We start from the raw sequence: 87,920 nt of genomic DNA, 5'->3' as shown, positions 1-87,920 counted from the left end.
TCAATGCCAAGCTCCCATTCAAAGCCTTCCACTAAACGTGGAAGGCTTTTTTATTGGTAGCTCTTATAAATCTTCCGCATAATCCCCAAGAGTCTGAATTAATATTTTTCCATATTCGGGAATACAGCTTTCATGATCGGCTGGTACCGCAGTACACTCAACTAAAGTCACATTTGCAGAACTCTTAGCTGTCATTGCTGCTATCGCATCAGTAGCATTGAAGTAAGGAACCGTTTCATCCTTACGCCCATGAAATAGAACTACTGGTTTTTTTGCCTGCCAATCATAGACATTATGCTGAGATACCCCGTCTGATCCTTTTCTTAGAAAGTCTCGAATAATCGTATCTTGAAATACGACATCACTGTTGTTGGGAATCAGGCTATCCATAATTTTGTCTGTCAACCAATCTACTAATATAGGTGATAGTCGTTGCTCTTCAGCCGCGTGCAATCGATCACTACTCCTACTTAGTGAAGTTAAGCTTTTTAGTGTACGACTAATATGGTAAGGGCCAGCGGCTGGAATACTAGCAGTCAAGCTCAAGCCGCTAATTGGTTGTGCTTGCAGTGCTTGATGAGCTGCCATTGTCACATAACCACCTTCTGAATAACCAGTCAGAAATAATTGCCTGTTTAAACTGACATTATTTCTTTTTAGCCATTTGCTAGAACTTTTCAAAAAATCAGTCACAGCATTTGCGGAAGGGGTCTTTAACAGATAGGGGTGAGGTGTGCCTTTAGAGGCGCCATAACCGACATAGTCTGACGCTACGGTTACATAGCCTAAGGAAGCTAAAATAGCAGGCGGTGCACCCGCAACCAGATCGTTACTAGGAGCTTCCTTGTCTTGGAAAATAGTACCGTGTTGGAAGCTTAGTAGTGGACTAGGCATACCTAGACCCTTGTCGGGGATAGCCACTACTCCTGAAGCAATAACTTTTTTGCCATAACCATCGATAGTTTCATAATTGAGTCGATATAGGCTAACGGCGTATTTAAACTGCTCATCAGGTATCTCGACTCCAAGATCACTAACCGCGGTACTGATTTGCTCGGCTGTAAAACTAGCTAACTTCTTGGCTTTAAAGCTTGGAGTTGCCATTGCTACTGTACTAATAGAACTTAACCCTAAGCTTGAGCTGAGCAACATTAGCGTTAAATAAGTAGGCTGCATTCTTTTCATTGCTGGCAACTCCTTGTCGGATGAGAAGCTAATTTACTTTGCGTACTTGTAAAGTCATGCCACCACGATTGTCAGTACTGCGGCTCATATCCAATAACATAAATGAGACTTGACTATCTTTATCGATAGTAAAAATAGAGGCTTTAGCGGCTGCCAAAGCCGAGGCCTCATCGGGATAGGTAAAGTTCTCCGTCACCTCATAAGCTCGATTGTTCCCATTTTGTAGGAAATAGCTGGAATCTCGATATTGTGGAATTTCCTTAACGTCAGGTAATTCTTTACCTGCAACCGTGACCTTAGTTAAATCAGGTGAACTCACGTAATAGTTATTATGCATACCTGTAAAGCGGGTAGGTACAATGCGTGGGCAACCTTTGCTACGTGGACAGTTAGTGCGATCCCAAACACTCCAAGCTTCATAAGTACCGCCAGCTGCTTTGCCAACTGGTTTGACTTCATAACTGCCTTGGGGTAAGGATAATTTAATTGGATTATCTAAGTTATGCGTGCGTGCATCGAGCTTAATGATTTGAGTTTCAAAAGCATTCCGTGACTTATTCGCATTCGGCTTAGGCGTTTGATTAGGGGCTGCATAAGCTAAAGGAGCAACTAATAAGCTAGCACCGATTAGCGTTGATAATACAAATGAATGTGGTTTAGCGAACATGTTCTTAACCCTTATAAATGACTTGGTTAAAACTTGAGTTGAAAAGCAAGATCTTGCTGGAAGCGTGACATAGTTTTTAATTTTATTGCAGTGACGTAATTCCAGTACTCTCACATTCTCACGCAAAATCTCTTTAGAACCAAGCCCTACGTGAAACTGGTGCTATTCAATATATTACCCGCCGTTTACTAGGGCAGCCGAAAACGGTAGTGGTGCCCAGTTTCGGCTGCTTCTCCCTACAGCAACACGGAGCGCTTTAAGGGCTTACTAGCTAAGAATGGTTTCCCTGAGTTAAGCATGTTCGATATTACGGGCGTGGGTTTGCTTTCTTAGTGGCTGGTAGTGCCTTCTTCTTACTTTTCAGTAATCGCTTGTTACCTATAGGTCGGGTGTGTATAACGCTATAGACTTCTTAAAAATTGGCTTGCCAATGAATATCTTATACTGTATCTGTAATCCTAAACTTCTGGCTTTTATAAGTCATTCTTGTACCTAGCACAGTAGCAAAGCTTTATTCATAAATTGAATAAGTATTGCTGCTTTTCTTGGTTCTGTTGATAAGGCTACTTCCTTAAGATGCAAAGCCTGATTGATTCATCCATAAAGAGGCTTTAGATCATGAGTTTTAAACCAGCGCGCCGTCGGGCTTTAGTTGTAGCGCTTGCAATCGGTTTGAGTAGTTTGGCGGGCTTGGTGAGTGCTGCCGAGTTAAAACTAAAAAACGTATCTTATGACCCCACCCGTGAGTTGTATGCTGAGTTCAATCCGGCATTTTCTAAATATTGGCAAGAAAAAACCGGCAATACGGTCACGATTGACCAATCGCATGGCGGTTCTGGTAAGCAAGCCCGCGCTTTATTAGATGGCTTAGATGGTGATGTAGCCACTTTAGCTTTGGGCTATGACATTGATGTATTAGCTGAGAAAGGCGATTTGCTGCCTAAAAATTGGCAAACTTTACTGCCAGACAATTCTACGCCTTACACTTCTACTATTGTGTTCTTGGTGCGTAAAGGCAATCCAAAAGCGATTAAAGATTGGCCTGATCTGGGACGTGATGGTGTGGAGGTGGTGACACCTAATCCTAAGACTTCAGGTGGTGCGCGTTGGAATTATCTTGCAGCTTGGGGTTATGCACTGAAGCAACCAGGCGGTAATGAAGAAACTGCGAAAGCCTTCGTGAAAAAGATTTTCGATAATGTGCGCGTACTCGATACCGGTGCTCGTGGTTCCACGACTACTTTCACCCAACGTGAAGTAGGGGATGTACTCATCACTTGGGAAAATGAAGCCTATTTAGTACTGAATGAATTGGGCAAAGATGATTACGAAATCGTGACCCCTTCCTTATCCATTTTGGCTGAACCACCTGTTGCCGTTGTTAAAAAATATGCGGATCAACATGGTACAGCTGAGCTGGCTAAAGCTTATTTAGAGTATTTATATAGCCCCGTTGGCCAAGATATTGTTGGTAAGCATTTCTTCCGTCCACGCAATGCGGAGGCCTTGAAAAAGTACCAAGCTCAATTCGGCAAAGTTAAACTCTTTACGCTCAAAGAAGTCTTCGGTGATTGGGCGAAAGCGCAACAAACGCATTTCAGCGATGGTGGTACTTTTGATCAAATCAAAATCGTACAAGGTCTGAAGCTTAACTAATTTTAATATAAGTAATTCAGTTTTTATTATTTATATTCATATAGGGCTAGCCCTTAAACTTAACCAAGTTTAGGTTCGCCTAGCTTAAAACCGAGAGCAGAACTCTCGGTTTTTGCTATGGATACAGCTAGTTAATGTTCGCGGAGTACAATTTAGTTATGGCTCAAGCAGTAGGCAAACGAGTACTGCCAGGGTTTGGCTTGTCATTAGGCTATACGCTGGTGTATTTGTCTTTGATCGTTTTAATTCCCTTGTCTGCTGTATTTATCAATGCGGCGTCGATGCCGTGGAATGAATTTTGGCAGGTCGTGTCCTCACCACAGGTCGTTTCCTCCTATCGCGTATCATTTTTGACCTCGTTGCTTGCAGCTTTGATTAATAGCTTTTTTGGCTTGTTAATCGCATGGTCTTTAGTGCGCTATAACTTTTTTGGTAAGCGTTTAGTCGATGCTTTGATTGATTTACCTTTTGCGCTGCCAACTGCAGTAGCAGGAATTACGCTTTCGGCATTGTATGCAAAAAATGGTTGGATTGGCTCCTTGTTTGCTCCATTGGGGATCAAAATTGCGTTTACTCCGCTAGGTATTTTGATTGCGCTAACCTTCATCGGTTTGCCCTTTGTAGTCCGTACCATTCAGCCAGTCTTGCAAGAACTGAGCCTTGAGTTTGAAGAGGCCGCAGCGACCTTAGGGGCGACTCGCTGGCAAGCCTTTTCACGAGTCGTTTTACCTGCCCTCTTACCCGCTATGCTCACAGGTTTTGCTTTAGCTTTCGCACGTGCGGTTGGTGAATATGGTTCAGTCATTTTCATTGCGGGGAATGTGCCGATGGTGTCTGAAATCACCCCACTCTTAATCATTACTCATTTAGAACAGTTTGATGTAGCCGGTGCGACCGCGATTGCCACCGTGATGCTAGTGGTTTCTTTCAGTTTATTATTGATTATTAATGGCTTGCAGCATTGGGCAAGTAGCCGTAAGCGTTATCTAACTGGGGAGGATGTCGCATGAGTGGTATGGTTGGTGGAATTCAAGCCTATCACGGCGCAGAACTGTATGAGTTAAGCCCTGCAACCCGTGAGCCTAAATGGGCACGTTACACGATTTTAGGTTTGTCCTTAACTTTCTTTGCGATCTTCTTACTGATGCCGCTGCTGGCAGTGTTTGTCGAAGCCTTGCGCAAAGGCTGGGATGTCTATTGGCAGGCGATTACTAACCCGGATACCGGAGCGGCAATTCGCTTGACTTTATTAGCAGCTGCTATCGCGATTCCCTTAAATGTGGTGTTTGGAGTCGCAGCCGCTTGGTGTATTAGTAAGTTTGAATTTCGTGGCAAGCAACTACTGATCACTCTGATTGACTTACCGTTTTCAGTGTCACCCGTCGTCGCAGGGTTAGTGTATGTATTAGTATTTGGCGCACATGGCTGGTTTGGCGAATGGCTCTCTGAGCACAATATTAAGATTATCTTTGCTGTACCAGGGATTGTGTTAGCAACGATTTTCGTTACTTTCCCTTTTGTAGCGCGTGAGTTAATTCCTTTAATGCAAGCGCAAGGCACAGATGCGGAGGAAGCAGCAGTATCTTTAGGAGCTTCCGGTTGGCAGACCTTTTGGCGAGTGACTTTGCCGAGTATTAAATGGGGGTTGCTGTACGGCGTGATTCTGTGTAATGCCCGCGCAATGGGCGAATTTGGTGCGGTCTCGGTAGTATCAGGCCATCTACGTGGGCAAACCACCACTTTACCGCTGCATGTGGAGATTCTCTATAACGAATACCAATTTGCTGCTGCGTTCGCCGTTGCTTCCTTATTAGCCTTGTTAGCCCTAGTCACCCTAGGCATTAAATTATTTATCGAGTGGAAGTCTGCATGAGACTTTCATCACAATCCATCAATTCTAAGCTTAAGTAAGGAGAGCTATTATGAGTATTCAGGTAAAAAACATTAACAAGCGCTTTTCTACTTTCAAAGCCTTGGATGATATTTCTTTAGATTTCCCAACTGGCAAATTGGTAGCACTCTTAGGTCCTTCGGGCTGTGGTAAGACAACGCTCCTACGCATTATTGCCGGTTTAGAAACCGCAGATAGTGGCCAGATTTTATTAGAAGGTTCAGATGCTTCGAATTTGCATGTTCGTGAGCGGCAAATCGGTTTCATGTTCCAGCACTATGCCTTATTCCAACATATGACCGTGTTTGAAAATGTGGCCTTTGGGTTGCGCGTGAAGCCTAAAAATGAACGGCCAGCCGAGACAGCGATTCGCCAGCGCGTCACTGAGCTATTAGAGCTAGTGCAACTAGGCAGTTTAGCTAAGCGCTATCCCAGTCAATTATCCGGCGGTCAACGTCAACGGATTGCTTTAGCACGTGCTCTAGCGGTTAATCCACGGGTGTTATTACTCGATGAACCTTTCGGTGCTTTGGATGCGAAAGTACGTAAAGAGCTACGCCGTTGGTTACGTCAATTGCATGATGAATTACATATCACCTCAATCTTCGTCACCCACGACCAAGAGGAGGCCTTAGAAGTTGCGGATGAAATTGTGCTCATGAACAAAGGCCAAGTTGAGCAAGTCGGTTCACCTTTAGAGGTATTCCGTCATCCGGCAACGCCATTTGCCTTTAATTTCTTGGGTACTGCGAATCGCTTTGATGGCAAATGGGCACGTGGTGGGGTGCAAGTCAGTGAGGATTTATTACCTCTGCCACACACTCAGCCAGCTCATGCAAATTTAGCAGAAGGTGGCAATGTTATTGCGTTTGCTCGTCCACATGATCTACATATCGAACCGAATGTTGAGGGTTCGGAAGGGATTCGTGCCAAGATTAGCCGGATTTTAGCTTTTGGCCCAACCGCACGGGTTGAGCTGAGCCATGCGACTCAGCCAGAAACTTATTATGAAGTCGATGTGCCAACCCTGAGCATTGCAAGTTTGAATCTACACGAAGGTCAAGCAGTACGTTTGCGTCCTTCGCAACTACAAGTATTTCCAGCCGGATAGAGGGCAGCGATGAATTTTCAACAACTGCGGATTATCCGTGAAACAGTCAAGCGTAATTACAATCTGACTGAGGTTGCCAATGCTTTATTCACTTCCCAATCGGGTGTGAGCAAGCATATTAAAGACTTGGAAGATGAACTCGGCATTGAACTCTTCGTGCGTAAAGGTAAACGCTTTTTAGGTCTGACTGAACCGGGTCAAGAGCTGGTTGCGATTGTCGAGCGCATGCTATTAGATGCAAAAAACATTAAGCAACTCGCCGAGCAATTCAGTAATAGTGAAGTGGGTGAGCTGCATATTGCCACGACACATACTCAAGCACGTTATGTACTGCCTCCTGTGGTGACGCAATTCAAAGCACTCTTCCCAAAAGTGCATTTGGTACTACATCAAGCCTATCCAACTGAAATTGCAAGTATGTTGGTCGAGGGGCGCGTTGATATTGGTATTGCCACCGAAGTCCTGAATGACGTACCCAACTTGGTACATTTTCCTTACTATTCATGGACACATAATGTCATTATCCCAATAGGTCACCCACTTGAGCAAATTCCCTATCCAAGCTTACAAGACATTGCGGCCTATCCAATTATCACCTATTACACGGGTATGACCGGGCGTGCCAAGATTGATAATGCCTTTGCTGCAGCCGGTGTAAGCCCTGATATTGTGCTTTCCGCCTTAGACTCCGACGTTGTAAAAACTTATGTCGAATTAGGCTTAGGGATTGGGATTGTGGCATCGGTCGCTTTCAATAGTCAGCGTGATAGTAATTTGCGGATGCTCGATTGCACCCGCATTTTTGAGTCCAATACCACGCATATTGCCGTGCGTCACGGTCATTACTTACGCGGTTATGCTTATCGGTTTATTGAGTTGTGTTCGGCGAGTTTAACTGAAGCCTCAGTACGAAAAGCTTTAGCTGCGGGTAATGATGACGTCTAACAGTTAGAAATAAATCAAGAAGAGGAGCCGATCATGTCAAATTGGTATACAGATAATTCTTTATCTATTGGCCGCACGCCTTTGGTCAAACTTAATCGCATCATTGGCGATTCCAAAGCAACCGTGCTAGCCAAAATCGAAGGCCGCAATCCTGCCTATTCGGTCAAATGCCGGATTGGTGCAGCCATGATTTGGGATGCGGAAAAGCGTGGGATTCTCACTCCGGGCAAAGAGCTGGTTGAGCCTACTAGTGGCAATACGGGCATTGCTTTAGCTTTCGTCGCAGCGGCTAAAGGTATTTCCTTAACGCTGACTATGCCCGAAACGATGAGTATTGAGCGCCGTAAATTACTTAGCACTTATGGTGCAAAACTAGTACTCACCGAAGGTCCAAAGGGTATGAGTGGTGCGGTGGCAAAAGCAGAAGAAATTGCTGCTTCTGATCCTGAGAAATATGTGCTTTTACAGCAATTTAAAAATCCAGCTAATCCGCAAATTCACGTCGAAACGACTGGCCCAGAAATTTGGAATGATACCGACGGTAAGATTGATATTTTTGTTTCAGGGGTAGGCACAGGTGGAACGATTACCGGTGTGTCACGCTATCTTAAGCAAGTGCAGGGCAAAGCAATTCAATCGGTGGCAGTCGAGCCAACCGCCAGCCCCATTTTGACCCAAAAAGTTAATGGCGAAGCACTCAAGCCCGCTCCACATAAAATTCAAGGCATTGGTGCTGGCTTTGTCCCTGATGTCTTAGATTTATCCTTAGTCGATAGTATCGAGCAAGTGACAAATGAAGAGGCCATCGAGTATGCACGGCGCTTAGCACGGGAGGAAGGTATTTTAGCGGGGATTTCTTGTGGTGCAGCCGTAGCCGCCGCCGTGCGCTTGGCACAAAAGGAAGAAAATGCGGGCAAGACTATTGTCGTGATTCTGCCAGACTCAGGTGAGCGCTATTTAAGTACCGCCTTATTTGAAGGGATGTTTGATGAGAAAGGTTTGCTGATTAATCAGTAAAGCAATCTAGATCAAGCCATTCACTAAAAGGAAAGCTAAAGCTTTCCTTTTTTATTTTTAGAATCCTTAAATAAGAAGCTGATGTATTTAATTAGTTGAAGTAGTGCCTGACGATGTATTCGCCGATAACCTTGTCATGAATATCCACCGACTTGGAAAAACAAATTGTGCACCGTGCCGTGCCAGACGCTTGAAATAGATTCAAACATTCAAGTTCTGTCGAGTGTGATGCCTGGTGATCAAATGCTGATCCCTCAGGCAGTAAACGCGCTCATAGGCACCCCAGTGATCAGTGCAAGATAGGCGGAAGGTGACGCACCCAAGTAATGTTCTGTATAATTGTCTTATAAATCAATTAGCCACAGCTTAGTTGTCAAAGATGATGCTTGATGTCTTGAGGTATAAAATGATGAGTGTGGATACTTGAGGGTACACTCCAATTTTACATTAACCCTGATTCCTGCGACTGTACCCTGAACAATGTAACTACCTATATAACCGTGGAGTCCGAATAGATGTGAAATACTAGGCGTTGAGTCATCAATAACAGTCTCGAAAGAAGTGCTGCTCTGTTTACTCATAGGCTCATTTGTGTCTTTCGGCTATACTAACTCACATTCATAGTCATTCATGGGTTCTTAGCATGCCCTCCATCTACCTGAATCCGCTCACCGACTTCGGTTTCAAGAAGCTCTTCGGGGAAGAGCCGAATAAGGACTTGTTGATCAGTTTCCTCAACACCCTACTTCCCGCGCATCATCAAATCTCGGAACTCAGCTACACCAAAAATGAATACCAAGGCATCAGTGCATCCGATCGCAAAGTCATCTTCGACCTCAACTGTATGAGTCCATCCGGGGAGCGCTTTATCGTCGAATTGCAGCGCGTCAAACAAATCTACTTCAAAGATCGCAGCCTGTTCTACTCTACCTTTGCCATCCAAGAACAAGCCCAACGCGGGGACTGGAACTACAAACTCGCAGCCGTTTACACCATCGGTATTCTCGATTTTCTGATGGATGATCATCAACAAGAGGTGTTCTACCATGCCCAACTCAAAGACCAGTATAATCGCCTGTTCTATGACAAGTTGAACTTCATCTATCTTGTCCTCCCTCGATTTAACCGACAAGCCCATGAACTGACTACGCTTCAAGAGAAATGGCTGTATGCCTTTAAGCATCTGCATGAGCTTGAAAAAATTCCGAATGAGTTACAGGAAAGCATCTTCCAGCGCCTATTCACCATTGCTCAAGTGGCTCAATTGCCTTTAGCGGAGCGACAAGTCTATGAGAGGAGCTTGAAAGACTATCGAGACTTCATGAGTGCTCAAGACACGGCTCATTTGGAGGGGTATCAGGAGGGGGCATTAGTGGGTATCGAGAAAGGCAAGCAGATGGGGCTTGAGGAAGGTAAGCAGATGGGGCTTGAGGAGGGTAAGCAGATGGGGCTTGAGGAGGGTAAGCAGATGGGGCTTGAGGAAGGTAAATGTGAAACGGCACGACGCCTCTTAGCTAAGGGAATGAATGTAGAACTAGTGGCTGAATTAGTTGGTTTATCCTCTGAGACGGTTCAAGCCTTAATCTGATCTAGAATCCGAGTGTATCGCCACACCTGCTCTTGATCTTGTTCGTAACTGGGGCTTGATTAACATGAAGGGACGGATCTACGACCCTATCGTGGGACGCTTCCTCAGTGCGGATCCCTTTATCCAGTTGACGACGAACACCCAAAGTTATAACCGCTATACCTATGTGCTGAATAATCCCCTCTCGTTGACTGATCGCAGTGGGTAGAGGCAAACCTTGTGTGTGCCTTTTTTATTCCAATTGCGCACAAGCTTATTCACCCGTCGCTCATAACCTTATCTAAAACACTTGGTTCATCAACCAAAGCAGCTCTCCTAAGATAACGCCATCAATAAACAGTTTAACGAAAGGTAGAGACATGAGTTTCAAAGCAAAATTATTAGCGGCTGCTTTAAGCACGGCTTTATTCGGGGGTACAGTTTTCGCGGACGAAACCAATAAAGTCACCATCGCTTACCAAACCGGCGTAGATCCCTCCAAAGTGGTACAAGCCGATAAGCAATATGAGAAAGCCACTGGGCGCGAAATTGATTGGCGCAAATTCGAGAGTGGGGCAGAAGTGATTGCTGCCGTTGCTTCGGGCGATGTCGTGGTCGGTAATATTGGCTCTAGCCCGCTAGCGGCTGCCGCGAGTCGTGGTTTGCCGATTCAAACCTTTTTGATTGCCGGTGTGTTGGGTAGCTCCGAAGCTTTGGTAGTACGGAATGGCTCGAATATTACTAAACCGGAAGACTTGGTGGGTAAAAAAATTGCTGTGCCGTTTGTCTCTACCACGCATTACAGCTTATTAGCGGCTTTGACGCATTGGGGTGTTGACCCGAAAAAAGTCGAAATTATTAATCTGCGCCCGAGCGAAATTTCAGCGGCTTGGGAACGTGGTGACATTGATGCGGCTTATGTGTGGGAACCTGCGTTAGGCAAAGCGAAGGCTTCGGGCAAGGAGCTAACCAACTCGGAGGAAGTGGGCAAATGGGGTTCACCCACTTTTGATTTATGGATTACGCGCAAGGATTTTGCCGAGAAGAATCCGGACTTTTTAGCCAAATTCGTCAAAATCACCACCGACGAAACCGCACGCTACAACAAAGACCCCAAAGCTTATGCAGCGGATACACAAAATCTAGAAAAAATTGCGCGCTTAACTGGCTCGAAGACCGAGGATATTGCGCTGTTTTTAGCGGGTAATCGTTATCCATCGGCACAAGAGCAGGTTGAATTGCTCACCCAGAATTTCGCCGATGCGATTAAGAAAACTGCTGAGTTTTTAAAATCTCAAGGCAAAGTCGAGGAAGTCAAAGCCGATTATTTGCCTTATGTGACCAACCAATACGCTAAGCAAGCAGTCGAGGCCAAGTAATGAGTAGCGAGCTGCGCGTGGAGCAAGTGAGCGTAGTTTATCCAGAGCAGGCTTTCGCCGCGTTGGATAAGGTGTCGCTCACGATTGGCGCTAAGGATTTAACCGTTGCTTTGGGGCCTTCCGGCTGTGGCAAAACCACGCTGTTGAATCTGTTAGCGGGATTTGTGCAGCCAAGCTCAGGGCAGCTAAGTTTAAATGGGCAGCGCATTACGAGGCCGGGCGCAGATCGTGCGGTGGTGTTTCAAGATGATGCACTGCTGCCGTGGTTGAATGTCTTGGACAATGTAGCCTTCGGGTTGCGTTTGCAGGGTGTGAGTAAAACCGAGCGTGAAAAAACCGCGAATGCTATGTTGAGCTTGGTGGGTTTAGCCGAGTTTGCCCAGCAGCAGATTTGGCAATTATCCGGCGGGATGCGGCAACGAGTGGGGATTGCGCGTGCCTTAGCCAGTCATTCCGAAGTGCTGCTCATGGATGAGCCATTCGGTGCTTTGGATGCCTTCACCCGCGAGCAAATGCAGGAATTATTGCTCAAGGTGTGGAGTCATACCGGACGGCGTATTTTCCTGATTACCCATGATATTGAAGAAGCGCTGATTTTGGCTTCGCACTTGGTGCTGATGACACCGCGTCCGGGGCGAATTCAAGAAAGCCTTACACTAGATTTCAATCAGCGCTGGCTCAAGGGCGAACCGATTCGCTCGATTAAATCTGATCCTAGTTTTATCCGTTTGCGCGAACAACTGTTAAGTAGTTTAACCGCGCAACCTGCTTTGCGGGAGGCTGCATGAGCACGCTCGAATCCACCTTAGTGATTCCGCCCGAAGCGGCTTCACGTTTACCCAGCAAATTACAATGGCAAGGCTTTTGGCAGCGTCATCAGTATCTACTCTTAGGTCTCATCAGTGTCAGTGCACTCACCTTTATCTGGTGGCTGGTGACCGCTTTGGAGCTTGTGCCAAGTTTATTTCTGCCTGCACCCCAAGCAGTGTGGAATAAGTTCCTTGTCGTTAGTAGCCAAGGTTTTATGGATGCCACGCTCTGGCAACATACCGCCGCGAGTTTACAGCGTATTCTGTTAGGTTTGTGGTTCGCGGTTATTATTGGTATCCCCGTGGGTTTATGGATTGGCTGCAATCAAGTGGTGCGCGGTTTGCTGGATCCTTTAGTCGAAATCTACCGCCCGATTCCACCTTTGGCTTATTTGCCGCTGTTGGTGATTTGGTTTGGAATTGGCGAAACCACCAAAGTCTTGCTGATTTTCTTAGCTATTCTCGCCCCGATTATTATTGCTACTGCGCATGGTGTGAGTTCTGCGGGCAAAAGCCGCCAACGCGCTGCACAATCCTTGGGAGCTACACCCAGTCAATTACTTTGGCATGTTACTTTGCCCGCTGCATTGCCAAGCATTTTAACTGGAGTACGCATTGGTTTGGGGGCGGGCTGGTCAACATTGGTTGCAGCCGAGTTAGTCGCTGCCACACGCGGTTTAGGTTTTATGGTGCAGTCTGCCGCGCAATTCTTAGTAACTGACACCGTGATCCTAGGCATTTTAGTGATTGCTGCGATTGCCTTTGCGATTGAAATAGGCTTGCGCTACTTACAAAAACGCTTAACCCCTTGGTATAGCCACTACGAATAAGAGATGATCATGGCAAGTTTTAAACGCTTAACCCCAGCCTTGGGGGCTGAAGTCCAAGGCTTAGATTTAGCTAAACCACTGAGCACAACAGAACAAGCACAGCTCAGCGAAGCTTTAGTCGAGCATCAAGTGTTATTCTTGCGCAATCAAGTGCTTGAACCCACTCAGCAGCGCGATTTAGCCTTGCGCTTTGGCGATTTACACATTCATCCGATTTATCCGAAAACGCCGCAAGCGCCCGAAGTGTTGATTTTGGATAATTATGAAACCGATGTGACCGACAATGCGATTTGGCATACCGATGTCACTTTTATTCAAACGCCGCCCGCAATTTGTGTTTTGAGTGCGAAATTAGTCCCAGAAGTCGGTGGCGATACGCTGTGGTCGAGTGCTTTTGCGGCTTGGGAAGGCTTGTCGCCCCGCTTACAAACTTTATTGGAAGGTTTAACGGCTACCCACGATTTTGTGCACTCCTTCCCGCAGGATCGTTATGGCAATACGCCGGAAACCCATGAGCAGTGGCTCATTGCGCGCGATAAAAATCCACCCGTGACGCATCCGGTGGTGCGTACTCACCCAGTAAATGGGCGCAAAGCCTTATTCGTGAATGAAAATTTCACGACCAAAATTAATGAGCTACCACGTTTGGAAAGTCAGGCTTTATTGCGGTTTTTATTTGAGCATGTAGGACGACCTGAATTTACCGTGCGTTGGCATTGGCAGCCGAATGATTTAGTGCTTTGGGACAATCGTTCCACTCAGCATTATGCGACCAATGATTATGGCAAAGCACATCGCGTCATGCAGCGTGCAACCGTGTTGGGGGATAAGCCGGTTTAAAACTAAGACTCAAGTTAGGAATACTAGTGAGTATTCCTTAACCAAATTTTGCTCTTAGTTGTGACTACAAACCCAAGTCACTCAAGCTCGGATGATCGTCGGGCCGACGCCCTAAAGGCCAATGAAATTTGCGCTCGCTTTCTTGGATTGGCAAATCATTGATGCTTGCATAACGTAACTGCATTAAGCCTTGCTCATTGAATTGCCAATTCTCATTACCATAAGAGCGAAACCAATGCCCCGAATCATCATGCCATTCATAAGCAAAACGCACCGCGATGCGATTCCCTTCAAACGCCCATAGCTCTTTAATCAAGCGATAATCCAGCTCCTTAGCCCATTTGCGGGTTAAAAAAGCAACTATTTCGGCACGACCTTGGGGGAATTCAGCACGATTACGCCATTGCGAATCAGATGTATACACCAGTGAAACGCGCTGGGGATCGCGGCTATTCCAACCATCTTCCGCCATACGAATTTTTTGGATCGCGGTTTCGCGAGTAAATGGTGGAAAAGGTGGGCGGCTTTCTGGGGCTGTATTCATGTTGATCTCTCCTGCTGTGGTGTTGATGCGAATAACATAACAGTATCAGAGTGGGGCGTCACGGCAGGGGTTTAGTCCGCATGTTTAATTTCATAGCCTTTTTCTATATCTGTTTTTTGCATAAGTTTTGCGGTTTTAATTATTGGTCGATATATAGGCTGCCTTTTTATACTCGGCGCATTTCTTCAAAATTGAGTATAAAAGCAATGTCCAAATATCAATCCTTTCGTGCTTTAAAGCTCGTGCAAGCTTTAGGCTTTGCCAGTATTTTCGGCTTCAGTGTACAAGCTTTAGCAGAAACGAAAACGCTTACCAATGCTTCTTATGATGTTTCGCGTGAGCTGTATGAGGAAATTAATCCAGCCTTCGTTAAGGCATGGAAAGCGCAAAAGAATGAAGATGTGAATGTGGTGCAGTCACATGGTGGCTCAAGTAAGCAAGCCTTGGCGGTAATTTCTGGTTTGGAGGCGGATGTGGTGACCATGAATCAAGCGCCGGATATTGATGCGATTGCTGAGAAGGGTTTGCTGGATAAAGACTGGCGCAAACGTTTCCCGAATGAGGCTAGTCCTTATACCACCACTACAGTATTTTTAGTGCGTAAAGGCAATCCGAAAGCGATTAAAGACTGGGAGGATTTAACGCAGGCTGGTTTGCAAGTCATTGTTCCCAATCCAAAAACCTCTGGTAATGGTCGCTACACTTATTTAGCTGCTTATGGCTATGGTCTAGATAAAACTAAAACTGAAGAGGGTGCAAAAGAATTTGTTACCAAGCTATTCGCTAATGTACCGGTGCTGGATGGCGGCGGACGTGGTGCAACGACAACTTTCACTCAGCGCGATATTGGCGATGTGTTAGTGACCTTTGAAAATGAAGCGGCCTTAATTAGTAAAGAAGTGGGTGCGGATAAATTTGAAGTGGTTTATCCAAGTCTTTCCATTGACGCGTCTGCTCCCATTGCTGTGGTGGATAGTATTGCACAAAAGCGTAATACCACGGATTTAGCCAAAGCTTATTTAGATTTTTTATATACGCCTGAAGCGCAAGCAATTATTGCTAAACATCATTTACGCCCGCGCGATGCGAAAGTATTAGAGGCAAATGCTAAGGATTTCCCAGCAATTAAAGTATTCACTGTGGAAGACAAACTTGGTGGTTGGAAGACTGTGAAGAACGTGCATTTTAAAGACGGTGGTTTATTAGATCAGGTTTTGATAAAGAAAACCCCATAAGAGTTAACTTACTCTGCACTCACTACATCGAGCTTCTGTTTAGGTTGAGGCTCGATAGAGTGGTAGAAAAAATAGAAGCCTAGCTGTTATTAATGTATTGCAAAGGCTTGAAATAGCAGCATAATCCTACTAGGATGATTAACCCATTTGTCTAGGGTTAATTCTTTATGTCTTTTAAAATTGGCCCTACTGAAGCGCACAAGATAAGAAAAAGAATTGATGAATTGGGTTTGACTCAAAAGCAACTTGCTGACCATTTGGATATTTCCGAGCGCTACCTCCGTGGCCTTTTGTCACTTAAGAAAAATAACAGTACTAAGTTACAAAAAGAGAAGCTTGAAGATTTGATGGCTATCTTAGGTGTTGGCCTTGACACCATTTTTGCTAGCAACTCTATCGAAAGTAATAGCAAGTACAATAATTTTGTTAATTATATAAAGCATAAGACCTATTCTTATCTGATTAAAGAAAACCCTGAAATCGAACATCAACGCGAATTAGCCGGTTTTTTAAAGGATGATCAGATTGTGAATAACACAATGAGCTTTAGCTCGCTCTTAATTGCTAAAACAATTTCTGATCGCTATCCCATTGTGAGAAATTTTCTGACTAAAAATGATTTCTTTAATATCATACCTTCGACAGGATATTGGCGGAAAATAGAACATGATGCTAATGTTAAGAAAAACACCTATTTTTCTTTTCGGTTATATACCAGTGATAGCCATAATATTTTTAATATTGCCTATACGATTAGTAGCCCAATCAGCTTTTTAAAGTATGCACCCAATAAAATTAAAATAACCTACGGTCGTATTGAACAGCATGGCGATTATACCTATATGAATCGCTATAATGATACACCCGCTGCTTATCGTATTCCTTACACTAAAGATATTCTGGTGACTATTTGGCTAGATGAAGCGGATCATGATTTTATTATTACCTGCGCTAAGGAGTTTAGACTTGACTATGAAAGTGAAGGTTTAGGGTATCGCTCTTTAAAGCAGGTTAAAGAATCTTTTCATAAGTTGGAAACGGTAGTTTTCCCACGACATCATCTTTTTCATCGAAATAGTAAAACTGATCTAAGCGATGACCCTTGGCTATTTTGGGGGAATAGTCTGTTTACTGAAGTGAATAAAGATTTGTTTAAACATATTGATGATCTTTAAGGGGCGAAAAAGCTTAAGATTCACTTATCACTAGGCAAAGCGGGCACATTAGTGAATTGACTCGTGAATTTTTAAAAATCACTCGCAATCAAATAATGGGTTCTCAGAGTCACAAGCAATCACTCCACGCAATTTATCTAAATGTGTCTCAATTTTCTTGCCTAAGCTCTAGCAAGTGTTGATATACGAAGTCTTTGGCAATTCAGGCGAGCATAGTAAAACTCCCTATTTCTGTTTAGCTTATCTGTTTTTTTCATAGATACCGAGATGGGCTTAATTCAGCTCAACTTTAAAATCTGTAAAGTTTGTTGATAAGCCAGCTCAGACGGTGTTGCTATAAAATTCCAAGTCTCCAAGCGTGTATCGATTAGTTGATGCGGTTTGTCCCACAAATAACGCATACTAGTTAAGAGCTTGAAGTTCTTATTAACAACTCCCAAGACCTTAAATAATCCCCACGGTGTTGGTGCACGCTTTAATGGCTTGCCCAAATAGTTTTCGCTTAGGGTCAATAGTTGTTCACCGGTAAAGTTGTGCCCTGCGAATAGCCATTGGGCAAACATTGGCAGCTTAGGGGCTTGCTGAGCTAAGGCGACAAAAGCCTGCGCTAAATCAGGCAAATACGCCCAAGCATGTGGAATCTCCCAATGCTTGCTAGGATAGGTAAATCTACCTTTCTTTAGATCGCGCAATAAGGCTAAGTCGATCCAGGTACCTTGGCTTGCCCCGTAAAAGTCACCCGCGCGAATTATCAGGGTTTGTACTTGTTGGTCGATAGCCGCTTGTTTGAATAAGGTTTCTAAATCGACTCGCACTTGCGCCAATAGATGATCAGCTTGAAACAGTGTATTAGGTGTAATTTGTGCTGGAATTTGTGTGCCATAGTTATACACATTACCAATGAAAAGGTGGGTGGCTTGATGCGCTTTCGCGGCTGCGAGCACATTACGCCCTAAAGTTAATACTTCCGATTGCCAACGCGCATAAGGCGGATTAAGTGCATTGAGAATCAATTCAGCACCTGTGGTAGCTTGAATCAATGCTGCTTGATTTAACGCATTGGCGGCACGTTGTTCAATGCCAACAGGTAAATTCAAGTTACCGTTACGGCTTACTGCAATGACTCGATAACCTGCTTGATGAAAGGCTAAGGTAGCAGCTTGCCCTAAACGGCCGTTTGCTCCCACGATTGCGATGCTTGTCATACGGTTTACTCCACATGTTTGCGATGAGGAGGATTTTATCTATTCAATATTTTTGCTTAAATAGATAAATATGCAGGTCAGCTATGCAGGAATGAATAGATGGATTGGCAGTTAATTCAGATTTTTTTAAAAGTTGCTGAAGCAGGCTCTCTATCGCAAGCCAGTAGCCAATTGAACATGAGTCAACCCACAGTGGGGCGCTATATTGCTGATTTAGAAGCACAAACAGGGATGAGTTTATTTCATCGCAAACGTACAGGCATGGAGTTGAGTGCTGCTGGTTTAGAGCTAGTCGATTATGCACGCGCAATGGCTAAACACGCTGAGCAGTTTAATTTGAAAGTAGCGGGGGCGAACCAAACCCTGTCTGGCACAGTGCGATTGACGGCTAGCCAGGTGGTTGCAACTTACCTTTTGCCCTCTTTATTAGCGAAGTTTCACCAGCAAGAGCCAGAGATTCAATTAGAGATTGTGGCGAGTAATAGTGTGGAAAACCTATTAGCGCGTGATGCCGACATCGCGATTCGCATGTTTCAACCTACCCAACAAGAGTTAATCGCACGTAAGGTCAATGAGTTATCAATGGGGGTTTATGCAAGCACAAGTTATCTAGCGTGCTATGGTGTGCCAAAAACCTTAAATGAATTGCTGCAACATCGCTTGCTCGGTTATGACCGGGATGATGCAATTCTTAAGGGCATATCTATGTTTGGCTTCAAAGCAGAGCGTGAGTTATTTGCAGTGCGTACTGATGATCAAGTGGCTTACTGGGAATATGTGAAAGCAGGTTTAGGGATTGGTTTTGGTGCGAATTTTATTGCTCAGCAAACACCAACATTACAACGCTTATTTCCCGATTTGCCGATTCCAGCTTTAGAGGTTTGGCTGACAGCACATCAAGAATTGCGGATGAATCGACGGATACGTCGGGTGATGGATTTTTTGACCGAGCAGTTGCGAGGATTGGCTTTTTAAAGAGAATCTGTTCTGGCATTAAAGCATCATGATGTCTAAGCATCAATCGGTTATAGTCATAGAAAGCTAATTTAGGATTAAGACTATGCGTACTACGGTTACTCTAGATGATGTGTTCAATATTGTGCGTTATATAGCAGCGCAAAATAGGCAAGCGATAGGTGTAGTGCTTTCTGATTTAGTGCGTAAAGGTTTGCAGAAGTCGCCTGAGTACACCCGCAAAGACCTGTTTCCGGTGTTTAATGTGCCTAGTAACGCTAGCACGATTACGCCAGAACAGATTAAGTTGTTGGAAGATGAAGCATGAGGGTTGCTTTATTAGATGTGAATGTTTTAGTAGCGCTCGCATGACCGACACATATTCATCACCAAGCAGCACATGATTGGTTTAATCGTGAGTAGCAGTACGGCTGGGCGACTTGTCCGTTTACGCAAAGTGCTTTGGTGCGCTTGTCGTCTAATCCAAAAATCTCACCGAATGCTGTGGAATTAGCTGATGCTTTGGGCTTATTGCAAGCTTTAACTGAAATTCCATCCCATCAGTTTTGGGAGGATAGTTTAGCTTTGTTGGATGGCACGGTTTTCCAATCAGGTTATGTAGTTGGTCATCGCCAGATCACAGATGCTTATTTGTACTCTTTAGCCATTCATCGAAAGGGTCGGCTGATTAGTTTTGATGCGGGGTTGCAGAGTCTTTATCCTCAGGCAGCTAGTGAGCATTTGGTGGTTTTGAAGGCTTAGAGACGAAGCTTAAATAAGGCGAAACATGCCCGCCTTATATAAGTGAGCGTATTAGACCTTCCGACTCAATCCCTTCACTACTGCCACCAACACATCAATCTCATCAAAGGTATTATAAAACGCCAATGAGGGTCGCACGGTTGCCTCCAAACCAAAGCGCCTTAAAATCGGTTGGGCGCAGTGGTGGCCAGTGCGTACCGCAATGCCTTCTTGATTCAAGGCTTTGCCGACTTGTTCGGTGGTGTAGCCATCCAACACAAAAGACACCACGCTGGCTTTCTGCGGTGCAGTGCCAATCAAACGTACTCCCTTAATCGGGCGAAGGTGTTCGCTGGCATATTCCACCAAGGCATGCTCATAGGAGGCAATCGCTGGTAAACCCACACTCGATACATAATCCAAGGCTGCTGCCAAGCCCACAGCATCGGCAATATTGCCCGTACCGGCTTCAAAGCGAAGTGGTGGTTTGCGGTAGACGGTGCGCTCGAAGGTGACATCTTCGATCATATTGCCGCCGCCTTGCCACGGTTGCATCTCTTCCAGTAAATGCGCTTTGCCGTAGACTGCCCCAATGCCGGTGGGGCCAAAGATTTTATGGCCGGAGAAGACATAAAAGTCGGCATCCAAGGCTTGCACATTGACCGGAATATGCGAAATCCCTTGTGCGCCATCAATTAAAGCTTTCGCGCCCACGCTATGCGCAAGGGCGATGATTTCCTCAATCGGGGTAATCGTACCCAAAGCATTTGAGACTTGTGTGACCGACACTAACTTAGTTTTGGGGCTGAGCAGTTTGCGATATTCGTTTAGCAGTAATTGCCCGTGATCATCCACTGGAATCACTTTCAACACTGCACCCGTTTCCGCTACCAATTGCTGCCACGGCACAATATTCGCGTGATGCTCCAAGTGTGAAATAATAATTTCATCGCCCGCTTTGAGGTTTTGTTTGCCCCAAGTTTTGGCAATGAGATTAATACCCTCAGTCGTACCGCGCACAAAGATAATTTCCTCAGTACTACGCGCACCAATGAAATTAGCCACGGTTTGGCGCGCTGCATCATACGCATCCGAAGCGCGTGCGGCTAATTCATGGGCTGCTCGATGCACATTGGAATTTTCGTGCTGGTAGAAATAGCTAAGCCGATCAATCACTACCTGCGGCTTTTGCGTAGTTGCGGCATTATCAAACCAAATCAGCGGCTTACCATTCACACGCTCTTGCAGAATCGGAAAATCCCGCCGAATCGCATGAATATCAAAGCTGGTACGGGGTGGCACTGCAAGAGGTGCTTGAAAGCCAGCATAAGTAGTTAGGCTAGCTACACTGGGTACAGCAGGCGCTTGCAAATGACTACTGGCTGGTAAGCTATGTTCCAGAAAATAGTATTGCGCTTGCGTACTGGGAACCGCTGGGGTAGTTGCCTGATTTGCCCGTGCAAAACCCAAATCCAAACTACTTAAATCCAACTCGGGCAAGCCTAAATTTTTCGGCTTGCTGGTGAGGTCGGGATAAGTATAAGGTGGTGTGGCAGTAGCCAAACTATTTGCGACCAGCGCAGGCAACCGTTGCAATAAAGCAGGTGTATTCACCCATTGCTGCGGCTCGTTCTGCGCTAAGAGTGCCACACTGGGTGGCAAATCTTTTAAATCGGGGGCGCTAGTCGGCAAAGTACCAAACAGGCTCGACGCGAGTTGCGCGAGCCAAGTTTCATCCACCGGAGCCGCGCCAAATTCACTTATAGCTGCTTGGGTAGTCATGGTATTTGTCCACTTCAACATCATCTAACACCGCTAACGAATCATCGGTTAGCACCGCTAAAGAACAGTACAGCGACACCAAATACGAGGCGATGGCACTGCGATTAATTCCCATGAAGCGCACCGATAAACCGGGGCTTTGTTCACCCACTAAACCGGGTTGGAATAAACCCACTACACCTTGACGCTTTTCGCCGGTGCGCACTAAGATGATTTTAGTTTTACCATCTTCCACTGGCACTTTATCGGATGGAATCAACGGGATACCGCGCCAAGTAATGAATTGCGAACCGAATAAACTGACGGTGGGCGGTGGTACACCACGACGGGTACATTCACGTCCGAAGGCCGCAATCCCACTCGGATGGGTTAGGAAAAAGCCCGGCTCTTTCCAGACTTTACGTAATAAATCATCCAGATCATCCGGTGTGGGCGCGCCGGTCAAAGTGGATAAACGCTGATCTTCACTCACACTCGCTAATAAGCCGTATTCCGGATTATTAATCAGCTCGCTTTCTTGGCGTTCTTTAATCGTTTCAATGGTGAGGCGGAGTTGCTCACGGATTTGGTCGTGTGGACTGCTGTATAAATCCGAAACACGGGTGTGTACGTCCAGAATAGTGGAGACACCATTGAGGAAATACTCACGCGGCGTGGTGTCATAATCAACGAAAGTTTCAGGGAGTGAAGCTTCATCACGCTGAGTACAGGCAACACGGACATCTTGTGGGTTGCTGACGCGATTGACCCGATAAATACCCGCTTCCACCGGCACCCATTGCAGTAATTGCACCAGCCAGCGTGGGGTAATCGTGGATAATTGTGGGGCGGTTTTGGTGGCATTGGCAAGCTGGCGCGCAGCACCATCGCTCAATGCACGTTGAGTTAGCTGTTGTTCAGCCATGACAAGATTCTCCTTGCTAAAAAGGCATTAAAAAATAATTAAAAGGGAAGGGTTAAGTGTTAGCTCGACATTCGGCTGGAATGTTCTTGGCTAATATAACTATTCGGTGGCACGCTATGCGTGAGCCAGACATTGCCACCAATCACTGAGCCACGCCCAATCGTGATATTGCCGAGAATGGTAGCGCCTGCATAAATCACCACGTCGTCTTCCACTGTGGGGTGGCGCACATAATCTTTGGCGAGCGAGCCATCGTCATTTTTTTCAAAGCGTTTCGCACCCAAAGTGACGGCTTGATAGAGACGTACATTTTTGCCAATGGTGGCAGTTTCACCGATGACTACGCCCGTGCCATGATCAATGAAAAAGCCGCTGGCAATAGTTGCACCAGGGTGAATGTCGATGCCGGTTTCGGAGTGGGATAATTCGGCAAGCATCCGCGCCAATAGCGGCAAGCCCAATACATACCATTCATGCGCAATCCGGTGGAAAATCATTGCTTTAATGCCCGGATAACACATCAGTACTTCGTCTACGGAGCGGGCGGCTGGATCACCATGAAAAGCAGCCAAAACATCCGCATCTAAATCTTGGCGGATACGTGGCAAGGTACTAGCAAAAGTTTGGACTAATTCTTTAGCTTGCTGCTCCAGCTGTAGCGCCGGACGAGTGCCTTGGGCAACATGCTCTAAATGGGCACTATAAGATAATTCTAAACGCGCTTGGGTATACAAGACATTCAAGGCAGAATCGAGTTGCAAACCCACATAATAGTCTTCAGCTTCTTGGTGTAGATCAATCGGCCCTAAACGCATGGGGAAGAGTGCTTGACCTAAGGCTTTGACAATACTTTGCACGGCCTCGCGTGATGGTAAATTGCGTCCACCAAAATAGTGGGGGCGCTGCTGTTCAGTACGCCACGCTAAACGCTTTTGTTTTAAATCGGTGACAATATTCTCTAATTTCCAGCTGGTCACTTCGAGATCGGGCAAGTAGTCAGGTCTAATCGCTAGTAGTTTGCTCATAATAAATAAATCCGCTTAGTCCTGTTCCCAAGGTAAATTTGCCACTCGCCAGCCACCTAAATGCCCACGCTGATTAGCTGGATCTAGATCACCCTCAAACCCTTGGGCAATGTTATAGACTTGTTTAAATCCAGCTTTAGTAGCCGCTATTGCTGCCTCTGCAGAGCGTTTACCACTGCGACAGAGTAATAAAATAGTTTGGCTTTTATTGAGCTTCGCTTCGAGTTCGCGCACAAATCGGGGATTGCGATTTAAAGCCGTACCCGTTGCCCAAGCCACATGTAAAGTACCAGGGACACGTCCTACAAAATGTAATTCTTCTTTGCTGCGTACATCCACAATCACTGCAGTACCAGCTTGAAAAAGCTCCCAGGCTTGAGTAGGGCTAACAATGCCGGCATAGCCCAAATCGCTCGTGGTTTGGATGGTTGTTTGTGCAGGAAAAACCGCTGGAACAGAATGGGCAGCACCCTTCACAATAGTTTGTGACACAGGTGCGCTTGGGTTAGCAGTTATACTCATGTTGTCCTCCTACAAGAACACATTAGATCGTTAGTTCTAGGCTGTTGGTGCAACAAACTAACAGCCTGCTCTTATCCCTGGAACGAATAAAAAACTATATGCTTATCGCGATTTCTGAATAAGTTGGTTATTAAAAAATCATAAAAGCTAAGTAAATTTTCTTGTTATGCAGTGCAGCAAAATTGATTTACTGTGAGCTACATAAATCAATAAGGAGATTTGAAATGCCTAACCATGCAATTGAAGTTATTAATGAATTAACTACTAACCAATTCAGCTTTCTACAAAAGATCGGTGAATTAAATTTAAAAACCGCAGAAACTCTACGGACTCAGCAGCTTAACTTTATTCAGGAGTATGTAGATTTTGGGAAGCAGTATACAGAGGGTCTGTTAAAAGCACCTGTTACAACGACAGGCTCATTGCTAAATCAAGAGTTAGTTAATGGTTTCAATACAAAGTGGCTGAATAACTGGCGTGAAACTGCAGAGGTTTTTAAGGCCTATAGTGAAGAGTTTAAAGCGACTACTGAAAACTCCCTAAAGTCTTTTCAATCGGGTACGACACAATTAATTGAAGTCAGTAAACAAGCTGCTTCTGAAGCCACTGAAAAAACTAAGGCAGCGGTCGAGTCGGCTACTGCAGAAGTAATTGATTTGAGTAAAACTGCTATAGCTCAAACGAATGAGGCAGTAAAAAAGGTTGCGAATAAAGCTTAATAGCTTCTCTCCTACAGGTTGAATGGGTCTACCTGTCCTCGACAAATGGGGCTGTACTTTCCTCCTAAATCCATTTGTCATCTCCGCCCGCTTAAGGTGTGCTTGAGCGGGCATTTTCCATTGGTTAGCGATTGGGTAATTTAATTCAGAAAAAAAAGCCAAACCGAAGTTTGGCTTAGCGCTTTTCGCAGAGTTAATTTTAAATTAGATACGTGTTAAGCGTAGATAAGGCTTAACTGCCCGGAAGCCTTGCGGGAAACGTTGTTGTAATTCGACTGGGTCTTGCAATGAGGGAACAATCACTACTTCATCACCGGGTTCCCAGTTGCCTGGGGTAGCGACTAAATGCGAGTCAGTGAGTTGTAATGAGTCGATTACGCGCAAAATTTCATTGAAATTCCGTCCGGTGCTAGCTGGATAAGTGATAATTAAACGGACTTTTTTCTGCGGGTCGATAATAAATAAGGAACGTACTGTTGCAGTAGTGCTGGCATTTGGGTGAATTAAATCATATAGCTCAGAAACTTTGCGATCAGCATCGGCGAGAATCGGGAAGTTGACTTGAGTGTTTTGTGTCTCGTTAATATCTTGAATCCAACGATCGTGAGATTCTAAAGGATCAACCGATAAGGCAATCGCTTTTACCTTTCGCTTAGCGAATTCGTCTTTTAATTTAGCGGTTAAACCTAATTCAGTCGTACACACCGGGGTAAAATCAGCGGGGTGCGAGAATAAAATTCCCCATGAATCTCCTAGCCAAGCATGGAATTGAATTTCGCCAGCACTAGAATGCTGCACAAAATCGGGCGCAATATCGCCTAAGCGCAGTGTCATTTTAAAACTCCTGTGATACTAAATGAAATCGTGGTTGAGGTGCATTAATAGCACCTTGAGGCAAGTCATAAAGCGACTGCTGAAAATGTTCGAAAATTCTTAAGCCTTCTGGCCAAGCACCAAAACCAGAAGCTACATTGATATGTCCGGCTGCACCGATATTAATAAAGCGGCTTTCCCAAGTGTCTGCCCAAACTTCGGCGCTTTCTAACGGCATCCACGGATCATTACTGCTTGCCACAATCACGCTCGGAAAACCCAAGGCTTGTTTGGGTAAATGCAGAGCGACGTTATCGCGTGCACTTACATATAGCTCACCCGCTTGAAAACCATGCAAGCTAAAACGGTTTGGATTAGCAGGGGCAACTAACATCGCTCCAGCTATTTTTTCAGGGTATTTTTGTGCAGCATAAATACTGGCTAAGCAGCCGAAACTGTGCGCAATAATCCAAACTTTACCGCGTGCCTGCTGGATGCTTTGGCTGACGGCTTGCGCCCAAATCGGTAGGATAGGATTGTCCCAATCTTCTTGTTCAACGCGTTGGGTATTTGGCAATTTGCGTTCTAGCCAAGTCTGCCAATGTTGCAGTTCACTGCCATATAAACCAGGGACGCTTAAAATTGTACTCATGCCGAAGCCTCCTGCACATAAGCAACAAACAAGGCCGCTGCCATATCCGCACGGCGATGAGTATAGAGCCATTGGGTAAAAGTTTTTTCTACAAAATCACGCAAGGCCCAAGCATTGCGCTGCTTTTTCCATAATTCGATATGGCGTGCAATTTGCTCCAAAGCCCGCTGATGTTGATGACGATGCAACAACAAATACGGATAATCAGTGGCATTCATATCTTGTTCTTCGGTTTTAAATTGTTCGCTTAATTGCTGCTGAAGTTGTTTAAGCAACTCATCAATCTTGGCAGCATTCGGTTTCTGTGTGGTAATCTGTGCGGTTAATTCCAAATGCAACGCGGATAGGTATTGCTGAAACTCCAAGTTCATCAACTGCACATAAAGCGTTTGAAAATTCGCTAAATGCTCATTGGAATTTGTGGAGTCCACTGCTAAACGAGGTGCCATGAAATTTTTCCTATATCAGATAAGACGATACTTTAGGAAGGAGTTGAGTTGCGAGGAACTAAGAAAAATTGGAAAGCTTATGCGAGGCGGTGGATAGCTAAGATTGTTAAGTAAATTTTGCTTGGTGTTAGGTTATTGCCTAGACAACTGCCGAATCCTTTGAATTTCCTCAGCTTCAATCCCTAAGGACTCCAAAAAGTCCTGATGCGCTTCCGGCGAGCGTTGTTCAAATTCGGCATGCCATTTATTCATGCCCATTGCGTCTAAACCTGCTGCTTGCAGCATTTCTACCCAGCGTTGTTTGGTCATAGTGCGACTGTTGTTCAATGCAGCAGGGGATTCTAATAAGCGAATAATGACTTGCTGTTGCTGGCGCAAACGCTGTATTTCTCGATTCAAGTCTTGTAGATGGCGTTCCAGCACAGAGGCGCTACTTTCCGTGCTGGAGGCCAAAAGGGTTTGAATCGTATCCAAAGGCAAGCCCGCTTCACGATAAGTCTGTATCTGCAACATACGTTGTAAAGCTGATTCGGTATATAAACGATAACCGCTAGTGCTGCGGGTGGAGGCAGGCAGCAGGCCAATCGTGTCGTAGTACAATAAAGCGCTACGTGATAAGCCAAAGCGTTTGCAGAGTTGGCCGATGGTATACATCTTCATTTCAAACTGGTGGAGTTAGCGGCTCGCCTTGCGAATCTGTGTGACTTCCTCACTAGGGATTTGCAGCCATTCCAGAAAAGCCTGATGTTGTTCTGGGTAGCGTTGTTCAAACAGTTGATGCCATTTGCTCATCATCGCCTCATCCAAACCTGTGTCACGGAATAACTCAACCCATTGAGTTTTAGTCATCATGGCATTTTGCATAGTAAATTCCTGCTGTATTTAAGTAAGAAATCTCACCTTAAACTGTGCAGTGATAGACAGGTCAAGCAGAGAGCAAGCGAAAGATTTCAGTTTAAGCTAAACTCATCCGCATCCATCCAAGCCGGAAATTGCTCACGAAATTGCTGTAAGGCGTTTAAATCCAACGGAGTCGTTTCCACAAACGCAGAGCCTTCAGCCTGATCAATCAGCAATTCACCTTTGAAATCAATCGCTAGTGAATCACCGCTATAGGCTAAACCTAAACCATCCATACCCACCCGATTTACGCCCAGCACATAGCTTTGATTTTCAATCGCCCGCGCTTGTAGCAAAGTACGCCAAGGTTTACGCCGAACAGCAGGCCAATTCGCGACCACGATGGCTAAGTCATAGTCATTACGATTGCGCATAAACACCGGGAAGCGCAGGTCATAGCAGACTTGAGGCAGAATACGAAAGCCTTGATAGTTAAAGGTTTTACGCTCTAAGCCTGCGCTATAATGATTGACTTCATCGCCCATGCGGAACAGGTGGCGTTTGTCATAAAACTGCATTTGGCCATCGGGGGTAGCGAACATGAAGCGGTTCGTATATTGTCCCTCAACAGCGGTAGCCACTGAGCCACAAATCGCCGCTTGCAACTTAGCTGCTTGGGTTTGTAGCCAAGTAAAGGTGGCACCGCCATACGCCTCGGCATGAATTTCGGGTGCCATCATAAAGCCCGTGGTGAACATTTCCGGCAAGACGATTAAATCTGTCTGCCCCGCTAAGTCTTGCAGCAACTCAGCAAAATGCGCTCGATTGGCCTCTGGATTTTGCCAAGCTAATTCAGTTTGTACCAAGCTCACCCGTAAGGATTCAGGCATTACTCTTCTCCTAAATGGCACATAAGCGTTCAGCGGCACGTTGCAAAGTTTCATCACCTTTGGCAAAGCAGAAACGAATCAAGCGCATGTTTGGTGGTACTTTGCAAAACACTGAAACCGGAATCGCGGCTACCCCCACCTCTTTAGTCAGCCATTCACAGAAAGCAGTATCCGGCAAATCACTAAGCGCGCTGTAGTCGACCACTTGGAAATAAGTGCCTGCTGACGGGGTAAATTTAAAGCGGCTATTGCTGATCAAGGAGCAGAAGAGATCGCGCTTTTGCTGATAAAACTGTGGGAGATGATCCGCATGTTCGGGCTCATCCCGCAAAATATCCGCCAGTGCTAATTGCATGGGGGTGCAGGTTGCAAAAGTTAGATATTGATGCATCTTACGGAATTCAGCCGTTAAAGGCGGCGGTGCTACGCAATAACCAATTTTCCAGCCGGTCGCATGATAGGTTTTGCCAAAAGACGAAACCACAAAGCTACGTTCATACAGTTCTGGATAGCGATTCAAGCTTTGATGCTGTTGACCATCAAAAGCGATATGTTCATAGACTTCATCGCCGAGTAACAGAATATCGGTGCCGCGAACTAGCTCAATTAATTGTTGCATATCGGCAGCTGTCAAGACGCTACCAGTCGGATTATGCGGAGAATTTAGAATAATTAAGCGCGTTTTCGGCGTGATGGCGGCTTTGACTTGTGCCCAATCGATAGCAAATTGAGGCGGCTGTAATTGTAAATGGATGGATCTCCCGCCATTCAGTTCGACGGCTGGGTCATAACTGTCGTAGGCAGGGTCAAACATAATCACTTCATCGCCAGGGCGCACGACTGCTGCAATCGCTGCGAATAAAGCTTCGGTTGCACCTGAAGTAACCGTCACCTCATCGGCTGAGACTGGATTACCATAAATGCGCTGTACTTTGGCGGCAATCTGTTCGCGCAACACCGGCAGGCCACTCATGGGCGCGTATTGATTCATGCCTTTGGCAATATAAGCACCCACTGCATTCAAGAGGGCAGAGGGGCCATCAAAATCGGGGAAGCCCTGCGAGAGGTTAATGGCCTTGTATTCATTCGCCATCTGCGACATGACGGTGAAAATCGTTGTGCCAATATGCGGCAATTTACTAGCAGGGTAGTGCATCACTTAACTCCGTAAACTAATAATTGGCCAAGCCTTAGCGATGGCTTTAGCACGCAAGGTGTCATCAGGATCAACCGCAATCGGATGATCCACTATTTCTAATAAGGGCAAATCATTGTGTGAGTCGCTATAAAAATAGCTGCCTTCTAAAGTTTCTGCGCGACCTTGTAGCCATTCTTTTAGGCGCTCAATTTTACCTTCACGGAAGGTGGGGATACCGTCAATTTCAGTGGTATAGCGACCATTTTCAATTTTAGGCTCGACAGCTAATAAGTTTTCAATCCCAAACTCAGTGGCAATCGGGCGCGTCACAAAACTATTGGTGGCCGTAATAATGACCAAGGTATGTCCCAACGCACGATGCTTTTCGACTAAAGCGCGTGCTGCATCCGGAATCATTTTGTGAATATCTTCTTGCATATATTCGCTACGCCATTGATCGAGCTGTTCCATGCTGTGCTCACTTAAAAATTTAAAAGTAAACGCAGCATATTCACGGATATTTAAAGTGCCATTGGTGTATTGGCCGTAAAAACGTTTATTGGTTTCTGCATGGGCTTGTGCATCCACCAAACCTTTACGAACTAAAAATTCGCCCCATTGATAATCGCTATCGCCTGTTAAGAGGGTGTTATCGAGGTCGAAAAGTGCGAGGGTCATGCTTATTCCTATACGTTTAGCAGAAAAATACCCGATTGTACTCGCTTGAAATTGCCGAATCATGGGGATTGTGAAAAAATCAATGCAAGCAAAAAAGTTCCGGAGGACAGTCGTGATTGATGAGGACGGATTCCGTGCGAACGTAGGCATCATCCTCTGTAATTGCGATGGTAAAGTGTTTTGGGGAAAACGTTTAGGTCAAGAATCTTGGCAGTTTCCTCAAGGAGGTATTGATCAGGGGGAGTCTCCGCTCGACGCGATGTATCGAGAATTGCATGAAGAAACTGGATTGCAACCTCAGCATGTCGAAGTCATGGGACAAACTCGTGGTTGGTTGCGTTATCGCATACCCCATTACATGATTCGCCGTCGCTCAAGACCCTTGTGCATCGGCCAGAAGCAGCGGTGGTTTTTGCTGCGGATGTTGTGCAGGGACGGAGATGTGAATTTACAAGCGACACCAAAACCTGAATTTGATCATTGGGAATGGGTAGACTATTGGACACCCGCTCAACAAGTGGTCTTTTTCAAGCGGAAAGTGTATCGCCGTGCTTTAAATGAGTTCGCACTTTTAGTGGAATCAGGAAAGGATGCTTAGGCATCCTTTTCTTTGACTAGCCGATTCAAGCGCGCTTCCAAACGATCCGCATCCATCCGTAACTGATCAATTTGCTCATAGTAATAATTCAGCTCGGCTTCGGCTGGTAAAAGCCGCGCTTCTTCTTGTAAATATTCTTGAGTATTTAAGCGCATCGCTTGGGCGGACTGATCTAACCAGCCTTTAGTATTGCGCGCCATTTGTCCGGCTTGATGGGCAACCGTGTCCCCCACGGCTTGCGAGAGTAGCTCCTCCCAATCCACATCAATTTCACGCAAGATTTTGCTAAATTCAGTACCTAAACCTAAATCACCGTCAAGCTTAATACCATTCTCTAGCATCGCTTTGCCATTGTCTTCGGCTTGCGCTAAGCGCATAAAAGCTAGAGCACTACCTTGAATGCTTACATCGGGCTGGGCATCGTAGCTTGCACTGATACGTACTTGTTCTGCTGTGGGTAAAAAGTACAAATCAAAGCCCGGATTGGTAATGCGCAGATGAATGAGTTTGCCTTGCAAAGCTTGTAAACGCTGACGTGCATGACCATGAGTCTTTTCATCCAGTTTCAGCCAAGCATTAAAAGCCGCTTCTAAGGGAAGAGTTACAGCATCTAGCAGCATACCAAGCCTCCTTGTTAATGTTTCAAAGCCGCACGAATCCCTGCAATTATTTCAGCTTTAGTCACATCATGCCTAAAAGTAGTCAGAAGCTGACCGTCTTTACCAAGCAAATAACTGTTAGAGCTGTGATCGACAGTATAGCCCATCGCTGAGTTACTCTTTACCTTACTGTAAAACGCCCCGTATTGCATGGCTGTGCGCTGAATTTCCTGCTCGCTTCCTGTAACCCCAATAAAACTAGGGAAGAAATAACGCGCATAGTCCATCAATTTAGTCCCGTTGTCTCGTTCGGGATCAACACTAATAAAGATAGGCTGAATTTGCGCAGTTTCTTCGGCACTCAATGCTTTTAAAGCTGAACTTAATAAAGCCAAGGAGGTAGGGCAGACATCAGGGCAAGAGGCATAGCCGAAGTAGAGGAGTACTAGCTTGCCGCGAAAGTCTTGCAAGTGAATCACCTGATTATTTTGCGTCAAAGTGAAATCATTGGCGGCCGTCACTGTCATAGTAGAACCGGCTTCTGCATTGGGGCTAGTCAGAAATTGCTTAGCAGTAAAAATACCCGCAACTAAAGCAATAATAGCTAAGCCAAGATAGATCAAGTTACGTGCGTTCATTCATGTCTCCTTCATCGTAGCCGCTGCGACAATAGCATAAGTGCTTGTTGGCGCATCCAAAAGCTGATGTATTGCGTATTAGCCTAGAGGTATTTAACAATGATTATTAAACAGGCTCCAGATTTAACCGAAAATGACACCACAGCCTATGCGCTTTATCAAAATCGCCGGGAGTTTTTAAAGTTACTGGGTGGAGCTACGGTGTTAGGGACAGTGTTGCCTTCAATAGCTTGGGCGAAATCAGTTTTTTCTACCGATGAGACTCCAACCGATTTTGATGATATTACCACTTACAATAATTTCTATGAATTTGGGACTGCTAAGGGCGATCCTGCTATTAATGCAAAAAGTTTGATCACTTCCCCTTGGTCAGTGACAGTGGATGGCGAATGCGAAAAGCCGGGGCATTATACCCTAGAGGATATTCTTAAGACTGAAACTATCGAGGAACGAATTTACCGCATGCGTTGCGTAGAAGGTTGGTCGATGGTCATTCCTTGGCAAGGTTTTGCTTTAGCTGATTTATTAAAGCGTTTCCAGCCCACTTCTAAAGCTAAATTTGTACGTTTCCAAACACTGGCTGATCCCAAGCAAATGCCTAAGTTGAAGCAAAAGGTCTTGTCTTGGCCTTACACGGAAGGTTTGCGCATGGATGAGGCGATGCATCCTTTGACTTTAATCGCAACAGGTCTCTACGATAAACCCCTATTAAACCAAAATGGCGCGCCTTTACGTTTAGTTGTACCTTGGAAGTATGGGTTTAAAAGCATTAAATCGATTGTGCGGATTAGTTTTGTTGAGCAACAACCTATCTCCAGTTGGGAGCGCTTAAGTGCGGAAGAATATGGCTTTTATTCCAATGTTAATCCCAATGTGGATCATCCACGTTGGAGCCAATATAACGAAAGGCGTATTGGTGAATTTAGAAAGCGTAAAACACTGATGTTTAATGGTTATGAAGAGCAAGTAGCGAGTTTGTATAGCGGTATGGATTTACGGAAATATTATTAATGCAATTTCCCGAGCCTTTATTTACACGCTTACTCAAGCCGCTAATTTTTGCCTGCGCCTTAATCCCAGCCATTTTAATGGGTTGGGGTATTTGGCAAGATAGTTTGGGCGCGAATCCGATTGAAGCAGTCACACGTAGCACTGGTGATTGGGCTTTACGCTTTCTGTTATTAACACTGAGTTTGTCCACGTTGCGGCGTTTAAGCGGCTGGACTCAAGGGATTCGCTTGCGGCGCATGTTAGGTTTATTTGCGTTTTTTTATGCCAGTGTGCATTTGATTTTATATCTGTGGCTGGACCAATTTTTTGATTGGAGTGGGATTTGGCACGATATTCTAAAAAGGCCGTTTATTACGGTGGGTATGCTAGCTTTTCTCATGCTGATTCCTTTAGCCATAACCTCACCGAAAGCGATGCTAAGGCGTCTAGGTAAGCGCTGGAAAACTTTACATAGCTTGATTTATCCACTCTCTATACTGGCAGTGCTGCATTTTTGGTGGATGAAAGATGCTAAATCGGATGTATCAGAGCCTTTAATCTATGCCTTGATCTTAGCCGCTCTATTAGGCGAGCGGCTTTATCAGCGCTTTAAAGCTTGAAGCCTTTATGTAAAGCGACAATACCGCCGGTCATATTCGTATAAGTTACACGCTCAAAGCCAGCAGCACTCATCATGTGTTTTAAAGTTTCTTGATCAGGATGCATGCGTATCGATTCGGCTAAATAGCGGTAACTTTCAGCATCATTGGCAATGATTTTGCCCATCATTGGCAAAAACTTAAATGAATATTGATCATAAATTGGCGCAAGGCCAGGTAATACAGGTTTAGAAAACTCTAAGACTAATAAACGTCCACCGGGTTTTAAAATCCGGAAAATAGAGCGTAAAGCTGAATCTTTATCGGTAACATTTCTTAAGCCAAATGCCATCGTCACAATATCAAAGCTATTATCGGCAAAAGGCAAGCATTCGGCATTAGCTTGTACATATTCAATATTGCCCGCGATGCCTAAATCAGTCAGGCGCTTGCGGCCATTTTCTAACATGGACGCATTAATATCGGATAAGACGACTTTGCCAGTTTGACCCACGATACGTGCAAATTTACTGGCTAAATCACCTGTACCACCCGCTAAGTCTAAAATTTTAGAACCTTGCTTAGCTCCGGCGGCATCAATCGTCAAACGTTTCCAAATACGATGCACGCCAAACGACATTACGTCGTTCATTACGTCGTACTTGTCGGCTACCGAATGAAATACCCCCGCCACTCGACTAGCTTTTTCCATAACGGGAACTTGTTGATAGCCAAAATGGGTTGTTTGTTCCTTATCCATTACTCAGGCATTCCTCAAAAAAGATGGCCTAGTCTAACAGGCGCAACGCTCTTCATGGAGAAGGCAGCATGAAAAAAATAGTTATTGGTGTTGGTTTAGGGCTGGCAGCGGCCTCGCAAGCACAAGCATGGAATGGCGGCATTGAAGATATGCGCACTATGCAAGCGAACGAGAAAGGCCCTATCGTCCGTGTGAAATCAGTTCATGTGAGCTGTATCAGCGTTCGTCATCACCATAGTGCTGCCGCTCATCAGTGTCATAGTCGTGGCTTCTGTAAAGGTGGTTGGCGTGCGATTAAACCTAAAGGTAGCCATCGAGTGACTCATCGAGGGGCTGTTTGTGGTTTGCATGGTCGTGGTTATGCAGCAGTTGTTCCTCGCCCTCATGCAAAATATGCGGGTGGGCAGGTCAGTCAACAAACTCGTGCTCAACGCCAAGCTTATTATGCTGCACAACAAAAACGTAAAGCATTGCAATTAGCACAAAAGCGTAGAGCTGCCCAAGTCGCTCAACAACAACGTCAAGCGGCTCTACAGCGTCAACGTCAACAAGCTATTCAACTAAAAGCACTGAACTTACAAAAGCAGCGCGTAGCTCAACAAAAGCGTCAGGCTGCTTTAAAACGTCAAGCCTTATTGCTTAACAAGCAACGGATGCTGCAACAGCAACGCTTACTCGCGGCTAAACAGCAAATGTTAGCGCGTAAACGCGCTCAACTGCAGGCACAACGTTTTGTTAGACCACATAATCCAGTCGCAAGAATGCGTCCGGGTTATCAAGCTTGTGGTGTACAAACCGTACAAGTTTTCCGCCCAGTCCGTCCTCAGGTGCGTAGGGTGGTTCGACCTGTACAAAGGGTACAAGTGGCGCGTCCAGTGGTACGTTATGTTCAACGCCCAGTTCAACCAGTCCAAGTAGTGCGCCCGGTTGTGCGTTATGTTCAACGTCCAGTTCAACCAGTGATTGTGCATCGACCTGTACCGATTTATAGCCAACAAATTGCGCCTAGTTTCTCAGGCGGCTTGGTGTTTGGTGGTTACCATCATGGGGGATACGGCGGTGGTGGTGAGGGGGGCTATATTGATGGAGGTGGCAACGGAGGCGGCGGCAACGGAGGCGGCGGCAACGGAGGCGGTGGCAACGGAGGCGGCGGCAACGGAGGCGGCGGCAACGGAGGCGGCGGCAACGGAGGCGGCGGCAATGGAGGTGGCGGCAATGGAGGTGGCGGCAACGGAGGCGGCGGCAACGGAGGCGGCGGCAATGGAGGCGGCGGCAATGGAGGTGGCGGTCACGGAGGTGGCGGTCACGGAGGTGGCGGTCACGGAGGTGGCGGTCATGGAGGTGGCGGTCACGGAGGTGGCGGTCACGGAGGCGGCGGTCACGGCGGTGGCGGTCACGGAGGCGGCGGTCACGGCGGTGACAAAGGCATGGATGGGAATGGTAGTGGACACGGCGGTGGCGGTCACGGTGGTGACAAAGGCATGGATGGGAATGGTGGTGGACACAACGGTGATGGCGGATATGGTGGCGGTCACGGCGGTGGTGGGCACGGCGGTGACAAAGGCATGGATGGGTACGGTAGCAGTCACGATGGCGACAATGGTAACGCTGGGAATAGCCACGATGGCGATCACGAAGGCCAGGATGGTCATGGGGGAGGTAAAGGTGCTTATGGCAGCAAAGGCTTACAAGGTGTGCAAGGGAGTTTTGCTCGTGGTATTAAAACCCAAGGACATTGTGGTGGCTGGCAAGCCAGCTCTTGTGTTAGTACCCAGCATGTAAAACGTGCCAAATTCTAGCCAAGCCTAACAAACTGTGTTATCAACAGACTAGGTTCAAAATTTGAGAAAGTCTAATGATGACCAGACGATACAACAAGCAGGTTGCTTACTTAGGCAGCCTGCTTTTAATAGTTATTTTTTATTCGCAAGTACAAGCTGCCACTGATCAGTGGTATTACAATCAAAAGCTCGCGAGTCCCGCTGATAGCCGAGCTATCTTCAAGTCTTATCATCATCCTAAACTAAAGCAACAGCGTTTTGCTAAACATCTAGTTTTGAAGCAGTGGATACTTAAAGAACGGAACTTACCTCAAGCCTTAGGCCAAACTCCTTACTTAGCTCCGAAAAGCAATCAAGAACGCGCCTTGCCTTTTTGGCACGATCTAAAGCCTAAATAGTATTAATTGGAAACACGGTATAGGCTGGTTCTTCATAAGGATGGCTATGGATCAAAGCTTGTAGAGCAGCTTGAATATATTCATCAGCGCAGATCAGCTCCACACGGTACTCATCAACTAAATGGAGATGATTTTCCTGCCCTAAAAAAGGATTACTGCCTGTCAACGGTCTAAATTGACCAGTCCCTAGGCACTCCCAAGCACACTGGTCATAATTACCAATGCGTCCTGCACCTGCAGCAAACACGGCTGACTTGACTAGTTCCTTATGCGTTTCTGGTACATAAAAAATCAATTGATACATAATAAACCTCTTGCACAAAACATTTATTGCTCATTCTTACTGACTGAAATTCCATCACTTAGGGCACGAACTTCTTACAGACCGAGTGCTGATAAAAATCCCAAAATGCTTAATTTTTGACTTTTGCAACTGATCTATTATCTGCGAGTTGAACGCATCCAATGTAGGGTATGGTAGTCTAACTAGCTGTAGTGTAATCCAATCATAAATCGACTTAGCGAGGTAACAGCATGAAAGCATTAGCCATCAGCATGGGCGCGACTTGTTTTCTGTTCACCAATTTAGCCTTAGCGGCTTGCCCGAGTGATAGCAAAACGTTGTTTTTTTGTAATACTAAAAAGGCTAATAAGCAGCTTGAAGTCTGTGATGCAGGCAAAACCATCAACTATAGTCTTGGCAAAAAAGGCCAGAAACCCGAACTGGCTATTTCAGTTCCACGTTCACAAGCCAGCACTTTCCAGTGGCAAGGAATTGGGCGCTATATTTCCTATGCCGTGAATATCCCTAATGGCGATTATAACTACAATGTGTTTTGGGGTGTCGATCGCTTGACTGAAGAACATGCGGTTGAGGCTGGGGTGAATGTAGAGAAAAAAGGTGAAGTCCAAGCCACGGTTTATTGCCAAGAAAAAGGCTTAATCAATAATCTGGAGGGTGTCAAACTGAAACCCGCTGAGTAGTCGACAATTGTTGAAATGAATTAGGTGCTCATGACAAGTTAAAACTCAGGTTTGGTTTAATGTCGTGAGCGCTTTTTGCGTTTGGATTTAAACTTAAATGTACTAAGCCATGATTTACGCTTAGAGGATGAGGAGCTTGTTGATGCTTGGCCTTGTTTATTGGCTTGAATACTCAAGTCGATAATTTGATTTTTGCCGTTAATTTCTTCGAAATAGACAAGTACATCGGCTTGGCCTTTCTGGAATTGACAGTCTTCTTTTAAAGTGGTTTTTCTTTGGTCTGTGGTTGTGCCTTTCTCAAATAAACTTTGCTTACATTTATTAATGTATCCTAAGTGCCTAGATTTCGAGAGCATTAGTGAGTAGTTAGTTCGGTTTTTTATATAAATCTCCTCAGGCAGGTACTGCCGGAGAGCAGCCTCATCCCAGCTAATAGATACTGATTTCAACAGGGGCATGGCTAAATCTTCATATTCAGAAGCTTGGCTATAATTCAAGGCAAAAAAACCTAAACCTATAAGGCTCACTGCTACCGTAGATAGGATAAGAATAGGTTTCATAATTAGCGTTTACTCTAGGCTAGTTTATTGTTTTTATAATGACTACTGGGGTTCTATTAAACATAGATTAGGCTAATTAAAATCTTATGCTTTTAGTTAAATAGTAGCAAAAGTATCTAGAAGATCGGTAGAGAAGAGCAGGGTTTATAGAAAGTGCGCTTTAGGCGGTTAATGGTATTAGGCGTTCTGGTTGAGCGCTTGAGTTAGAGTTTATAAATAAACTATCCCCTTTGGCTAGGGTACAACTTTAAAGAGATAAGCCTCCTGGGTTGCTGGTTAAATTGGTCTTAGCTAAACCCGCATGAAGACTCAAACTATGCCTTTATAATAGGTTTATATCGAAAATACCGATGGCAGACCCTTAGAGAAATCATTATTCAAGCGTGAGGCTGCTTTCTAGAATGCTGAGCATTCCAACTTTAGATAATTCGCAAAACGATGCAGCGGCAATTTCCTTGGTTAAAAACAGAACACCAACACCATGTAGAGAAATTGCTTGCTTCAACGGGCGGCCTTGTGAGCTTATTAGGCTTATTGTGGGTGAGTAACCTCAGCATTGGCCTCAATCACGGCGTGATGCTAGTGGCCTCAATGGGCGCTTCGGCAGTGCTATTATTCGCCATACCGCATGGCGCTTTATCCCAACCTTGGCCGGTCTTCGGTGGGCATATGTGGTCGGCCTTCATTGGTGTCACTTGCGGCCTGCTCACCTCTGATGTATTTCTGGGCTCAGCGATTGCAGTGTCCTTGGCGATTGGCGGTATGTATTACTTAAATTGCCTGCATCCACCCGGTGGTGCCACAGCCTTAAGTGCGATTATTGGCGGTGATGCGGTTCATCAACTGGGTTATCAATATCTACTCACACCCGTGCTACTTAATGTGTTGACCATTTTAGCGATTGCGATTGTGTTCAATTATCCGTTTAAATGGCGACGTTATCCTCTCAACAAAGCGTCGTGAATGGATCTTGAGCAAGTTCGTACGTTTCTCGCCGTTGCAGCACATGGCAGCTTCATGGAGGCTGCAACGCGCTTACATATCACCCAATCCACCGTCAGCGCGCGCATTCAAAACCTTGAAACTTATCTGCGTACCTCACTTTTCACCCGCAATCGTTCCGGTGCAAGCCTAACGCCCGCCGGTAAGCGTTTTCTGCGCCACGCCAAAACCTTACAACTTACCTTAGAGCAAGCCCGTCACGATGTCGGTTTGCCGCAGCGCTATCAAGCTAGTTTAACCGTTGGTGCGCGTATTGCCCTGTGGGATGCCGGTTTGCTTACGCAATGGGTGGGTGAGATGCGTGCGCAAATGCCCGAAGTATCGATTCGGAGCGAAATTGGTTTTGAAGAAGATCTAATGCGACGCTTAATGGCGGGAACGATGGATATGGCGCTGATGTATACGCCGCAGCATGGTTATGGTTTAAGCATTGAGCATTTGTTTGACGAAACCTTGGTTCTGGTAGGTAATTCAGCTAATCAAGCGTGGCCCGATGAGAATTATGTCTACGTAGACTGGGGACCAGGCTTTTATGCGGAGCACAGTAATCGTTTTCCTGAACTAGAACGTCCTGCCTTAGTCGCGAATATTGGCTGGCTAGCGGTGCAATTAGTGATGCAAAATGGCGGCTCTTGCTTCTTGCCCAAACGCATGGCTGATCCATTAGTAGCAGAAGGAAAACTCGCCATTATTGCGAATAGTCCAAGTTTGCGTTTACCCGCTTATGTGGTTTATCCCACCCAAGCGCAGCCCGAATGCGAGCACGCTTTGAGTTTACTGCGTGAATTAGTTCAGCAACTTGAGTTTGCAAAGCTCTAAATAGACAAAACATAAGTTTGATAAACTGACTATTCTATAAGAATCAGGGTATGGGGTAGAAAGTCATGAGAAAATTAGTATTAATTTCAATAGTGGTTCTTAACTTGAGTTGCTTAAGTAGTGTCAGTTATGCAGAGGATTGTACAGCACCTAGCCTAAGTACCGTAGAACTCAAAAATTGCTTATATAAAAATTACCAAACAGTTGATAAAACCTTAAATCAGGTCTATCAACAATTGATGGCTAAGTTAGAGGAAGCCAATCATAAAAAGGCACTAAAAACAGCGCAGCAGGCTTGGTTAAAATATCGTGATGCTCATTGTGAATATGAGGTCTACCTTAATCAAGGCGGGACGGTTTATGGTGCTTATTATACTGCCTGTTTAACAGCTCTAACTGAGGAACGTGTCAAACAATTGAAAGAGAGCTTAGTTAATCAATAGCTTAAGGCGCTTAGCGTCGCTAGGCTCACACCAGCTTCGATATAAAAGTATTTACATGAAGTAAATACCTATAAACTCGATAGTCAATTTATAGTTTTAGAGGCTACTTGCGACTAACTCACTCGCTGGTAAAGCTTTAATGCTCACATCAAAACTTAACATTTGCGGCAAAATAGCATTGTGATGCTCGCGAATTAATTGAGCACTAGCGTGCGATTTGTCGTGTGTGGTATGTGCATCCGCCACTAACTCAATGCTATAACCTAAGGAGGCTGCTTTTCGCACAGTGGTATCTATACAAAATTCAGTCGCATAACCACAAATAATTAAATGCTCGATACCATATTGCTCTAATAAAACTTTTAAATCAGTACGCAAGAATGAATCGGGTGAGCTTTTTCTAATATAAAAATCAGTGGATTGATGCTCTAGGCCATTCGCTAAATTCCAACCTACACTTTGATAAGCCAGCGGCGTATCTGGGCGCTCATGCTGAATATAAATGATAGGAATGTTATTTACTCTTGCCCATGCAGTGACTTGATTGATATTGCTAATCACTGCTTGGGCTTCATAAGGTGGTTTTACCGCATCGAATAAAGCCTGCTGAACGTCTATAACTAATACTGCTTTTTTCATGGAAAACCTTTACCTCTTGGTAGTAAGAAGAAATATAAATTCAGCACGGTTTACTAGATACCTTTACTCCCACTTCAAAGCTCCACCCGTTTGATATTCCGTCACCCGAGTTTCAAAGAAATTCTTCTCTTTACGCATATTCGATTGCTCATCCAGCCAAGGCAGGGCATTTTTAGCACCAGGGAAGGGCTCTTCCATGCCTAAGCTACGGGCGCGACGATTGGCGATGAAACGGAATTGCTCATGGTGGTCTTGTTGGCTATAGCCCAAGATCGGCGTGGGTAACAGGAATTTAGAATACGCAACTTCAGCGGCTTCGGCTTCGTCCCACATATCGCGAATATCGCGTGGGTCTAGCTGGACGTTTTCTTCCTGCATGATTTGGCGCACTACACGAATACCAAACGAGCAATGCATGACTTCATCGCGCATGATGTATTGCAATTGTTCAGCAGTACCTTTCATCAAACCGCGACGTTGCAAAGCAAATACGGGCGAGAAGCCATTGTAGAACCAGCAGCCTTCAAAAATACCGGAGAAGAAGGCATAAGACAGCACGAATTCTTGTAAATCATCGGGTTGGCGCAAATCAATATCCGAGCGCATTACTGCATTTAAGCGGCGGTTAGCAATCTGAATCTTTTGATTGATCTCAGGTACAACGCGATAGCGGTTGTAGATTTCGCTTTGATCCAAGCCAATGGTTTCAATGCAATGCTGATAAGTCCAAGTATGCAAAGCTTCTTCGTAAACTTGACGGGCTTGATAAATCTGCAATTCGGGCGCAGTCATTTTTTCCATGACGGCGAGGCCAATATTGCGCATGGCTAGAATGTCAGAGGTCGTTAAATAGGCGAGTACGTTTTCGTAAACGTGGCGTTCTTCCGGTTTGAGTTTATGGTGATAATCGTGGACATCCTGCGCCATATTAATATCGAGTGGCGTCCAGTGATTTTTGTTGGCATTAATAAAGAATTCCCACGCCCAAGGATATTTGAACGGCGCGAGTTGGTTAATGTCCCCCAGTCCGTTGATAACTCGTTTGTCTTCCGAGTTAATCGGCTTCATCGGCGTGAAAGGCTTGGATTCACCTGTTTCACGCCGACGAGCCGATAAGCTCGCCCTTAACGTTGCTGGCGGCGTCTGCGCAAGACTTGTTGCTTCTTGCGTTGGATACGTTGCACGTCGTTGCGAGCCGGAGTCTGAGTCATTTGCACTGTCCTCAAAAGTCAAAGTTTCAACAAAATGTGTATCGCTAGCGGGATACTCCAAGCTAGGCTTGGTATTGTTTTTTTCTACTTGTTCGACAGCCTCACCCTGATCAACGAACTCGTCCGTTGGGTTCAATGTGACACTTTTATTTCTATTCAGGTCGGGGCGCGATTGTACACCTGTGTTTGGAAGAGCTAAAGGGTCATCCCAGTTAAGCATCATGATTTTTTCTCCTTTAGTCTTATTTACTGACAAGCTTCACAATCAGGATCAAGCAACGAACAGGCTTTCGGAGCAGCTGAACCCACTTCTAATAAATTCGTTGCCATCTTCACGCTAGGCTTTTTCTCTTCAGCCGCTGAAGTCGAAGCATCATTCAGCTTTTCAACGCCAGTCGCGCCAATCGAACGCAAGTAATAAGTCGTTTTTAAGCCACGTACCCAAGCCAATTTGTAGAGATTATCCAGCTTCTGACCATTCGGCTCAGCCATATACAAATTCAGGGATTGGCCTTGATCAATCCATTTTTGGCGACGGCTCGCCGCTTCCACTAACCAACGTGCATCCATTTCAAAGGCTGTGGCATATTTACGGCGTAAATCTTCAGGGACGCGATCCAATTTTTGCACCGAACCATCGAAGTACTTCAGGTCGTTGATCATCACCTCGTCCCACATATCCAAGGCTTTCAAATCCTCGACTAAATAAGGATTGATCACAGTGAATTCGCCGGACAGATTCGATTTCACGAACAGGTTTTGATACGTCGGCTCAATGGATTGCGACACGCCGCAGATATTGGAAATCGTCGCAGTCGGGGCAATCGCCATCGTGTTCGAGTTGCGCATGCCTTGGCGTTTCACTTGCTGGCGTAAACTATCCCAATCTAAGGTTTGGGTTTTATCCACAAAGCAGTATTCACCACGTTCTTGTTCGAGTAACTCTAGTGAATCAATTGGCAGTATGCCTTTGCTCCATAATGAACCTTCATAGCTTGGATACTTGCCACGCTCTGCCGCTAAATTACTGGAAGCGCGAATCGCAAAGTAAGACACCGCTTCCATGCTGCGATCCGCAAATTCCAAAGCCTCTTCTGAAGCATAAGCCAGATTCATCTTATACAGAGCGTCTTGGAAGCCCATAATGCCCATACCAACCGGACGATGGCGCAAATTCGACTTACGCGCTTGTGGAACGCTGTAGTAGTTGTAGTCGATGACATTATCGAGCATCCGCATCGCGGTATTCACAGTGCGCTCAAGCTTTTCCATGTCTAAGCCATCTTTTGTGGTATGCGCAACCATATTGATCGAACCTAGATTACAGACGGCAATCTCGCTATCGGTGGTGTGCAGCGTGATTTCAGTACACAGATTCGAGCTATGCACCACGCCCACATGCTGATTGGTATAGCGAATATTGCATGGGTCTTTGAAAGTAATCCAAGGGTGACCCGTTTCAAATAACATACCCAACATTTTGCGCCACAATTGATTGGCAGGCAGTTTGCGGAACAATTTAATATCACCACGCGCTGCTTTGGCCTCATATTCCTCATAGCGCTTCTCAAACGCTTTGCCGGTCAGATCATGCAAATCAGGCGCATCATCGGGCGAAAATAACGTCCATTCTTTATCTTCCGCCACCCGCTTCATGAATAGGTCTGGAATCCAGTTGGCGGTGTTCATGTCGTGAGTTCTACGCCGCTCATCACCTGTATTTTTGCGCAGCTCTAAGAAATCTTCGATGTCGATGTGCCAAGTTTCAAGATAGGCACAGACGGCTCCCTTGCGTTTACCACCCTGATTCACCGCCACCGCTGTATCATTTGCCACCTTCAAAAACGGCACAACGCCCTGCGATTTACCATTCGTGCCTTTGATATGCGAACCCATACCGCGCACGCGACTCCAGTCATTACCTAAGCCACCGGCAAATTTCGACAAGAGTGCATTGTCTTTAATCGCGCCATAAATGCCATCCAGATCATCCGGTACAGTGGTGAGGTAGCAGGAGGATAATTGTGGGCGCAGTGTGCCAGAGTTGAATAAAGTTGGTGTACTGCTCATAAAATCGAAACTAGATAACAAGTTATAGAATTCAATTGCGCGGGTTTCACGATCCACTTCATTAATGGCTAAGCCCATTGCCACGCGCATAAAGAATACTTGCGGCAATTCAAAGCGCGTACCTTGGTGGTGCAAGAAATAGCGGTCGTAAAGGGTTTGCAAGCCTAAATAACTGAATTGCAAATCGCGTTCAGGCTTGAGGGCAGCACCTAATAGTTTTAAATCAAAACGGCTGAGTTCGTCAGCGAGCAGATTGACTTCGATACCGCGCTTAATCGCTTTTTGTAAGGCTTCTGGATACAAAGCCTGCATTTCCTGCTGGGTCGCTTCGGTAGTTTGCCCTTCCAAAAAGCTCAAGGATTCGCGGCGCAGGCTGTCCAATAACATGCGCGCAGCGACTTGCGAATAATTCGGATGATGATCAATTAAAACGCGCGTACTAATAATCAGCGCAGTTGCAACTTCTTTCTCAGAAATCCCATCATATAAATTGCGTAATGCACCTTGAGTCACTTGCGTGGCATCGACGCCTTCCAAACCTTCCACCGCCTCAGCAATAATTTTATGCAAGCGCTCTTCATCCAGTGGATGCAGCTCACCCGTTTCGGTTTTTACTTTGATCGCTAAATCGGCTTTGGATTTACCTTTTTTATCTTTTTTGGCGCGTAACTTGGCACGCTCTTCACGGTATAACACATAACTACGGGCGACTTTATGTTCACCCGCACGCATTAAGGCCAATTCAACTTGATCTTGAATATCTTCAATATGAATCATGCCACCGTCAGGCATACGGCGGAATAAGCCTTCAATCACTTGTTCAGTAAGATTTTTTACTGTGTCATGAATCCGTGCCGAGCCGGAAGCTGAGCTACCTTCGACTTCCAGAAAAGCTTTAGTTAAAGCGATATGAATTTTTGAGGCATTAAAGTCAGTGACTTCACCATTGCGGCGAATGACTTTGCACTTAGGGGTAGAGAATTGCGGTACTTTTATGTCTTCAACGCTACCGGATTTTTGTACTTTTACATTTACTGAGTGCATAAAAACCTCTACCCCGAACTCTAGCGGGGGCAATATGTTTAATAAAATATAGTATAGGGAATGTACTAATTATAGCAGTCTAGCCTAGGTCTATCTACTAGATGCTGTATTATGATCCTATAAGTATCTACTATATATTGTTAATAAGCTGTGGATAAGCTTGTGGAAATCAGCTAGCACCTGTGCTAAGCCAAGGCTTGTTTGTGGATAAGTGCTTAGCAAGATAGGTGTTATTAGCTTTATTCTAGGCGAAAAAAAACCTCACCCAAAGGATGAGGCTTTTTCTTAAACTACAGGGTTATTAACGAGCTTCGTCTGCGGCTTTTTTGCGCTCAGCCGCTTCTTTAATAACCTGATCAGCCACGTTCTTCGGACATGGAGCGTAGTGTGAGAACTCCATCGAGAACTGACCACGCCCAGAAGTCATCGTCCGTAAGTCACCGATGTAACCAAACATTTCTGACAGAGGCGCTTCTGCTTTAATCCGAGCACCGATAGGCGCAGTATCTTGTGATTTAATCATCGCACGCCGACGATTCAAGTCACCGATGGTGTCACCCACGTGTGCATCCGGAACGAACACATCAACTTTCATGATTGGCTCAAGAATTTGCGGGCCAGCTTTTGCCATCGTTTGACGATAGCCACCTTTAGCCGCAATTTCGAAGGCAATCGCAGAAGAGTCAACTGCGTGGAAACCACCGTCACGTAAAGTTACTTTGACGTCTTCAACAGGGTAACCCGCTAATACGCCTTTACCCATGCTGTCACGGAAGCCTTTTTCAATCGCCGGCCAGAATTCGCGAGGTACGTTACCGCCCACTACGACCGATTGGAAAGTAAAGCCAACACCTGGCTCGTTTGGTTCCATGGTGTAGTCAATCTTACCGTATTGACCAGAACCACCCGATTGCTTCTTATGCGTGTAGCTATCTTCAATCACTTTAGTGATCGATTCACGATAAGCAACCTGAGGTTTACCCACATCCACTTCGATACCATGCGTGCGACGTAAAATGTCGACTTTAATATCTAAGTGCAATTCACCCATCCCTTTCAGGATAGTTTCATTGGTTTCTTGGTCAGTCTCAACGCGGAATGAAGGGTCTTCCTGAACCATTTTGTTCAGAGCTACACCCAACTTCTCAGCCGCTGCTTTGTTTTTCGGTGCAATCGCAATCGAGATAACTGGATCTGGGAACACCATTGGTTCCAACGTCGCAGGATTATCCGGATCTGCCAAGGTATGACCCGTCTGGACATTTTTCAAACCGATCAATGCAACAATATCACCTGCTTGAGCAGTATCAATCTCAGTACGGTCATTTGCATGCATCTCTACCATGCGGCCTACACGCTCTGTTTTACCCGTAAAGGTATTCAGAACGGTATCACCTTTCTTGATAGTACCAGAGTAGATACGCACGAAGTTTAAGGCACCGAAACGGTCATCCATGATCTTGAAGACCAAGCTACGGAATGGGCGTTTAGGGTCAACAATCGCTACTTCACCAGTCGGATTCCCTTCGATGTCAGTCTCAGGTTGTGGATTAACTTCCATTGGGTTAGGCAGATAATCAACCACACCATCTAATACCAACTGTACGCCTTTGTTCTTGAAGGAAGAACCAGGGAAAGTTGGGAAGAAGTCCATCGCGATTGTACCTTTACGGATACAAGCTTTGATGGTTTCTATAGGGGGTTCTTCGCCACCTAAGTACATTTCCATAGCGTCATCGTCTTGCTCAACTGCAGTTTCGATGAGTTTTTCACGCCATTCTTCAACTTTCTCAACCATATCGGCTGGAACATCTTCGATGGTGTATTTGAGTGGATCCCCAGAGTCGTCCCAAATCCAAGCTTTGCGAGTTAATAAGTCAATCACGCCCACAAAGGTATCTTCAAAACCGATCGGTAGAACCATGACTAAAGGCTTAGCACCTAACACGTCTTGCACTTGTTGAACTACGCGATAGAAGTCAGCACCAATACGGTCTAACTTATTGACATAGATTAAACGTGCAACTTTAGAGTCGTTCGCATAACGCCAGTTTGTTTCAGATTGTGGTTCAACACCGCCAGAACCGCAGAATACACCGACACCACCATCCAGAACTTTTAAAGAACGATACACTTCAATCGTGAAGTCAACGTGCCCGGGGGTGTCGATAACATTGAAGCGATGGTCTTTCCAGAAGCAAGTGGTTGCTGCAGACTGAATCGTAATACCGCGTTCTGCTTCCTGCACCATGAAGTCCATCGTGGACTCACCTTCGTGCACTTCACCGATTTTATGAATTTTACCGGTTAATTTCAGAATACGTTCTGTGGTAGTCGTTTTGCCCGCGTCAACGTGAGCGAAGATACCTATGTTCCGGTATTTGCTTAAGTCCGTCATTTGTTTAGTGTCTCATTTAAATACAATAACCTGCTGGCCTCGTTCCTAAAGCTTTTCAACTTAAGCTCGATTTGCCAACAGGAGTGTTCTGCCGATCTTATCTGCAACGCCTATGCTTCATGCAGGCTCACAAAGGTTGGCAATTTTAAGCGACTGCCCCTTGATTTGGAATACCTTTTATGCATTTTAAGCGGTGCAATACTATACACCATCCGTCACGCCGGTTTAAGGGGGTAGGATGGATATTCTCAAGCAGCTTGTTTGGCAGCTACATATTTAGCAAAATTATCTAAAATAGCCTGCCAGCCCGCTTGTTGTTGCTCAATACTATGAGTGGGTTCAGCATCAAAGGTTTCACGTACCCGAATGCCTTGAGCGGTTTGCTCAAATTCCACTCTTAAAATACGCTCACCGAAGCTAGCCTCGATTAATTCATAGGGGACGATTTTGATATAAGTGCCTGCAAAATCGAAACCCAGGCTGCCATCTTTCGCTTCCATGCGTGAGGAAAAGTGGCCGCCTTCTTGTAAATCAACCGAGGCTTGTGTGGTATGCCAATCAGCAGAGGCCGCATTCCATTGCACAATGTCAGCTGGTGTAGTCCATGCTTTCCAAACCACATCAATGGGGGCTGCAATTATTGTTTCAACCGTAATTTTCATTGCCTGACTCCCGCATTTATCAAGGTTTAAACTACTTGTCGGTTAAGCTTAAACCATCAGTTTTACAATCTGGTTAAGCTACTTAGTTTAGTATAATCCGACTTACCAATGAGCACGTGGATTAAAAGCTAACTCCTTAGCCATCTGCTCATAGAGTTCTTTCGCCCGTGGCGTATCGGCAGCAGGCAGGGCAATTTCCAAAATCAAATACAAGTCACCGGCTGGTTTACTTGGTAAGCCCTTTTCCTTCAAACGCATTTTTCGTCCAGAACGTGAATTTGCAGGAATTTTCACATCTGCATGGCTACCATCGGGCAAGGGGACTTTCACGGTTGCCCCTAAGGCTGCTTCCCAAGGGGCTACTGGCAAGGTCATAGTCAAGTCACTGCCCTCCAGTTTATATAAACGATGCGGATTAAACTCGACTTCTAGCAGTAAATCGCCTGCACCCCCTAAACCCGTTTGGCCTTGCCCATTCAAGCGAATTTTTTGACCCGACTTAATCCCTTTCGGAATATTCACGGTTAAGGTGCGATCACCGCTGGTGCTGCGTAGGGAAATATTCCGCTTAGCGCCTTGTAAGGAGTCTTCCAAGTCAATTTGGATTTTGGTCTGCTGGTCTTGGCCACGAGTGCTTTGGCGTGCACCCGAGTTTTGTCCAAAGCCTTGTTGGTTAAAGCCACCGCTGCCAAAGCCTCCACCCATATTGCCAAAGATTGACGAAAAAAAATCGCTGAAATCAGCTTGTCCTCCCGAGCCGGAGCGAAACTCAAAACCAGCCCCACCACCCGGATTCCAACCTGGAGGCGGACGAAAATCTTGGCCTTGTTTCCAATTCGAGCCTAGTTGATCATAGGCTTCGCGCTTTTCAGTGTCTTTTAGCACTTCGTAAGCTTCACCCACTTCTTTAAAGCGTTCTTCAGCATCTTTTTCTTTACTCACATCGGGATGATATTTGCGTGCCAATTTACGATAAGCGGCACGGATTTCGTCGGCTGTTGCCGAGCGCTCTACACCTAAAGTTTTATAGTAATCTTTGTATTCCACAGAAATCTCCTTGCCTGCAAATCTCAGGTTCTCTGGACGGCTAAATATGGGCAAAAAAGTGTTTTACAAGAGTCTAAAAAGTACCGACCAAAACTTTTTGCTGCTTGTCAAGTTTTTTGTTTTTGTGCCCTTGAACTCTGTAAAGGTCGCCCCTATTCATTGGGGCATAGGCGATACCGCCCAAGCTAATAAAGCGGAGATATAACATGTACAGCACCTTATTTAACTTTTCAGATGATCTTTTTAACGAGTTAGAGAACTTACAACGCCATTGGGTAGGACGAAATATTCTATCAAATATTCGCCCCGTTGCGCGGGGTAGTTTCCCTGCAATTAATTTAGGCTCAACACCTAGCTCGGTGGAAGTGTATGCCTTTGTTCCAGGGGTGGATGCGAAAAGCTTAGATATTCAGATTGATAAGAATCTACTTACCCTACAAGGCGAGCGGGTTTTACAGTTACCGAAAGAAGACAGCAAATTGACCGTCTATGCTCAAGAGCGCTTCTCCGGTAAGTTTAAGCGAGTGATTACTCTGCCTGATGATGTGGATGTTAGTAAAGTGAGCGCGACTTATAAAGAAGGTGTCTTGCACATCAGTATTCAACGTCGCGAAGAAACTCAAGCTAAACGCATCGAAATCCAATAAGGCTTAAAGAGATTAAGGAGTAAACGATCATGACAGAATTAACTAAGCAAACCGCTACGGATAAAACTAATGAACTTGCAACTTTACGGCCTTTAGTGACGATTGTTGAAGAAGACAGTGGTTTTACTTTAACAGCAGAATTGCCCGGTGTACCTAAAGAAAATGTACAGGTGCATGTTGAAAATAATGTTTTAACTTTAGAAGGTGAAATTCGCCTATCAATCCCAGAGCAGATGGAGTCGACCCATGCTGAAGTCAGCACGGCTAAATACAAACGTGCTTTTACCCTCAGCCGTGAATTGGACTCGACCAAGATTGAAGCCAGTCAACGCGATGGGGTTTTAACTCTGCACATTCCTAAAGCTGAACACGCACAGCCTAGGAAGATTGAGGTGCAAGTAGGATAGTTTAAACACGGAGCTAAATGAGCTAAATTAAAATACCCCTGAGATTTTATTTAAGGAATCAGGGGTAGTTTATGGGATGCTTTAAGCCCAAGCTTCATGTCACTAATATGAACTATTAAAACCGTGGCACGTTTTACATTTGAAAAGGCTGCTCACAGATAGCTGCCCCAGTACCTCTCTTAAATTCATACCAACCATTTTCTTTTGCAGTGGAGCACCCAGTAATAAATTCAATCATGGGGGGCGTAGATGGTGGTTGTGCAAATTTAACCCTCCACAAGTTACCGTCTATACCTAAATTGATTCTTCTTTTTTCAATAACTTTCAGATTGACTGCTTGAAAGGTAGGCTCTAACAGATCGTGATAGTATTTATCCATATCATAGCTCATAGATTTATACAGAGAGCCACCACCATCGACTTCTCCAGTCTTGACATTTCCAAAGAAAGAACCGACGTCCTCTGTACCTTTCATTAAAACAAACTCATAGAGCATCGGTTGATTGTTAGTGTCATAGAAAGTTTCTCCTCTAGCTATATAAGCTCCATTTGGAATTACTCCATGATGAGTCGCTAGTTTCTTTTCAGCATTAGCTCTAGCGATATCAAAGGTATTTTCTATTTGTGATAAGCCGATGGCATGAGTGCATGCCGTATTAAAAAGTATAACCCCTAGCGTAATTCCTAGTAGTTTTTTACTAAATAGTTTCATTATGAACTATACCCATATTAATATTTCTTATTCACGGATAGATATAGATTAAAGTTTAATCTATATCAAAGAGTAGAATTTTAGTATTAGTTATCTGCTTGGTATTATAGCAGTGACTGCAGTGATATCAGCTCTAGAATACGCTCTCTCCGCTGGAGTTGACCAACCTGTTTTTACAAAAGCGTAATCATTAGCTGATCCAGTATTATCATCATAGCCAAAAGAGACAACAGAATGTCCTCCTATAGCACCATTGGGAGCTTTTGAAACAGCTGTTACTACTGGGCGACTTGCATTGATTTCAGCAACTAAATTGTCCCAAATGAAAAAGATGGTACTATTACTTACGGAAAAGTTAGGATAACCTCGAGCTTTGGCATATAAAATACCATTGGGGGCATTATAAATTGATGTAGAACCAGCTTTATTAGTTCCTACACAACTAGTGCTCATATAGCCTCGGAGTTCGTTGATGGCATATCTCAGATCGGCATGGGAGGCATCTGGATGATTGTTATTTGTGGCACTTCCAATTAAGTTTGGAAAGCCATAACGGTCGCCATATTCCATTACCATCGCCCAAGCGACGGGTGTACATCCTGCGTAGCATGTGCCTCCAATTAGCCCACCTTTAGTCCATGCTCGGTTTTCTTGTAAAAGATTGTAGACATTACCACCTGCGTACTGAACCATCTTGCTTTGAGTATCGTTATAAGGATCGTTCAGTGTGCCCTTAATCCGTGCGCTTTTCTCTAGATTAAAAAGATAGGATGAAAAATCTTTATTAATCAAAGCATTTCTGTATAAATTGATCTCATCCAAAAGTTCCGCTTGGACTCTTTTATGGCTAGGTTTAGGCGTGTTAAAGTCAAATTCGATGGGAAAAGGGCTAAAAACATAAAAATCGCCAATCTTTGGTGTATTTTTATATTTTTTCAATGAGCTGGTATTGCCTTTCAGTTTTAAACCAACCACATACTCGGCCACATCTAACTCATAGAGTCGAGTTTCTACTACTTCTATCCCTTCTTTTGATAGAGTAGATTCTAATTCTCTAGTATAGCTTTTTAGCTCATGGCTGAATGAAGCACCATGTGTTCCATAGGATGAAATGACAGAGCTATTTTTATCAACATTGACAATGATTGATCCACTTTCTGTACCCTGTTTTGAGTAAATAGGGATTTCATAAGAAGTAATTTTATTATCTAGGTTATAAAATGTGTTGCTCTGGCTGATCGCTGATCGCTGATCGCTGATCGCTGATCGCTGATCGCTGATCGCCATGGACTATTTGTTTTTTCAAGTTGATAGGCAACAAAGCCCTTTGCAATTTGTTGAGCCTCTAATTCAGTGACAATGGAGTTGCTTTTGTCTTCTGGCTCACTGCTGAGACTGACTTGTGAGAATAGTAAAATGCTTGAAATAACGGTCATCGACAACTTGCTCTGTTTAGTTATCATCTAAATCATCCTGATTACTGAGTATTAAATATAGAGATTCGGATTTTATGATTGTTTTTTACATAAAACAACGATATTTTTCTGCACGAAAAACTAAAGATTTAGACTATTAGTTGTTTGGTATAAAAGCTATTTGATTTTACTTGAAATAATATCTCTTGTTATGCACATAATTTGATGTCAGAAGATGAATAAAGAGTAGTGATGTATTCGATTCCTTATTATCTAGGTGCTCCCTTATGGGCAGTGAATGAATGGAAAGGCGACTTTTATACCAAAAAGGCGAAGCCTGCCGAATATCTCAAACAATACGCACAATTCTTCAATGCCGTTGAAGGCAATACGACATTTTACGCGACTCCTTCAGAAGCAATGGTGGCACGTTGGTTAGAATCCACACCAGAAACCTTCCGTTTTAGCTTTAAATTTCCGCGGGTCATTACCCATGAATATAAGCTGCAAGGCGTAAGTGCTGAAACTAAAGCTTTTCTGGAGCGGATGCAGCCTTTGGGGCAACGCTTAAATGGGTTTTTAATTCAACTTCCTGCTTCATTTACCCCTGCGATGTTACAGGCTTTAGCTGAGTTTATTCAAAGCTTACCATCCATTTATAAGTACGCAGTCGAAGTACGCCACCCCGCCTTTTTCACCGATGTAAGTATTCGCCAACATTATAATGAACTGTTGCAGAGTCTAAACGTAGATCGTGTGATTTTTGACAGCCGCCCAGTACATTCAGCACCGGCCATAGATGAGGCTACTCAAGAGGCTCAGCGTAAAAAGCCGCGCTTACCGGTGCAATTAGATACTACCGCGCAAGCGCCCATGCTTAGATATATTGGTCATCCCGTACTCGAAGAAAATCAAAAATTCCTAGAACCTTGGGTAGCACAAACGGCACGTTGGCTTGAGGCGGGCATGAAGCCGTACATTTATTTGCATACGCCGAGTAATGTGCAAGTGCCGGTGTTAGCGCGGCAGTTTCATTCGATGTTGCAGAAGAGGGTGGAGGGCTTGGTGGATTTGCCGGCGTTTCCAACAGAATTGGTGTTACCTGTTTAAATATAGTTAGGTGTTTGCTATGGCAAAGTATTAGCAGTATCGGCTTATTGCTATGCTAGGCTATATACCCATGAATCATAGGTGGTCTAGCTTTATGCCAGCTCAGTCTAAATCTCAGTTAAGTGAGGTTACTTATTTAGCACAAGAGTCGAGTGCTTATGAAAAAAGCGAGTTTCTTAATGGCGAAATCTTCGCAATGGCGGGTGCTAGTCGTGCACACAATCAAATTACTTCCAATCTAGTGGTTGCCATAGGCTCTAAGCTGTTGGACAAACCTTGTAGCGTGTACTCAAGTGATATGAAAGTGCATACCTTAAGCAACAACATCAGCAAGTATAGTTATCCCGATATCGTAGCGACTTGTGGCAATGAGCAATTTGAAGACGAAAAGGCTACCGTACTTCTAAATCCCCTACTGATTATTGAAGTGTTGTCGGATTCGACAGAGGCTTATGACCGTGGTTTGAAATTTTTCCACTATCAACTTATTCCTTCATTACGCGAATATATGTTAGTGGCTCAGGATTATTGCCGAGTTGAACACTATTATCGGCAAGCCGATCAGCAGTGGGTGTATTCGGAATTTCATAGCTTTGAGGATGTGCTGGTTTTGCATACCTTGGGTTGTGAGCTGAGGGTGATGGATATTTATCGGCGGGTTCTCTAGAGGCGTTGTTTTTTTTCTTGCACACATTCGTGCTGACCTCAAGGAAAAAGGCACACCGATGAAAGCTTATGATCTGTAAATTGCGGCGGGCATTTAGTCGATCCTCTCGCCCAAAGTAGACAGTTTAAGAAGCTATGTTTCATTTGCTACTGGACTTTGTTAGTCATTCGCAGCGTGTAATCATGTTCGATTGTAATCCACCTCCATCCGTTCAAAATTCGTGCACATCCAACAGTATTGCTAACCTCAGTCTATTTAGCCAGTTTCAACGCTTCTTGTTGGTACTCGTGGCTGCGATGCTGTTACGTCGTGCTTTTGGACTTGCGGATTTGGTCTTGCTCATCTTTCAGTGCCTTTTGATTTCATCGGAAAGATACTCGCTTTTCCTGCTGCCCACTAGCAGTGGATATCAAATCAACGTGGGCGCACAAAATTGAATCCCTGAAGGTGGTTGCATAAGCAGCTAGTTTGATTTAATTTAATTCCTTACGTTTTAAAAAGTAAGGAAGTAGGTGGCTTTATGACAATTGCAACCTTAACTAGTAAAGGTCAAATCACAGTTCCCAAAGACATTCGCCAGCATTTCAATTTGCAAGCGGGTGATCGTCTTGAATTTGTTTGGGTGGGTGAGGAGTTAAGGGTTCGTCCCGCTTCACGCAAAGTGGATGAAGTATTCGGTAAGTATAAAAAAGCTAAGCAAAAGCCAGTGACTGTTGAAGAAATGAATGCAGCCATTGTGGAGCGTTTTACTAAGGATGCTTCGTGAAGGCGCTAGATACCAATGTCTTAGCGCGTTTTTTGATGAATGATGATGAGCTGCAAGCGCAACAGGTTTACCAAGTCTTTAAGGCTGCTGAGGCGGCGCGTGAGCGTTTTTATGTTTCATTACTAGTTATTATTGAATTAATTTGGGTGCTGGAGTCATGCTTTAAGTTGTCGCGTTTAGAGGTTTTAGAGGCTTTGCAGGATTTAATGTTCCTTCCAGTTTTAGACTTAGAAGGTTCAAATACCCTACAAAGCTTTATAGCAGAGGCTTCAACAGTTAAGGCGGATTTGTCTGATTTGCTAATTGCGCATCAAGCAAGGCATCAAGGATGTATAGAGGTTTATACCTTTGATAGGAAAGCACTACGATGTCCGATTTTTAGTAAATTATCGGTTCGGTGATAGCTAAATTCTAGAAAATTTCATTGCTTGACAAAAGCTGTTTTGCTATCCTTGCGCGCCTTATAGTGTTTGAATCGCAGTTTTGGAGAAATCACATGGCTCGTGTATGCCAAGTAACAGGTAAGCGGCCGATGTCCGGTCACAACGTTTCGCACGCCAATAATAAGACTAAACGTCGTTTTTTACCCAATTTACATACGCATCGTTTCTGGGTAGAAGCTGAAGAACGTTTTGTGACTCTGCGTGTTACTACTAAAGGTTTACGTACCATCGATAAGAAAGGTATCGATGCAGTGCTAGTAGAGCTGCGCGCGCGCGGCGAAAAAGTTTAGTTCTGGAGTAGAACAACATGGCTAAGAAAGGCGGACGTGAGAAAATTAAGCTAGTTTCTACTGCAGAAACCGGTTTCTTCTATACTACAACTAAAAATAAGCGTACGACTCCTGATAAATTGGAGTTTAAAAAGTACGATCCAGTTGTACGTAAGCATGTTATTTTTAAAGAAGCAAAAATCAAATAATTAGCCTGTTCCTTGAGGCCTATTGTGATGATCCTTGCTTGAGAAAGCCCGCACTTGCGGGCTTTTTTACATTATACTAAAAAGCTCATATTAGGTGGGTAGACCTTTTAATGAGAGTATTAGTAAATATAGGCCATTAATAATAAATAATTATGGTCTTCCAAAATAAATTCCGGGATGAATGATGGAACCTTTGTTGTTATGGATTTTGGTGGGCGTGTTAGTTTTGCTCATCGTCGTTCCGTTTCTGATTGGCTTGATGCTATCTCCTTATCAACGTGCGACTCGGGTTGAATTAGTCAAAGCACCCATTGATGCGACTTGGGGAGCCTTGAGTGATCTCTCACGTCAAACTGAATGGCGTACCGACCTCAAGAGTGTACAGCTTAAGGATGATGATGAAGGTATGCGCTGGGTGGAAAATCTAGCTCATGGTGGAAAAATTACAGCGCGTAAGCAAAAAGAAGTGCTGAATAAAGAAATTATTATCCAACTTTCTAAAGGTTCTCAGGTGATTGGCACTCGTGAAGCCGTCTTAAGTGCAGTTCCGGGTGGAACACGTATTACCTTCACCCAAACCACAGTGACCAAAAATCCGTGGCAGCGTTTAAACATGCACATGGGTTCTAAGATCGACAAACATTTACAGTCTTATATTGAGCAATTTAAAGCCCGCTTTACGCGCTAATTTGCCACTGTTTCGCACAGTTTAGTGCGACTGCTGTTAATACGACTGGTTCATTGGCTTGCCCTAGCTTAGCAGCTAGGCTCGCCAGGCTTTTCCCCAAAATAGGGTGCAGATATTCGGGGGCTAATTCAGCTAATGGTTGCAGGACAAAACGGTAATTTAAAATATCGGGATGCGGCAATTTCTGCGCGGGCTGTATAAGATCGGCATAAAGCAGTAAATCGAGATCCAAAGTACGAGCACTGAATTTTTGATGACTTTGAGTGCGGCCTTGCTGAGCCTCTAACTCTTTCAGCCAAACTTTAAGTTCTGTACTGGGAAGTTCAGTATAAAAACTCACAACCGCATTTAAAAAAGCTTCACCTGCAAAACCAACCGCAGCGCTCTGATAAATCGTTGAGCAACGCAAATTTCCAAAAGTCTGTTGTAGTACTGCTAAACAAGCGCATAGATTCGCTTCAGGCTCGATATTACTGCCTAAACTAACATATACCTGTGGCATTAGCGTTTTCCGCGCTCGATTTGTACACCGACTTCAGCTGAACCTTTCACGGCAAATGGTTTGCCTACGGTGACACGAATCCACGGAACCTGCATTTCATTCATTAAAGTCTTGGCTATTGCCTCGGCTAAGCGCTCGACTAAATCGTAATGATCCGCTTCTACTAATTGCACTACGCGCTGAGCAGCAGTTTTATAATTCAAGGTATCTTCAATCTTATCGCTAGCAGCGGGAATACGGTTATCCCAAGCCATTTCTAAATCCACGCGAATTTGCTGCTGAATACTTTTTTCCCAAGGGTAAATGCCGATACGGGCTTTAATGCGTAGATCGCGGATGTAAACGATGTCCATATAATAGGTTTTGCCTGGCTGCTGAACAGAGTGCTTATTGTAAACTAGGTGAATGAAAAGCCTAGTAAAGAGTTGACATGCATTATAATGCTCAGTATTATAATCAGTATTAAGATTAATTTTTCAAAATGTGAGCACACATCAGGAGGAGATGTATGAATTCACAATCCGTTCTCATAGCTGGTGGTGGCATTGGTGGCCTGGCTACCGCCTTAGGTTTAGCCCGGAAAGGGAGGCGCTCAATCGTATTAGAGCGTGCTGCTGAACTGGGCGAAATTGGCGCTGGTATCCAAATCGGCCCGAATGCTTTCCACTGTTTCGATTATTTAGGTGTCGGCGATGAGGCTCGCTCTAAAGCTGTTTATATCGACAGTTTACGCTTAATGGATGCGGTTAAAGGCGAACAGATTGCAGCGATTCCTTTAGATGAGCCTTTCCGTGAACGCTTTAAAAATCCTTATGCAGTGGTACACCGGGCTGATTTGCATGGTGTATTGCTGGATGCTTGTCGCGCGAATAACTTAATCGAGTTGCGTACCTCACATGCTGTAGAGCGCTATGAGCAAGATGGGCAAACGGTGCGCGTTTATTGCAAAGACAAAGGCGTACTCGAAGGCCAAGCCCTAATTGGTGCGGATGGTTTGCGTTCGAATATTCGCCAGCAATTAGTCGGCGATGGCGAGCCACGGGTTTCAGGTCACACCACTTATCGTTCAGTGATTCCTACCGAACAAATGCCTGAAGATTTACGTTGGAATGCCGCCACGCTATGGGCAGGCCCCAAATGCCATATTGTGCATTATCCACTCAAAGGCTGGAAAGTTTTCAATCTAGTCGTCACTTATCACAATGATGTGAAAGAAGCAGTTGCTGGGAAAGTGGTGAGTAAAGATGAGGTGCGCCAAGGCTTTGAGCATATTCACCCGCGTGCGCAACAGATTATTGAGCATGGCGAAAATTGGAAGCTATGGGTGCTTTGTGACCGTGATCCGATTATGAATTGGGTGGATGGACGCGTGGCTTTATTGGGTGATGCAGCCCATCCAATGCTGCAATATTTTGCGCAAGGCGCTTGTATGGCGATGGAAGATGCGGTGTGCCTAAGCCATATGTTTGAAGTGCATACCGATAATGTTGAGTTGGCCTTACAGAACTACTTAGATCAACGTATGGCACGCACTGCACGTGTGCAGCTCAGTTCACGCTTGATTGGTGAGTATATTTATCACCCTGAGGGAGCCAAAGCCGCGGTGCGTAATCAGGTGATGTCACGGCGTAGCCCTGAAGAATATTACAACAGTTTAGCGTGGTTGTATGGTGGTACAGGTTTAGAGGCTTGAGGAGGAATTAACATGTCATTAACTGAAAAACCGATGGAGACGCCTGAGCGTTTAGCCTTCTACGACAAGATAGATACGCAGTGTTTCACACCTTTGTGGGCAGTGTTGTCGAATATTATTACCCCCGAGCCGAAAAGTGCCTGTGTACCAAATTTATGGAAGTTTGATTTAGCCAAAGAATGGCTGCTTGAAGCCGGTGGCTTGATCACAGCGAAGGAAGCTGAGCGGCGCGTACTGATTCTGGAAAATCCGGGCTTGCGGGGTCAATCAAAAGTCACTACTTCTTTATATGCTGGTTTACAATTAGTTATGCCTGGAGAGGTGGCACCTGCGCATCGGCATAGTCAATCCGCTTTACGTTTTGTAATGGACGGTGCAGGTGCGCATACCAGTGTGAATGGTGAACGTACACTGATGCAGTTTGGGGATTTCGTGATTACGCCGCCACAAGCTTGGCATGATCATGGTAATGACACCAAGGAGCCAATGATTTGGTTGGATGGCTTGGATATTCCGATTGTGTCTTTCTTTGATGCGTCCTTTGCCGAAGGCTTGGGTGCAGATGAGCAGGAAATTACTCGTCAAACCGGCGATAGTTGGGCACGCTATGGGGCGAATATGCTGCCAGTTGATTTTGAAAAGAATCGTTTAGCTTCACCGATCTTTAATTATCCGTATGCACGTTCGCGTGAAGCTTTGTACCAAATGCAGCGTCAGCAAGAATGGGATCCTTGTCACGGCATCAAGATGCGCTATATCAATCCTGTGGATGGTAGCTTTGCGATGCCAACGATTGCGCCGTTCTTGCAGTTGTTGCCAGAGGGCTTCAAGACTGCGCCTTATCGCAGTACCGATGCGACCGTTTTTGTCGTAACTGAAGGCACTGGGCGTAGCCTCATTGATGGGCAAGTCTTCGAGTGGGGGCCAAAAGATATTTTTGTAGCACCGAGCTGGAAATGGATTACTCATGAGGCTCAAGGTGAAGCCGTCATGTTTAGCTATTCGGATCGGGTAGCACAGCAGAAATTAGGTTTGTGGCGTGAGCAGCGCGGTCTTGCTTAAATTAAATCATTGACTAGGACGGAGAAGTTCCATGACGAATTATGTAATCAACCCGCCAGCAATCGCTTCAATAGCAGTAGCTGGTTCAGAAGCGCGTTTTCCAGTGCGTCGGATTTTCTGTGTAGGCCGCAATTATGCAGCACATGCCCGTGAAATGGGACGTGATCCTGATCGTGAGCCACCATTTTTCTTTACTAAGCCTGCGGATGCCGTGGTTGATGACCAGCAAACCGTTGCTTATCCACCCGAAACCAATAACTTCCACTATGAAGCCGAATTGGTGCTCGCGATTGGCAAAGGCGGCGTGAATATTCCTGAAGAGCAAGCGCTGGAGCATATTTGGGGTTATGCGATTGGCAATGACTTGACGCGGCGTGATTTGCAACTAACCGCGCGTGAGCAAGGCCGTCCTTGGGATTGGGGTAAAGCCTTTGACCGTTCGGCTGTGTGTGGGCCGATTCATCCAGTCAGTGAAGTTGGGCATATCGAACAGGGTGCAATTCGCTTAAGCGTGAATGGCACGGTGAAGCAAGATGCGGATTTGAAAGAGTTAATTTGGTCGGTGCCAGAAATTGTTTCTATTCTTTCGCGCACGATGGAAATTAAAGCCGGTGATTTGGTATATACTGGGACTCCAGCGGGCGTTGGCCCCCTAGTTCCGGGTGATGTTTGTGTGATTGAAATCGCGGGGCTGGGTTCTATTACCACCACTATCGGCGAGCGAGCAGTTGCATGAGTGAGCAAAAACCGCTATTGCACAATTATTTCCGTAGTTCCACTTCGATTCGGTTGCGGGCAGCACTGAATTACAAAGGCTTTGATTATGAGTATGTCGCGCATAATTTGCGGACTAATGATAACTTTAAACCTGAGTATTTAGCCAAGAATCCAGCCGGTTTAGTGCCGGCTTTGGAATTGGCTGATGGTACCGTGCTGACGCAATCTCTGGCGATTATTGAATGGCTGGAAGAAACGCATCCAAATCCGCCATTATTGCCGAGTGATCCAGTGGGGCGGGCACAAGTACGTTCTATGGCTTATATGATTGCTTGCGAGATTCACCCGCTGAATAATCTGCGGGTGCTTGAGCAAGTGCGATCTTATGGTCAGGATGAGGCGGGTGTCACTGCTTGGTTCCATAAATGGGTACATACAACTTTTGCACCGCTTGAGCAAATACTAGCAACTAGCCCGAATACTGGCACATACTGCTACGGCGATACACCAACGATGGCGGATGTCTGTCTATTCGCCCAGATGTTTAATAATCAACGCTTCAAAGTCGATACTTCAGCTTATCCAACCATTGAGCGGATTTTCGCCGCTTTAAGTCAGCTTGAGTCTTTCCAGCAAGCTGCTCCTGCTAAACAGCCTGACGCAGTAGCCTAATATGACCAGTAGTTTTGCAGGTTTACCCGGTCATCTTCTTCGCCGCTGTCATCAAATTGCGGTGGCGATTTTTTTAGATGAGTGCAGTATTTATGATCTAACTCCACTGCAATTTGCAGTCTTGATTGTATTGTCTGAACAGGGTTCGCAAGACCAAGTTACTTTAGGTGGGGAAATCGCTTTAGATCGTACCACCATTACCGTAGTGGTGCGTAATCTAGAGGAGCGTGGCTTAATTGTGCGTGATAAATCAGGGCGCGACCAACGCTCGAAAATAGTGAGTATCACTGCTCAGGGGCAGGCTTTGTTGGATGAGGTTTTGCCAGCAGTGCATCAAGCGCAAGTCCGAATTATGGCTCCGTTAACGGCGGACGAGGGTGCGCAACTCTTAAAGCTTTTGGATAAATTGGCCGAAGGGAATAATGAGTTGAGTCGAGCGCCAGTACGTAAGCGCAAGACTCGTCCTCAATAAGCTTGCACAGGTGGCTTACAAAGAGCCACCTGTCTAGTTATGACTATACGTTTTGCTCTTCAGCCCGCTTGCTGACCAAAGAAGCAATGATGACTCCAATCGATACCAACAGAATCAATAAAGTTGACAGTGCATTGATTTCTGGATTCAAACCTAAGCGCACTTGGCTATAAATTTTCATCGGTAAGGTGGTCGAGCCGGGGCCTGAGGTGAAGGAGGCAATAACCAAATCATCCAGCGACAAGGTAAAGGCCAATAACCAACCTGCAATAATGGCTGGCAGGATGATCGGTAAAGTCACCTGAAAGAAGGCAGAGAGTTTGGTACAGCCTAAATCTAAAGCCGCTTCCTCTAACGATTTATCAAAACTCACCAAGCGTGAAGAGACAACGACAGTCACAAAACACATGGTTAATGTGGTATGCGCTAAGGTAATAGTCCAATAGCCCCGATCTAGACCAATCGCTACGAATAATAAAAGCAGGGCTAAGCCGGTAATAACCTCAGGCATGACCAGTGGTGAATACACCATCCCAGAGAATAATAAGCGACCACGAAAGCGTCCAACGCGCGTCAAGACAATTGCAGCCATTGTGCCCAGAATGGTCGCTAAACTAGCACTTACCAAGGCAACTTTGAGTGTTACCCAAGCCGCGGTCATGAACATTTCATTTTGAAATAGGCTTACATACCATTTGGTCGAGAAGCCACCCCAAACGGTCACTAATTTCGACGCATTAAAGCTAAACAAAATCAGTAACAGAATCGGCAGATACAGGAAGGAAAAAGCAATAATTAGGCTGGTTAAATTAAACCAACCAAAACGGGTTACATTCATGCTTCGGCCTCCCGTTGACGTTCTTGCATCCGTTGGAAAATCACAATCGGTACTACTAATGACAATAGCAAGACCACCGCGACCGCAGACGCTACTGGCCAGTCACGATTGCCAAAGAATTCGCTCCAAAGAGTTTTACCGATCATCAGTGTGTCTGAGCCACCCAGTAAATCAGGGATCACAAACTCGCCCATTGCTGGAATAAACACTAAGAAACAACCTGCGACCACGCCCGGTAAGGACAAAGGAAAGGTCACTTTCCAAAAAGCTTGAATCGGTGAGCAACCCAAATCGAGTGCGGCTTCAATTAAGGTCTGGTCAAGTTTTTCTAAAGTGGCATACAACGGCAGCACTAAGAAGGGTAGGTAAGAGTAAACAATGCCGATATAGACTGCTGTCGGGGTGTTAATAATCGCGAGGGGCTGCTCAATTAGCCCTAAGCTCATCAAGCCCATATTGAGCAAGCCTTCAGGTTTGAGTATCCCAATCCACGCATACACGCGAATTAAGAAGCTCGTCCAGAAGGGTAGAATAACTAGCATGAGTAAGACGGTTCGCCAACGCTGAGGCGCTTTCGCTAAACCATAAGCCATTGGATAACCAATCAATAAGGTCAGTAAAGTAGAAATAAAGGCAATTTTTAAACTATTTAAGTAAGACAAAAAATAAATTTTGTCATCCAACAACCAAGCAAAGCTTTCAAGATCAAGTTGGCTGATAAAGCTAGTAATGCCTGACCAGCCTTCGGATAAATTTAAGGTGGGAATATACGGCGGCAGTGCATTAGCGGCATCAGATAGTGAGATTTTAACGACGATAGCAAAGGGTAGTAAAAAGAAAATCAGCAACCACAGGAATGGGATTGCTATTAATAAAAACCGTCCCCAATCAAATTGGCGTTGCATAGCATCCTCCTTAGCGTTTGAGAGGCACAGCAGCTGTTAAGGACCAAGATAACCATACCGTATCTTCCCAAGTAATCGGACGATTGCGTAAACGGCGTAGGTTAGCCATTTCTGATTTTAAGGTACTGCCATCCGGTAAACGCACATGATAAGTTGAGGTATCGCCTGAATACGCAATATCCCAAACAATACCTTGTACCGCATTCACTTCACCTTGCGGTTGTTCTTTGCTAACAATAACTTTTTCAGGACGTACGGCAAGCCATACTGTTGAGGCGGTTTCTAGCTGCACATCACTGACTAAACGGAAGTGATTGCCTTGTTTATCCTTGAGTTGATATTCCTGACCGTTGTAAGTTTCGACCGTGCACTCAATAAAATTCACATTACCGATGAAGTCAGCTACATAACGCGAATTAGGGGCTTCATAAATATCAGCAGGCGTGTCTAATTGCATGACTACACCTTTATCCATGACCGCAATTCGGCTGGCCATCGTCATGGCTTCTTCTTGATCATGGGTGACGATCATGAAGGTCATGCCCAATTTTTCCTGCAAGGTCATCAGTTCAAATTGGGTTTTTTCACGCAGTTTTTTATCCAGAGCACCCAAGGGTTCATCTAGCAATAATAGTTTCGGGCGTTTGGCTAAAGAGCGTGCTAAAGCTACCCGTTGACGTTGGCCACCAGATAATTGATGCGGCTTACGCTGGGCAAAGGGCTCAAGCTGGACTAAAGCAAGCATTTCTTTCACTCGCTCATTAATCGCCTCAGCGCTTTGGCCTTCTTGTTTTAAACCGAAACCAATATTCTTAGCTACGGTCATATGTGGAAACAGAGCGTAAGATTGAAACATCATATTGATGGGGCGCTTATTTGGTGGAATATGGCTAATGTCTTCACCACCAATCAAAATACGTCCACTAGTCGGGGTTTCGAAACCTGCTAGCAAGCGCAACATAGTGGTTTTACCACAGCCCGAAGGCCCAAGCAGAGCGAAGAATTCACGCTCATAAATATCTAAATTCAAATTATCCAAAGCGGTATAGTCGCCGAACCGCTTAGTAACGTTTTCAAAACGAATTAGTGGTTTTTGAGTGGTATCCAACCACGGTGCAAAGACTTTGCGCTGTTCCGGTGCATCCGCCATCTGTGGTACTCCTTCCGACACCCAACAATAATGAGATTTGCTATATAGCAGTTTGAAACACCAGCTTCAAAACCTTTGAAGCTGGTGTGATACTAGAGCTAACGTGAATTTATTGGCCGCTTTTTATAGTGGTCCAAGCACGATTCACTAAACGTTGAGTTTTAGTATCAAAAGGTAACATGGTGAAAAGATTTTTCAGGGTCTCCTCAGTTGGATAGATCGCTGGATTACCTGTAATTTCTTTCTTAATAAACTCCTGAGAGGCTTTATTCCCATTTGCATAAGACACTGCATCAGAGATACGCGCTATATTTTTTGGCTCCATGATAAAGTTAATAAACTCATGTGCTTCAGCGACATTCTTCGCATCTTTAGGAATCGCCATTTGGTCGAACCACATTAAGCTACCTTCTTTAGGCACGCTGTAGTTGACAGTGACACCATTTTTCGCTTCCACTGCCCGTGTTTTGGCTTGGAAAATATCTCCAGAATAACCAACTGCTACACAAATATCGCCATTGGCAAGGGCGGTAATATATTCAGAAGAGTGAAATTTCTTAATATAAGGGCGGATTTTAATCAATAGCTCTTCGGCTTTTTTCAAATTATCTGCACTAAGGTCTTTAGGATCTAAACCCAAATATTTCATAGCTGGTGGAATAATTTCAGAGGGTGAGTCTAAAACATAAATGCCACACTCAGCGAGTTTGCTGGCGTTTTCAGGTTTGAACACAAGATCCCATGAATCAACGGGTGCATCTGGTAAAAGCTTTTTAACTTTTTCTTCGGAATAGCCAATCCCAATCGTACCCCACAGATAATTGACAGAGTATTCATTACCCGGATCATAAGCAGCTAAGCGCTCATTGATCATATCCCAGGTGTTACTTAAGTTAGGAATCTTTGATTTATCAAGCTTTTGGAAAACACCTGCCTGAATTTGCCGTCCTAAAAAGTTTGCACTAGGTACAACCAAATCATACCCTGAAGAACCAGCTAGGAGTTTAGTTTCAAGGAGTTCGTTGGTATCAAAAACGTCATAGTTGACTTTGATCCCTGTTTTTTCGGTGAACTCTTTGAGCACCTCATTATCAATATAGTCAGACCAGTTATAGACATTCAAACTACGCTCTTCAGCAGTAGCTACTGAAGCACTTAGGGCTAGGGTACTAGCAAGTATTACTGATACAGCTAATTTTTTGAAATGAGCTAATGTTTCCTTCATCTAAAATTTCCCCTTAGATTTAAACTAACTTCCCAAATACACCGCTTCATTATAGGGATTAAGCCTAGTTTTGATGAACACTTTTTTACTTATGTAAATGTGATCACAATATGGCGTTTGATCACCAATGGGTCAAGTACTTTGACCTATTTCCAGTCGTTTAGTGCCAAAAAATCTCTAAGCTTACTAACGACTAACGAGGCGCACTTAACTCTGCAAACTTGCTGCTATGCAACATATGCTCATGTAGTAATTAAGCAGCTTGCAGTTGACTTTTTCATGGCAACCCCTGAAAATGTGATCACATAATCTCAATAACCGACTAGAAACTAGTCCGAAGCGTGCAATCATGAGCGATCAAACCACTCATATCTCTCTCCAATCAGACTCTCAAGACGATTTAAAAGACCTCATTCGCCGTTATCATATCGATGAAGTTGAATGTGTAGTGGCCGATATTCACGGGGTCGCCCGTGGTAAAGTCATGCCAGCTTCACGATTCGGCGAGTTACAACCGGCTTTTTTACCGTTTAGTATTTTCTTTCAAACCATTACAGGCAAGTATTTCGAGTTTGATTCTGAAGAGTACACCACTGAAATTGACCTGCGTTTAGTACCTGATTTATCTACTGTGCGGGCTTTACCTTGGGCACGACATCCTAGTTTGATGGTGATTCATGATCTCTACTATCAAAACGGTATGCCGGTTCCTTGTGCACCTCGCAATGTCTTACGGCGCGTCATTAATAAATATGCGGACAAGGGTTGGAAAGCCATTGTTGCGCCTGAGTTAGAGTTCTATCTTACCGAACGCAATATTGACCCTGATATTCCTCTTAAACCGCCCGTTGGTCGTTCAGGGCGGCAAAGTGTTGGCCGCCAAGCTTTCTCAATGATGGCTTTAGATGAATACGAACCGATTATTGAAGATATTTACAAGTTTGCTAGTGCTCAAGGTTTGGAAATTAATACCATTATCCAAGAAGGTGGCCCTGCACAACTTGAAATTAACCTCATGCACGGTGATCCACTGTTATTGGCAGACCATGTATTTATCTTCAAGCGCCTAATCCGTGAAGCGGCCATGCGCCATAACTGTTATGCCACTTTCATGGCTAAGCCAATGGAGCTGCAACCGGGTAGCGCGATGCATATTCATCAAAGCGTCGTCGATGCCAAAACCGGCAAAAACATTTTCTCTGATGCAAAAGGTGAGCCAACTCCATTTTTCTATAACTTTATTGCAGGCCAACAAACTTATTTAGAAGCAGCTACCTGCATTATGGCGCCTTATGTGAATTCATTCCGCCGCTTAATGCCAGGCTATTCTGCACCCATTAATTTGGAGTGGTCAGTAGACAATCGTTCAGCGGGCTTACGTGTTCCACGCAGTCCACCGGATGCACGTCGTGTCGAGAATCGGATTGCAGGTATGGACACCAATCCTTATTTAGCGATTGCGGCGAGCCTCGCTACGGGTTATCTGGGGATGGTGCATCGTTTAGAGCCAAGTACTGAGTTCCTCGGCAATGCGCAGCATGATACCAAATACGGTTTACCGCGTGGTTTGCAGGAAGCAATGGTGGCTTTTGATGATTGTGAAGAACTACAAGATTTGTTAGGTCATCAGTTCTCTGACATTTATAAAGCGCTGAAAGCGTGTGAGTTTGAAGAATATATGCAAGTCGTCAGCCCTTGGGAGCGTGAGCACTTGTTATTGACCGTTTAAGGAAAGTATGACAATGACAAATTATCAAGCACAAGATGCAGCTCATCATATTCACCCATTCACTGATACCGCGCATTTGAATCAAAAAGGGGCGCGGATCATTACACGCGCGGAAGGCGTTTATATTTATGACAGCCAAGGCAATCGCATTCTTGATGGCATGGCAGGTTTATGGTGTGTCGGGGTCGGCTACGGGCGCGAGGAAATCGTCCAAGCCGTCGCCACGCAAATGCGTGAACTCCCCTACTACAACACCTTTTTCCAAACCAGCCACCCGCCTGTCATCGAACTAGCAGCACGTTTAACGAGTTTGGCACCTGAGCAAATGAATCATGTGTTTTTCACCGGTTCTGGCTCGGATGCGAATGATACGATTTTACGGATGGTACGGCATTTTTGGGCAGCACAAGGCCAGAAAGAACGTAGTGTGATTATCTCACGCAAGAATGCTTATCACGGTTCAACCGTAGCGGGTGCGAGTTTAGGCGGCTTTAGTGTGGTGCATGAGCAGGGCGGCTTACCGATTCCGGGGATTGTGCATATTAACCAGCCTTACTGGTATGGCGAGGGTGGCGATCTCGATCCGAATGAGTTCGGGCTGCAACGTGCACGTGAATTGGAAGCGAAGATCTTAGAAGTTGGTGCTGATAAAGTCGCGGCTTTCATTGGTGAGCCGATTCAGGGCGCTGGCGGTGTCGTGATTCCTCCGGCTAGCTATTGGCCAGAGATTGAGCGCATTTGCCGCAAATACGACATTCTCTTGATTGCGGATGAAGTGATTACTGGCTTTGGACGTACCGGTGAATGGTTTGGCTCTACCTATTATGGTATCAAACCAGATTTAATGACCATTGCTAAAGGTTTAACTGCTGGCTACTTACCTATGGGTGGGGTATTGGTCAGTGACCGTGTGTTTGATGTAGTGGCAAATCACGGTGAGTTCTATCATGGTTATACCTATTCAGGACATCCCGCTGCTTGTGCAGCCGCTTTGGCTACGTTGAATATTTTAGAGCGTGAGAATTTGCCGGGTCGGGTTAAATCTGCGATTGGCCCTTATATGCAGGAACGCTGGCTAAAATTAGCTGAGCATCCGCTGATTGGTGAGGCGCGCATGGTGGGTTTGGTCGGTGGTATTGAGTTGACTCCAGACAAAGCCAAGCGTGCCCCTTTCAAAGTTGAGAAAGGCACGGTCGGTTTAATGTGTCGCGAGAATAGCTTTAATAATGGCTTAGTCATGCGCCATGTGGGCGATACCATGATTATCTCACCACCGCTGGTGATTAGTGAGTCTGAAGTTGATGAGCTGATTGAAAAGGCGACCCGTACTTTAGATCAAACTTATGCTCAAGCGAAGGATAAAGGTCTGTTAAGTTAATGCCATCGGGTTCTCTTTACGCCAATGATCAGCCGGGGCAATACCCGGCTTCTTGGTACGCCGCGACTGCTCATTTCCTCCCTGAGTTTTCTTCACTAACCGATAAAGTGACTGCCGATGTTTGTATTGTTGGTGGTGGCTATACAGGTTTATCCGCTGCACTGCACTTAGCTGAAGCGGGTTATAAAGTAGTGCTCTTAGAGGCGCATCGAGTCGGTTGGGGTGCATCTGGGCGTAATGGCGGGCAAGTAGGCACTGGCTTAAATAAAGACCAAGCTGAGCTGGAATCCATGTTTGGTAAAATCCAAGCCAAAGCACTCTGGGATTTATCCTTAGAGGCGGTGCAATTGTGCAAAGATTTAATTCATCAGCATAAGATTCAATGTGATCTACAAGCTGGGATTATTCATGCGGATCATCGCCAACGCTTTGTGAAAGGCAGCCGTGAGTTTGCAGAAAAACTACAGCGTGATTATGACTATCAAGCGATTCAGTTCTTAGATCAAGCTGCGCTTCAACAGGAGCTGCATTCACCATTGTATTACGGGGGCGTACTGAACTTAGGTGCTGCACATTTACATCCTCTCAATTATGCCTTGGGTCTAGCACAAGCTGTGCAGCAAGCAGGGGTGACAATTTATGAACGTTCGCCAGTTTTGAGTTATAGCAATGGCTCACAAGTTGAGGTTAAGACCGAGCAAGGTACCGTTACGGCTAATTATCTAATTCTGGCCTGCAATGGCTATTTAGATAATTTAGAGCCTAAAGTCGCTGCGCGGGTGATGCCGATTAATAATTATATTGTTGCTACTGAGCCTTTAAGCGTGGCTCAAGTCCAAGATTTAATTCCTAATCGTTATGCGGTGGCTGATTCAGCCTTTGTGGTGAATTATTTCCGCTTGAGTGCGGATAATCGTTTGTTGTTTGGCGGTGGTGAGAGTTATAGTTTTCAGTTTCCAAAGGATATTCGGGCTTTAGTTCGCCCACGTATGCTTTCAGTGTTTCCGCAATTAACCGAAACTAAGCTAGATTATGCTTGGGGTGGTACGCTGGCAGTTACAGCAAATCGCCTACCTTATTTCACCCGCTTACAGCCGAATGTGTTTTCAGTGAGCGGCTATTCAGGGCATGGAGTGGCCTTAGCCACTTTAGCCGGTAAGTTATTAGCTGAAGTGGTGGCAGGCACGGCTGAGCGTTTTGAAGTGATGGCAAAATTACCGAACTGGCCTTTCCCCGGTGGTACTTTATTACGTTGGCCCTTATTAGTGACTGCAATGTTGTATTATTCACTTAGAGACAAATTATAACTTTAAGGAATTAAACTAATGCCAGCATTATGGTCACAAGAAGTCTTTGTGAAGGCTTGGGAATATGCGTCTATTGCGCATCACGGTCAAACTTATTCAACTCCTAGTGCAGTATTACGTTTAGATTATCTGACGCATGTCGGTGCGGTTGCGATGGAGCTGATGCACGGTTTAGCCACAGATCAGCAGGGTTTAGATTTTGATTACGCCCTGCAATGTGCTTTATTGCATGATGTGCTTGAAGATACCCCCCGTACTTATTCTGAGCTGGCCGCTGAATTTGGAACCCAGATTACGGATGGTGTTGCTGCACTAAGTAAAAATCCAGACCTGCCACGCACCGAGCAAATGCTGGATTCACTCAAGCGTATTCAACAACAACCAAAAGAAGTCTGGGCGGTAAAATTAGCGGATCGGATTAATAATTTATCAGCTCCACCCGCGCACTGGACGAGTGAACGTAAACTCGCTTATCGGGCTGAGGCGCAAGTGATTTATGATCATTTGCATAGTGCACATGCTTTATTAGCGGCGCGCTTGCAACAGAAAATTGCGGATTACGCTCAGTATTTATAAAGAATAACCAAGCATGTCACAACATCAATTTTTTGCTTTGGGTACGGCGAGTCAGGTGCCGACCAAAACACGTAATCATAATGGTTATTTTTTAAAGTGGGGCAAGGAAGGTTTCTTGTTTGATCCGGGCGAGGGTACACAGCGGCAAATGTTGTATGCGGGTGTCTCTGCAAAAGATATTACCAAAATTCTGATTACCCATTTTCATGGTGATCATTGTTTAGGTTTGCCGGGCGTCTTGCAGCGCATTTCCTTGGATAAGGTGCCACATCCAGTTAAGGTTTATTTTCCAGCTTCGGGTTTGCAGTATTTCAATAATCTGCAACATGCTTCGATTTACTACAATACAGCGACGATTGAAATCTGCCCCATCGCTGAGGCTGGGATTATCTATCAGAATGAGCAACTCACTATTTCGGCTGCTCCCTTGGATCATACGGTGGAATCTTGGGGCTACCGGATTCAAGATGTGGATACGCACACTTTGTTAGCTGATAAGTTACAGGCTTTTGGGATTCGCGGTGCTTTAACTAAGCAACTATTAGCTGAAGGGCAAATCAGTATCGGTGATCAACTCGTGAGCCTAGCTGATGTCAGTGTGCTGAAGCCTGGGCAAAGTTTTGCTTTTGTGATGGATACGCGGTATTGCGCTAATGCAGTGAAATTAGCGCAGGAAGTCGATACTTTAGTTGCAGAATCAACCTTCTTAAATGTACATACCGCTGAAGCGCAAGCGCATGGACATTTAACTGCAGCTCAAGCAGCTAGGATTGCTCAAGAAGCACAGGCTAAGCGTTTAATCCTTACGCATTTTTCCCAGCGTTATGCTGATCAAGGTAATTTTGTGGGTGAAGCCCAGCCCATTTTCCCTGAGGTGGTTGCAGTTAAAGATGGCGATAGTCTTGATCTAACACGTCCGCGTCAGGTAGTGGTTTAGCTTAGCATATCTAAAAATCAGCTTAAGCCTACGAGCCGCTTAGTTTATTGTGCATAGCAACAAAATAGGAAAAGGAGTAGGCTATAGCCAGTCTTATGAATATCTTCTTTAGAGATTTTCATATCGGAATATATCACTTTTTTCGCTTTAAAAGATCGCGGATACTAGACCGCATTCAGAAGTTTTGAAGGATTAGCATGATGCTGTTCAATCGACAACAGACACAATTAAAAACCTTACCGCACCTCGATTGGTTAGAAGCAGAGGCAATTCATATTATGCGTGAGGTCGCGGGACAATGTTCTAACCCTGTTCTGTTGTTCTCCGGTGGTAAAGATTCAATCTGCATGTTGCGGATTGCAGAGAAAGCATTTCGCCCAGGGCGTTTCCCTTTCCCTTTGATGCATATTGATACGGGTCACAACTATAAAGAAGTGACGGATTTTCGGGACAAGCGTGCTGCTGAGTTAGGTGAACGCTTAATCGTGCGTTCGGTGGAAGATTCCATGAAGCGTGGCACGGTGGTGCTCAAGCATGAAAATGAATCACGCAATAAACATCAATCGGTGACTTTATTAGAAGCGATTGAAGAGTTCGGTTTTGATGCTTGCATCGGCGGTGCACGACGCGATGAAGAAAAAGCGCGTGCTAAAGAACGGATTATGAGCTTCCGTGATGAGTTTGGTCAGTGGGATCCAAAAAATCAACGCCCAGAGTTATGGGATCTATACAATGCACGCGCTCACAAAGGTGAAAATATTCGTGCTTTCCCAATCTCTAACTGGACTGAATTAGATGTATGGCAATACATCCAACGTGAAGGTTTGGAGTTACCCAGCATTTATTTTGCGCATCAACGCCCCATCGTGCGTCGCCAAGGTTCGATTGTGCCTGTGACTGAGTTGACTCCAGCGAAAGCAGGGGAAGATATTATTGATCTACAAGTACGTTTCCGGACGGTTGGTGATATTACTTGTACTGCACCGGTTGAATCGGATGCCGATAGCGTCGAAAAGATTATTGCTGAAACGGCTACGACCACCATCACTGAGCGCGGTGCTACCCGTTTAGATGACCAAGCCAGTGAAGCTGCCATGGAACAACGCAAGAAAGAGGGGTACTTCTAAATGCAATTGATTGAAGATCACGGCTTGCTGCGTTTCTTAACTTGCGGCAGCGTGGATGATGGTAAAAGTACCTTAATTGGTCGCTTATTATTTGATTCTAAAGCGATCCTTGCGGATACCTTGAGTGCGATTGAAAAGACTTCGCTCAAACGCGGGATGCAAGATGTGGATTTATCACTGTTGACCGATGGCTTACAAGCTGAACGTGAGCAGGGGATTACGATTGATGTGGCTTACCGCTATTTCTCAACGGGGACACGCAAATTCATTATTGCCGATGCACCGGGGCATGAGCAGTACACCCGTAATATGGTGACGGCTGCTTCGACAGCGAATCTGGCGATTATTCTGATTGATGCGCGAAAAGGTGTACAGCCACAAACCCGGCGGCATTCTTATTTAGCACACCTGGTGGGAATTCCGCATTTATTAGTGGCGATCAATAAGATGGACTTGGTGGATTATAGCCAAGCCAGATTTGAGGAAATTAAAGCGGAGTATTTAGCCTTTGCTGAGCAATTAGGCATTCAAGATGTACGCTTTATCCCATTATCTGCACTGAAAGGCGATATGGTAGTGGATCGTGGCGAGAATCTATCTTGGTACGATGGCGATACGTTGATGGAGATTTTGGAGTCTGCTCCCGCTGCTCATACCGAGCACGATGAGCCCTTCCGTTTCCCTGTGCAGTATGTTTGCCGTCCGCAAGATTCGACCAACCCAGAATTACACGACTATCGTGGTTTCATGGGACGGGTTGAATCAGGCAGCATTAAAGTGGGCGATGCAGTGACAGTACTTCCTTCAGGTCGCACCAGCCTTGTAAAAGCGATTGAGTTAGGTGGCGAGCCATTGCGTGAGGCAATCACTGAGCAATCCATTACCTTATTGCTGACCGATGAAATTGATATTTCGCGTGGCGATATGATCGTGAAAACGGATGCACTGCCTACCCAAACTAAGCAGGTCGATGCCACCGTTTGCTGGCTAGCTGAAGCACCTTTAGATCGTGCGCGTACTTATCTGATTCGTCACACCACGCGCGAAACCAAAGCGAAAGTCGCTGCGATTGAATGGCGGGTGGATATTAATACCTTAGAGCGTCAAGCAGCTGAGCGCTTGCAGATGAATGATATTGCGCAAGTCAGCTTCAAATTGGCTCAGCCCTTATTGACTGATCCATATACTGCTAATCGTGGTACAGGTGCTTTTATTATTATTGATGAAAGTACTAATAATACGGTCGGAGCGGGGATGATTACGAAGCTAGCAGCTTAGTTAAGCTGCTTTTAATGTTTAGATAGTCGTCACCTTAGGGTGGCGATTTTTTTAGGATAGGGTTTTGCTTTATAAGCAAACAAGCCTCTGAGCTGCTTTAGTTAAGCATCATAAGAAAATAATCAGAATAAGGGCTGTAAAATCTTAAGCGTTATCTCAATAGATTTCTTATTTTTAAATAAGATTAATTAATAATATCTAGACGCAACTCCTGATCCCAGGTAAAAGAACTGACATCTGTCAGTCTTAATAGGTAGCTGAAAAGCGCCCGTGTTATTTTTAGTTTGCAGAAGAGTTGTTCAAGCTTGAATGACTAAGTGCTTACAATAAATCTATGGTTTTTTTCGATGTTGCATCGCGTTAAACTCGCTTTCTTTTTCTATTGGTGGATGCTATGACCGCTCCAGTACCTGCTCAGTCATTGACCGCGCCGCAAGATAGAGCGCCGGTTCGTGAGATTCCTTACAATTATACTTCTTTTTCTGACCGGGAAATCGTTTTGCGCCTGTTAGGTCAGCGTGCTTTTGATATTCTCAAGCAGTTAAGAAATGAGCGGGCCACAGGTATTTCCTCGCATATGCTCTTGGAAATGCTAGGCGATTTGTGGGTGGTTAACCGCAATCCCTATATTCAAGATGATCTGTTAGACAATCCTAAGCGTTTCGATTCTTTGCTAGAAACCCTGCGTGAACGTTTAGAGCGGATTCAAAGCCGAGCTAATAATAATGCGCTAACTTTAGAGCTGATGCAGATCACTAGCAAAGTTATTGATGATTTTGCAAAAGAATTTGCTCAGCATGCGCTGTTGCGTGATAAAGCCCGTAAGAAATTTGCTGCTTTTACCCGTAAAGACAATATCCAATTTGATGGTTTAGCGCGGGTTTCGCATGTCACAGATGCAACAGACTGGCGGGTTGAGCTGCCTTTCGTAGTACTAACCCCCGATACTGAAGAGGAAATGGCTGCTCTAGTCCAAGCTAGCATTGAATTGGGGCTAACGGTTATTCCGCGCGGAGGTGGCACAGGTTATACCGGTGGTGCAGTGCCTTTAGATGCGCGCAGTGCAGTGATCAATACTGAGAAATTAGAATTCTTGGGCGAAGTTGAGTTGCGCACTAATTTACCGGGTGTCGAGGGTACAGTACCTGTCGTGCGCACAGGGGCAGGTGTGGTCACCCGTCGCGTTTCGGATTTAGCCGGTAAACATAAATTAGTCTTTGCAGTCGACCCGACCTCACAAGATGCCTCCACCATTGGCGGCAATATCGCTATGAATGCGGGCGGCAAGAAAGCTGTACTCTGGGGGACGACCCTGGATAATCTACTTGCTTGGAGAATGGTTACGCCGGATGCAGAATGGTTAGAGGTCACTCGGCTTAAGCATAATCTCGGCAAAATTCACGACCAAGCTGAAGTCAGCTTCTCGGTTCAGTATTTTGCACACGATGGCAAAACTAAAAAGGGTGAGCCTAAGCTTTTAAGTTTCCCTGGACGCTATTTCCGCAAAGAAGGCTTGGGTAAAGATGTCACCAATAAGTTTTTAGGTGGCTTGCCAGGTATTCAAAAAGAAGGCTGTGATGGCCTGATCACCTCCGCTGAGTTCATCCTGCATCGGATGCCAGATCAGATTCGTACTGTGTGCTTAGAATTTTATGGTACGGATTTGCATGAAGCAGTACCCGCTATTGTTGAAATTAAAAACTATCTAGATAGCCTTGATAATGTGCTGCTATCTGGTTTAGAGCACCTCGACGAGCGTTATGTTAAAGCGGTTAAATACACTCCAAAAGGTGCACGTGGTAGTCTGCCGAAAATGGTGTTGTTGGCGGATATTGTCAGTGATGACGAAACTGCGGTCGCACGTACTGCGGCTGAAATGGTGCGCTTAGCGAATGCACGTAATGCAGAAGGGTTTATTGCGATTAGCCCTGAGGCACGTCGCCAATTCTGGGCAGATCGCTCACGGACTGCAGCGATTGCCGCGCACACCAACGCCTTCAAAATTAACGAAGACGTCGTTATTCCGCTACATAATTTAGCTGAATATACCGAAGGCATCGAGCGCATTAATGTGCGTCAGTCTATGCAAAATAAGCTGAAAATGCTGGATGCAGTCCTTGCTTATCTACAAGGTGACTTGCTCGAATTGCGCAATGTTCCGGATTATGAGGCCAGTGCTGAACGCTCTGCGATGGTGGATGCTAAGCGTGTTCATGCTCAAGAGTATTTGCTAAAAGTTAAAGCCCGCTGGGAGTGCTTATTAGCGAATTTTGACCAGCCTGCAGAGGGGTTTCCTGAATTACTCGACGACACAGCACGTACTGCTTTGCGTCCGACGGATCGGATTATTGATCTCTTATTACGCCGGGATTTGCGGATTTCTTATCGTACCGAAGTCGAGCGCTCCTTAAAGGAAATGTTTGTCGGGCGTGAATTAAATCCACTTCGAGAAACTTTAGATAAGATTCATAGCCGCTACCGCTCAGGTCGTTTATTCGTGGCTCTGCATATGCATGCAGGCGATGGCAATGTGCATACGAATATTCCTGTCATGTCCAACGACTATGAAATGCTGCATGAAGCAGAAAAAGTCGTGGACGAAATTATGGTGCTAGCGCGGCGCTTAGATGGGGTTATTTCCGGCGAGCATGGGATCGGTATTACCAAATACCAGTATTTAGATAAGCGCGAAGTAGAAGAATTTGCAAGCTATAAGCAACAAGTTGATCCGCAAGGCCATTTCAATAAAGGCAAATTGATGCCGGGTTCTGGTTTGCAGAATGCTTATACGCCTTCTTTACGCTTAGTCGAACGTGAAGCGCTCTTGTTAGAGCATAATGAATTGGGTGCGCTCAATAAGGATATTAAAGACTGCTTACGTTGCGGTAAATGTAAGCCCGTGTGTAATACGCATATTCCACGTGCTAATCTGCTGTATTCGCCGCGCAATAAAATTCTCGCAACGGGTTTAATGATTGAAGCCTTTTTGTATGAGGAACAAACTCGGCGCGGTATCTCCATTCGTCATTTTGATGAAATGAATGATGTCGCGGATCACTGCACGGTATGCCATAAATGCTTTAATCCTTGCCCAGTGAATATCGATTTCGGTGAAGTCAGTATTCGCATGCGTAGCATTCTGCGTGATCAGGGCAAAAAGAAAACTAGTCCAGTGACTTGGGCATCTATGCAGTTCTTGAACCTGAAAGATCCCATGAAAATCAACCTAATGCGCACGGGCATGATTGAGCTGGGTTTTAAAGCACAGCGTGTTGCTTATAAAGTTGCGAAAAATACAGGTCTGGTGAAAAACAGCAAGCGCCCAGCAGGAACTACTGGTTCACCCGCGATTAAAGAGCAGGTGATTCAGTTTGTGAAAAAGCCTTTGCCTGCTGGTCTACCCACGAAAACAACTCGTGCCATGTTGGGCTTGGAAGATAGTAAGATTATTCCTATTTTGCGTGATCCGCAGAAAGAAAATGGCGATGCAGTGTTCTACTTTCCAGGCTGTGGTTCTGAGCGTTTATTTAGTCAAGTGGGTTTAGCCACTTTAGCTATGCTGTATGATGTGGGGTCAACAACGGTATTGCCGCCCGGTTATTTGTGTTGTGGCTATCCGCAAAATGCGAGCGGTGATTTACATAAAGGTACTGAAATTTCTACCGAAAACCGTGTGCTCTTCCATCGAGTTGCAGGGGCTTTGAAGTACCTGAATATTAAAACAGTGATTGTGTCCTGTGGCACATGTATGGATCAACTCCTCAAATATCAATTTGAGCGTATTTTCCCTGGCTGTCGTTTACTCGATATTCATGAGTATTTGCTGGAAAAAGGCTTAAAACTGGAAGGTGTGAAAGGGGTGCAATATCTTTATCACGATCCTTGCCATACCCCGATGAAGACTTATGCGCCAATTAAAGTAGCGAGTGAGTTGGTGGGGAAGCCGGTTGTTCTGACTGAGCGTTGCTGTGGTGAGGCGGGTACTTTTGCAGTCAGTCGCCCCGATATTGCCAGCCAATTACGCTTCCGTAAAGAAGAAAGCTTACGGGCTGGGATTAAAGAACTCACCGGCGAAACTACGGCTAAGAATGGTAATGTGAAATTACTCACCTCGTGCCCAGCCTGTCAGCAAGGCTTGTCACGCTATGCGGATGATACTGGTTTAGAAACTGACTATATCGTCGTAGAAATGGCGAATCATCTACTGGGTGAAAAATGGCAGCAGGCTTTTATTGAGCGTGCTACTCATGGTGGGATTGAGAAGGTTCTACTGTAATCCTCTGAAAAGCGGCTTATTAAAGCCGCTTCTCTATCTGTATCAGATAGTGGCAGCTAACCGCACTCCTTGATCAATCGCTCGTTTCGCATCCAATTCAGCCGCGACATCAGCACCCCCAATCAAATGTGTTGGTTTAGTCAGTTCAGCCTGAAGTTCTCGACGCGGCTCTTGACCTGCACAAATCACAATGGTATCCACTGCTAACACTTGCGGTTGACCATTAATGCTTAGATGCAAGCCTTGATCGTCAATCTGCTGATAATCACAGCCAGATAACATATGCACGCCTTTACGTTTCAGATCAGCACGATGAATCCAGCCGGTGGTTTTTCCTAAGCCATCACCGACTTTGGTCGTTTTACGCTGAAGTAAATAAATAGTACGTTCGCTGGGTGTCGGTTCTAGCTCGGCATGCACACAGCCGGGTAGCTGCATACTCATATCCACGCCCCATTTCTCCATGAAACTTGGGATGTTGGAGCTACTATCGTCTTGATCATGCGTGAGTAGTTCAGCGACATCAAAACCAATCCCACCTGCACCAATCAGTGCAACTTTTTGACCGACTTTAGCGCCTTTAATCACCTCGGTGTAGAGCAGGACTTTCGGGTGTTCAATGCCCGGAATAGTAGGCACACGTGGATTGATACCAGTGGCAAGAATAATTTCCTCCGCATCGGTGGCTTCTAACTCAGCAGGTGTGACTAACTGACCTAAGCGTAAGCTTACACCATGCTTTTCAAGCTGATGTTTAAAATAACGTAAGGTTTCATTGAATTCTTCCTTACCTGGTATTTGTTTAGCGAGATTAAATTGCCCACCAATCTCTGTATTAGCATCATATAAAGTGACTTGGTGGCCGCGTTGAGCGGCGGTGACTGCAAAAGCTAAACCTGCAGGGCCTGCACCGACTACTGCGAGTTTTTTCGGTTGTTGAGTGGAGCTAATCACTAAGTCTTGTTCATTACAGGCTCGTGGATTGACTAAACAAGTCGCAGGTTTGCCTACGAAGATATGATCTAAGCAAGCTTGGTTGCAGGCGATACAAGTATTTATGTCAGTACTGCGCCCCTGATCCGCTTTGAGCATAAATTCAGGATCAGCCAAGAAAGGGCGCGCCATCGATACCATATCGGCATCACCGCGCATTAGCACTGCTTCTGCTACTGCTGGCATATTGATGCGATTGGAGGTGATGACTGGAATCTTAAGCGATTGGCGAACTTTATGCGTCGCCCAAGTGAAGGCCGCACGCGGCACTTTAGTGGCAATCGTAGGAATCCGTGCCTCATGCCAACCAATGCCAGTATTAATGATTGTCGCGCCCGCTTGCTCAACCGCTTGGCCTAATTGGATGATTTCTTCTAGGGTGCTGCCTTGCTCGACTAAATCCAGCATGGAGAGACGGAAGATAATAATAAAATGAGTGCCAACCTTTTCACGTACTCGTCGTACCACTTCGATAGGAAAGCGAATACGATTCTTATAAGCACCACCCCATTCATCACTGCGGTGATTAGTGCGTTTGGCAATGAATTCATTCAGGAAATAACCTTCGGAACCCATGATTTCTACACCATCGTAATCCGCTTGCTGAGCGAGTGCGGCACAATTCACAAAGTCCTGAATTTGCTGCTCAATTTCAGCACCGGTCAATTCATGCGGGACAAAACGATTAATCGGTGCTTGAATAGCCGAAGGTGCAACGAGTTTTGGGTTATAGGCATAGCGACCTGTATGCAGAATTTGCAGACAAATCTTGCTGCCTTCGTTATGCACAGCTTGGGTAATAATTTGATGCTGCGCTACTTGCTCCGGTTTGTTTAATACCGCTGCATGCGCTTGAATCGCACCCTCAGGATTAGGGCCAATCCCACCGGTCACCATTAAAGCCACATTGGCTCGTGCACGTTCAGCATAAAAAGCTGCCATACGCTCAAAGCCATCGGGTAACTCTTCCAAACCCAGATGCATAGAACCCATCAGAACGCGATTTTTTAAGGTGGTGAAACCTAAATCTAAGGGAGTGAATAAGTGGGGATAGTGCGGATGTGCTGACTGTGCCATAAAAACTCCATGCTCCTCGTTCAATTCATGGGCAGACTTTATAAATTAGCGCTTAAATTTTTAATCCCATCATAGACAAACTGTACGGCTAAGGCAGCTAAAATTACACCTAAAAAGCGTCGCAAAATCTCATCGCCGGTATGCCCGATAATGCGCTGTAAATGCTTCGAGAGCATCATCAAGATCATATTCAGTAATAACACACTAATAATAGCCGCAAAAACTGCTAAATCACTCGCTACGCTCGGGGCTTTAGCAAACAGCAGAATGACTAAAGTCAGCGCACCGGGGCCAGCAATTAAAGGAATGGACAAGGGATAAACCGAAATATCGGTTTTTTGTGTATTGGGAGTAGTCGTTTCCGCGCCTTGTGTGATCATGCCAAAAGCACTGTAAAAGAGCAGTAAGCCACCTGCAATTCGCACTGAATTAATATTAATACCGAGATGATGCAATAAAGGTTCGCCATAAAGCCCAAAGCCAACTAATAAAATAGCACTAATAATAGTTGCTTTGATCGCCATAGTATTGCCATAGCGCGGGTCATTAGCTGGTACTAGTGAATTAAAAATTAGCGCCGCGCCAATAGGGTCAATAATGACAAATAGGCCGGTAAAGGCAGTTAAATAAGTCGCAAAATCCATATTTAGTTGGAGCTTTTAGTCATAATCGGTGCAGTGTTATGCAGTGGTGCGTAATGAGTCGCACGTTTAGTTTGCTTAGCCTGCATACTCTCCATGAGGTCAGTCGCTTGGAACATACCTGCTTGCCAAGTCGCCATATAATTTAAGCTGTCTGCCACACTATGATCGCGGGCGTAATTGAGCATGGCTTTGCTACCAGCAACCGCTAAGGGGGAGTGTGCGGCAATCTGGTTAGCAATCTCCATCACTGCGCTCAGCATCGTGGCTTGCTCAGGGAAGACTTTATTTACCAAACCACAAGCTTTAGCTTCATCCGCCAGCAAATTGCGTGAGGTGTAAGCAAGTTCGCGGACTAAACCGGGGCTAATCCATTTCGGCAAGCGTTGTAAAGTACCTAAGTCGGCAGTAATGCCTAACTCGGTTTCTTTAATGGTAAAAAAAGCATCCGTGGTGCAATAACGACTATCACAAGCACAAACTAAATCTAACGCTCCTCCAATACAGCCACCTTGAATCGCAGCTAGCACCGGCATGCGCAAATTTTCTAAAGCCGAAAAGCAAGCTTGCAGCTCTAAAACTAAGCGGCGCATGAATTCAGCGCGCCGACTACCTTCACCACCAAACATACGTGGATCAGGTTGGCTAAAGATTTCTAAATCCATGCCTGCACTGAAATGTTTACCTGTCGAGGATATGACTAAAACACGAATATCGTCGGCTTGATCGACTTCGCGAAGGGCTGCGGGTAGCTCCTGCCAGAAAGCACGATTCATGCTGTTCAGAGCAGCAGGGCGATTAAGAATTAGGTGGGCAATTTTGTTATTAAATTCGAGTTGGATGCTGCTGTAAGCCATAACGGATGACCTTAACTGGGATGCAGAAAAACCTCTCTTCAGCGAGGAAGAGAGGCTATAACATTATTATTCTTAACGGAAAGCCATTTTGAAGGCCATACCTAAGACATCATCAATGATCGAACCATCCCGGTCGGAATCTAACAATGAAGTTAAAATGCCACCACTCGGTTGTTGCTGAGTGCCGGTGCTGGCTGAAGCAGTACCGCTAAATAAGGATTTGCCTAAAGAGGCCATCACCATCGTGGCAACAATCGGTAAAGCCTTTTTAATCAGGGAGCTAGCAACCCCCGTTTCTTGGCTAGCATGCTCAGCCACATTGCGACTGACTTCTTTGCTGCCAAAAATATGGCCGAGGATTGAGTTGCCATCGTCGATATTTTCTTGTGTACCGAGAACTGATGGATTTTCCATATAACGCGAATGATTGCCGGTACGTAAGGCATTGATTAAGCCTTCTACACCACTTTCATCTTTGGTGTTATGTTGCATGCCGCGAGTCAGTGCGGGAGTCACTTCTTTGACAACGGCACGCGCTTGCTCTTCACTAACGCCAAGCTGTTTGGCTAATTGAGTAATGGCATCACTGTTTTGGCTGCCGAGCAGCATATCTAAAATACCCAAGAAGAATCCTCCTCTAATAAATTCGAAACTAGCACGCTAATACGTGCTTCACTATAGAGTGAAAGCTAAGCTTGCGCTAGCACGCTACTCATTCTTACATTGTAACGCATGCTGGCAATCCTGCGAGTTTTCCACAACGCCATACCCGCCTTTTCCTGATCAATGTTAAACTTCCTGCCTTTGTTGTGGGCTAGATTAGGGCTAAGCAGTGCGCTATTTCCTGTATTTACTACTGATTGTCTTGGGGCTAACGGCCTATCGTGCGTGGGTCGTGCTGACGAATGGCTTACCGCTGTATGTGGACGAAGCACAATATTGGTTTTGGGCACAAAATCTAGCGTGGGGCTATTATTCCAAACCACCCATGATTGCAGCGATTATTGCAGCCACGACTTCAGTCTGTGGGGATAGCGAGCCGTGCGTGCGTGCGGGGAGTTTAATCTTTTATCCACTATCGACTTTCGTGCTCTTCTTTCTCACGCGCCGTTTATTTGCTGAAAAAATAGCTTTTATTGCAGGTGTAATTTTTATCACTTTGCCAGCGGTGGGTTTATCTTCACTCCTGATTTCTACCGATGTGGCCTTATTTTTCTTCTGGACTTTGGCGCTGTTTGCCTTTGTGCGTGTGCTTGAAACGGATGCTTGGCTGGATTGGATTTTGCTGGGTGTGGCTTTAGGTTTGGGTTTATTGACCAAATACACAATGGGGATTTTCTTCCTCTCCGCTGCTTTATATCTGATTGTAATTGGGCGCTGGGATTTCTTAATTAAGGCGCGTGCTTGGATAGCGGTTGTGCTGGCGGCAAGCATTTTTGCACCGAATTTATGGTGGAATTGGCAAAACCATTTTCCTACTTTCCAACACACTGCTGAAATTTCTCAGCTTGAGCAGGCTGGCTTGCATTGGAATTCGTTCGCTGAGTTTTTACTCGGGCAGCTTGGAGTGTTTGGTTTGGTATTTTTCCCGTTGTTGCTTCTGCTGTTCGTTAATTTCAACCGTTTAAAGCAACTGCCTCATTCGGCTTTATTGCTTTGTTTTAGTTTGCCTTTCCTAGGGATTATTTCCCTCCAAGCCTTGTTAGGGACGGCCAATGCAAATTGGGCAGCCCCCACTTATGTAGCAGCAACGAGTTTATTGGCCGCTTGGTTAGTCACTTGGCAGCATACTCGTTTATTCATTACAGGTTTAATCATCAACTTAAGCTTGGTTTTGGGGCTGTATCATTATCAACACTTGGCGCACTGGCTCGGTATTGAGCTAACTGCTAAGAATGATATTTATAAGCGCTTGCGAGGCTGGGATGAACTAGGGCAACAATATTTGAGGCTACAAGCTCAGTACCCGCAAGCTTTACCTTTAGCCGAAGAGCGCGGCATTTTGAGCGAGTTAGCTTATTACACCCGTCCGGCTGGTTTGAAAATACTGAGCTGGAATCCTGCACGTAAACTTCGCCATCACTATGATCTGGTGACTCGCTTAGATGGACACGAGGGGCAGGATTTTTTATTTGTGACCTCTGCTCAATTGCCCACCAATATGCCCGCGTATTTCCAGTCTATTGAACAAGTTGGGGAGTTAAAGTTGCGCATTCATCCCGATTATTCATTAAGCTATGCTGTGTATCACCTGCAGAGTTTCAAAGGATTAACTCCCTAATGGACAACAAAAAAATACTTTGGAAGTTGTTGCTTTGGGTGGGGCTTGCCATGCTCACTACACTACCGTTTTGGATTCCGCAATGGCGCTTGGATTTTTATATTTCTAATTTTTTTTACCATCCTAGCTGTAGTCCCCAAGGTTGGGTTTTGGATTGTCATGGCCTCTATCAAGCTTTGTTTTATTCCAGTATCCCAGTTATTTCGGTGTTGATTTTGTTGGTAGGTGTAGTGGTGATTTTTTGGCGACCAAAAACCCTAGCTTATAAGCGCATGCGTCTGCGTATGGCCTATTTTGTCATAGTGTTTATGTTAGGCTCTGGTTTAGTCGTCAATGCGATTTTCAAAGATCATTGGGGGCGTCCACGGCCAGTACAGACTCAGGATTTCGGTGGTGAGGCTACTTATGTTCCACCTGGACAGTTGGTACTCAATAGCGAAGGTCGCTCCTTTCCAAGTGGGCACAGCTCAGTAGGCTTTGCGTTTTTAGCCCTCTGGTTTATCTGGCGGCGTGAGCGGCCTGATTGGGCAGGGTGGGGCTTAGGTTTCGGTTTATTATTCGGTTATGCCATTGGCTTGGCGCGGATGTCAGCGGGTGCGCATTACTTGTCGGATGTCATCTGGTCGGGTTGGATGATGGCTTTAGTGGCTTGGGCGGTTTACTACCCCTTGATGAAGATGCCTCGGCGCGAACGAGCTTTAGAAGAGGTCTTAAAAAAACCGCTTTAATCTAAGAATAATTCAATGACGGTATTAAGAAATTGCCAGCCTAGTTGAGTGGTTTGTACTTGTTGATCTTGAATGGTCAGCCAGCCTTTTGCCTCAGCCAAGGCTAAAGGTGCTTGCAAAGTTTCAAGGCTTAAACCAGTACGTTCAGTAAATAATTCTAAACTAAAGCCTGCTTTTAAGCGCAAAGCATTGAGCATAAATTCAAATTTCAAGTCGTCTGGCTTGAGAACTTGAGTTTCGCTACGCGCCTGTCCTTGGGCTACTTGTTGCAAGTATTGCGCAGGCTGGCGGTATTTTTGATGACGAGTGACTTGCCCAAACGGATCAGTAATTTTCCCGTGCGCCCCAGCACCAATCCCTACATAATCGCCAAACTCCCAATAATTTAAATTGTGCCGACAGGGTTGCTGTTTGGTATAAGCGGATACTTCGTATTGCTCAAAACCTGCTTGTTGCAGCACTTCTTGCCCTGCATATTGCATATCCACCAATAAATCATCATCCGGTAACACGGGCGGATGCTTATAAAACAAAGTATTAGGTTCGAGGGTGAGTTGATACCACGACAAATGAGTTGGCTGTAACTCAAGCGCTTGCTGTAAATCAGCCACGGCCTCTTCTAAGGTTTGCTTGGGCAAGCCAAACATTAAATCTAAATTGAAATTATCAAAACCGGCATAGCGTGCCACATCGGCAGCCTTTAAAGCTTCGGCCTGATTGTGTACTCGCCCCAGAGCTTGCAAATGTTGAGGGTTAAAGCTTTGAATACCGACGGATAAACGATTAATCCCTGCTTCGCGAAAGCCTTTAAATTTTTCCTGCTCAAAAGTACCAGGATTGGCTTCTAAAGTGACCTCAATATTGGGGCGGAAGGGAATCAGAGCGCGAATTCCAGCCAGTAATTCATCCATGCTGTCAGCACTGAATAAGCTGGGTGTACCACCGCCAATAAAAATTGATTCTAAGCGCCGTCCCCAAATATGCGGCAGTTCTTGGCTCAAATCTGCCAAAAGTGCTTGTATGTATGGCTGCTCAGGTAAATTCGCTGGCGCATGGTGCGAGTTAAAATCGCAATATGAGCATTTGCGAATACACCAAGGGACATGGATATAAAGTGAGAGAGGAATGAAAGCCATTTTAGGAAAGCAGATTCGCTAAATTGACGAAATCTTTCACGGCTAAAGTTTCAGCGCGTCGCGTCGGATCAATACCTAAACTTTCCATCTGCTCAGCAGTAATTAAACCTTTGAGAGTATTACGCAGAGTTTTGCGGCGTTGGGCAAACGCTTGAGCGACTAGGTGTGAAAAGCTTGGTAAGTGCTTGGCTGGATACGGCAGATTAATCCAAGGTTTCAAATACACCACAGCGGAGTCAACTTTCGGTGGTGGATTAAAAGCACCGGGTCCCACTTTCATTAAATAAGAGGTTTCACAGAAATACTGAATCATCACTGATAAGCGCCCATAATCATTGCTATCAGGGGCTGCCGTAATCCGGTCGACCACTTCTTTTTGCAACATAAACAGCATGTCGCGAATGTGGCTGCCTTGCTCAAGCAAGTGGAAAAGCAAAGGCGTAGAAATATTATAAGGTAGATTGCCTACAATTCTTAGAGGCTCACTGTCACCACGTAGACTTTGCACATCTAGTTTTAAAGCATCTAAAGCATGAATGGTTAGTTTTCCTTGAGCTTGGGGCTGTTGTTGCCACCATGCAATCACATCGCGGTCAATCTCAACCACATCAAGTTGAGGCAACCGTTCAAGTAAGGGAAAAGTTAAAGCCCCAGGACCGGGGCCGATTTCCACGACTCGATCTTTAGGGCTTAAATTTAATGCACGGAGCATACGCTCAATCACGCCACGGTCATGCAGAAAATGCTGACCGAAGCGTTTTTTAGCCTGTTGTTCGTAAGAATTCAAAGTTATTCCTGAATCTTCAGCTCAACACGGCGATTTTTAGCGCGGCCTTCATTAGTCTCATTATCAGCAATGGGCTTGTCTTCGCCATAACCAACAGCGGTTAAGTTCGCAGTGACACCTTTATCAGTCAGATATTTTCTAACAGCCTCAGCCCGTTTTTGTGAGAGGTTTTTGTTTAGGGTATTGTCACCACTAGAGTCAGTATGGCCGCCCACTTCAATTTTTAACTCAGGGTATTTTTTAAGAGTGGCTGCAGCCTCATCCAAAATTGGTAAGGAATCAGCCGTTAACTGATCAGAGCCTTTCTCAAAATTAACACCTTGCAAGTTAATGTTTTCAGTTTTGGAACAACCGACTTGGTTAACACTAGTACCGGTTGCTGTGTTGGCACAAAGATCACTGTCATCCGCTACACCGTCTTTATCCTCATCGGCGATAGCATCACAACCGGTGGCATCGACTTTAGTCCCTGCTGTGGTAGTGGGACATTTGTCTGCGCTATCGACCACACCATCTTTATCAGTATCTAATTCACAACCGGTTTCATCGACTTTGACACCTTCAGCGGTATTCGCGCATTTATCTGCGCTATCGATCACACCATCTTTATCCGCATCCGGTTCGCACCCGGTCGCATCAACGGTTTTACCCGCTTCAGTGGTAGGACATTTATCCGCGCTATCGACTACACCGTCTTTGTCTGTGTCGAGTTCACAGCCTGTTTCATCGACTTTGGTACCTTCGGTCGTATTCGCGCATTTATCGGCACTATCGACTACACCGTCTTTGTCTGTGTCGAGTTCGCAGCCGGTCGCATCAACGGTTTTGCCCGCTTCAG

The 87,920-nt window shown here is 45.2% G+C and carries 93 protein-coding genes and 1 pseudogene; 51 read left to right on the top strand and 43 right to left on the bottom strand.

Annotated elements, in window-relative coordinates; genetic code table 11:
- Positions 1–63: 63 nt before the first annotated feature.
- The gene (locus Q0230_RS09035) at positions 64–1,185 is read right to left on the bottom strand and encodes an alpha/beta hydrolase (RefSeq protein WP_298609603.1); all 1,122 of its coding nucleotides are present in this window, start codon (positions 1,183–1,185) and stop codon (positions 64–66) included.
- A gap of 28 nt (positions 1,186–1,213) precedes the next feature.
- Positions 1,214–1,852: a hypothetical protein gene (locus Q0230_RS09030; protein ID WP_298609602.1), complete on the bottom strand. Its 639-nt coding sequence runs from the start codon at positions 1,850–1,852 to the stop codon at positions 1,214–1,216.
- Between the two features lie 618 nt (positions 1,853–2,470).
- On the opposite strand from Q0230_RS09030, the gene Q0230_RS09025 reads away from it, so the two are divergent.
- The 6 genes from Q0230_RS09025 (at position 2,471) to cysK (ending at position 8,472) form a co-directional block, all read left to right on the top strand.
- The gene (locus tag Q0230_RS09025) at positions 2,471–3,508 is read left to right on the top strand and encodes a sulfate ABC transporter substrate-binding protein (RefSeq protein WP_298609600.1); all 1,038 of its coding nucleotides are present in this window, start codon (positions 2,471–2,473) and stop codon (positions 3,506–3,508) included.
- Positions 3,509–3,666: 158 nt separating this feature from the next.
- On the top strand, positions 3,667–4,518 hold the full coding sequence (gene cysT / locus Q0230_RS09020) for a sulfate ABC transporter permease subunit CysT (protein ID WP_298609599.1): 852 nt from the start codon (positions 3,667–3,669) through the stop codon (positions 4,516–4,518).
- Positions 4,519–4,523: 5 nt separating this feature from the next.
- Entirely contained in the window at positions 4,524–5,381 is an 858-nt protein-coding gene (cysW, locus tag Q0230_RS09015; protein ID WP_367274130.1) for a sulfate ABC transporter permease subunit CysW, read from the top strand.
- Between the two features lie 49 nt (positions 5,382–5,430).
- Positions 5,431–6,510: a sulfate/molybdate ABC transporter ATP-binding protein gene (locus Q0230_RS09010; RefSeq protein WP_298609597.1), complete on the top strand. Its 1,080-nt coding sequence runs from the start codon at positions 5,431–5,433 to the stop codon at positions 6,508–6,510.
- A 9-nt stretch (positions 6,511–6,519) separates the two neighbouring features.
- On the top strand, positions 6,520–7,455 hold the full coding sequence (locus Q0230_RS09005; protein WP_298609596.1) for a CysB family HTH-type transcriptional regulator: 936 nt from the start codon (positions 6,520–6,522) through the stop codon (positions 7,453–7,455).
- Between the two features lie 33 nt (positions 7,456–7,488).
- Positions 7,489–8,472 carry a cysteine synthase A gene (cysK, locus tag Q0230_RS09000; protein ID WP_298609595.1) on the top strand — a complete coding sequence of 328 codons (984 nt, stop codon included), beginning with the start codon at positions 7,489–7,491 and terminating at the stop codon, positions 8,470–8,472.
- A 91-nt stretch (positions 8,473–8,563) separates the two neighbouring features.
- Here the strand turns inward: cysK and Q0230_RS08995 are convergent.
- Positions 8,564–8,664: pseudogene (locus tag Q0230_RS08995) on the bottom strand (IS1 family transposase); the annotation flags it as partial.
- 451 nt (positions 8,665–9,115) lie between these two features.
- Here Q0230_RS08995 and Q0230_RS08990 point away from each other — a divergent pair.
- From Q0230_RS08990 to tauD, 6 genes are all read left to right on the top strand, one after another.
- Positions 9,116–10,060 carry an Rpn family recombination-promoting nuclease/putative transposase gene (locus Q0230_RS08990; RefSeq protein ID WP_298609594.1) on the top strand — a complete coding sequence of 315 codons (945 nt, stop codon included), beginning with the start codon at positions 9,116–9,118 and terminating at the stop codon, positions 10,058–10,060.
- Between the two features lie 55 nt (positions 10,061–10,115).
- A complete protein-coding gene (locus tag Q0230_RS08985) occupies positions 10,116–10,268 on the top strand; it encodes an RHS repeat-associated core domain-containing protein (protein ID WP_298609593.1) in 153 nt (50 codons plus the stop codon).
- A gap of 151 nt (positions 10,269–10,419) precedes the next feature.
- Positions 10,420–11,418 carry a taurine ABC transporter substrate-binding protein gene (tauA, locus tag Q0230_RS08980; RefSeq protein WP_298609592.1) on the top strand — a complete coding sequence of 333 codons (999 nt, stop codon included), beginning with the start codon at positions 10,420–10,422 and terminating at the stop codon, positions 11,416–11,418.
- On the top strand, positions 11,418–12,206 hold the full coding sequence (gene tauB / locus Q0230_RS08975) for a taurine ABC transporter ATP-binding subunit (RefSeq protein ID WP_298609591.1): 789 nt from the start codon (positions 11,418–11,420) through the stop codon (positions 12,204–12,206). The genes tauA and tauB overlap by 1 nt, the downstream gene beginning before the upstream one ends.
- Complete coding sequence (gene tauC / locus Q0230_RS08970) at positions 12,203–13,057, top strand: taurine ABC transporter permease TauC (RefSeq protein WP_298609590.1); 855 nt, start codon at positions 12,203–12,205, stop codon at positions 13,055–13,057. Before tauB ends, tauC begins: the two co-directional genes overlap by 4 nt.
- Before the next feature lie 9 nt (positions 13,058–13,066).
- Complete coding sequence (gene tauD / locus Q0230_RS08965; protein ID WP_298609589.1) at positions 13,067–13,897, top strand: taurine dioxygenase; 831 nt, start codon at positions 13,067–13,069, stop codon at positions 13,895–13,897.
- A gap of 64 nt (positions 13,898–13,961) precedes the next feature.
- On the opposite strand, the gene Q0230_RS08960 is transcribed toward tauD, so the two are convergent.
- On the bottom strand, positions 13,962–14,441 hold the full coding sequence (locus Q0230_RS08960; protein WP_298609588.1) for a nuclear transport factor 2 family protein: 480 nt from the start codon (positions 14,439–14,441) through the stop codon (positions 13,962–13,964).
- A 206-nt stretch (positions 14,442–14,647) separates the two neighbouring features.
- On the opposite strand from Q0230_RS08960, the gene Q0230_RS08955 reads away from it, so the two are divergent.
- Positions 14,648–15,676 (top strand): sulfate ABC transporter substrate-binding protein, encoded by a 1,029-nt coding sequence (locus Q0230_RS08955; RefSeq protein WP_298609587.1) that lies wholly within the window; start codon positions 14,648–14,650, stop codon positions 15,674–15,676.
- A gap of 167 nt (positions 15,677–15,843) precedes the next feature.
- The gene (locus Q0230_RS08950) at positions 15,844–16,851 is read left to right on the top strand and encodes a helix-turn-helix transcriptional regulator (RefSeq protein ID WP_298609586.1); all 1,008 of its coding nucleotides are present in this window, start codon (positions 15,844–15,846) and stop codon (positions 16,849–16,851) included.
- Between the two features lie 278 nt (positions 16,852–17,129).
- On the opposite strand, the gene Q0230_RS08945 is transcribed toward Q0230_RS08950, so the two are convergent.
- Positions 17,130–18,056 carry an NAD-dependent epimerase/dehydratase family protein gene (locus Q0230_RS08945; protein WP_298609584.1) on the bottom strand — a complete coding sequence of 309 codons (927 nt, stop codon included), beginning with the start codon at positions 18,054–18,056 and terminating at the stop codon, positions 17,130–17,132.
- Positions 18,057–18,155: 99 nt separating this feature from the next.
- Here Q0230_RS08945 and Q0230_RS08940 point away from each other — a divergent pair, with 99 nt between their 5' ends.
- The 3 genes from Q0230_RS08940 to Q0230_RS08930 all read left to right on the top strand — a co-directional run bounded on the left by Q0230_RS08940 (position 18,156) and on the right by Q0230_RS08930 (position 19,772).
- Entirely contained in the window at positions 18,156–19,031 is an 876-nt protein-coding gene (locus Q0230_RS08940; protein ID WP_298609583.1) for a LysR family transcriptional regulator, read from the top strand.
- 85 nt (positions 19,032–19,116) lie between these two features.
- Positions 19,117–19,338 carry a hypothetical protein gene (locus tag Q0230_RS08935; protein ID WP_298609582.1) on the top strand — a complete coding sequence of 74 codons (222 nt, stop codon included), beginning with the start codon at positions 19,117–19,119 and terminating at the stop codon, positions 19,336–19,338.
- A 137-nt stretch (positions 19,339–19,475) separates the two neighbouring features.
- Entirely contained in the window at positions 19,476–19,772 is a 297-nt protein-coding gene (locus Q0230_RS08930) for a hypothetical protein (protein WP_298609581.1), read from the top strand.
- Positions 19,773–19,823: 51 nt separating this feature from the next.
- On the opposite strand, the gene Q0230_RS08925 is transcribed toward Q0230_RS08930, so the two are convergent.
- Genes Q0230_RS08925 through Q0230_RS08910 form a run of 4 tightly spaced genes read right to left on the bottom strand, consistent with a single transcriptional unit; the run spans position 19,824 to position 23,984 of the window.
- Positions 19,824–21,533, bottom strand: a complete 1,710-nt coding sequence (locus Q0230_RS08925; RefSeq protein ID WP_298609580.1) for a family 2A encapsulin nanocompartment cargo protein cysteine desulfurase — start codon at positions 21,531–21,533, stop codon at positions 19,824–19,826.
- Complete coding sequence (locus Q0230_RS08920; RefSeq protein ID WP_298609579.1) at positions 21,508–22,437, bottom strand: family 2A encapsulin nanocompartment shell protein; 930 nt, start codon at positions 22,435–22,437, stop codon at positions 21,508–21,510. Before Q0230_RS08920 ends, Q0230_RS08925 begins: the two co-directional genes overlap by 26 nt.
- Before the next feature lie 59 nt (positions 22,438–22,496).
- A complete protein-coding gene (epsC, locus tag Q0230_RS08915; RefSeq protein ID WP_298609578.1) occupies positions 22,497–23,462 on the bottom strand; it encodes a serine O-acetyltransferase EpsC in 966 nt (321 codons plus the stop codon).
- A 15-nt stretch (positions 23,463–23,477) separates the two neighbouring features.
- On the bottom strand, positions 23,478–23,984 hold the full coding sequence (locus Q0230_RS08910) for a rhodanese-like domain-containing protein (RefSeq protein ID WP_298609577.1): 507 nt from the start codon (positions 23,982–23,984) through the stop codon (positions 23,478–23,480).
- Between the two features lie 224 nt (positions 23,985–24,208).
- Between Q0230_RS08910 and Q0230_RS08905 the strand changes: the two genes are divergently transcribed.
- Positions 24,209–24,703, top strand: a complete 495-nt coding sequence (locus Q0230_RS08905) for a phasin family protein (RefSeq protein WP_298609576.1) — start codon at positions 24,209–24,211, stop codon at positions 24,701–24,703.
- A 204-nt stretch (positions 24,704–24,907) separates the two neighbouring features.
- On the opposite strand, the gene Q0230_RS08900 is transcribed toward Q0230_RS08905, so the two are convergent.
- From Q0230_RS08900 to Q0230_RS08865, 8 genes are all read right to left on the bottom strand, one after another.
- The gene (locus tag Q0230_RS08900) at positions 24,908–25,537 is read right to left on the bottom strand and encodes a peroxiredoxin (protein WP_298609575.1); all 630 of its coding nucleotides are present in this window, start codon (positions 25,535–25,537) and stop codon (positions 24,908–24,910) included.
- Between the two features lies 1 nt (position 25,538).
- Positions 25,539–26,168 carry an alpha/beta hydrolase gene (locus tag Q0230_RS08895; protein ID WP_298609574.1) on the bottom strand — a complete coding sequence of 210 codons (630 nt, stop codon included), beginning with the start codon at positions 26,166–26,168 and terminating at the stop codon, positions 25,539–25,541.
- On the bottom strand, positions 26,165–26,617 hold the full coding sequence (locus tag Q0230_RS08890; RefSeq protein ID WP_298609573.1) for a hemerythrin domain-containing protein: 453 nt from the start codon (positions 26,615–26,617) through the stop codon (positions 26,165–26,167). Before Q0230_RS08890 ends, Q0230_RS08895 begins: the two co-directional genes overlap by 4 nt.
- 132 nt (positions 26,618–26,749) lie before the next feature.
- On the bottom strand, positions 26,750–27,277 hold the full coding sequence (locus Q0230_RS08885; protein WP_298609572.1) for a MerR family transcriptional regulator: 528 nt from the start codon (positions 27,275–27,277) through the stop codon (positions 26,750–26,752).
- Between the two features lie 15 nt (positions 27,278–27,292).
- On the bottom strand, positions 27,293–27,481 hold the full coding sequence (locus Q0230_RS08880) for a hypothetical protein (protein WP_298609571.1): 189 nt from the start codon (positions 27,479–27,481) through the stop codon (positions 27,293–27,295).
- Positions 27,482–27,567: 86 nt separating this feature from the next.
- On the bottom strand, positions 27,568–28,347 hold the full coding sequence (locus tag Q0230_RS08875; RefSeq protein WP_298609570.1) for an amidohydrolase: 780 nt from the start codon (positions 28,345–28,347) through the stop codon (positions 27,568–27,570).
- A 10-nt stretch (positions 28,348–28,357) separates the two neighbouring features.
- On the bottom strand, positions 28,358–29,503 hold the full coding sequence (locus tag Q0230_RS08870) for a pyridoxal phosphate-dependent aminotransferase (RefSeq protein WP_298609569.1): 1,146 nt from the start codon (positions 29,501–29,503) through the stop codon (positions 28,358–28,360).
- A gap of 3 nt (positions 29,504–29,506) precedes the next feature.
- Entirely contained in the window at positions 29,507–30,163 is a 657-nt protein-coding gene (locus tag Q0230_RS08865) for an HAD family phosphatase (RefSeq protein ID WP_298609568.1), read from the bottom strand.
- A gap of 112 nt (positions 30,164–30,275) precedes the next feature.
- Between Q0230_RS08865 and Q0230_RS08860 the strand changes: the two genes are divergently transcribed.
- Positions 30,276–30,761, top strand: coding sequence for an RNA pyrophosphohydrolase (locus tag Q0230_RS08860; RefSeq protein ID WP_298609605.1), 486 nt, complete (start codon positions 30,276–30,278; stop codon positions 30,759–30,761).
- On the opposite strand, the gene Q0230_RS08855 is transcribed toward Q0230_RS08860, so the two are convergent.
- Complete coding sequence (locus Q0230_RS08855; RefSeq protein WP_298609567.1) at positions 30,758–31,381, bottom strand: SCP2 sterol-binding domain-containing protein; 624 nt, start codon at positions 31,379–31,381, stop codon at positions 30,758–30,760. The two genes, Q0230_RS08860 and Q0230_RS08855, sit on opposite strands and share 4 nt — an antisense overlap.
- 14 nt (positions 31,382–31,395) lie before the next feature.
- A complete protein-coding gene (locus Q0230_RS08850) occupies positions 31,396–31,998 on the bottom strand; it encodes an SCO family protein (protein WP_298609566.1) in 603 nt (200 codons plus the stop codon).
- A 99-nt stretch (positions 31,999–32,097) separates the two neighbouring features.
- On the opposite strand from Q0230_RS08850, the gene msrP reads away from it, so the two are divergent.
- Positions 32,098–33,009, top strand: coding sequence for a protein-methionine-sulfoxide reductase catalytic subunit MsrP (msrP, locus tag Q0230_RS08845; protein WP_298609565.1), 912 nt, complete (start codon positions 32,098–32,100; stop codon positions 33,007–33,009).
- Positions 33,009–33,608: a sulfite oxidase heme-binding subunit YedZ gene (locus tag Q0230_RS08840; RefSeq protein WP_298609564.1), complete on the top strand. Its 600-nt coding sequence runs from the start codon at positions 33,009–33,011 to the stop codon at positions 33,606–33,608. The genes msrP and Q0230_RS08840 overlap by 1 nt, the downstream gene beginning before the upstream one ends.
- Here the strand turns inward: Q0230_RS08840 and ubiE are convergent.
- Positions 33,598–34,347, bottom strand: coding sequence for a bifunctional demethylmenaquinone methyltransferase/2-methoxy-6-polyprenyl-1,4-benzoquinol methylase UbiE (gene ubiE, locus Q0230_RS08835; protein WP_298609563.1), 750 nt, complete (start codon positions 34,345–34,347; stop codon positions 33,598–33,600). The genes Q0230_RS08840 and ubiE overlap by 11 nt on opposite strands.
- 68 nt (positions 34,348–34,415) lie before the next feature.
- On the opposite strand from ubiE, the gene Q0230_RS08830 reads away from it, so the two are divergent.
- On the top strand, positions 34,416–36,146 hold the full coding sequence (locus tag Q0230_RS08830; RefSeq protein ID WP_298609562.1) for a hypothetical protein: 1,731 nt from the start codon (positions 34,416–34,418) through the stop codon (positions 36,144–36,146).
- A gap of 56 nt (positions 36,147–36,202) precedes the next feature.
- A complete protein-coding gene (locus tag Q0230_RS08825) occupies positions 36,203–36,526 on the top strand; it encodes a hypothetical protein (RefSeq protein ID WP_298609560.1) in 324 nt (107 codons plus the stop codon).
- On the opposite strand, the gene Q0230_RS08820 is transcribed toward Q0230_RS08825, so the two are convergent.
- Positions 36,519–36,830, bottom strand: coding sequence for an NGG1p interacting factor NIF3 (locus Q0230_RS08820; protein ID WP_298609558.1), 312 nt, complete (start codon positions 36,828–36,830; stop codon positions 36,519–36,521). The two genes, Q0230_RS08825 and Q0230_RS08820, sit on opposite strands and share 8 nt — an antisense overlap.
- A 230-nt stretch (positions 36,831–37,060) precedes the next feature.
- Between Q0230_RS08820 and Q0230_RS08815 the strand changes: the two genes are divergently transcribed.
- Entirely contained in the window at positions 37,061–37,510 is a 450-nt protein-coding gene (locus Q0230_RS08815) for a hypothetical protein (protein WP_298609557.1), read from the top strand.
- 56 nt (positions 37,511–37,566) lie between these two features.
- Here the strand turns inward: Q0230_RS08815 and Q0230_RS08810 are convergent, their stop codons facing one another.
- Positions 37,567–38,007, bottom strand: a complete 441-nt coding sequence (locus Q0230_RS08810; protein WP_298609555.1) for a hypothetical protein — start codon at positions 38,005–38,007, stop codon at positions 37,567–37,569.
- 501 nt (positions 38,008–38,508) lie between these two features.
- Here Q0230_RS08810 and Q0230_RS08805 point away from each other — a divergent pair.
- From Q0230_RS08805 to Q0230_RS08795, 3 genes are all read left to right on the top strand, one after another.
- A complete protein-coding gene (locus Q0230_RS08805) occupies positions 38,509–39,033 on the top strand; it encodes an HPP family protein (RefSeq protein ID WP_298609554.1) in 525 nt (174 codons plus the stop codon).
- Complete coding sequence (locus Q0230_RS08800; protein WP_298609553.1) at positions 39,034–39,891, top strand: LysR family transcriptional regulator; 858 nt, start codon at positions 39,034–39,036, stop codon at positions 39,889–39,891.
- Positions 39,892–39,956: 65 nt separating this feature from the next.
- Positions 39,957–40,334, top strand: a complete 378-nt coding sequence (locus Q0230_RS08795) for a lysozyme inhibitor LprI family protein (protein ID WP_298609552.1) — start codon at positions 39,957–39,959, stop codon at positions 40,332–40,334.
- Between the two features lie 96 nt (positions 40,335–40,430).
- Here the strand turns inward: Q0230_RS08795 and Q0230_RS08790 are convergent, their stop codons facing one another.
- The 6 genes from Q0230_RS08790 to Q0230_RS08765 all read right to left on the bottom strand — a co-directional run bounded on the left by Q0230_RS08790 (position 40,431) and on the right by Q0230_RS08765 (position 49,405).
- On the bottom strand, positions 40,431–40,973 hold the full coding sequence (locus Q0230_RS08790; protein ID WP_298609551.1) for a cysteine hydrolase family protein: 543 nt from the start codon (positions 40,971–40,973) through the stop codon (positions 40,431–40,433).
- 63 nt (positions 40,974–41,036) lie between these two features.
- Positions 41,037–42,407: a ribonucleotide-diphosphate reductase subunit beta gene (locus Q0230_RS08785; protein WP_298609550.1), complete on the bottom strand. Its 1,371-nt coding sequence runs from the start codon at positions 42,405–42,407 to the stop codon at positions 41,037–41,039.
- A 23-nt stretch (positions 42,408–42,430) separates the two neighbouring features.
- On the bottom strand, positions 42,431–45,298 hold the full coding sequence (locus tag Q0230_RS08780; protein WP_298609548.1) for a ribonucleoside-diphosphate reductase subunit alpha: 2,868 nt from the start codon (positions 45,296–45,298) through the stop codon (positions 42,431–42,433).
- Between the two features lie 301 nt (positions 45,299–45,599).
- Entirely contained in the window at positions 45,600–47,696 is a 2,097-nt protein-coding gene (fusA, locus tag Q0230_RS08775) for an elongation factor G (RefSeq protein ID WP_298609546.1), read from the bottom strand.
- A gap of 248 nt (positions 47,697–47,944) precedes the next feature.
- Entirely contained in the window at positions 47,945–48,358 is a 414-nt protein-coding gene (locus Q0230_RS08770; protein ID WP_298609545.1) for an SRPBCC domain-containing protein, read from the bottom strand.
- 102 nt (positions 48,359–48,460) lie between these two features.
- Positions 48,461–49,405, bottom strand: a complete 945-nt coding sequence (locus tag Q0230_RS08765) for a DnaJ C-terminal domain-containing protein (protein ID WP_298609544.1) — start codon at positions 49,403–49,405, stop codon at positions 48,461–48,463.
- Between the two features lie 206 nt (positions 49,406–49,611).
- Here Q0230_RS08765 and Q0230_RS08760 point away from each other — a divergent pair, with 206 nt between their 5' ends.
- Together Q0230_RS08760 and Q0230_RS08755 are read left to right on the top strand one after the other, a co-directional pair.
- Positions 49,612–50,052, top strand: coding sequence for an Hsp20/alpha crystallin family protein (locus tag Q0230_RS08760; protein WP_298609543.1), 441 nt, complete (start codon positions 49,612–49,614; stop codon positions 50,050–50,052).
- Between the two features lie 29 nt (positions 50,053–50,081).
- A complete protein-coding gene (locus tag Q0230_RS08755; RefSeq protein ID WP_298609542.1) occupies positions 50,082–50,459 on the top strand; it encodes an Hsp20/alpha crystallin family protein in 378 nt (125 codons plus the stop codon).
- A gap of 133 nt (positions 50,460–50,592) precedes the next feature.
- On the opposite strand, the gene Q0230_RS08750 is transcribed toward Q0230_RS08755, so the two are convergent.
- Complete coding sequence (locus tag Q0230_RS08750) at positions 50,593–51,171, bottom strand: hypothetical protein (RefSeq protein WP_298609541.1); 579 nt, start codon at positions 51,169–51,171, stop codon at positions 50,593–50,595.
- 90 nt (positions 51,172–51,261) lie between these two features.
- Positions 51,262–52,458 carry a C39 family peptidase gene (locus Q0230_RS08745; protein ID WP_298609540.1) on the bottom strand — a complete coding sequence of 399 codons (1,197 nt, stop codon included), beginning with the start codon at positions 52,456–52,458 and terminating at the stop codon, positions 51,262–51,264.
- Between the two features lie 380 nt (positions 52,459–52,838).
- On the opposite strand from Q0230_RS08745, the gene Q0230_RS08740 reads away from it, so the two are divergent.
- From Q0230_RS08740 to Q0230_RS08710, 7 genes are all read left to right on the top strand, one after another.
- Positions 52,839–53,696 carry a DUF72 domain-containing protein gene (locus Q0230_RS08740; protein ID WP_298609539.1) on the top strand — a complete coding sequence of 286 codons (858 nt, stop codon included), beginning with the start codon at positions 52,839–52,841 and terminating at the stop codon, positions 53,694–53,696.
- Between the two features lie 94 nt (positions 53,697–53,790).
- Positions 53,791–54,363, top strand: a complete 573-nt coding sequence (locus tag Q0230_RS08735) for a Uma2 family endonuclease (protein WP_298609538.1) — start codon at positions 53,791–53,793, stop codon at positions 54,361–54,363.
- Positions 54,364–54,883: 520 nt separating this feature from the next.
- The gene (locus tag Q0230_RS08730) at positions 54,884–55,129 is read left to right on the top strand and encodes an AbrB/MazE/SpoVT family DNA-binding domain-containing protein (RefSeq protein ID WP_298609537.1); all 246 of its coding nucleotides are present in this window, start codon (positions 54,884–54,886) and stop codon (positions 55,127–55,129) included.
- Complete coding sequence (locus tag Q0230_RS08725; RefSeq protein WP_298609536.1) at positions 55,126–55,530, top strand: PIN domain-containing protein; 405 nt, start codon at positions 55,126–55,128, stop codon at positions 55,528–55,530. The genes Q0230_RS08730 and Q0230_RS08725 overlap by 4 nt, the downstream gene beginning before the upstream one ends.
- Positions 55,531–55,625: 95 nt before the next feature.
- The gene (gene rpmB, locus Q0230_RS08720) at positions 55,626–55,862 is read left to right on the top strand and encodes a 50S ribosomal protein L28 (protein ID WP_298609535.1); all 237 of its coding nucleotides are present in this window, start codon (positions 55,626–55,628) and stop codon (positions 55,860–55,862) included.
- 17 nt (positions 55,863–55,879) lie between these two features.
- Positions 55,880–56,050, top strand: coding sequence for a 50S ribosomal protein L33 (rpmG, locus tag Q0230_RS08715; protein ID WP_078920598.1), 171 nt, complete (start codon positions 55,880–55,882; stop codon positions 56,048–56,050).
- Positions 56,051–56,231: 181 nt separating this feature from the next.
- Positions 56,232–56,738, top strand: a complete 507-nt coding sequence (locus Q0230_RS08710; RefSeq protein ID WP_298609533.1) for an SRPBCC family protein — start codon at positions 56,232–56,234, stop codon at positions 56,736–56,738.
- Here the strand turns inward: Q0230_RS08710 and folK are convergent.
- Together folK and folB are read right to left on the bottom strand one after the other, a co-directional pair.
- On the bottom strand, positions 56,728–57,240 hold the full coding sequence (gene folK, locus Q0230_RS08705) for a 2-amino-4-hydroxy-6-hydroxymethyldihydropteridine diphosphokinase (RefSeq protein WP_298609532.1): 513 nt from the start codon (positions 57,238–57,240) through the stop codon (positions 56,728–56,730). The two genes, Q0230_RS08710 and folK, sit on opposite strands and share 11 nt — an antisense overlap.
- Positions 57,240–57,593 carry a dihydroneopterin aldolase gene (gene folB, locus Q0230_RS08700; protein ID WP_298609531.1) on the bottom strand — a complete coding sequence of 118 codons (354 nt, stop codon included), beginning with the start codon at positions 57,591–57,593 and terminating at the stop codon, positions 57,240–57,242. Before folB ends, folK begins: the two co-directional genes overlap by 1 nt.
- A gap of 155 nt (positions 57,594–57,748) precedes the next feature.
- Between folB and Q0230_RS08695 the strand changes: the two genes are divergently transcribed.
- From Q0230_RS08695 to Q0230_RS08675, 5 genes are read left to right on the top strand one after another with little or no spacing between them, the layout of a single operon-like run.
- Positions 57,749–58,933, top strand: coding sequence for a 3-hydroxybenzoate 6-monooxygenase (locus Q0230_RS08695; protein ID WP_298609529.1), 1,185 nt, complete (start codon positions 57,749–57,751; stop codon positions 58,931–58,933).
- Positions 58,934–58,945: 12 nt separating this feature from the next.
- Positions 58,946–59,995: a gentisate 1,2-dioxygenase gene (gene gtdA, locus Q0230_RS08690; RefSeq protein ID WP_298609528.1), complete on the top strand. Its 1,050-nt coding sequence runs from the start codon at positions 58,946–58,948 to the stop codon at positions 59,993–59,995.
- 31 nt (positions 59,996–60,026) lie between these two features.
- Positions 60,027–60,731, top strand: a complete 705-nt coding sequence (locus Q0230_RS08685; RefSeq protein ID WP_298609527.1) for a fumarylacetoacetate hydrolase family protein — start codon at positions 60,027–60,029, stop codon at positions 60,729–60,731.
- Positions 60,728–61,384 (top strand): maleylacetoacetate isomerase, encoded by a 657-nt coding sequence (maiA, locus tag Q0230_RS08680; protein ID WP_298609526.1) that lies wholly within the window; start codon positions 60,728–60,730, stop codon positions 61,382–61,384. The genes Q0230_RS08685 and maiA overlap by 4 nt, the downstream gene beginning before the upstream one ends.
- Position 61,385: 1 nt before the next feature.
- Complete coding sequence (locus Q0230_RS08675) at positions 61,386–61,856, top strand: MarR family winged helix-turn-helix transcriptional regulator (protein WP_298609525.1); 471 nt, start codon at positions 61,386–61,388, stop codon at positions 61,854–61,856.
- Positions 61,857–61,899: 43 nt separating this feature from the next.
- On the opposite strand, the gene Q0230_RS08670 is transcribed toward Q0230_RS08675, so the two are convergent.
- The 4 genes from Q0230_RS08670 to Q0230_RS08655 all read right to left on the bottom strand — a co-directional run bounded on the left by Q0230_RS08670 (position 61,900) and on the right by Q0230_RS08655 (position 65,974).
- Positions 61,900–62,694 carry an ABC transporter permease gene (locus Q0230_RS08670; protein ID WP_298609524.1) on the bottom strand — a complete coding sequence of 265 codons (795 nt, stop codon included), beginning with the start codon at positions 62,692–62,694 and terminating at the stop codon, positions 61,900–61,902.
- On the bottom strand, positions 62,691–63,599 hold the full coding sequence (locus Q0230_RS08665; protein ID WP_298609523.1) for an ABC transporter permease: 909 nt from the start codon (positions 63,597–63,599) through the stop codon (positions 62,691–62,693). Before Q0230_RS08665 ends, Q0230_RS08670 begins: the two co-directional genes overlap by 4 nt.
- Before the next feature lie 10 nt (positions 63,600–63,609).
- Positions 63,610–64,749: an ABC transporter ATP-binding protein gene (locus Q0230_RS08660; RefSeq protein ID WP_298609522.1), complete on the bottom strand. Its 1,140-nt coding sequence runs from the start codon at positions 64,747–64,749 to the stop codon at positions 63,610–63,612.
- Positions 64,750–64,858: 109 nt separating this feature from the next.
- Positions 64,859–65,974 (bottom strand): polyamine ABC transporter substrate-binding protein, encoded by a 1,116-nt coding sequence (locus Q0230_RS08655; RefSeq protein WP_298609521.1) that lies wholly within the window; start codon positions 65,972–65,974, stop codon positions 64,859–64,861.
- 349 nt (positions 65,975–66,323) lie between these two features.
- Here Q0230_RS08655 and Q0230_RS08650 point away from each other — a divergent pair, with 349 nt between their 5' ends.
- The 8 genes from Q0230_RS08650 (at position 66,324) to Q0230_RS08615 (ending at position 78,582) form a co-directional block, all read left to right on the top strand.
- Positions 66,324–67,703 (top strand): glutamine synthetase family protein, encoded by a 1,380-nt coding sequence (locus Q0230_RS08650; RefSeq protein ID WP_298609520.1) that lies wholly within the window; start codon positions 66,324–66,326, stop codon positions 67,701–67,703.
- A gap of 13 nt (positions 67,704–67,716) precedes the next feature.
- Positions 67,717–69,081: an aspartate aminotransferase family protein gene (locus tag Q0230_RS08645; protein ID WP_298609519.1), complete on the top strand. Its 1,365-nt coding sequence runs from the start codon at positions 67,717–67,719 to the stop codon at positions 69,079–69,081.
- Positions 69,081–70,388, top strand: coding sequence for an FAD-binding oxidoreductase (locus Q0230_RS08640; RefSeq protein WP_298609518.1), 1,308 nt, complete (start codon positions 69,081–69,083; stop codon positions 70,386–70,388). The genes Q0230_RS08645 and Q0230_RS08640 overlap by 1 nt, the downstream gene beginning before the upstream one ends.
- Before the next feature lie 18 nt (positions 70,389–70,406).
- A complete protein-coding gene (locus tag Q0230_RS08635; RefSeq protein WP_298609517.1) occupies positions 70,407–70,964 on the top strand; it encodes an HD domain-containing protein in 558 nt (185 codons plus the stop codon).
- Between the two features lie 13 nt (positions 70,965–70,977).
- Positions 70,978–71,901, top strand: a complete 924-nt coding sequence (locus Q0230_RS08630; protein WP_298609516.1) for a ribonuclease Z — start codon at positions 70,978–70,980, stop codon at positions 71,899–71,901.
- Between the two features lie 200 nt (positions 71,902–72,101).
- On the top strand, positions 72,102–73,028 hold the full coding sequence (gene cysD, locus Q0230_RS08625; protein ID WP_367274129.1) for a sulfate adenylyltransferase subunit CysD: 927 nt from the start codon (positions 72,102–72,104) through the stop codon (positions 73,026–73,028).
- Positions 73,029–74,306, top strand: coding sequence for a sulfate adenylyltransferase subunit CysN (gene cysN, locus Q0230_RS08620; protein ID WP_298609514.1), 1,278 nt, complete (start codon positions 73,029–73,031; stop codon positions 74,304–74,306). It abuts the gene before it with no gap.
- Positions 74,307–74,700: 394 nt separating this feature from the next.
- Positions 74,701–78,582: a DUF3683 domain-containing protein gene (locus Q0230_RS08615; protein WP_298609513.1), complete on the top strand. Its 3,882-nt coding sequence runs from the start codon at positions 74,701–74,703 to the stop codon at positions 78,580–78,582.
- Positions 78,583–78,624: 42 nt separating this feature from the next.
- Here the strand turns inward: Q0230_RS08615 and Q0230_RS08610 are convergent, their stop codons facing one another.
- The 4 genes from Q0230_RS08610 to Q0230_RS08595 form a co-directional block, all read right to left on the bottom strand.
- Positions 78,625–80,652: an FAD-dependent oxidoreductase gene (locus Q0230_RS08610; protein ID WP_298609512.1), complete on the bottom strand. Its 2,028-nt coding sequence runs from the start codon at positions 80,650–80,652 to the stop codon at positions 78,625–78,627.
- A 38-nt stretch (positions 80,653–80,690) separates the two neighbouring features.
- Positions 80,691–81,296 carry a MarC family protein gene (locus Q0230_RS08605; RefSeq protein ID WP_298609511.1) on the bottom strand — a complete coding sequence of 202 codons (606 nt, stop codon included), beginning with the start codon at positions 81,294–81,296 and terminating at the stop codon, positions 80,691–80,693.
- Between the two features lie 2 nt (positions 81,297–81,298).
- Positions 81,299–82,150, bottom strand: coding sequence for a crotonase/enoyl-CoA hydratase family protein (locus Q0230_RS08600; protein ID WP_298609510.1), 852 nt, complete (start codon positions 82,148–82,150; stop codon positions 81,299–81,301).
- 72 nt (positions 82,151–82,222) lie between these two features.
- Positions 82,223–82,774, bottom strand: coding sequence for a DUF937 domain-containing protein (locus tag Q0230_RS08595; RefSeq protein WP_298609509.1), 552 nt, complete (start codon positions 82,772–82,774; stop codon positions 82,223–82,225).
- Between the two features lie 208 nt (positions 82,775–82,982).
- Between Q0230_RS08595 and Q0230_RS08590 the strand changes: the two genes are divergently transcribed.
- Positions 82,983–84,431, top strand: a complete 1,449-nt coding sequence (locus Q0230_RS08590) for a glycosyltransferase family 39 protein (RefSeq protein WP_298609508.1) — start codon at positions 82,983–82,985, stop codon at positions 84,429–84,431.
- Entirely contained in the window at positions 84,431–85,159 is a 729-nt protein-coding gene (locus Q0230_RS08585) for a phosphatase PAP2 family protein (protein ID WP_298609507.1), read from the top strand. Before Q0230_RS08590 ends, Q0230_RS08585 begins: the two co-directional genes overlap by 1 nt.
- On the opposite strand, the gene hemW is transcribed toward Q0230_RS08585, so the two are convergent.
- The 3 genes from hemW to Q0230_RS08570 form a co-directional block, all read right to left on the bottom strand.
- The gene (gene hemW / locus Q0230_RS08580) at positions 85,156–86,295 is read right to left on the bottom strand and encodes a radical SAM family heme chaperone HemW (RefSeq protein WP_298609506.1); all 1,140 of its coding nucleotides are present in this window, start codon (positions 86,293–86,295) and stop codon (positions 85,156–85,158) included. The two genes, Q0230_RS08585 and hemW, sit on opposite strands and share 4 nt — an antisense overlap.
- A gap of 1 nt (position 86,296) precedes the next feature.
- The gene (gene rsmA / locus Q0230_RS08575; RefSeq protein ID WP_298609505.1) at positions 86,297–87,082 is read right to left on the bottom strand and encodes a 16S rRNA (adenine(1518)-N(6)/adenine(1519)-N(6))-dimethyltransferase RsmA; all 786 of its coding nucleotides are present in this window, start codon (positions 87,080–87,082) and stop codon (positions 86,297–86,299) included.
- Positions 87,083–87,084: 2 nt separating this feature from the next.
- Positions 87,085–87,920: OmpA family protein (locus Q0230_RS08570; protein ID WP_298609503.1), on the bottom strand; the 836-nt coding region annotated here is incomplete at its 5' end.

The sequence above is a fragment of the uncultured Thiothrix sp. genome (genome assembly GCF_937876535.1).
GTDB lineage: Bacteria > Pseudomonadota > Gammaproteobacteria > Thiotrichales > Thiotrichaceae > Thiolinea.
This window is presented reverse-complemented; position numbering and strand designations above follow the sequence as displayed.

Excerpts from the sequence above, each read along its gene's own strand:
- Q0230_RS09035 (WP_298609603.1), bottom strand. The coding sequence starts at position 1,185 with ATGAAAAGAATGCAGCCTACTTATTTAACGCTAATGTTGCTCAGCTCA.
- Q0230_RS09030 (WP_298609602.1), bottom strand. The coding sequence starts at position 1,852 with ATGTTCGCTAAACCACATTCATTTGTATTATCAACGCTAATCGGTGCT.
- Q0230_RS09025 (WP_298609600.1), top strand. The coding sequence starts at position 2,471 with ATGAGTTTTAAACCAGCGCGCCGTCGGGCTTTAGTTGTAGCGCTTGCA.
- cysT (WP_298609599.1), top strand. The coding sequence starts at position 3,667 with ATGGCTCAAGCAGTAGGCAAACGAGTACTGCCAGGGTTTGGCTTGTCA.
- cysW (WP_367274130.1), top strand. The coding sequence starts at position 4,524 with ATGGTTGGTGGAATTCAAGCCTATCACGGCGCAGAACTGTATGAGTTA.
- Q0230_RS09010 (WP_298609597.1), top strand. The coding sequence starts at position 5,431 with ATGAGTATTCAGGTAAAAAACATTAACAAGCGCTTTTCTACTTTCAAA.
- Q0230_RS09005 (WP_298609596.1), top strand. The coding sequence starts at position 6,520 with ATGAATTTTCAACAACTGCGGATTATCCGTGAAACAGTCAAGCGTAAT.
- cysK (WP_298609595.1), top strand. The coding sequence starts at position 7,489 with ATGTCAAATTGGTATACAGATAATTCTTTATCTATTGGCCGCACGCCT.
- Q0230_RS08990 (WP_298609594.1), top strand. The coding sequence starts at position 9,116 with ATGCCCTCCATCTACCTGAATCCGCTCACCGACTTCGGTTTCAAGAAG.
- tauA (WP_298609592.1), top strand. The coding sequence starts at position 10,420 with ATGAGTTTCAAAGCAAAATTATTAGCGGCTGCTTTAAGCACGGCTTTA.
- tauB (WP_298609591.1), top strand. The coding sequence starts at position 11,418 with ATGAGTAGCGAGCTGCGCGTGGAGCAAGTGAGCGTAGTTTATCCAGAG.
- tauC (WP_298609590.1), top strand. The coding sequence starts at position 12,203 with ATGAGCACGCTCGAATCCACCTTAGTGATTCCGCCCGAAGCGGCTTCA.
- tauD (WP_298609589.1), top strand. The coding sequence starts at position 13,067 with ATGGCAAGTTTTAAACGCTTAACCCCAGCCTTGGGGGCTGAAGTCCAA.
- Q0230_RS08960 (WP_298609588.1), bottom strand. The coding sequence starts at position 14,441 with ATGAATACAGCCCCAGAAAGCCGCCCACCTTTTCCACCATTTACTCGC.
- Q0230_RS08955 (WP_298609587.1), top strand. The coding sequence starts at position 14,648 with ATGTCCAAATATCAATCCTTTCGTGCTTTAAAGCTCGTGCAAGCTTTA.
- Q0230_RS08950 (WP_298609586.1), top strand. The coding sequence starts at position 15,844 with ATGTCTTTTAAAATTGGCCCTACTGAAGCGCACAAGATAAGAAAAAGA.
- Q0230_RS08945 (WP_298609584.1), bottom strand. The coding sequence starts at position 18,056 with ATGACAAGCATCGCAATCGTGGGAGCAAACGGCCGTTTAGGGCAAGCT.
- Q0230_RS08940 (WP_298609583.1), top strand. The coding sequence starts at position 18,156 with ATGGATTGGCAGTTAATTCAGATTTTTTTAAAAGTTGCTGAAGCAGGC.
- Q0230_RS08935 (WP_298609582.1), top strand. The coding sequence starts at position 19,117 with ATGCGTACTACGGTTACTCTAGATGATGTGTTCAATATTGTGCGTTAT.
- Q0230_RS08925 (WP_298609580.1), bottom strand. The coding sequence starts at position 21,533 with ATGACTACCCAAGCAGCTATAAGTGAATTTGGCGCGGCTCCGGTGGAT.
- Q0230_RS08920 (WP_298609579.1), bottom strand. The coding sequence starts at position 22,437 with ATGGCTGAACAACAGCTAACTCAACGTGCATTGAGCGATGGTGCTGCG.
- epsC (WP_298609578.1), bottom strand. The coding sequence starts at position 23,462 with ATGAGCAAACTACTAGCGATTAGACCTGACTACTTGCCCGATCTCGAA.
- Q0230_RS08910 (WP_298609577.1), bottom strand. The coding sequence starts at position 23,984 with ATGAGTATAACTGCTAACCCAAGCGCACCTGTGTCACAAACTATTGTG.
- Q0230_RS08905 (WP_298609576.1), top strand. The coding sequence starts at position 24,209 with ATGCCTAACCATGCAATTGAAGTTATTAATGAATTAACTACTAACCAA.
- Q0230_RS08900 (WP_298609575.1), bottom strand. The coding sequence starts at position 25,537 with ATGACACTGCGCTTAGGCGATATTGCGCCCGATTTTGTGCAGCATTCT.
- Q0230_RS08895 (WP_298609574.1), bottom strand. The coding sequence starts at position 26,168 with ATGAGTACAATTTTAAGCGTCCCTGGTTTATATGGCAGTGAACTGCAA.
- Q0230_RS08890 (WP_298609573.1), bottom strand. The coding sequence starts at position 26,617 with ATGGCACCTCGTTTAGCAGTGGACTCCACAAATTCCAATGAGCATTTA.
- Q0230_RS08885 (WP_298609572.1), bottom strand. The coding sequence starts at position 27,277 with ATGAAGATGTATACCATCGGCCAACTCTGCAAACGCTTTGGCTTATCA.
- Q0230_RS08880 (WP_298609571.1), bottom strand. The coding sequence starts at position 27,481 with ATGCAAAATGCCATGATGACTAAAACTCAATGGGTTGAGTTATTCCGT.
- Q0230_RS08875 (WP_298609570.1), bottom strand. The coding sequence starts at position 28,347 with ATGCCTGAATCCTTACGGGTGAGCTTGGTACAAACTGAATTAGCTTGG.
- Q0230_RS08870 (WP_298609569.1), bottom strand. The coding sequence starts at position 29,503 with ATGCACTACCCTGCTAGTAAATTGCCGCATATTGGCACAACGATTTTC.
- Q0230_RS08865 (WP_298609568.1), bottom strand. The coding sequence starts at position 30,163 with ATGACCCTCGCACTTTTCGACCTCGATAACACCCTCTTAACAGGCGAT.
- Q0230_RS08855 (WP_298609567.1), bottom strand. The coding sequence starts at position 31,381 with ATGCTGCTAGATGCTGTAACTCTTCCCTTAGAAGCGGCTTTTAATGCT.
- Q0230_RS08850 (WP_298609566.1), bottom strand. The coding sequence starts at position 31,998 with ATGAACGCACGTAACTTGATCTATCTTGGCTTAGCTATTATTGCTTTA.
- msrP (WP_298609565.1), top strand. The coding sequence starts at position 32,098 with ATGATTATTAAACAGGCTCCAGATTTAACCGAAAATGACACCACAGCC.
- Q0230_RS08840 (WP_298609564.1), top strand. The coding sequence starts at position 33,009 with ATGCAATTTCCCGAGCCTTTATTTACACGCTTACTCAAGCCGCTAATT.
- ubiE (WP_298609563.1), bottom strand. The coding sequence starts at position 34,347 with ATGGATAAGGAACAAACAACCCATTTTGGCTATCAACAAGTTCCCGTT.
- Q0230_RS08830 (WP_298609562.1), top strand. The coding sequence starts at position 34,416 with ATGAAAAAAATAGTTATTGGTGTTGGTTTAGGGCTGGCAGCGGCCTCG.
- Q0230_RS08825 (WP_298609560.1), top strand. The coding sequence starts at position 36,203 with ATGATGACCAGACGATACAACAAGCAGGTTGCTTACTTAGGCAGCCTG.
- Q0230_RS08820 (WP_298609558.1), bottom strand. The coding sequence starts at position 36,830 with ATGTATCAATTGATTTTTTATGTACCAGAAACGCATAAGGAACTAGTC.
- Q0230_RS08815 (WP_298609557.1), top strand. The coding sequence starts at position 37,061 with ATGAAAGCATTAGCCATCAGCATGGGCGCGACTTGTTTTCTGTTCACC.
- Q0230_RS08805 (WP_298609554.1), top strand. The coding sequence starts at position 38,509 with ATGCAGCGGCAATTTCCTTGGTTAAAAACAGAACACCAACACCATGTA.
- Q0230_RS08800 (WP_298609553.1), top strand. The coding sequence starts at position 39,034 with ATGGATCTTGAGCAAGTTCGTACGTTTCTCGCCGTTGCAGCACATGGC.
- Q0230_RS08795 (WP_298609552.1), top strand. The coding sequence starts at position 39,957 with ATGAGAAAATTAGTATTAATTTCAATAGTGGTTCTTAACTTGAGTTGC.
- Q0230_RS08790 (WP_298609551.1), bottom strand. The coding sequence starts at position 40,973 with ATGAAAAAAGCAGTATTAGTTATAGACGTTCAGCAGGCTTTATTCGAT.
- Q0230_RS08785 (WP_298609550.1), bottom strand. The coding sequence starts at position 42,407 with ATGATGCTTAACTGGGATGACCCTTTAGCTCTTCCAAACACAGGTGTA.
- Q0230_RS08780 (WP_298609548.1), bottom strand. The coding sequence starts at position 45,298 with ATGCACTCAGTAAATGTAAAAGTACAAAAATCCGGTAGCGTTGAAGAC.
- fusA (WP_298609546.1), bottom strand. The coding sequence starts at position 47,696 with ATGACGGACTTAAGCAAATACCGGAACATAGGTATCTTCGCTCACGTT.
- Q0230_RS08770 (WP_298609545.1), bottom strand. The coding sequence starts at position 48,358 with ATGAAAATTACGGTTGAAACAATAATTGCAGCCCCCATTGATGTGGTT.
- Q0230_RS08760 (WP_298609543.1), top strand. The coding sequence starts at position 49,612 with ATGTACAGCACCTTATTTAACTTTTCAGATGATCTTTTTAACGAGTTA.
- Q0230_RS08755 (WP_298609542.1), top strand. The coding sequence starts at position 50,082 with ATGACAGAATTAACTAAGCAAACCGCTACGGATAAAACTAATGAACTT.
- Q0230_RS08750 (WP_298609541.1), bottom strand. The coding sequence starts at position 51,171 with ATGAAACTATTTAGTAAAAAACTACTAGGAATTACGCTAGGGGTTATA.
- Q0230_RS08745 (WP_298609540.1), bottom strand. The coding sequence starts at position 52,458 with ATGGCGATCAGCGATCAGCGATCAGCGATCAGCGATCAGCGATCAGCG.
- Q0230_RS08740 (WP_298609539.1), top strand. The coding sequence starts at position 52,839 with ATGTATTCGATTCCTTATTATCTAGGTGCTCCCTTATGGGCAGTGAAT.
- Q0230_RS08735 (WP_298609538.1), top strand. The coding sequence starts at position 53,791 with ATGCCAGCTCAGTCTAAATCTCAGTTAAGTGAGGTTACTTATTTAGCA.
- Q0230_RS08730 (WP_298609537.1), top strand. The coding sequence starts at position 54,884 with ATGACAATTGCAACCTTAACTAGTAAAGGTCAAATCACAGTTCCCAAA.
- rpmB (WP_298609535.1), top strand. The coding sequence starts at position 55,626 with ATGGCTCGTGTATGCCAAGTAACAGGTAAGCGGCCGATGTCCGGTCAC.
- rpmG (WP_078920598.1), top strand. The coding sequence starts at position 55,880 with ATGGCTAAGAAAGGCGGACGTGAGAAAATTAAGCTAGTTTCTACTGCA.
- Q0230_RS08710 (WP_298609533.1), top strand. The coding sequence starts at position 56,232 with ATGATGGAACCTTTGTTGTTATGGATTTTGGTGGGCGTGTTAGTTTTG.
- folK (WP_298609532.1), bottom strand. The coding sequence starts at position 57,240 with ATGCCACAGGTATATGTTAGTTTAGGCAGTAATATCGAGCCTGAAGCG.
- folB (WP_298609531.1), bottom strand. The coding sequence starts at position 57,593 with ATGGACATCGTTTACATCCGCGATCTACGCATTAAAGCCCGTATCGGC.
- Q0230_RS08695 (WP_298609529.1), top strand. The coding sequence starts at position 57,749 with ATGAATTCACAATCCGTTCTCATAGCTGGTGGTGGCATTGGTGGCCTG.
- gtdA (WP_298609528.1), top strand. The coding sequence starts at position 58,946 with ATGTCATTAACTGAAAAACCGATGGAGACGCCTGAGCGTTTAGCCTTC.
- Q0230_RS08685 (WP_298609527.1), top strand. The coding sequence starts at position 60,027 with ATGACGAATTATGTAATCAACCCGCCAGCAATCGCTTCAATAGCAGTA.
- maiA (WP_298609526.1), top strand. The coding sequence starts at position 60,728 with ATGAGTGAGCAAAAACCGCTATTGCACAATTATTTCCGTAGTTCCACT.
- Q0230_RS08675 (WP_298609525.1), top strand. The coding sequence starts at position 61,386 with ATGACCAGTAGTTTTGCAGGTTTACCCGGTCATCTTCTTCGCCGCTGT.
- Q0230_RS08670 (WP_298609524.1), bottom strand. The coding sequence starts at position 62,694 with ATGAATGTAACCCGTTTTGGTTGGTTTAATTTAACCAGCCTAATTATT.
- Q0230_RS08665 (WP_298609523.1), bottom strand. The coding sequence starts at position 63,599 with ATGCAACGCCAATTTGATTGGGGACGGTTTTTATTAATAGCAATCCCA.
- Q0230_RS08660 (WP_298609522.1), bottom strand. The coding sequence starts at position 64,749 with ATGGCGGATGCACCGGAACAGCGCAAAGTCTTTGCACCGTGGTTGGAT.
- Q0230_RS08655 (WP_298609521.1), bottom strand. The coding sequence starts at position 65,974 with ATGAAGGAAACATTAGCTCATTTCAAAAAATTAGCTGTATCAGTAATA.
- Q0230_RS08650 (WP_298609520.1), top strand. The coding sequence starts at position 66,324 with ATGAGCGATCAAACCACTCATATCTCTCTCCAATCAGACTCTCAAGAC.
- Q0230_RS08645 (WP_298609519.1), top strand. The coding sequence starts at position 67,717 with ATGACAAATTATCAAGCACAAGATGCAGCTCATCATATTCACCCATTC.
- Q0230_RS08640 (WP_298609518.1), top strand. The coding sequence starts at position 69,081 with ATGCCATCGGGTTCTCTTTACGCCAATGATCAGCCGGGGCAATACCCG.
- Q0230_RS08635 (WP_298609517.1), top strand. The coding sequence starts at position 70,407 with ATGCCAGCATTATGGTCACAAGAAGTCTTTGTGAAGGCTTGGGAATAT.
- Q0230_RS08630 (WP_298609516.1), top strand. The coding sequence starts at position 70,978 with ATGTCACAACATCAATTTTTTGCTTTGGGTACGGCGAGTCAGGTGCCG.
- cysD (WP_367274129.1), top strand. The coding sequence starts at position 72,102 with ATGCTGTTCAATCGACAACAGACACAATTAAAAACCTTACCGCACCTC.
- cysN (WP_298609514.1), top strand. The coding sequence starts at position 73,029 with ATGCAATTGATTGAAGATCACGGCTTGCTGCGTTTCTTAACTTGCGGC.
- Q0230_RS08615 (WP_298609513.1), top strand. The coding sequence starts at position 74,701 with ATGACCGCTCCAGTACCTGCTCAGTCATTGACCGCGCCGCAAGATAGA.
- Q0230_RS08610 (WP_298609512.1), bottom strand. The coding sequence starts at position 80,652 with ATGGCACAGTCAGCACATCCGCACTATCCCCACTTATTCACTCCCTTA.
- Q0230_RS08605 (WP_298609511.1), bottom strand. The coding sequence starts at position 81,296 with ATGGATTTTGCGACTTATTTAACTGCCTTTACCGGCCTATTTGTCATT.
- Q0230_RS08600 (WP_298609510.1), bottom strand. The coding sequence starts at position 82,150 with ATGGCTTACAGCAGCATCCAACTCGAATTTAATAACAAAATTGCCCAC.
- Q0230_RS08585 (WP_298609507.1), top strand. The coding sequence starts at position 84,431 with ATGGACAACAAAAAAATACTTTGGAAGTTGTTGCTTTGGGTGGGGCTT.
- hemW (WP_298609506.1), bottom strand. The coding sequence starts at position 86,295 with ATGGCTTTCATTCCTCTCTCACTTTATATCCATGTCCCTTGGTGTATT.